Genomic DNA, 115,343 nt, shown 5'->3' on the forward strand with positions numbered 1-115,343 from the left:
GGTCGTGCCCGCTCATTGAATGAAGCAATTTTATGGCATGATGGTGATGCAGCAGCAAGCCGGGCTGCTTATCAAAAGCTTTCTAATGATTTAAGGGATGCCCTGTTGCAATTCTTAAAATCATTGTAAGATCCATTTGAATAATGTATTCATCTTACAACTTCAAAGGTAACGATGAATACATTAATAAACATTCATTCTGGTTCATATTCATGTTCCATGCAACATCCAATCTTTCAATATAATGAATGAACAATAGGGACTTCTCGCAACACCAAAGATTCATGGACCTAACTTTCATTAAGACACTCTTGCTGTATGTAATAAATCAATGTCAAAAAACTCATTCAATACCCCTATGGTGAAAAATAACCCCAGTATTTTCGTCCTGTTCCGAATTTATGTTCTCATTTTTTAATGCGCTTAGATTGGCCTTGGTTAACTGGGACTTTGTACCTGGCTTTAAGAATGCCTCTATTTCTTTTTGAACCTGAGCGATGGCATTATCAAAACGATTGATGTGGTATTGAATGTCTTCTCTAGATGGATTGGTATCCAGGAATTTCTCTAGATTTTTTTGAACCTCGTTGAGGGGCTCATGATATTCGTTCCGATTTTCATCCAAAATAGCGATTTCTTTATAGAGATTCTCTAGGAAATCTACTTTTTCAATCAGTTCCATCATTAAGTTCTTTTTTTCCCGAGTCGCTTCATTGTCCGAATCATGAATCATCCAGGGCTTATCTGGTTCAAGTAATCTTTTACCATCCCTAGCTTGATCTGATGGCGCTGCCCTGCTTGCCAAATTGTCCACTGGAGTAAAATCGCGTAAATTGTCTTTCAGTCTCTTATAGGGAACAGATTTCAGCCCTTGCTCTCTAAGTATTTCAGCTTCTTTACCTAACGCTAATTTATAAGGGACGTCCTCGGCTCTACCTTTTACAGGATTTACATCGCCATCTAAAATAGCTTGGCGAAATACGATATGAGGCGTAAGGGGCAAATCACTTATTGAACGATGCACACCGGGTGTGCAGTGGGTTAATACATTTTCGATTTCTTTGCACAATTGGGTCACTTCGGATAAGTATTCAAGATTGTTGGCTTGATCGTCATTGAGATAGACTACGAAGGGATTATTGAGTTGTCTCAATGCATTGGGATCTGTCTCTTCTTTATGTTGTCTATGATGTCTCATGACATCACAGGTTTTGTAGGTAATAATCGTTCCCTTTTTTATCGCTCTATTGAGTATTGTGTGAACCTGATCCTCAACATCTGCAAATTCCTTTGGATCCAAGCTCACATGGAACTTATATCGATCATGTAGCTCTCGCCGACGTGCTTTATTTTCAAAATAATGCCAGAAGTAACCACTCTTTTCACTAAGGCGTTCTTCGTAATTTTTTTTATCCCGATACTCTATACGGGTATTAGGATTAAAGTGAGGATTAGGCATGATAGCCCCCTATTTTATGGTCGATTCAACCAGGTATATGGATTGTGATTTCTCCCTCGTTTTGATTCGGGTTAACTCCGGGTGTTGCTGCATTTTTTATGCCAGTCAATTGTTCTTTCACCGACTGTGTGGGTTTTCCTGCTTCCTCTTGGAAATTCTTTTCAGAAGGATTATCCGAATGCATATCAGGCTGTTCCCGCATCGTATTTATCTGTTTTCTCCTATCGATATGTTGTTCAATTACATCATTTAGCTGCTTTGAATACTGACGAAGCGCATCAAAAGATGGCTTCGTTTTTAAAAAATCATGAAGCTCTCTTTGTAAGGTGTCAATTGAATCATTATGAGCTCTTGAACGCTCATCTGAAGTGTCTACCTTTAGCTTTTGTGCATAAGCAACTTCTTTCTTAAGATGATCTGCCAGGAAATGTTCTGTGGTTGATGATTTCGTTTTTAGGTACATCCTCAATTCTTCTTGTAAAGGAGCAATTGCTTCATCTATTCTTTTAATATGAAATAAAATCTCTTCTTTAATGGGATTTGTTTCTAAAAAACGTTCGAGATTGGATACCATCTCTTTTAATGATTCATTATATTCCCCTACATTTTCTTCAAACAATTCCATTTTTTTAAATAGATTTCGTGCTTGAGCCACTTTATCCCTTAACGCCATTTTTTCTTTTTCATTTGTTAAATTCAACTCAGCTTTCAAAACCTGGCGCAAGTGCTTCTCATATTCAATTAATGTGACTATATCATTATCTTTTTCCACAGCATGGATACCGCTGATGTCCGGTGCAACTCGTTCACTTCGTATGCTTTCTATTGCGGCTTTCACTAAGGGTGTACAGGGAGTGGTAGTATCTTCGGTAGAAGGTTTTACCATGACGGTATTTTCAGGTTGAGAATCAAGAATTTCTGGATGGGCTCTGGCTTCTTTTTCAAGTAACTCACGAAGTTTCAAAGCAGCCATTGCTGTAGCGGTTCTTCCATCACCTGAACCACAATGAATGGCAACCAGTTTATTGTCTTCTGTTGCTTTTTTAACCGCAGCGAAAATCCCATCGTATATCGAAGCTGGAATTGGGGTCATAGCAAAATCAATAATAGGAATACGGAGATACTCTATTCCATGTTGATTTGCTTCATCAGTAAAATCTTCTTTCTCATGCAACCCAATGAGAACTTCTCTGCGGTCTTTATTCTTCAGAAAATCGAACACTTCATCTCTGTTGCCATTATTATGAGGCCCAGCCATCCCTGCTATGGTTAAGTCGCGACCAAATAAATGGAAAGGATTTGTTCTGTAGTTCTGTGGTCTTGCTGATGGCATAACGATCTCAATGATAAAACACTATCCTATTTATTTAATTGTAGACCAAAACGACCCTTTTTATATTAGATTGAGGCGTGGAAAATTAAAAAAATCTTTTTAAATCAGTAGATTATTGAAATCGCAGGAAGATTTTCCTGAATGACACTTTGATTGTACAATGCTTTCTCAGGCGGTGTACTCATTGCCGAAACGAATATATAATCACCGCTTATTCGGTGCATATTGGAAAGAAATTTGATGCAGTCTGAATAATTTATGGATTTAGAATTTTAATTTTTTAAGGAAAAATAATGAAATTACAAGTTATGAATGCAGTGTTATTGCTCTCATTATCTCAATTCAGTTTTGGCGCGCTACCCCCAAAGCCAAATGCTTGTCCCTCTGTATCTGCCTTGAAAGCCATCGGTGTCAGTGACATGATAAAAGAAGATGGCCAATGGTATGGAGCAGTACAATCAAATAATTATAATACTACTGATAAATGGACTTTTGTTATTGGCGCCTTTAGAGCAACTGATGAATCAGATGCAAAACAACAAGCACTGCGTGCTATCAACTCATTGTCTTTCCTGTCAGGCCCTGAGGCTTTTAACATGGATGGCCAAGACAGTTGGATATGTGGTTATAAAGACAGATCAGGACACACAGCAGCAACTATAACCCCTACCATGCCATTCTTACATTCTGGCCTGATTCACCATTAAAATTGATAAATTAAAATATCCCAAGCTCAAGATAATAAGCTTGACCTTGATGAAGCGCTGCGAAATCAAGGTTAAGTTCCTCTAATAAATCATCATCAGCTAACCTGGGTTTCTATCTAAAAAGCAATAAAAAATTCCTTATTTCAGTGACGTGGAATCACCCTGGCACCATTCAAGCTGTTCCTGATAGTTGAATAATTAACACCTAAATTGATTTATAAATGCACTATAATTATAAACATTAGAACGTTACTTTTATTTCAAATATGAGGACAAACATATGGAAGCGAAAAGCACTCTAAAAAATAAGTATGTTTATGTCCTTATAAATGACTTTCCCAGATTATTAAGAACTGGAGAAACAATAGAGAGTATTGCCGATATTGCTTTTTCTGAGGACGAGAAAATTTTAGGAAAACGGGTCACAGTTTATCCCGATTTCAAAAGTGCTGCGGATGCCTCTAGAAAATTATTTAAAAAATCAGGAATGGAATTGCAGCGACATGGCCAACACCATAAATACTACCATGCCGGTATTGCTAAAATTAAGATAGATTATCGAAGTTCAGGTGAAGATTTAACCCAGGAAGAATTTATAAACGGACTAGAATCAATAACGCATACTAATGGAATCATCATTACCCGCGCCGAGTTAGATGCCGTATCACATGAAAAACAGGAAGAAGAACAAATATCTTATGAGAGCGATGCGGAAGAAGAACGATTTAAAACCCAGTCTATTCTAAAAGATATTTTAGAGATCCCCCCTAAACTTCGCTATTTATTATTTGTTGATTATGAATTATTCCATCATTGTAAGGAGAACTGGATTGATTATGAATTTAGAGAACGCCGATGTGTTAAGAATTTGTTCGATACGACGACGACTATTTTAGACCTATATACTGATCCAAAGCTCAAAACCACTCTAACACTTGAGTTAATAAACAGTTTGCATCTTCAGCTCAGTAAAGGATTGGTGCAAATGGAAGCTGAGGGTCCTGCCCTTAAAGAATATCGTACTATCTATAACGGGTTTCCAATTTTCAAAGACACTGCAACGGTAGAAGGAATAATAGAATTACTCGTTCGCATTCAAAAAGACAACAGTCCAGAAGGATTCATGCTGGGGAGCCCCTCTAAATTAATATTTGAAAATAGAGAAGAGTTCCTCGATGTCATAGAAAATGCCAGAAAAAATGCACTGGCCTGTGCTGGTGAGACTTCTTCAGAGACCAGTATGAACATTAAAGATTTTAATGAGGAACAATTAGAAGATCTCGCTCGTAATATTTATCAAAATATTAAAAATGGAGAACCCGTTTACATACTCACTCCAGAACCAAAGTTGGCTTACGAATATGCATTGAATGCTGTAAACACTTATAATGAAGAAATCAAAAAAGCCATGACTGTTCAAGAAAAAATAAAAGCTATTGATAAACTAACCCATGAATTGGAAATTTTACATTTATATTATGATGTGAATCTTCGAACAAATTATTTACTGACTAATTTGTTATTAATAGCGAACGGGATCAAATGGACCATTTTATATAATCCAAATCGAATTGATCTTTATAGTGAAGAACAAAGAATAAGAGAAATTAAAAAAGGAATTTTTCGATTTGAATACCTCATGAAAAACCAGGAAGAATTGCTCAAAGAATATCATCAATTAAACCAAGGATTAGCAAAAGAATTTAGATATGGTAACTTTTGTTTTTATCAGCCTTTTCAGAGAGATGAAAAATTAAGATTAGCCAAAAAAGCTGCTCTTCGAAGCTCTGATCCGGAAGGGGACATCGAAAGAGAAATGAAACAATATGATGAAGAGTTAAAAAAAGAGCAAAGACAAGTAGACAGTATCGTTGATGAATGGTCAGAAACATATGAAGAAGCAGAAGAATCATTAAATAATTTTTTAAGTCAGAAATCTTATTCTCAGTAATCAGTTTTTTTTAGCAAATACCTATCTTTCCCAGCCTAATTATCTTGGTTTAGTATGACTAATGCTAGCATTCATAATATGCATGCAAAACATAGGGTTGAGTTGGAAATCCAAAAGCAATCCTATTCTTTTATGTTTCCGTTTTCCATCTATCGTCCTACTAATATTTCCTTAAGATCAATTGTGTATAATTTTTATACACAAAGAAACTTAGACTTCAGATCTTACCGGAGACAGCAATTGACGAAAGAGCACCTGATTTTACTTTCGAAAATATTGAACAAATATCGTCGGGAGATTCCTTTTGCTCAGGACATGCTGGGTGAAATAGAAAAATTACTCACAAACGAACAAATTAATTATGATTTAATTTTAGCCCTTGCCATGCAACATCCTGTCACTGACCTGATCCGATATTTTGGATTCATGGAACGGCAAGATGTTAACAGTCTTATCTCTTGTGTTCGCAATGTATTCCAGGAAGCAGTCGCTGAAAAGATGAAGGGACTGGAAAGCATGAATTCCTACGATTTAGCAGTTCTGTCTGCGAAACTTTCGAATAATAAACTAAAGGCTCAAATGCTGGAACGTGATGGGGAAGATTTTGAAGGGGAAGATCTTGATAAGGAGCGAAATAAAACACTTACCGAGATTTATGAATCCTATTATTGCTTGTTGGCCACAGGGAACTCGGAACAAAGTCCTCTATTCTCGAGAATTATAGGCATGAGAGTACCCATTATTAAAACAATGGATAAAATGTTAGTCCAATTCGCCAAATACAATACCTATTATGAAGACTCTTCGATAAACGTCAGCATAGTCCATTCTAATAAACGTTTTGACTATATTTCGGTGGGAACTGATCAATGCGTGCAATATGATCCTGCCAATTCATCGTATTATCAATTACAACCCCCTAATTCCGCTCAAGAAATGGATTCTCCCTGGAAAGCGACTAAAAAGGAAGTTGAGGGGTTTGAACCCAAACTAATGTCCGTACGTATTACGAACTGCCATAATGTATTGATTCGGGATATCGCAACCAATAGGTTTTGGTTATTACATGTATCTCCTGGATCGATACATGGAAAAAATCCAATTTCAGATTTTCCTGTAAAAAATGCCTACATTGACTTACAACCTCAATACTCTGATAAAAATATGGGTATTGATAAAAACACTCAATTGGAGGTTATCGTTGTCGATAAGAAAGGATATTTCAATGAGGAGTTGTTACGCAAACGTGTACCCGGAAATATCGTTTCTCTTAAAGTAATCACCCCATCCATCGAGATGCCTGAGGTATTATCGCCAAACGAAGAACATCAATATATGTATCACGTTTGCTTTAATCCTAAACAAAACCTGCTTGTTGTAAAACAAAATGATACTTATTTAGAATATGCCGATGTATTTACTTTATCTCTTGATCATTCGATTGAAAATACTTCTCAAGAAGAAATGCGTTATTCATCCTTAGCCCAAAGATTTGGGATTAATGCTGAGCGCACGCGTGCCCATTTAAGCGAAACTCGTATAGAAGCAGACACCGTAGAAAATGATGAGAAGAAGATTGGGGATATAGAGATTAAATCTTAGCTGAATCCGTTCATCCTTCTCTATCTTTAATAATTTTTGATTGCCCGTTTTCCTGAAACTGGGCAATCCTTTGCTGCATCCTATTGGGGATTATGTCCTGGTGAAGCGAAACCATTATGGTTAAAATGGATTGAACATGCATAACGATAAGCGGATTTTTTAGGAACTTCTTTACCATTTTTGCTCATATCGGCATTAGTATACCGGCAAAGAATGCTTTTTCCCTTGCGATACAAATGTCCCGCAGCCCCTTCTTCTTGAACTTTAGGACCGGTGAGTTCATTGTAAAGCTTTTTTGCTTCCTTACCATGGATATTAAATTGCATGGCGTGGACTGTTGATAAACTAAAAAAACAAATGGGTATAAGTACTATGGCAACTTTAGCGGAACATTTCATCCTGACTCTCCTTTAATTTTCTTCATTTGATATAACATTTTTTGCCTGCATTTTAGAGTAATAGGATGTTTAAAAAAAGGCTAGTTTTTCTATACTTTGGTACCATAATTTAAATCAAATGAATAGGTTTGCTTGTGGTTGGATTTAAAGCAACTACTGCTGCCTTTTGGTGAAAAAAAATGATACTATGCCATCAACTATATCACAACATGAATGAAAAGTGAGGTCCTTGCATGAAAATGGCTGCTGAAATGATAGTTGAATATTTAGAGCATGTATCTGAGGCTCTGATAAATACCGCCATAGGGGGTAAAGATGTGGGCGAACTTTTTAGCAACTTAAATGGGCGATTATTTTTCACACCCTCTATGGGGAATATACAAATAAAGGAACCGACACAGTTACTCGAGGTATTATGCGAGGACAAAGTCATCGAAACATTTGGCGAACTTTTCAATCAATGGAAGCCTCGCGTGAATGAAATGAACCTCACTCAAACTAAAGAAACTTTCTATAGATTTTTCTTCGAGCCGATCGAACAAAATGAAGTATGGCAAATCTTCTGGACAAAGCAAGTACAGTTAATAGCAGAACGGGTTAAGGCAGGAACTGAAGGCGCAACAGAAGAAGAGATAAAAAAAGAAATTCAAAAAATACATGATCAAATCGCCAGTGCCGTTATTTACAGAATACAACAAAGTTGGTTAAGCAAACAAAACAAATTAATTACTGAGGATTTAGCCAGTGCTTCAAGTGAATTGGAACAAGATGAAATATTAGAAAGAAGGAATCTTCTCACTGCGAAAGTAGCGGTATTTACTACCATAATTAACAACTCATGGAACAGTCTCGATCAATTTTTAGGTTCAGAAACTAACCCAGAAAAAGGAACCATTTATTTTGATTTTAATGATGAAATGAAAACTCTGGAAAAAAATCTGGGTACTCGCTGCATTCAAATAGCACAAATGAAAAAAGGATTTAAACAAGACGAAGAAATAAGGAATTTTGCTGCGAATATTCATGGGGCAAGACAATCAAAAGGATACCGAAATCTTGGTGAAGGGGTCAATGAATCCAAACTGCAAACTGCGCTGCGGATATTTGTGACGCAATTAATGGATGATCCTTCCAGTAAAGGAAAATTGGTCTTGGAAATTGCAGCCCGGGGAATATTAGAAGACATTACAATGTGCCTTACAAAACGCAAAGATGCGGTTAATTCGCAAGAATACTCGAAAACAATAAGGTTATTAAGTGCTATAGGAAATAAACAAATCAGAAAACAATGTAAAGAACTGTCTATTTTATGTGGTACAAAAAGGGATAGTGTTCGATTTTTTGATAAATCGGATGATAACGAGGTACTTTCTTACTCATTGAGCAGAGAACGAACTGAGACCATTAGCGAACCCACTGTGTATAGCCCACCTCAATCCCCCCGCCCAACACATCGGCACACCCTGCAACAAAGTCCTGCCAAGGAAAAAAGCCTCAGTTTATTAGAAAAATTCTTTGGCAAAAAAGAGGATAAAAATAAATCTAGTTTTAAAAATCTTTCATTTTCAGAAGGGGTGGTCATTAAAGAAATCAAAAAAATGAGCCGATCTTCTACATCTTTTTTTAAGACCCATGATGATAAGAAGAATCAACCCTCCTCTAAATCCACCTTAAGTCCCGGTTTAGATTAACACACCGGCATTATCTCGACAAATTCAGCAACATTCTTGAAATGAGTTCAAGAATGTTGCCTGTCCTCTTAAACTGTGTCACTTGAACACCTCTTTCACCTTATCGTATTTTCAATTCATGTATTATCAAAACCACAGTATCTAAATCCATCGACACTGCTGTCATAAACTGTCATGCTAAAACATTACACTATCTCCTTTATATAACTAATAGGAGTGCACTTTATGTTATCCACATCACCTACAATCCAGCACGTAGAACGTTTTATAGTAACGGGACTTCAGACTCGAACTAAAAATTGCGATGAGTTCCACGACAAAACAGCGAAACTACCAAAACTATGGCAACAATTTTATTCCAGTGACATTGCGTCCCAAACCAATACATTTGCGGTTTATTCAGACTATGAATCGGATGTGAATGGACTTTATACTGTGACTGTGGGTATTCAATCAGATGTATTCAATGCAAAATTACAATCTGTCACTGTTGAATCAGGTCAATATCTTGTGTTTAGAGGCAACGGTTCGATGCCCGCTACCGTCATTGAAACTTGGAAACAAATCTGGACTTACTTTGAAGAAACACGTGGGCATCAGCGAATTTATCGGACCGATTTTGAAATTTATGAAAGCCCTGAAGAAATAGCCATTTATATTGGGATAAAATAACAAAGAGTCTGAGCTCAACTCACCAACTCTCTGTTTTAAAAACCAATTCAAATTTAAAATCCATTGATGCAATTGCTTTAATTGCACTAGAATGAATTAATTAAGCTTATAAGGATGATTCGGTGTCTGCTAAATTTGGATTAGATCACCAGCGGAAGGTGATCCAAAAAAATGGACTTTTAGATCGCCAGCTCATGAATTCGGAGTTTTCGATGGACCAAAATATCTCCCACCTGCCAAGAGAACTCAGCCGCATGATTTCCTGGTCACTTTCGCGTCTGGGTCAAGCCATTGCAGAAGTCTATGGAAAAGAAACCTATGAGCGGATTGAGCACATTAGACTTTCAATGCACAACACCATTGGTTGTGATACATCGGCATTAAGAAAAGCGCTGACTCAGCTTCAAATAGAACTTTCAAAGCTCGATAGAAAGCAGCTTTATCAAATTGCCCATGGATTTTCTTTAATGATGGAACTCATCAATGCCTGTGAAAATGCCTACCGCATTTTTCGCATTAATCAAAGGGAAAAAAAAGTCTATGCCGATAAGCCCCAAGGCATCCATTATGTCTTGACAGCACATCCAACTGAAGCTCGTACCCACGAATTTTTAATACTTTTTAAAGCCATTGGTGAATATCTCGTTGAGGTTCTTAAAGCGCCCTATTTAATGAATGAATCCCAGCTTGATCAAATGCTTAAAATTTCGCTGCAAATCAATATTTCCTATCAAAAAAAACCCAGTGTCGAAGACGAAGCGCGCTACATCTACCAATATGCGCTCAATCCGCTCAATATCAAACTCTATCATCTTTTTTTAAACAAAGGCATTCCTATTCAATTGCGTACCTGGGTTGGAGGGGATAAAGATGGGCATTCCGGTGTGAATGAAAAAATAATGGTTAAGAGTCTTGAGCTTTCGCGATCTTTTTTTATTGTTTACATTCAAGATCGACTAAAAGAAATATTAGAAACGATTAAACTCTCCACTGCATTAACTAGAAACAACCTATTGTTAAATCAAATCAACCTTCTTTTGAAACGAGCCCACAACCTTAGAAAAATTAAACCTAAAGATTATGAATCAGTATCTGCTTTCCAAAAAGAATTAGCATCAATTCAAATGGATGTTTTAAATTTTTTAAATTTTGAATTGGAACAATTCTCGTTTATCTCAAGTATTTTTCAGCTCTACCCTGCCTTGGTGATCCCCATTGAACTTCGCGAAGATTCAAGTGTCGTCAAAGAGAGCTTAATAAATTTTAATAAAACCACGATCATTAAAATGTTGGAGAAAGTTTCCGTCATTACCAGTGGGACAGATCCCAGGAATTATATTCGCGGTTTTATTCTCAGCATGGTTGAATCTGCTGAAGATATTCGAAATGGCATTAAACTGGTCAAAAAAATTTTTAAAGAGTACGCTCTGCCTGTTGTGCCTCTGTTTGAAAATCAAGTGGCGCTCACCAGTGCTGATGCCATTTTAAATGAATCCATCACTGAAGACATTCAACAAAAGCATCTGAAACAGTGGAATGGAACCTATGAGGTGATGCTGGGATATTCTGATTCATCTAAAGAAAATGGCGTCTTTCCTTCCCGCCTAATGATTGCAAAAAGTTTAAGAAGTATCCAGTCTACCCTGGAACAAAAGAAGCTGAAACCCCTCTTTTTCCATGGCTCAGGGGGTAGTATTGAACGAGGAGGCGGGGATATTAAAGAACAAACTGCAGCATGGTCCAAGGAAATGATGACTAATTATAAGGCCACCATACAAGGGGAAATGGTGGCAAGACTTTTTGGTTCACGATCCATTCTCAAAAGCCAAATAGATAAATTTCTTGATATATATTCACACAAAACAACGCATTCTGAAGAAGATTACCCAGAAGAATTACTGTCGTTCTCTACCAAAGTCAGCGAGAAATATAAGGCCCTGATACAAAGCGAATGGTTTTGGCCCACGATAGAACAGGCCTCACCCTATCATTTTTTAACTGATTTGAAGATTGGATCGCGTCCGACAAAACGAAAATCAGCTGTTGAGCAAAGAAAACTTCGGGCAATACCCTGGATATTATGCTGGACCCAAACCCGGCTTCTCTTCCCTACCTGGTGGGGTATTGGTTCTTCCTGGATTGAGCTTGATGAGCATGGAAAGAAAAGACTTAAAGAGCTCTATCAGGAAAATGCTCTTTTCGCAGCTTTTGTAAAACAACTAGGAGTTACTTTATCTAAAATATATCTTCCTATTTGGGAACAATATCTGTACCAACTCACTGGTTCAAATGAATATCTTAAACCTTTTCAATCAGAACTAGACGCGACCACTTTATTCTTTTATGAAGTAACGGGGGAACAGGATTTTTGTTTCCATCAACCCTGGCTTGGAGAAAGTATTCAATTAAGATCTACCCTGGTTCACCCTTTAAACCTCATCCAAATTGAAGCCATGAAAAGAAAAGACTTAAACCTTCTAAGAAAAACAGTAACAGGTATTTCTTGTGGTATGTTGACAACAGGTTGAAAAATGGTTTCACTTATAAATAAGCTTTTAGGGTAGGCCAATAAAAAACAATAAAAAGTCATAAAAATACAAGATCTTGGCACTTTAACATTCAATAGGTTTAGTCTACACTACTTTGATTTTAGTGCCTTTATTTACTATGTGCTTTATTTGTAGGGTCAATATATAAATGGTACGATTCATTATTTACTATCATGAACGTTCGAAAAGGATATTCAATGAAGCTTCCTAAAGGTTTTATAGTTATTACACTACCCTTAATTATTTCGCCTTCAACTATCCTTGCCTCAAGCCTAGAAGATTCAAGTGCTCATATCAGTTATAAACCTTCGAAAAAGAATACCAAACTTGCAGAAGCTGTCGATCAAAATTTTCCCAAAAATAACCTTAAAAACGTTCCAGATATTCCAAAGAATGTAGAACCAGTGGGAGATGTTGATCCAGCAAAAAATAAAAAATCTGTAGACAGCAGTAAAGACGATGATGATAAAAGTAGCAAAAGTGAGGATCTCAAGCATTTACTCGCAGCCGAACGATTACTTCCTAATGATTATTCCATTAAATTAAAAGTGGGTAATATTTATCAGGATTTAGGAGAAAACAGCAAAGCTTTTTCACAATACAATAAAGCATCCTCATCTCGTAGCCGTAAAATTCAAGAAAAAGCCAAAAAAGCGATGTCCCAAATAAGTAATTTGGACATTTTTTATGATTTTCAGAAAACAGATCCTAAATTAGCACGTTTAGACCTACAGTTATTTATTAACAAAAATCCAAAAAATTTAACTGCCCAAAAAGAAATGGGTTATTTTTTAATAGACCAGGAAAAAGAAAGGGAGGCTTTGCCATATTTTTTAACAGCTGAAAAGTTAGCTCCTAAAGACTACGCGATAAAAGCGCAATTAGGTTATATCTATCAGGATACCGATCAACCGGGTAAAGCCTATCTTAAATTTAGGGAAGTTCTATTTTCGCCGGATCGAAAGACACGCGACGAAGCAAAAAAGGCCATGGATAATCTTATCGACATGGATACCTATTATAGCTTGAAAGAGACGCACCCTGCCTTAGCAAAAAAGGTATTGAGCAAATTTTTACAAAAAGAACCCAAAAATTTGGAAGCGCAAGAAGAAATGGGTTATGTATTAATCGACGAGAAAAAGAATGAAGAAGCTTTAAATCATTTCTTAATTGCGGAGCAATTAGCACCAAAAAATTATGAGATAAAATCCCAACTGGGAAATATCTATCAGGATTTAGGACAAAATAAGAAAGCATTCTATAAATTTAAAGAAGCATCCGCTTCACCGGATCATAAACTGAGCGTTCAATCTAAAAGGGATATGGTCAGTCTGGCAGGTTCGCAAACTAAAATCCTACCGGACCCCTATTTTGCGGATATCTATTTCTCCCCTTATTATTTACCTAGATTTAATGACTATATTACCTACACTCAATTTCGGATTGGCAAAAATATTCTGCCAGATGAACGGCTCCAAATATATGGTACCATTTATCATGCGCAGGACAGCCAATCTGGTGCCGGGGCACTTCCATCAATTTATGCAGACAATTATGTTGCAGGAGACGTAGGTTTCCGGTTTTATCCTTTTAAGAAAATTCCATTATATGCTTATCTTGAAGTGGGTGAAGCCTATAATATCATTCCTGATCCCTATTTTCGTGAGACGAGTACCCAATATGATTTAAGGGGTGGTCTTGATTACTATCAAGAGTGGGGCGCTGATCCAGACTATTTTGATAAGTTAACCTTTTCTATCAAACATGAAGGAAATTTCTATGGGGATTTCTCTTACTATTCCCGATTTCATGATGCCATTGGCCAAGTCACTTTAAGGGAAGGATTTAGGTTTCTCCAATATAAATATTCAAGCATAGGTGCCTATTGGAAAATCAACGGATATTTTGATACAGAACAATATTTTTTCAATAATGCTATAGAAACTGGACCCGGACTTGATATTGTTCCCTATAATTTAATAGGAGTGCACCTTCGTCTGGAATTGACCAGAGGTTATTATTTCCCTGTGAATTCGCCACAACCGAATCCATATGGATCTATTTATAATTCGAGTTATGCAATGGTAGAAGGATACATTAATTTTTAAAATTTCATAAACTTTGAGGATTGTAATTTGATAGACTCCATATTGATTGAACACCTAAATATCATAATGTGGTATGCGCTTATCATTTTATCGATATTATTTACACTCTCAGGTCTTGATGATTTATTGCTGGACTTTGCTTACTGGATTCGATTTGCATACCGGAAACATAAAACGCGACGATATAAAAAACTAGACTATCAAGATTTGGCAGCGATTCCCGAAAAAAAGGCTGCGTTACTCATCCCATGCTGGATGGAGTCTCTAATCATAGGTGATATGCTCAATTACAACCTTGAAGACATTGATTACGGTAACTATGACGTATTTGTAGGCGCCTATCCCAATGATGTTGCAACCATCCAAGAAGTTGAAAAAATCCAAAAAAAATACAACAACTTGTTTTTAGTGGTATCTCCGCATCCTGGACCGACTTCCAAAGCCGATAATTTAAACTCTGTTTATCACTTTATGTTAGAACGGGAAAAGAAATTCCATATCAAATATGAGATTTTTGTATTACATGATGTTGAAGATGTAATCCATCCTCTTTCCTTAAAACTTTATAATTATTTAATTCCAAAAAAAGATATGGTGCAAGTACCCATATTCCCATTACCTCTCAGTTCCAAATATATGACCCACTGGACCTATGCTGATGAGTTTGCCGAAATTCATACCAAAGAGCTGATTATCCGGGAAGCTTTCTTCGGGTTTGTCCCATCCGCAGGCGTGGGTACAGCGCTTGGTGCAAGGGCAGTTAAACTCCTGGCCGATAAGTATGAGGGACGGCCATTTAATGATAAATCCCTGGTGGAAGATTATGATATGGCTTATCGGCTGAGCCTGCTTGGTGCGAATGAAATTTTCCTGGTCCAACATGTAGACCGGGTGAAAAAGGTAAATTCCTGGCTTGGTTTTGGAAAACCTAGACCAAAAATAGTACGTGAATATGTTGCAACCTATGGCCTATTTCCTAAACAATATTCTGCAGCAATAAAACAAAAGGGAAGATGGTCTTATGGGATTGCTCTCCAGCAGTGGAAAGAGAGCGGCTGGCAGGGTTCCATGTGGATGAAAGTGTTACTCATGCATGATAGAAAAGCTCTTATTAGTAATTTTATCAATGGTTTTGGATATATTGTACTGCTCTATTGGATTTTTATTTATTTCTATAATTTGTATGTCGATCCAGATGTGACCACTTTAGGTTATTTTTTAAATGCTCAACCCTGGGTTTGGACTTTAATCATCATTTGTACTTTATTTATGATAGAACGGCTAATGCAGCGCGCTATTGCCTCCTATCGCGTTTATGGCTTGATTCCAGCAATATTGAGCATCCCCAGAACGATATACTCCAATGTGATTAATTTGAATTCCATCATTCGCGCATACCGCGTATTTTTTAAAAGCCGGAAACCAGAACGTACAAACAAAAAAAATGTGAAATGGGAAAAAACAACCAATAGATTCCCCGAATCCAATCAATTGATAAATTACAGGAGGAAACTCGGGGACATATTGCTTCAAGAAAGAATGATTGATCCTAAAGATTTGGAGAAAGCGCTTATAGAGCAAGACCTAACCGGAGAGTCATTAGGGGTCATCCTAGAAAGAAATAAACATGTGTCAGCGAGACAAGTGATTGAAGCCCTGGCTCGACAATATCATTTATCGATAGTCACAGCGCCAGCAGAACGTATTTTAAGTAAAGACAAATTAGACTTCTTATCTTCTGAAGATTACAACTGGATGTTAAGTAATAAATTATTCCCTATAGATTACGATGGAAAAGTTTTAACAGTAGCAATTAGCAATCCAGGGAATTATAAGATCAGAAATGAACTAATTTATAATAAGGCCCCGAACCAAAAAGTCGTATTTGTTTTGAATGATCAATTATGATTGATTTATAAATATTTTAGATAAAAGGGATTTCAAGCGATGAAGCTTATAGCACAATTGACTCACCTGCCTTTAGGCATTCTTGTATCTGTTGCATCGTGGGCAGCTGACACCAAGTGTATCAATATCTATTATGATCAAGTCCCAAATTCGAAACCAGTCTATATTGAGAGTCGTCTGGATGCCATTAATCTTCAAAATTTACTCGGTCATTTTCCACAATATCAGCAATATGTATCCCCTATTCATCTTTACAAAAAAAATGAAATCAACCGCTGCCAAGCTACATTCTATGTGGGCTCTTATTACTCAGCGGATAAATTCATTCCAAAATCCTTTTATGAAGATTTTGCTGCTACAGATAAATCGGTAGTCTGGATGAATTATAATGTCTGGGGATTAGGGGATGATAATCTAGAGAAACTTTGGAATGTCACATTTGATAAATCATACGATATTGATGAACGTAGTTTTGATGCGAATAAACTGCCAGGTTATTACAAGTTTTTTACTTATAAAGGTGAAACCTTTGAAAAATTCGGGGCCTATGATAAAGATCACAAACAATTCTTAGCGGCCAGTGAGATCATCGGATTACAGCCAATTGATGAACAGACAAATCAATATGTTGTTTCATGGGCTATTCATTCGGTCAATAAGTCAAAACTTCCATATATATTGCATCATAAAAATTGGTGGTACGTTGCGGATATTCCCTTTGGATACATTACCGAAAGCGACCGCTATCAAATATTCGCGGACATACTTTTTGATGTATTAAACGAACAGCCCGAAGACAATGGTAAACACTATGCACTTGTCAGAGTTGAAGACGTTAGTGCTGCTACGAATCTTTCATTTATTAAAACGCTTGCAAATATGTTTGCTCGATTAAAAACTCCCTACGCCATTTCTTTAATACCTATCTATTCCGATCCTTTACGCGTATATAACCAAGGGCATTATGTGGCGATGAATAGAAGACCCTGGTTCATTGATGCTTTAAAATACAGTGTGTCGAGAGGAGCAAATATTTTAATGCATGGAGTGACTCATCAATTTGGTTCAATCAAAAATCCATACAGTGGGGTCACTGCTGAAGATTATGAATTTTGGGACAAAGTGAATAATGGTCCGATCCCAGGGGACTCTGTCAATTTTATTTTACCCAGATTAGAAAAGGGCGCCGCTTTAATTCAAGATGCAGGATTAACTATTTCAGCATGGTTAACCCCCCATTACGAGGCTTCCGCACTGGATATCGCGTTATTTGGAGATTTATTTGTTTGGAGTGTAGGAAGAGGATCTTATTGGGTTTCCAAGATATGTCATTTAAACCCATTACCCATTGATTTAACTCTCGATCAAGGGAAGATAAATGCCGCAACCAATAATCAACGGCGGCAGGCTCTTGGTTCTTTTAAAATCACCACGGATAATTCTGATTATATTAATGCAGCGCATTTTCCCTATGTCATCTATGGGGATTATTATAATGTTCGTCTCATACCAGAAAATTTAAACTATGTTGCATTGTTTGCAGAGAAAGAGAAATCCTTGTATACGATAGATACCATTTTACAGAATGCAAAACGTAATAAGGTACTTCGCGATGCTTGGGCATCATTTTATATACATCCCATACTTCTATGGCCTAAAGAAAAAGGTGGGCTTGGCAATTCCGAGGGCGATACCAGTGAAATTGAACGACTCATCAAGGGCATACAAGATTTGGGCTATGAATTTGTGGATTTGAAAGATTGGCAGACATCGCATTTTAAACCCAAACGTCCAGAGCCTATAGAATTAGAACCAATATTAGGCCAATGCGACTGATGAACGCGCTTTTTCAATGGCTGAATAAAGTTCTGAGTGTAAAAACCGAGTGTGGGGAATCATATCTTGAATATAGTACCACCAAAAATATCCCCCGATATAATAGGGTTCATTAATTTTTAAGTTGTAAAAATATTGTATAAACTCCGATTTTTTTGATTCATCGCTGGTTCCTACTTCTCCAAATCCTAAATGGGCATTTGGAAATAAGGCATGCAACCGGTTAAATACTTTGGGCCAATCGGGTTCGGAATTCAGGTCATTGGGATAATAACTCACAAGAACATAATCCAACCCTTTTTTCATATCCTCTGGAATATTGGTGTTTGCCCAGGTGAACATTTTGTTGTGGGTAGGAACATCTTCATGTTCATTATAAAATAAAGTAAGTGCAGTGACTTTATTATGAGATTTCGCAATAGAATATGCCGTGGTGATTTTAGCCACCACATCATTTTTAGGACCTAACCATTCGCCATTGACCTCATTGCCCACCTCCCATATATCCACATTTTTCAGTTCGACTATATATTGATCCGCTCTTTCCTTGTATTCCTCTACTGTGTACTCTTTAACCGATGCTGAATCCAATAGTTCGCCCATAATTTTAGATTTTTGATGGATTAGATTGACCGCAGTTTTATAGTATTCAGGAGGCATATACTCATCAAATACAATCCTGACAGTCATGTCATTAAGATTTTCTAAAGAATTTAAAATACTCGGTAAATCCAAAATGGAGTCAATTGTTACGCCATAAAGATATTGGTTTGGTTTTCTAGCGTCTGCCATAGAAAAAGCTCTGCATCCAAAGAAGAAAGAAGTCAGTATTGCGACTAAAATTAAAAATTTTTTAAACATGTCATTACTTAAATTATGGCATACTGGGCAAATAATACTTAATTATGGCATATTGTGCAAATAATATAATAAATGTTCTATAACATGCTAAGGATTTTTGAAAATCGCATCAATACTAATTTTCTTTATTATTCAGGGAAATTAAGTTAATTTTTTTAGAATTGCCATCTTTTACTGTTTGTCTGAATTTAATAATTTTTTCTTGATTATATTGACAATCTGAATGGAAGCAGTCCCATCTCCGTAAGGCAATACCTCTTTGACCATTCCCTGGTAGAGATCTTTGGAATTAAGTAATTTTGCGGCTTCTTCAAAAATACTTTTTGCATTCAGCATGACCAGCTTTGCCACCCCTTCTTCAATACCTTCAGGTCGTTCTGTTGTACTTCTTAATACTAAAACCGGTTTTCCTAAAGCTGGAGCCTCTTCCTGCACGCCACCAGAATCTGTCAAAACGAAATAGGCTTTATTCAGTAAGCAAACAAACTGATTATATTCCAATGGAGGAATGAGTAAAATCTGCCGATAATTGGATAACTCCTCATATGCGACTTGTTTTACATTTGGATTTGGATGGACGGGAAATACGATTTGAATGTCGTCAAAAGCCTCCACTAATTGTCGCAATGCCTTACAGATCTCTTTAAATGGTTTTCCTATGTTTTCACGTCGATGAGCCGTCACAAGCAATAAACGTTTGGAAGGATCCAAATCTAAGTTAGGTGTAATATTTAATTGAACAATATATTTCAGTGCATCAATTACAGTATTTCCTGTGACGAAAATTGTATCGCTATCAATCCCCTCTTGGAGCAGATTTCTTTCATTGCTTAGAGTGGGTGCGAAATGTAAAGAAGAAATTTTGCTGATGAGAACCCGATTCAATTCTTCTGGAAATGGGTTTCGCATGTCTTTAGTCCGCAGGCCGGCTTCAACATGATAGAAAGGTATGTGTCGATAAAAAGCAGCTAAAGAAGCGACTAAGGTTGTTGTAGTATCTCCCTGAGCAATGATTGCATCGGGATTTTCCGCTTTAAAGACTTCATCTAAAAGCACGAGCATTTTTGATGTGAGTAATGAGAGCTCTTGATTGGGCTGCATGATATCCAGGTCTATGTCTTGTTTGATTTGAAAAGTTGCAAGCATTTGGTCCAACATTTCCCTGTGCTGGGCGGTAACAGCTACGCGAAGTTCACACCAAGATTCAGATTTTAGGCACTTGATTATAGGTGCCATTTTTATGGCTTCTGGACGGGTCCCAATGATGCATAAAATTTTTTTTAACATGAGAAATCCATTTTGAAGATTTTCCATCTGTGCCTTAATTTATATGCTTCAACTCTATTTTTGTCAAATTTACAACCACACTGGTGATTTGCAGATCTAATGATAATGGGGAAAGGACAATTAATTGACAACAACAATTTTAAAGGTACTATAGCAGGTTTTGGATGGCCAGTTCTTCAGTTTTTACAAGGAGTAATCAACATGTATTCCAATTTAGAACTTAATAACAATTCCGATGATTCCCTGTCGAGTGCTTATACTCTCTTGTTCCTACTCACAGGTCTTGCTGTTGCGACCTATACTATTGCACGCTTTGCAGAGTCTCATAATCAACTGAACTATGAGAATCGTTTTGCCCGAATCTTAGCCGGTCTTTTGTTATTGATGACGCGTATGATGCATACCAAAGGCGGCGATTTAGAAATCAAAGATGCAGACAGTAATCTGATTGCAGTAGGCCCACACCGAACGGGATGGGAAGCAGTGGTTGTTGCATCGAAAATTAAGGGCAACCCACCGCGTTTCTTTGCTACAGATGCTTTTAATGCCATACCAGGGGTTGCGGGATTTTTAAAAATGTTTAAAGCCATACCCGTTGCGGCACAAGCATCAAAAACGGACAGTCGTTCTGCAAATGCCGGCGCCTTAGAGGAAGCAAGTAAAGTTCTTAAAGAACATGGCCGTGTTGCTCTTTTTCCTCAAGGAAATTTCGCAAAAATTGGTCAAGAACCGCCAAGAATTTATTCCGGTGCTGCCAAGATTGCGTTGCAGAATGAAGTAGCGATTCATGTGGTGAGGCTCGATGGTTTCTGGAGTTTACAAAATCCGATTATCCCTGTATTTGTTCGCAACAGTGCCTATTATCGCGCATTTTTATCTTCATTTCATATGAACAATGTACGCGCCACTTTATGTTGCGTCATTGATTTTCACCTTAAGCCTGAAAATAAGCGTTTAACTGATGAAGAAAAAATTGAAGAAATATGCGCCCAGCTTTATGCCTATTATCGTCATACACAAGAACTTACTCCAGAGCAAATTGACAAGATTAAAGATGAAATAGCGAATAAAACACATCTCCTCATTTGGAATAATAAAGTCAAACAAGATGAATTAGGAAAGCAGCTCGTCAATTTAAAGAAAGAAGGGGCAAAACTGGAAGAGCCCACATTATTATCCATGAAAACTTCTATGTAATGTGTTCAAGGTAGTTGGGACAGCGACTACCTTTTTTCTCACAAATAAAATAAGCTTTATTGGCATTAAACAATTACACTGGCCAGATAAGCGGATGACTCAATCAGTTTTCATAGAGATATCAAATTAGCAAAGTTAATGAGAAAACTCTTTTTCTTTTATTTGAAGCAGCAACTCCGATATCAAATATTTCAAATGGTGGTGTTCATGGGTGTAGTGATCTGCTGTTTTCAAATAATTTTTCGCATCTTGATAATTTTCTTCTTCTAATAGTTCATATGCATATTCAAATAATGCCTCAATATATTCCCCTTTAATCATTTCATTATCGGGAAATGCAATGAACATGTTTTCTAAATGGTGAATCAAACTCAAATTCATATGGGGTTTAATAAAAAGGGACTCAAAAGGATTTTTTTTACTCAAGTTTTTCTCCCTTTATAGCTCATTAATTTTGCTGAAGATCTGATCTACTTCTGCACTTCGCTGCTTTTCTTTGGCTTTTTGATATATTTCTGTGATTTTTGCGCTATCAAAAGATACATTGATATAGGCAAATAATTGCTTTAATTTCTTTTTATCTTGCTCCTCATTAGCTGTTTGAAAAGGGGTATCTAAAAATGCATTAATTGCTTTTATTTTATCTTCTGTATTCGTTTTAAGTACTCCAAGTGTTCTTTTTCCTTTGATATGTATGGAATCAAAAATTTCCACTGCAACATAGTCGGGTAATAGAGCTCGATAATGTTCTTGTTTTTGTTTGCGGATTGCTACTAAATCCTCTAATTGATGTAATGGAATTTTCCCTTGTTGTACTTTTTCCGTTAATCCAGGTTTATTTAAGTAGGACGCGTGCTGCATACAAGTTTTGGTGTACTTATCACACAAACTCAGGATAAAACCATCTGCATATTGAGGTTTTTTTTCTATCTCAATCAGTTTTTTACTTAGTGGGGTCACATTCGTGATGCGCCATGCAATTGCTTCTTCCCGTTCATTGGATGCAGCGTCATCAAAAGCTTTATTTAAATCTTGAAGTGCCTGGTCTAATTCTTTTTTGAGTTGAGAATAAGCATGATAACGCCTCGTAAAGGCATGCAATTGTTCTGGATTTGCGCCCTGCTCCCTAAGGTATTTAGTAGTTAATTGGGCTAGTTCTAACCTCCAGGGTATTTGCCCTGTTATTTCAGGTTTTTTCTTTTCATAGTATGCAATTTCTTTTTTTAGAGAATCAATTTTCTCATTGAGTTCATGTCGTGAGGCCAACAGTTTTTCTCTTTCGGAAAGCTCGATATTTTTTCCTTCCAATTTTGAATTCAGCTGTTTTAAGTTATTTTCCAATCCTTCTAATTGCATGGGTAAACCGAAACACTTCATATAACAATTTTTATATTCATGAAATAAAATGCGTTGCGTCTCAAAAAATTTTTGATTATGGGTTAATTCATCTAATTCATTCAGAGCAGCTTCTAATTGTAAAAGCAATGACTTATAGCGTTTATACGCGTCTAGTAGATGGGACATTATCACACCTTTTTAGTGCTACTTAAGATTAAATTATAGACAATCCTATACGTTACTGTTTTTTGTAGCGCGGCCATGCTTTTACGACGGATTGAAGCGGGAACTATCGTATATCCGTACCTTTTTTATTTCAAATCCAACAAGGCAGTGCTACTTTTAAAGAAATGATGCCAACAAGAGATTGAATCAAATATTTAAAAATGAAAATAAACCTGAATTATTCGCATTCTGTTTTTTTTGCTCTTCTGGCTGCGATTTTATTTGGCGCCAGTACTCCTTTTGCAAAAAAACTGCTGGATCAAATCCCTCCTGTTTTGTTGGCCGGATTGTTATACCTTGGAAGCGGTATGGGTTTGTATCTTTTTCGTCTCATCAAAGACAGATCATGGCAGGCGTCGGGATTACATCAAAAAGAGTGGTTGTGGTTGTTAGGTGCCATCATATTTGGCGGTATTTTAGGTCCTATTTTCCTTATGCTGGGTTTAAAAAAAGTAAGTGCTGCAGATGCATCATTATTGCTAAACCTGGAAGCAGTACTCACAGCGCTTTTAGCTTGGATTATATTTAAAGAAAGCACCGATCGCAGAATCATTTCAGGCATGTTTCTTATTGTGGCAGGAGGAGTTATTTTAGCTTGGCCAAATCAAGTTGACTCCATTCCATGGCAAGGCGTTTTAATCATTGCATTAGCTTGTCTTTGTTGGGCAATTGATAATAACCTCACCAGAAAAATATCGACAGCCGATGCACTGTTCATTGCAGGCAGTAAAGGTTTTGTGGCAGGTATGGTTAATTTAATTCTTGCCTTGTCTTTAAGCCTTTCCGCTCCGGGCTGGGTTGCAGTGAGTTATGCTCTGGCCATTGGCTTTATAGGATATGGCATCAGCCTTGCATTATTTGTATTGGCTTTGCGGGGATTAGGTACTGCAAGAACAGGTGCCTACTTTTCTACAGCACCATTTATTGGCGCGGCAATCGCTGTATTATTTTTTGGGAGTACTACCACTGTTCTTTTTTGGATTGCAGCCTTCTTCATGGCTGTAGGCGTTTGGATACATTTGACCGAGAAGCATGAACATACCCACACCCATGAATATTTATTTCATAATCACAGTCATGTTCATGACCCACATCATCAACATGAGCATGATTTTCCCTGGAATGGGAAAGAACCCCATAGACATACTCATGAACATCAGCCCATGACGCATTCTCATCCACATTATCCGGACATTCATCATCGCCATAAGCATGATGAAGGTTAAGGGTAGATAACGCTGCGCTATTCTGCGCTATTTTTGCATTTCTTTTACAATAGCAACAAAACAGCTTAATTTTTTCTTAATTTTTAAAGATTATACTAAAATATAGATTAAAAATTGGGGCAGACAGTATGTTTTCTAAGAATTTATTGCAATTCTTAATGTCCGTTCCTGATGCTTCTGGTACCTATTTTGGTATGATGTTAAAGCAACACCTCAATAATCTGATAAATTTTTTCGATTCAGATTACAAAAATCGTCATTATTATCATAATGCTGCCAAAGAAAGACTCCTTGAATATATTAAAGCCTCTAATTTATCAATTACTCCATCTGAAGCCATTACAGCAATTCAAAAACGTTTTCGAGATAGTGATCTCACAATTAATTTTAAATTAGATCTATTACTGGATGACACACTAACCGCTTCTGATGAGCATTTCAATGCTTATATGCTCACTAATGATGGTCTTTCTCCAGAATATCTGGAAAAAAGAAATAAAGCAGAACAGTATTATTTTAATTTTTCCGAAACGGAGACGCTCGATAATCCAGAAACGCAAAGATCACGCCCCCATTACGCTGCTTTGAATTATGCGAATAACCCCTCAGGCTCTTCGCCAGGTTATGGAAGCGGTTTTTTCAAACTCAAGTCAGCAGTAAAACATAGATGCACTTTTTCCAGTGAAGATACTTATACTGTATATGATTGTTACTTGGCATTTTTAAGATCAGGAAAAATACCGCAACTACAGCCTAAAGGATTAATATCGGGCTATCATAATTTAACTCATCTAATCTCAACTTTAAATGATAACCAATTAGATTACCTCATCGGATCTAAAAGAGAGGAGTATATGGATGCAGATGCTTTTTATATTGAAGCGCATGTACACAGCAACCTGGACTGGAATAAGGATGTTGAGGCACTCGTTTTAGTGGAAGATGTCGAAGTAGGCGGAAAATCTCTTAATGCTTATACCGAAGAGGAGCAAGAGATTATCATACAAAATGCTACAAATTTCGCTAGAAAACATAACATCGATTGTTATATAACAGACGCAAAGGGCATTATCACCTCTTATCTTTATCGAAAGGAAGAAAGCGGACTAAAACCAGAGGTGAAACAAGTAAAAACAGAAGTTTGGAATTCCGACACATGGAAAGGTGAAAGTTTCAGATTTTTCAAACCAAGATCAGAACAAACTAAAAAAATTGGTTCTTTAGTGAAAACCTATGAATCCATTGCTGATCAAAATAATTTGACCGCTCGTCTTTTCGTCATAAGTGAGCTTCAAATCGCTTTAGTTGACTGGTTACACCAAAAACCCCAAGGCGCAAGAGCGAGTACTATGTTGATTTTACTGGATCAAGTTTTAAAAGAGCAACATGCTCTAACTGAATCTATTGCAGACATCTTGGAAGCTGATGCAAACCCAATACTTAAAATCTCGTGAACTCTGATGAGATTTTTCTCAAACAGTTAATGAAAATATTGAGAACGAACCTGGTTTTTGCCAGCTTTTTTTGCTTCGTATAACGTTTTGTCCGCAGCAGATATGACCTCATCTACATTATCATCTTGAAACGGCGATACACTCACTATTCCAATGCTTATCGTAGCAGCACCCTTTTTGGTTTGTTTTTTGAATTTATTTTGAAGCTTGTTACAAATAAGAATGGCCTCATCCAGAGAAGTATTTGTTAGAATCGCTGCAAATTCATCACCCCCTATCCGAAAAGCAACTTCATTTGCTTTATCTGCTGAGTTTTTTATGGCTTTAGCTAATTTTTTTAAGAATAAATCGCCTGAAGGATGACCGAAATTATCATTTATGAATTTAAAATTATCTACATCAATAAATACTAAATTGAAAAAATTATTATTTCTTTTTGCCCTTTTAAACTCTTCTTCCATCTTTTTATCAAAATAGCGCCGATTATAAAGGCCAGTTAAAGCATCGGTGATGGAAACACGATGCACTTCTTCCAATGCTTTGTCTTTTTCTTTATTTAGTTTGATGGTTTCTTGCAATAATTGGGAAGGAAATTTCGCTGTAATGATTAACATAACCACAAAAAATGCAAACATCACGGCTAAAATAATTCGATCAACACCGCCCAACCAAAAATTAAAAATAATAAGGGGTAAAAACATGGGAATTAAATAAGCATAATAAGCAGGCAGGTAAACTGAAAGCGAAGCGAGAGCACCTGATGCCATGCCGCCTAACACCAAAGTAATCACATTTTGATGAGCTGCAGTAAAATATCTATAAAAAAAGACGTAACAAGCGCCCCACAAACAACCTGTTAAAAATGTCAACCATAAAAACCGCCTTCGCGAAGAATCCTTCTTTATGCTGGAATAATCTCGATTTTTAATGCCTTTTTTGCTATTAATCCATCGGATAACACTCAACCCAATAAGAAAAAAGCACCATACTAAAGCGGGAATAACAGGGGCCTGACGATACAATAAGTACCCCCCTATAATAGCGCACAAGAAAATATTAAATGGAATTGATTTTAATGAACTTTCAAGAAGCAATAAAAAACATTCATCCTGTAATTTAAAAATTGTTTTCCTTTTCATATTATTCTCAATTATTAAAATTTTATAATAAGAATACAAATTTATGAGAAAATTGTCAGGGTTAATATGATTTTAGCATATTGGCTTTATTTTGATATTTGCATTGCGCATCGACTTCAAACTGGAATGCACTTAAGTTTTAAGTAAAATCGATCTTTTGATAACAACTAATCCTTTGAAATCAGATGGTTCTACTTATAAGGAATGCTTAGGGAAGAAGTTTTTTAAAAATTAAATAAACGCCATTAGTCCATCCAAATCCAATTTCATTGGATGAGTAACTGTATTTAATTTTATTATCTGTACGAGTGCTCACGTTATCCACATCATATTTTTCAAAAAGGACATTGTTTTTTTCAAAGCCACTATTTACCGTGGTGATAAACCGCTTCGCTACTTCCATAGCTAATTTTTTATGTCCATACCGTTCAAGGCCTATCACCGCAAAATACTGCATGGGAGCCCATCCAAAGGGTGCATCCCATTGTAGGCCCGAATGGTTTAAACTGGTTACAATACCGCCTTTCCTAAGTAAATCAGAAACATGGCCTACTACTGCTTTAGCCTGCTTTTCTGAAGCGATTCCAGCCCACAATGGATAGAAGGTTGTTGCAAATGGATAATACTTCCGTTTTTGTTTTTTAAAATCATAATCAAGATAGTAACCTGTTGATTCATCCCATAAGTATTTGTTTATATTTTTAATGCGACGCTGAGCCCGCTCCTCCCACTGTTTTGCCTCCAGTGAGTTTCCAAGTATGTCATGAATCGATTGCACATCACGTTCCATTTGATATAACAAAACATTTAAATCAACAGGTGCATAATCTAAAATCCCCGCACCAAAGGGTCCGTATTTTGCCGTAATATCAAACCCAGACTCTCGAATGGTGCGATCAGCAATGTAGAAAAGATCGGTTAATTGATCGCTTTGGCTGTTATAAAATTGCGATTTATCATAATCGCTAATCGCGTGTGACCTATAGTAATGGCGTACTTTTTCATAATAGGATATGGATTCTTCTGGAGTAGGCCCTTTCCCTTCAGAGAAATAACGGGATAATCCAATACCAGGGATGGAATGCGGTGGGGATACCCAGTTATGATATAAATTTTCAATGGCAGGCAACGTCGATTTTAACCAAACCTTATTAGGGTCTTTTTTGTAATAAGCCAAAATCATTTCGGTAAGTAGAGGAGGTTGCGTTCTGCCTAAATAATAGGTTCGATTCGCATTGAGGATGGTTCCATAATTTTTTATTTCATAAATCAAATTATCTACCATATATTTAGCAAGGGTAATTCGATTATTTTCGATAAGGCCTAATTCAATAAAATAGCTATCCCATGCATACATTTCATTGAAACGTCCTCCAGGGACTATATAGGGATAAGGTAAATAAAGTAAACCATGCTGCTTTATCTGGGTTGAATCTTTGGGTAAGTATGCAAACTTTATTTTGGAGGATAAATGTTTATTTTTTGCTTTAACTTTTTGAAGATTTTCCTGATGGGATATGTAGATGATTAACTCATTCCCGGCAAGTTTCGGATCGACACTTGCTTGTATCCAATTATCGCGTCTTAATAAGTCCCAACTTTTCTCGATATAGGCTAAAACCTGCAGATCAGCTTCGCCTGCAAAAGCACTTTGAAAGAAAATTAAGATAATGGATAGGGACTTACACCGGAGCATCCATTTAGAATCCATATTCAAGTTATATCCTTTTATTCCATTTTTAGGGCCAAATTAATTAAAACCGATAATCACGATGAGGGCAACCCTTTGAAGGCCAGGTGCGGAAAATTAATGACGCCCTTGGACTTAGACTTGCTGTGTCTTAAGATTGAGCTAAAATTAGATTAGGAATAACTAGAAAAATAAGGAAATTCCATGCTCACGACAATACTTCTCATTATTTTAATTCTCATGCTTGTGGGTGGACTACCCCGCTGGAACTATAGCCGAAACTGGGGTTATGGACCAAGTGGATTAGTGGGCCTTCTCCTCATTATATTACTTATTTATATGCTAGTGTGATCGATAAATCATTTTATAAAATGACGACATAGTGAATTTGAATTGACTCACAGGCTCGGTATTTTGTGAAATTATCTCAATCCAAAGCAAATAAAAATCCATTTTCTTCAAAAGTCAGGAATGGGAAAGAGAATGGATTGCCTCTTGGTTAGGATGATGCAGAGAAAAAATCTGTTCAAAAAGGTAGGTATTCTGAATCCGTAAAAATCCATGCCCTTCTCCGCTCAGATGAAGGCCACCTCTCTAGCAAACTCTAGAATAAGAAAACCTTTTCTTTAGCTTGCTTTTGTCCAGTTTTTTTCTATTTAGGCTATAATTGTAATGTGTATTTTAACTTGCTGGAAATTAGGAATTTCAATGTTTTATCGATTACTTATAAATTACTTTCGGATTCAGTTAATTCGTATGATTTTGACACATCTGACGACGCATCTTAAATCAAAAAACTCAAGCAAAGTCATTAAAATAGTACCATTTTTAGAACTACTTTTTAATCATTATGCAAATAGAAAAATGCGCAAATAAATTAGATTTGGACAATGAGGTAAATGCCTCTTACTAAATCATAGTAAGAGGCTGTACGATTATTGTTTACGAGATGGTTCATTACCTTTTTTACGATCTGCATCCGACATATGACGTCCACTTCCTGTATTTTTACCAGGTGAAGAGAAACTGTCCTTTTTAGAACCTGATTTAAAATCGGATTTATTCCCTTGCATTGGTTTGTCTTTCATTTCAATCTCCTTATTGAACAAAGTCATTTAAGATTATAGTACATTTACCAATACGCAGTGCTTTGACCCAGTTGATAATTCCTAACCGCGGCCCTACGACGAAACATATGGGCAGAAGCTCATGGTCTCTGTGCGAGATAGCACAAAGCGATAAATAAAAGTAAAAACCTGCCAAAGGTCAAGCAAGGTATGGCTGCAGGAACCAGGCAGAACAGACCCTCTGATAATTGAAAATTCAAAGTAAGCTTAAAGTGTTTACTTTTCTCAATTATTTTTCAAATATTCCTAATTCAGCCCAATCCTGCTTACAGCCAGAATAATACGATTCCAGCCTGTAAGCATTCTGCTCCTTGCCTAAGTATTCCTGATATGTTTAAGCCAATCTTTTGCCGCTGAACTTACCTTATCATCATTTAAAACAATCTCGTAGAGCGCATCTTGACGGGAAACATCTTCACCATACATGTCGACTAATACTTCATTCCAAAGTGAGCGCACCTGCGCAGAGACGCTGTGGCCAACTTGCTCGAGTATCGCATAAATGCGATCCCGCCAGTATGCATCCATGGCTTTATCCATCCAGGATACAATTTCTGGAGTCAATCCTACTTCATCAAGACCTTTTCCTTCCCCAAAGCCTTTTTCGAATTTTTTAGTCCGTAAATGAGCATATTTTTTTCCATATACGCCATTGACCCAATCCATTATTTTCTTTCCCAATAAGATACCAATTTTGGAGTGGGGTTCTTGTTTTAAATTGGTTTTGACCTCTTCCACCAATTGCTTCCATGAATTTTCAAAAGCGACATGTTGTTCAGGGGTACTACTGGCCTTCAATTCTTTTTCAAATGCCACATATTGCTTTAATTCATCGGGTGTAAATATTTCTTTAACCCAACCATGTTCAAGATCTGCTGTCATTCTATATACCTCTATCAGTTGTATCAGAGTTTCCCAAGGAATCGATTTATTGTCATTCACAGAATGAATGATGCGCCTCAAAGTTTTAGCTCCTTCGAGTAAAGCAGCTGCTTTTTGTTCCAACACCTGAGCTTGGCTATTAAAATGCTTTAAAGCACTCTGCTCTTCGGTGAGTAAATTTTTGATTGTTGATAACTCGAAACCAAAAAATTTTAAAGCAATTATCTGTTGTAATTTCAATAAATCCTTCTCGGAGTAAACACGATACCCATTAGGACGTCGTAAAGACGGGGTAAGCAAACCTATGCGATCATAATGGTGCAGGGTTTGCACTGAAACGCCAGTTATCTTACTTAAGTCTTTTACAAACCATTGGGTCATCATGCTCCTCCTTAAAAATAAAGATAAGGTATATAGCAACAATAGGGTCAAGCATTATTTTTAATTTTTATTCGTTTATTTTTCTAATTCGTTAATCAAGTAAAATAATTGGTTTAACGCATCATTTTTCGCTCTAAAGCTGGCAAAAGTGGTTTTTTCCTTACTGTCGGCAATATGGTTTACGAAGGTGATCATGCGTCCATTTTTTTCAATCCAACCCACAAACCACCCATGTTGCACAGGAAGCTTCTTACTTTTATCTTTTGTTAATAACTGGCCAGTTCCTGTTTTACCATACAGTTTCCATCCACCAGCTAATTCCTGAATATAAAGAATATCTTTCGTCATCTTAAAAGCTTTTTCACTTATAGGCAGTTGTTTATGGATTATTTTCTGTAAAAATTTAATTTGTTCTGTAGGGGAGATCGCAAGTGAACTCGATAACCAGGAATGGGTTAGCCCATTATTCTGGCCTTTATCTCCGGAGATGTCTTTATTTCCATATTGAAATAAATCGACATAATTTTTAAACCGTTTCATTCCTAATTGTTGCGTCAGTACTTGTGAATACCATACGCAAGAATCTCTCATCCAACTGTGCGGATTGTGTGGATATTTCCATACATTCAAAAAAAGGGAGTATTCTTTTTTATATTCCCATTCGGGATGAAACTGATCTTTTAATATCCCTGAATCAAAACCCATGAGGCTCAGTGCAATTTTAAATGTCGAATTGGGTGCATAACGTTGGTTACATCCATGCCCAGTCTGTTTTAAGATGGTTTGATTTTCCTGGGCCAAAAAACAAGAATTTTGCGACCAAACCATATCACAAAATAATAGGCCCACGAACGAAATTAAAAATATTTTCTTCATCACAACCTCAACAACTTTTAATTGAAAGAATTATGGGTGTGGCATGCACACCCAAGCGATTTATTTTTTTGCAGTCATTAAGCCATTCAGGACAACATGATGAAACACCGGAGCCGCTAATTCACCGCCGGAGCTCAATGTGCTGTCTTTTTTATTGATTTGGCCATCTTCAATCACGACTAAAATCACATAACGAGGTGTATCTGCCGGAACAAACCCTGCAAATAATGCAAGATGCTTTTCATGATTTTCGATGACCGTGCCTGTTTTACCTGCCACAGGAATTCCAGGGATGGCTGCATTTTTCCCTGTTCCCTTTAGAACCACATTTTCAAGCATATGATTTACTGAGGCGGCTGTATTTTCTGATATAACCGCCGTATTGCCAGAAGTACGGCCTTTGTTTGCAAGAATGGCATAGGATTGAGTCAGGGATTCAACAGTGACGGGAATGTTCTCACCCAAGGAAGCCTGGGCCAGTTGCACTTGATCATTTGGATTGGATTGCCACCAGGAACTCATATCAAAACCAAATTCTATGAGCTTTTTTCGAACTATTTGGCTACCTGCTTCTTGAGCTACTTTTATGAAACAAACATTAATCGAATGGGTCATCGCCTCGCCTAAGGAAGCTTCGTTTACATCGGTGTTATAGTTAGTAAAGGATTGTCCTTCTATAGAAAAGGGCGAACGGCAATCATAGCTCTTGGTTTCAGAACTTATTCCAGAGTTGATAGCTGCAGCAGCAATAAAGGGTTTAATGGTAGAGCCTGGTGAAAAAATCCGTGATTTCCAACTCGTTTGCCCCTTTTGCTTTGATTCGGCAAATGCAAGGACATTGCCTGTGGCTGGATCAGCTATGGCAATGACTCCAGATTTTGCGTGATACTCATGAACTGCTTTTTTTATTTCTTGTTCGGCTATATTTTGTAATTCAGGATTTAAATGCTTTGTATCTACTGCATGTACTTTATGGCTGGTTAAGGTTCCTACTGCTGAATAAGCAACGCAAATAGGGGTAACAATAGAAAACCCCAAAAAGGCCACCCCTAACAATAAGGGTTTGGAACCATTGCGTGGGTAAGTGGATAACATGGAAATTCTCCTTAGGATGAAAGTAGAGTCTTTTTCCTCTTTGTTCCAAGCCATACCCACCGTGCATGCAAAATCCTGATTTGATGACAGAGAACATTGTGAAGCTTTCTGAATGACCTGGAAAAGACAGCGGCCATAATCATGTGCCGAAATTTTTTGGTGGCCTACCAATAACTCATCACATGATAATTCTTGTAATTCATTTAAAACGTTGTACCAATGACGAACACCTGGATTTGCGAAAAAAACAATCCGTAGTACCTCTGAAAAATATGCCCAGAGACAATCCCCATTACGATGATGTTGTCCTTCATGAGCGATCGCAATCCTTACATTTTCCGCGGAAGAGAATAAGGAAACGGGTAATATGATATAAGCCTTATTGAATAGAAAAACTGAAAATGGAATATGACAGTGTTCCGAGACCTTAATCACCAGTCTTCCAGAGGTTCGATAAGGTATTGCTTGAATTAACATCATTCTTAAGCGGGTTAATCCTGTCAGTAAATGATATCCGCGAAATACAACAATCAAAAAAACCAGGATAATTAGCAGTTGGGAATAGTTTATTTTTTCCAGCGTGTGGGTCACTGATTCAGAGGAAACCGTTGAGGGCACCACATTGAATAGCGGTTGACTCATGTATTCTTGTACATCATCAAAAGATACATAACGTGGACTTGCTGTTTTTTGATTAGAATGGATGCAGTGAACGAGTAAAGGGGAAACTACACAGCATACTAATAAAATGCGGGCAAATTTCAATTTAAACGAAGGCCACTTTGCAAGCCAATTCCTGCGCATCATCCAAGAGCTCAACAAGAGCAAGCAATGGATACTTAAAAAGATTTCAAGGAATAACATGATTATTGAACTCCTTCTTTCTTTTTATCATTCCCTAAATGTTTTAGCGCTTCCTCTATTGCTTGAAGATCACCATGCTGTAATTTATTAGCCTGCAAAAGCCGTTGGACAAGCGCCACGGGTTCGCCATCAAAAACATGAGCAACCATATGATCAATACATTTATTTTCATAATCTGATTTGGAAACAATTGGTACAAAACTATGGGCATAGGAATTTTTCTGACATTCAAGAAAGCCCTTTTGTTCAAGTACTTTAATTACTGTCGCGACGGTAGTGTAAGCAAGAGGCCTTTCTTTAGAGAGATGCGCAACAACTTCTTTAACAGTGACTTTTTCAAGGGCCCAAATTATATTCATTAATTCAAGTTCTACTTCTGTAAGCAAACGATCCTGAGCCAAGGAATTTTTTTTGGGTGACATTTTTTCTTCTCCAAAACGAAATAAAGTTAACTCTACTATTTTTTTAGTAGATACTACTATAGATATAGTAGAATTAAAATAGCTTTTGGAAAAAAAGAGTATTGGAAGGCGCAACAAAAATTTTCCTTGTTCAGAAAAGTTTTGTTGAGAGCCCTATCACTTTGAGACTGGGATTTTGCAAATGAACCTACCTAATATGGTTGCTGCAATATTAAAGAAATGTATCATGCCACTGGCAATGAAATTAATTTAGACCTGAACCATCCTTATCAGGTCTAAATTTTCGCTCATAATTTTTCAATATTTTTTTTATTTTTTTTCAATAAATCAGATAAATCATCCGCGTGATCCTCTTCATCTTTAAGAATCTCTTCAAGCATGCGACGGGTTGTTGGATCTTTAGCGCCAAACCACTCAATCAGTTCCCGATACACCATAATGGCGATGCGTTCAGCGACCAGGTCATCTTCAATTAATTGATAAATATTATCTCCAGATCCAAACTCAGTAGCAGTGCGTTCTATCACAGTACCTGGATTAAAATCAGGATTCCCACCTAATAAATTGATCCGCTCTGCTAACATCATCATATGGCGTTCTTCATCTGCAGCATGCTCTGCAAACTCAGCAACTACTTGAGGTGCATCGATTCCTTTTGCAATGATTTGATGATGTTTATAACGCAATACACACATGATTTCAGTTGCTAATGCTGTATTAAGATGACGGCAAGCTTCTTCTACATTCAATGGATAATCTTGAGTGACAGCGCCTTGTTCAATGGATTGGCGGGCTTGTTGTTTGATGACATCCAAATTATAAGGTTCTTTAGGTGGTTGTAATTGGCCCATGTTTTTCTCCTTATCGGTAAAAGGGAACGGTACGTTCAAATTATTCAGGATAGCAATAGATATCACTTTGACCAGGCACCTCTGCATGATAAACAACCGCATTCACACCAACTATATTTGTTTTTTCCTTAATGCAGCGGTAACCCGGATAGGTATAATAAAAATTGCCTTCTGGAACAGTACCCTCAACAACATATTTTTTTTCAGCATTTATCGTGATAGGAATTCTTTGCCATGAATGGGTTTTATTGACGATGATGCTGTCTCCAAGAGCTTCTGTACTCAATAGTATGAGTAGTGAGTACATCATTAATTTGTTCATTGGCTTCCCTCCAATTTACTCCTTTTTCCTCTCTTTTAAGGTTAGTCTGATTCATTACATTAGCAAATAATTTCATATAGCTGCGTCATGTCGCCTGGGAATTCAGGAGTGGAATCATTAGTCTTTTAATGTTTTGGGATCCATAAGCATCTTTTTAATTTCATCGATGTGCATTTCTTCTTCTTGAATCATTTTTCGCGCAAAATCTTCTACAAACACTGATTTTTTCTCTGAAATTTCTAATAATTGATAATACAAACTCAATCCTGAAGTTTCATGTTCTAAAGATTCCTCTAAAATATTACTGATGTTATGTTGGTGCGTTTCTAACAGTTTCCCGATCTTCAAGGTAGGATGGTAGGAAAATCGAGTAATCAGCTCTCCTATCATGTGGGCATGATTTAAGCTTTCTTGAGCCTGATCGCGCATCCATTTACATATTGGGATTCGATGGAAACCAAAAATCATGAATGAATAGTGGGTGTATCGTACCACTCCAGCCATTTCCATTTCCAACAGGGAATTAAGTATTTTTATAATCCCCTCCTCAATGGCTTTAGAATCTGATCTTCCGTGTATCATCGTATTATTCCTATATTGGATTTTATATCAAAAGTATAGGCCATTTATCATAAAGTATTATCCAGTCCGCTACTTTGGGCAGCGAGCATTAAAGGGGTCGTTCAATGGAGATGAGCAATTGATGTATTAATACTTCTTGTTTAAATCAATCTCTATTTGCGGTCAAACCTAATCAATTATCTACAATCTCTTCTAGAAAAATGAGGTGAACTAGATATTTTTCTTTTTGCAAACACTTCACGAGGATACAATAACAGAAGTCGTGAGGCGCGCATCATGGATCAGGGATGATCCTTGATGATGAAACCTTCAAAAACCTATATCATGTAAACCCCAGTGATTATCCATACATACCATAATACAGATTATCAATACATAAAATTTTTAATTTGCTATTATCAATAAGTTTCAAGATGTTTGTTATTCAATAAAAAAATATGACCTTAGAAATTTTTGATAAAAAATGCTTTCTCCACAGCAAAACTCAGACTCTATGCTAAGATCATAATTGTTATTAAAAAATTTAAGGAGAGCAACATGAATAAAAAAGGATCAATTTTAGCGACGGTACTTCTTTTAAGCGGGGCGATGGCTTTTGCAGCGGATGACAGTACGAGCACGAGTACGGGTAGCCCATCTACTGATACTACGGGTACAAACAGTACAACCTCAACTTCCCCTTCTACAGATACAAGTACCCCTGCGACAACACCAGCTTCAGATACAACTGCACCTTCTAGCGCTCCATCTTCAGATACGAGCACTCCTTCTACAGACACAACGACAAGCCCTGGAAGCGCCTCTCCAGATATGAATACGTCTACTACAGCTCCATCTACAGACACCACAACGACTCCTAATTCCACTAGTGCTCCATCTACAGATACAAATGCTACTGGAACACAAGGTACTAGTACTTCTACCGAAATGAACAGTACTTCTACCAATGTCGATGTAATGAATGTAGATCCTAATACCAATGTGACTGAAGTGAACGATAAAGTAAGTATTACTGGTGTTAGCACTGCTCCTACTTTTACTGACGTGGAAGTTCGTGGTGATGGATACTATATACCCGATACAGTAACACCTGTAGGCGGTTTTTATTTTATACGCATCAATGCAGTAGATAAAGTTTGTGCGCTTAAGAAAATTAGAAAGGTAAAAGTTCTCACTACCCCAACTACAAAAACAGTAATCATTGGCAAGAAGAAACATGTTTTATACTGCTATGATAGAACTTATTTCAACTTCTAATCCTCTTGGGTATTTAATATAAAAAACCCCCATTCAGAGTCAGTCTATCATTTCCTGAATGGGGGTTTCATTTTAAAGATACAATCCAAAGCAACAATTCAGGCTCTCAAAGTAAAAATCCGTTATGTTACTTTCAAGAGGTTCTCCTTAGGCGCTGCCATTCGCTCGATGGCAAAATACATACAGATACCTAAAATTATCGCTACATCAATGACAAGTACCACAGGACGCATGGAACCATCAAATAGAATACCCGTTAAAGCAACTGCTCCTGAAGAAATAAACAGACGTGTTGACATAATGAATGAAGAGCATGCTCCCTTGAGATGAGGTAAAATTTCCAGGGATTCTGCAAAAGTAACACTCATTGGAAAAGCACAACCCACTGCCATCCAGCACATGGAAAACGTAATTAAATAGGGCGAATCAGGATATTTGAATGCAAAGTAGGTAAACATCACAATAGATAGGGTACAACATAGCATTCCTAAATGGACTGCTTTTCGACCGCCAATTCGTGCAATCACTTTATCGGCATAAAAACTGGTTAGTGAGAAAAGAAATACAATGAGTCCCTGTTGCAGGGCAAATTGAAAATAAGATAATTGGCAAGTATTAATATAATAAAACGAAGCACTTCCGACAAAAGTGAGATAGGCAGTCACTAACATATTCGGCATACTGGCATAAAGCAAAAATTTACTATGCGAAGCAATTGCCCAATAATCCTTAAGGATGTTCCCCATTTTTAAAGGCTCTTTTTCATTTTTGGTTTCGGGTAATTGCCACATCAAAAAAATCCAGGAGATGAATGCAATTATTGCAACAAAAGTAAAATTTGCCCGCCAAGTGAAATAATTAATAATAACGCTACCTAGAACAGGAGCTGCAGCCATAAAAATGGTGACATAGGCATTTATCTTGCTAATGTATTTTGCCGCAATTTCGCCCTGATACCGATCAGAGATCATGGCAAATCCAATCACTACAGTACTGCTCGCGCCCAGTCCTTGAATAAACCGCCAAAACATGAGCTGGTATATCGAGAAAGAAAACACACAACCCACTGCCCCGAATAAAAAGCAACTTGCCCCAAAAATCATTAAAATACGCCGGCCTAAACTCTCAGATAACGGACCATAGAGCAATCCTGATATGCAAAAGGCTAAAAAATTAAGGCTTAATGTATTTTGGACTTGGGCCTCGGTACTGCCAAAGAATGTCATAATACTCGGAAAACTGGGTAAGGAAATATCAATTTCCATACAGCAACCTAAAAGGGAAATAACAATAAGTGTCACAAGAGGGAGTTGAAAAAACCAGGATAACATGATGACGTCTTCTTAATCAGGTAAATGGTGCCTGTAATGAATCGAGAATGTCATTACAGTGTTGGGATTATAGGTTTTTTTATTCCTGTTGAGAAGGACAATTTTTCTATTTTTAGTCCGCCAATTATCACTCTTCGCTGCAAGCAAATCAGGTCATTGGATGGGGCTTTGTTGCGTTAGTTTATCCAATATCACCTTAGGGCCAAGCAAACCAATACTTATGGCCATTGTGATCACCAGAGCATTTAAACCATCATAAATTGTCTGGCTTAGTAAAGTAAATGTAATATTCTGGCTATTTGTTAAAGCAACTATCCCACTGGTCATTCTAAAAATATATACCCCAGGTATCATAGACACTACGGCAGCAAAAGAAAATGCGGCAAAAGGCATTCGTTTGTTATAGGCAACCAGGGTTAATATAATTCCAGCTAAAAGGCATGCCCAAAAGGAAGCAGCAGCAGTACTGGCTCCAAAGCCCGTTAAAGCCAGCCATCGTAACATATGGGCCAAAACACCAATAGCGACGGGCCAGACCATAAAGCGTAAAGGAGCTGAGAAAAAGATGCTGTAGGCGAGGATTGCTATCCCTGCTGCAATCATATCATATCCAAGAGGCACCCTTTGATAGGACACTGGGTCAACAGGTAAATCACAGCCCATCATGGTCATACCTACCCAAACGCCCAATGAAATACTGAGGCACATTAAGAAAGCGAGAGCAAGCCGCGCCATACCCAGATGCATCCGTCCATGAATGAAATCTAAGGCGCTGTTGAGAAAATGGGGGCCCGGAACAAGAACCATACAAGGGCATAACGCCACCAAGCGCAAAGAGGTGCTTAAATCATAATGTACGGCAATACCTCCTATAATACCCGCAATTCCCGCCGCGACTAAAGGTTGGGCAAAAATATTCGTAGTCTTTGTTGCGAGATAGCGGCGAATGACACCACCAAGTGCAGCGCTAAAAAAAATGAGACACCCAGCGGCCCATTCATTCAATCCAAAAATAAACCCTAATGCAACCGCGCCAAAAGCTGCAGCTAAAGTGAACAACCAGGTAGGAGAAGTCGGCCTATTCATAATGGATTGAAGCTTTGCATACACTTCCTCCAAAGTCGCCTTGCCAGCATAAAAAGGTTCTAAGGCTTGCATGGTTGCAATCACTCTGCCCATATGAACACTCACAGGATCAGTCATCGTAAAACACTCAGAATGTGCTCCTGAAGAATGACTGATTTGCATCCATAATTCACCCCATCGTGGTATCAATAGAACCTGCAGATCTAATTTGTTAGCTATTCTTTTTGTCTCCCGTATCACCTGAGTCGTTGTTTGACCGTTTACAAAAAGCACTTTGGCAAAAACCAATATCATTTTCGCCTGCTGTTCCAAAGTACTTTTTTGTTCATCCAGTGTCTTTTCATTTATGGGAGACATAAGGCGCCACCATTTTCTTGGGATCAACGATGCGATCAAAATCAGCCTCGCTGATAAAATTTAGTTGCAACGCAGCTTCTTTCAAAGAAAGATCATGATCCATTGCATAATGTGCAATGGCAGAGGCTTTATCATAACCAATCACTGGAGACAAGGCTGTCACCAGCATTAAGGAGCGATCCACAAATGTCTGGATTTGCTTCAAATTGGGTTCGGTTCCTTCGATTAAAAATTTCCTGAAATTCGTCATACCATCGGTTAATAAAGTTATCGATTGTGTGAGGTTGTGAATAATGAGTGGTTTGTATACGTTCATTTCCAGATAACCACCAGCGCCTCCGAATCCAATAGCCACATCATTTGCCATGACTTGCACGCAAATCATGGTAAGTGCTTCACATTGAGTCGGGTTGACCTTACCGGGCATAATGGAAGAACCCGGTTCATTTTCCGGAATTTTAAGTTCAGCAAATCCAGCTCGAGGACCACAAGAAAGGAGGCGAATGTCATTCGCAATTTTATATAAAGAAACTGCAAGGGTACGTAAAGTTCCGGATAATTGAACCAAAGCATCATGCGCCCCTTGAACCGTAAATTTATTGGGCGCACTGACAAAAGGCAGACCTGTTAGCTTGGCAATGGCTTCAGCAACTTTTTCTGCAAAATTGGGTGCTGAATTTAATCCGGTACCCACTGCAGTTCCTCCTAGTGCCAAATGATAAACACCCTTAAGTGCATTCTCGAGATTAGTTGAATTTTCTTCCATCATACCGACATAGCCTGACCATTCTTGCCCCAGAGTTAAAGGTGTTGCATCTTGCATGTGGGTTCGTCCAATTTTGACTATGTCTTTCCAGTCTTTAGATTTTTTTTCTAGCGATTGAGTTAAAGCTTGGAGGGCAGGAAGCAATTTTTCTTTCATTTGGACTGCAGAAGCAATGTACATGGCCGTAGGGAAAGAATCATTAGATGACTGCGCCATATTCACATGATCGTTCGGATGTACTGGCGTTTTGCTTGCCAAAGGTGTACCCGAAATTTGGCTGCAGCGGTTTGCAATCACTTCATTCACATTCATATTGAATTGGGTACCACTGCCGGTCATCCAAACATGCAAGGGAAACATATCGTGATGTTGTCCGGAAAGGATTTCATCACAGACCTCGACAATTAATTTCTTTTGTTTCTCATCCAATCGCCCGCTCGCATGATTTGAAATTGCCGCTGCTTTTTTCAAAATAGCATAAGCGGTTATCATTTCCCGCGGAATCAAATCATGCCCGATACTGAAGTGCTCCAAAGATCGTTGTGTTTGTGCACCCCATAATTTGTCCGCCTCAACCGCAACTTCTCCCATACTGTCTTTTTCAATACGCGTTTGTGACATGATTGACACTCCTTGTTATCTCTGTACAAATCCAGCTCTATCTACTCAATCAATAACTTAAGGCATATTATTTATTGAATAACATTAAGTTAAGGATAATACCTTAATTCAATTTGATTCAATTCCAGATCCAAAATATAAATCGAAAATTAAAAAAAATTGGATAGGCAAGTGAAAACCGATTAAGGATTCAGATGTGGACAAAAGATGCAATAACCGTTTGATTTAAAATAATATTTGTTTATTTCATGTTTTATTCTCTACGCGGAAAAATTCGTGTTTGTTCTTACCAATTCTGTGGAAAGATTTGACGAGAAGGCAGATATTGACCCATAATTGCTCAATAAATACAATTTTTTACGAATATGCCAAATTATAGATATATTTCTCAAGGTGAGTATTTTGTTACAGATGATGCAGACACGGTACTTGTTACTAGTGGTATGACAGAATGCATCGCCATAGCATTTATTGATAAAAAAAATAATGCTCACCGGCTCCTGACCCATTTTGATGGGTTGATATTATACGATACCAACTTAGCATCGGATAATGTACAACGATTACTCGACAACTTCAAAAGCCAGGATTTTTACATCCATGTTCTCGGCGGCCAGGAAAAACTAAGAAATTGTAAGATATTGTTTGAGACATTTAAAAAATTCTCCTTGGAGGTTACCTTTTTTGAAGACTCCAATCAATTTTGTAAACGCTATCGATCGGAAGCCAAATTGAGTTATGCTATAGGTCCATCTAGTGTACCGATTACCATGATTTGCCCAGCCAATGACAAGCCGCAGTTTGTTGCTTTCTCGGCAAAGCATTTTGATAACTTTTCAGAGGATGATCTTATCGCAGGTAAAGGGTTCCCCTCCCGCCAGGAACAACAGGACTATGTCAGATTTGTACGCGTCAATGATGCAATTTTAGAGAGTTTTGCTGATGAAGCCAAAATATTACGTCGATCGGATGATCTCGATTTGCTAAAAAGAGTGGAGTCTCGAATTGCAGATAAGGCCTTAGTCAAAATGGGCATTTTAAATTTTTCGAGTAGCTCAACTCAGAGCACTCCATCAAAACAAGCAGCGAATCAAGAAAATATAGATAAACATGAAACGGATCCCTATAATCCTTAACAACACCACCTCCTCCTAAAAAGTAACCGGGCTGATAGCCGACCCGAATTTTGATAGCACAAATTAATCGTCTTTTCTTCTGATCTTTATTTCTCCTGCATGATATTGTTGATTACATTATCCAATCGAGTATCATTGTTGAACGAATTGCTCTAATGTTCATACCGTTTCAAGGGTGCAGGATCAAATTGTTCTTTGAATTTTTTTTAATGTATTTTGAAGTTGAGTATCTTACAATTTAGAAGTAAATTTAAAGGAGTAAAGCTTTAGCAAGCTAATCATAGACTGATTTTGCCCAAGGGTCCTCCTCGCATGTAGTGCTATTTTTAGCCCTATTGATATAAGCATCTCCTATATTTTTAGTATAAGGGTGTTCTATAAAAAGATTATGTGAAGAACCAATAAAAAGATCACGCATCAACTCACCATTGGTTGTAAGCTTATTCATTTGTAAGAATTCTGTCATAAACTCAGGGTAGCGCAGAGTTAATTCGTCCAGGGTAAAATTAAAAGGGTTGCTACTACTGTATTTGTTATAAAAATCTAAATAAGCTAAAAAAAATGCGTGTAAACTCTTTTTTTCTTCTTGCTCATCAGGTAATTGAGTATATTTTTGCCTTAATATTAAAATAAGTTGATCATACAAAGACTTAAACGATTCTAAGGCTGCTAAATCATTCACCGGAATATTGAGATAAAAAGGGTTCTCAAAAAACTTATCGCCAATTTGAATATTTTTTATGCTGCAAAAAGGTAAAACTAAGGCAATATGCTCTTTTTCTCTTTCCATTCGAGAAGGGAAATTTAGAGCATTCCTTTTGAAAGTTGCATGAACATCGACACAATCGTGCAAAAATAAAACTGGATCTATCTCCAGGATACATCCTCTACCCACACTTTTGGCGACTTCAGGATCCTCTGTCATACTTACCATATGGAAATCATTAGATAGGTTGGTTAATTTGTGCAGCCTGATTTGTTCCATACCCACGATTTCAGGAAAGCTTTGACAAAAAACCCCAGTAACCACTGAAGCCATTAAAAAAATGATATGAGGAATGTGTGGATCACCTCGATATAATGTTTTAACTCCAGAGGAAGTCATGGCAACATTTGTAAATTCTACGCTTGCAACAGATTTTATAGCAGGGAAAAAGCCTGGGTATTTGTGATACATAAACGCCAAAGGTGTTATAATTTCGAACAACAATATATCACTATGTTCGAAAAATTAAAAATCATTTCATGCAATATCTATCCATTTTAAAGCCCGCAGTGCAACTCGAAGCTCGCTCTAGTATTTTAAAGGACATTTTAATTCTCTCATGGAGAGTTTATTATTCTGTTGCTTCGAAAATTTAAACTAAGACTTAATTAAAGAACAATTAGATTTATTCTTCCTTCTTTTTGTAGTCTATTTCTATTAATATATTTGCCCTATTTGATCTCGCAAATATAAGTTCATGTATTTTAACCATATTTTTTCCCGGATTTTTAAAAAAAATAGTAACTTAAAAGATCAGGATATGCATTTGCCAAAAGAATGCTGGGTCAACATTTTAGAATATCTGCAAAAAGATGAAGAGATTAATATTTTGCGATTGGTATCCAAAGAAATGCTGCATGCTTCAATGCTCACTCAAGCAGGAAAGGATTATTATTTAAGAAAAGAAACTTTATTGAGTAGGTATGCCAAAATGGCAAGACTGTCAAAAAAAGACAATAACTATGCTCATTTTTTTGCTGCCAATGTAAAAACGCAAGTCGCCGAGCTTAAGGAGCAGCTTACTATGGACTCCGATGAATTTGGTTTAACTATTTATTTTGATAACTCCCTACAAGCAGATGAAGAAAAAGCTTATTTGGCTGAGCAATTGGGTACATGGGGCAGCGTTTTTATCTCTGATCGCATCAAGAGTACTTGTACGTACAACCTCCCGACTGAATATTTTTATAAAAAGGAAAATGGCTCTTTAAATGCCAATGAGTCGAATGGCTCCGGGAGGATTTCGAGATTTGGTTCGAACCATCTTGTTTTAATTTTTACGATCAACACTTTAGAATGCAATCGCCTCATGCAACTCATTATTGAAAACCAAAAAAGATTGAAACACAAGATGCCCTTTTTCATCGTTATTTCTTTAAATCCACTTCTTAAAGTAAGCGATTTTCATCATCCTATTTTAAAATTATATTCTATAAGTCCTGGTTATAAAGAAAAACTAGCGGATGCATTCTTTTTAAATCGATTCCATCCAGACCTTTGGACAAACACCAGCCATAAATATGATTATTATTACCGTGAAAAAATGGCAAATGTATTTAAAGAAATAGGAGTTATATTAGAAGAACTCTTCCAGGTTAAAGATTCTATTAAAGAAAATATCGACAACCAACTCATGGTGAGGCAATAAGTGAATGGATTGCTTCGATGCTGATTCGACTTAATCTAAAATCAAAAAGCAGGATGAAACTATATAGGGAAAGCCGCTCTGCTTTTTAACATTTGTCTGGAGGACCTTTTATTTAATCTTTATTTGCTGCTTACTTAGAATTTAACTCGAAAAAGAATTTTTGCTTTGCAAAGTACGAGTACTTGAACTGGTCTCCCCAGTATCATTACTAAAAAATCCATTTCCAGAGGATAAGCTCGATTTTCGAGGTTTTTTAGATTTGTGATTTTCAGCTTGGGCAGGTTTTGAAATTTCTTTTTTAAATGTATCAATGTCCCATTTCATACAATTTTCCCCACCATAAGTTAATATGAGGGTATTGTTTTCATCTTGGTTTTGGGATTTTAGTTTTGAAAACTTTAGTTTTTCCAGGAACTCTCCTTTATTTTCAAGAATAATCTCATGTAGCTCATTAATTTTTTCAATGTGGAAAGGTATATTTTCCGGATCTTGACTACAGAGTTGAAAAAAAAGATAACATTCTAAAAGTTGAATTTTTTGGTCTTGATTTTTTAAATTAGGCTCAATAGAGTGGATAAGATCCAAAAAATATTTCATTGGTGACATATTTGAATCAGGAGAGTCGCCTAATAGATGGCCAGTGTCAATATTAAAGCTTTTCCACGTATTTGGGTTAAAATACATATCGAGTAATACCAATGAACCTACTAAAGTAATATTTTTTTTGTAGGTAAATAGATAAGAGCCCTGCGTGTAATCTTTCGAACTGTGAAAACCGAAAGTAATGAAATGACAAAAAATAGTGGTTAATTCCTCAGGAGTTAATTTCGAGGCTGGCTTATGGAAAAGATCGAGAAAATCGCCAGTATATTCAGAATTGCGATCATAAATTTGGAGAACCTGAGTGATTAATTTGCTGTCCTGGATGTTATCTATAGCAAAATCAACCAGCTCCAAATCTCCATTCTCTTCCTTCATTTTTTCATATTGTTCAATATATTTTTGAGCGAGAGGAACTTGTTCAATATATCCATAAAACTCGACAGCCAAGTCAGTCCATTCCCAAATTTCCTTAGACCATTCTATTTCAGGGGATAATCCTCTACAAAGTTCAACCATATGTTGGAAAGCATAAATAATATTATTGGGGATGCGCGTCATTAACAAACTATGATACCGATCATGTGCAGTCGATTCCATTCCAGTTGTTTTATATCCGTGCACTGGATAGGAAGGGCTACCTGGATAAGATATTGCTCCATAGCGAGCGTGATTTTTTATCCCTTCCTCAATTTCTCCCATTTTAAGGGTGCCAAGCTTTAACATAAGACGAATATATTCATCTATCCCAACGGATACCAAGTTTGCGGAATCATGTCCTCCGGATGATATCTGAATAAATTGATCATCTTTATAATGTATGGCTTTTCCTTGTACTAATAAACCAGTTAGGTGTCTGTCGGAATGCGGATTGTTGTTTCCAACACTCATGGTATAAAACATTTGCTCAGAAAGGGGTAATGCCTCAATAAGAAGTTTAAAGGATTCTATTTTTTCATCTGAATTAAGTAGATGAGATAACACGGGCAAAAGAATCTCTTTCGCATCTTGTGTAAATTCGCCATCCTTTCCTAATATTTTGTGAGTTTTTTTAAGCTTATATCCGCCCTCTTTATCAAACATAATTTGATGACGTTCCAGCAAGGTATACATTTGTTGTTGTGTGATCTTACCCGCATTGAACAAAGCCATTGCTTGATAAATATGTTTTTCTGTTTTTAAAATGCCTGCATCCCAATCACCAGCAACTAAAGCTTCCTCAAGTAATTTTAATCGCCAGGGACTCAAAGACATGTTTACCTTTTGATCATGAACAAGGTGTCTTAGTTCAGGGCTATAATTATCACCGTGTATGGGAACAAGGTTGTAGATTAAACGTCTGCGCCACCACCTTTGTAACACCAATGCCGCTGCTTCCTCTTTTTTATCATATTCCTTTTGTGACTGTTCAGAGGTGGACACTACTTTTGGAGGAACAGGTGAAGGAAGACATGCTTTATATTTGGCATAAAATTCATGCCAGATATACTGAGCTTCATTTAATGTTTCTACGATAAGAGGATTACTACTTTTCATAGTTTTTTGAACAACTAAAAGGGTAATTTATTAATTGTAAGTATATATATTGAACATTAAGGATTTCTTAAGGACACCTAAATTAATTTTAATTCTACATGAAATAATTTTATGCATATTGAGGGCCTTGACTACATCCAGTGTTCAATGATTGCGGGATCGTCCAACGGCACTTTCCTGTATCCGAATTTGGAATTAGAAGTTCTGTTTTTTAAAATGAATTGCCCTAAAGATAAAAAATACTTACTTTAGAAGTGAAAGAATATTGACTATTGGATTTGCAAAAAAAGCGATAGGACAAGATGAGCTGTGCACACAACCAGAATTTGCTTTAGACAAACGAAATACCAGTTAAAAAGCCGCATCCTCTCCTATTGGTCATTATAAATAGGAGAAATGCAGTTATATGTGGTATTAAGCTTTGTTAAACAGGGTAGGCGCATTCAGCCCCGCTCTTTGTGATGATCTCGAGTATATTCATAAAAATTCCATGCTGCACGTCATAAAACTGGGTTGATTTAATCGTTTTGCAATATGCCGAAATCAAGATATTAAGAGAAGTGGGGCCGAATTCGACCAAACTCACAGTGATGGATTGGGTTTGATCAATTTCTTTATGTGCCAAAAGCAATTTTTTTATTTCCTTGGTGATTTGATTAATTTTATTGGCGTCCTGATAGCGAATACTGATATTGGTTTTAATGCGTCGCTGAAGCATCCGAGATGGATTTTCAACGCTGATTGTCAAGAATATTCCATTAGGAACATATAAAGGCCGCTTATCAAATGTTCTGATTCGGGTCATCCGCCAACCAATATACTCTACATTTCCTTCAATATTTTTATCAGGAGAACGAATCCAGTCCCCTACTTTAAAAGGTCTATCCAGATAGATAACGAGCCCACCAAAAAAATTGGCCAATAAATCTTTAGCAGCCAATGCAATTCCAGCGCCACCAATTCCTCCAAAAGCAAGCAAACCAGCTACGGGAATATTCATTGCCTGCATGACCAGTAAAAGACCAATGATGCATACAGCTATAGTTAATAACTGCCCAACTGCGTGTACTAACGTCCTGTCCACAATTTTAGACTTTTGTACCTGCACAGTTAAATAGAGCGATTCAAAATAACGAATAAAGCGGATAAAAGTCCAACATAAAATAATGACAAAGCCAATTTGTTTAATGACAGATATATTAGAAACTAAAAACGAGTTTTTTTTAAAAGCTAGAAAAATAGTGCAAATGAAAGATAAACCCAAAAACCAAATTAAAAATCCCATTGGTAATGAGAATGCTTTTAAAAAGGCTTCCGCAAACAGTATTTTGCGCTGCTCGACTTTTTTAATTAAAAAGCGTGTAACCCGTGCGAAAACCATGTGGATTAATCCAATTCCCACTATGGCTGTAACTATATATATTAACCACATATTTGATTTGATGTATTCAAGCATTGATGTCTCCTGTACGTTGCTTTGTTTTCTCCTGTTGGTTCATACATTTTAAAATGATTGAATTTCATTTGAATTTAGAAAACAATTCTAACAGATTATGAAGCGTCTTTCAGTTGCTTTGATTAAAGGGATAAAGCCTTGATTTTGAGGAACATCATTAAGAGCATGCCATTTTTTAAGTCCATTACAACAAATTAGTTGTCAGAAAGTAGTGCGAGGTATATTTTTACGCGCCAAATCCTCTCTAAAAAGGCGTTCACTTTCCTTAGATGAAAACATCGTGAAATGAGAGGAATATAGGCTGGTTTTTTCGACCTTTGGCTGATGGTTTATCACCAAAATTTTATTCTTTAAACCACCATCGCCTTTAGGTACTTCATGTGCTGTTCTTCGCTCAGTAGGGGCTTTTGTAAAAAGTTCTGGAGGTGCAAAGCGGGTGGAATAAAGATCATGCCATCCTGAATCATATTTGTAAAATACCTCAGGGGTTCGAGATTTAGAAAGTTGGCTTGTTGATGCAAAAACATCTGCAGCTTTAACCCAATAATATTTTCCCCATTGACTTATAATAAAGCACTCCTCCTGCTGCTTATTTATAAAATATCCTGCAACAACTACGGCATGTTCGCGATCACTCATGTAGAGGGCCGGCTCCCCACTCTGATCCACATCATAAAAAATAATGGGTGCCTGGTCATTTTCCATAGCAGCAATGATTCGACCTACATATAGGGGGTATTGATTTTCAGTATATATACTCGAATCTGGATAGCCATTATCTGCAGCTATAGCAGCTAAAACTTGAGCACTATATATTTCTCCAACCTGGGAATCATATTTTTCTTTAGAAAGTTCCCGCATCGAATAAGCATATTCATTCCTATTTTTTCTCAAAGGTAAAGGTTTGGGCATTTCCCTAAATTGATGCAAGGAATTTAAAACCACACTTAAAGCATTTAATTTGCAGACTTGACCACGTTGTACTTGAGGAATGATGGGTAAACCGAGCTTGTATTGAAATCCGAATTCGTTTCTAAGAACGTTTGTCTCCAGAAAAAGAGAAAAATCTGTAATCTGCGGCATTAATATTCTAGTTTGGAAAATTATTATTTTGTCCTAATTTTGATTATCTTGTCAAGTTATTGTGTTTTTTGTATCCATAAGCGGGTGAAAATCCCCCCACTTCCTCCTCTCTTTCTCTATCCCATGAAATTTTCGTCACAATTTTATATAATTAAATGTCAATTTTTTTTGACAATATAGTATATTTTTCAGTCCATTTCGTTGACACGATTAAAGAGACATGATTATACTGATGATAATTAACAACAAAAAAGGAAGTATCAAATGACAAATTTAAAATATGCATTAATAGCCTCTTTAATTGTGACAGGAGCCGCCTCTGCATCTCCGGCTTGTGATGGTTTCCAAATAAGACTTAAAAATAATTTGGCCGATGACCTCTTAATCACCTCCATTAAATTAAGTGGCGCTGATATTCAACCAGGACTTATAGGAGAATTAAAAAGCCATTCAGAACAAGTGTTTACAATTGGCCATACCACTTCCGATTTGCCAATGAACGGAGAATTTACGCTTCATACTATTTCTTTACCCACGAAAACAGTAAAAATCAAGTATACCTTAGAGAATAAATCCACGTTTTGTGAACATACAGAAAACTCATCACAAGGGGATTATGCTGTAGAAAAATCTCGTAAAATAGGTGAAGTACAATATTCTTTAGTTAACAAATAACTCCTTCTGACAAGGTTTTTACCTTTTCATCATCAAGCTGCCTGGCCTTATGGCCAGGACAATCAAAATTGTTTATCCAATGTGATAAGGAGGATTTTATGAAATCGAATCCAGTTAGGACTTATTCTTATGGAATTATTTTATTTGCTTTACCTTACCTTGCTCATGCGGATTGCACTTTGGAGTTGCCACCGAATGAAGAAATGGTAATCCATGGGGATCTAAATACATCGAGATTATTAACCTGCAGCATTATATATTATGGCGACAACAATGATTATTTATTAAATTTCATCACAAAGACCAATACAAGCTTTGTCAATCATTTGATGATGCCTGAAGGGACTTTGATGAGTTTATCTTTTGCTTCGCTGAATAATGACAATGAATTGAAATTAAAGTTAGAATCTAAAGCGCAACTCGGAATCACCAATGATTCAGATAACTTTATTCATTTAAAATGCAGGGAAGCTTAAATTAACAGGAAGCTTAAATTAAAAGGACATACAAGGATTTCACTTGTCATTAACTGAAACTGATATATTTGAGAGAATTATATATGCTAATTTCACCAGAAAAAGAGGATGATAAGATTCAATTTCGCATCAGGCTGCACGCTTCAGTCGTAAAAGAAATTGAAGATTATTGTAATTGGGCGGGAATTCAATATAAAGATTATTTTATTCAGCGTGCCTGCCAATATATATTTACTCACGATGAGGAGTGGATGAATTACAAAAAACAAAAAGAAGCAGGTGAATAATTTAAATGGACGTTTTTCAAAAAAAGTCGGGTTTTAACCCGACAGTTTCTATTTAAAATGCAATTCATCAGCAACATTTAGGGCGAATCACCTGCTTCCCTTATTTACGGAGAAACTCCAATATTTGCTCACGCTGTTTTTTTTCCATAGTTTCTGTTTCTATCGAGAAATAAAAGCATTCATTCCGGGTAATAATAAGCTAACTCTTTGAAATATCAGAACTAATAATATATATTATTAGGTTCCCTTCTATAGAGACAAGGATTAGGAAGACCTATGAAAAAAATATGGATATTCATTTTAATCAGTTTTTTTATAAATACAGCCTTTGCACTACAAGATAAAACAGTAACCACAGTTATTGAAAGATCCCCTGTACCTGTTGTAGTGAATGTGTCCAATCAGTATTGGGTGGAAACAATTTCTATTTGTAATACGACACCCAATTCTATCCCGCTCAATGACATCGAATTGGATTTTAATTATTCAGTTCCCATGCCCACTAACATATGGGGACAACCCTGGGCTGCATGGCGTGTTGCCAGTCAACAAGGTACAAAGGTAGTTCTCCTTGGCGGAGCACAATTTACATTAAAGCCCGATCCTCATTGCGATTATCCACTCACAATACAATTTAATGCAGCACCCGATCTCCCAGCACCTACCGGACCTTTTGTATTTTTGGCAGCGGGTATTACACCGCCAAATGACACAGGAAATTTAAAAATTAGCGTACCATCTGCTCCTGAAGCTGGATTAAGTACCCCCCAAGTGACTGTGACGGGTATGGGGCAGACATTAAATCAGAATGTCAATTGGGGTACAAACTGGGAATTAGATAACCTTACTGCAGGTACCTATACGATAACCTCTTCAAATGTCAGTAATGGAACACATTCCTATCAAAGCGCACCCGTTAATGTGTCAGTCTCTGCACAACAAACTGTTCAAGCTTCAGTGAAATATACGTTGGTTCCACCCACTACAGGCAATTTAACCATCAATATCCCTACAGAGCCCACAGCAGGATTAAACAATCCTCAAATATCTGTTACAGGAATGGGGCAAACCTATAATCAAATGGTTAAATGGGGAACGCAGTGGAAGTTGACGAGTCTTGCAGAGGGCTCTTACAACATCTCTTCTTCTTCGGTCAGTAATGGGACCAGCACTTATCAAGCGGCACCCGTTAATGCAAACGTCTCTTCCCAAGAAACCACGCAAGTAACTATGGTGTATACTCCCAGCCAACTCCCCATGGGATATGGAAATGGAACCTGGGTTTATGATACTACCTATGACAGCAATGGTCGGAAAACGGGTACAAAACCTGGATTGTTTGCAGCAGATATTAATCAATACAACACCAAAGCAGGGGTAGGCCATAAAATTACACGGATATTTAGTTACGGTGGTGATATGGAGATGAGCTGTAAAGGATCTGGAGGATCATCCTCTACAACGCCTTGTACTGCAGAAAACATGCATGTTTATTATCAGCCCCAGTCCACCACGGCCTATTTTAATGCGGCACGTGACACCTCTAATCCTGTTGAAATGTATCCGACTTTAGATGGAGTAGTAGGAGGTCCATACCTTAAGACATTTAATAATCTTACCCAAAAGGAAGCAAGTATTTATGCCGATAATGTTGCGAGTCTCTATTGCGCCGATGACAATGTTTCAGGGGTTTCATTTGATCTTGAGCCTTTTGATATCGACCAGCCTGGACAAGCTTACTTCTTTGCACAAATCGCCAAGAATTTCGCAGGTCAGCATAATGGGCCGAATCAAGAAGATCCTTATCATTGCGTCGATGCTGCGCATCCGCATGGACGTACCTTCTCGGTCTTTACCACAGCTTCACATGTCAACAGCACTTTTGCCAAGATTTTCAATCAATATGGAAATGGCTATGTCATTGATTCCTTATATGACTTAGGTTCTAATCCTGGCGGTGTTGCTAATTCATTAAGTAATTACACAAAATTTGTAAATGCTGAAGTAGTTCGAATGAAGAATAATGCAAAAACGTACCAAGTGAAGTACCAGTTTGGTATTCCTGCTTCGGCATCCGTCCATGAATTTGAAACCGTGAACGGACAAAGTTCTGGAGTGAGTCAAATTGATTATCTACAGGCTGCTATTAATGCCATTAATGATAATGCCAGAAATGATCCCTACTATTTAGGAGCAGATATCTGGGCTTGGCATCAAATGATGATCTGGAGTGGTAAGATATTTACCCCGGCTTTACCAAGTAGTGAAATATTAAATTATCTAGCATCTTCTTTATAATGGGCAGGTCGGGCTTTTGCCCGACCCCACTTCAATTTAAATCATACCCTTTTTAAAATTGATCCAAGCCCAACTACGCTTTCTTTTCGCTTTGTTGCATTCCTGATACGATCTTTTTCAAAAGAACACTGACTAGTTCTTGCTCTTCACCATTAAGGGTTTGAGTTGCTGCAGCATTTAGAGTAGCCCACATTTTTTTCACTTTTGTTTTTAACCTTTTCCCAGATGAAGTGAGATTGACCTGCATGACCCTTTTATCTGTTGTAGATGGTGTCCGGGTAATATGTCCCTGACATTCTAATCGTTGCACCATTTTAGTCACAGTAGATGCGTCCAAACCCAGACGGCAAATCAGTTCTATCTGACTTTGACCATCTTTATCCCATAATTGCATGAGCAGAAGTTCTTGGCCAGGATAGAGATTAAACGGCCGTAATAATTCGCTTGCCATCCCCCTGTGCGTTCTGGCAAGCAGGAAAATGAGATAACTGAGTTCATTCCCTTCCACGGCTTTTGGAAAATTGAAAGTCTCTTCTACTTTGCAATACAGTGTTTCAGTTTCCGTTTTTCCTTTCGCTTTAACCAATTGGTACTCCTATTCGATCTTGACAAATACTTGGCCGACCAACTATATTGGAATTAGTTGGTCGGCCAATATATTTTGGTACATCGCCACGAAATTTGCAATCTACATATAAAGGTAATCTATTATGAACAGTTTAATACTCGCAGAATCACTCACGAAAGGCAGGCTGACATTTAAAAATCGGATATTTATGGCTCCTTTGACACGTTCGCGTGCCACACAACAGATACCGACAGATTTAATGGCGGATTATTATGAGCAACGGGCCTCTGCAGGACTGATATTTACAGAAGCAAGCCAAGTGAGTCCGCAAGGTGTGGGATATATCTCTACTCCAGGAATTCACAGCCACGAACAAGTGGAAGGCTGGAAAAAAGTCACTCAAAAAGTCCATGAACAAGGGGGTAAAATTTATTTGCAGCTTTGGCATGTAGGCAGGGCTTCTCACCCGGATTTTCATCGTGGCGCCCTGCCAGTTGCACCTTCGGCTATTGGATTTTCGGGAAAATCATTTACTTTTTCAGGACCTAAGGATGTCCTCACGCCAAGAGCACTCGAATTGCATGAAATTAAAGAAATCATAAAGGATTTTAAAAATTCTGCCCAACTGGCCAAAGATGCAGGATTTGATGGGGTCGAGATTCACGGTGCTAATGGATACTTACCTGCGCAATTCCTGGAGGATGGCTCCAACAAAAGAACCGATGAGTATGGTGGAAATTATGCCAATCGCGCCCGCTTTATATTAGAACTTACTCAAGCTGTGATTGATGTCTGGGGTGCCGATCGAGTGTCCGTGCGCCTCTCTCCAAACAATCCATTTAATGGAATGAACGATTCAAATCCCCAAGAGACATATCTCTACCTTGTAGATCAATTGGAAAAACTTCAAGTCGATATGTTACACCTCGTGGAACCCGTACAGCCTCCTGATGGAATCAAACCATTAGCACCAGAAATCAGAAACAGATATACAGGCATACTCGTCCTTAATTCAGGCTATACACTTCAAACAGCCGAAGCAGCAATTAAAGAAGGACGTGCTGATGCAATTTCCTTTGGTAGTGCGTTTATTGCAAATCCCGATTTACCGGAGCGTTTTACCAGAGGATTTCCTTTAACAACGCCCGACCCAACAACCTTCTACGGCGGCGCTGAGAAAGGTTATACCGATTACTCAAAAATAGAAGCTTTTTGAGGTGATAGCGTACCCCTCTCACTAAAGTCTTCATAAAATTAAAAAAATAAAAATAAGTTCCCCTATGTTCAATGCGCATTTTGCGTAGGGGACTTCAGTTTATCCCCATTTCATTGCAGTACAATAATCATACTAATTGTTGTTTTTCAATCCTTATCGCAGCATGGGTTCAATAGAAAATTTACTCTCAAATGCAAAGAATAAGGAGCAAATATCTGGAGTCAAGTATGAGTATTATCAATCTAATGGAGGAATTGCAATATCCCAGCAATGAAGAAGGTGTCTGTAAAGGTATCGCTCTCATGGCACAAAGAGCACGTTGGGCCGGACAATTTGATCCATTTCAAACAAGAATGGCGTACTTAAACTCTCTAAAGCCCACTCAACTGCAGGCATTATTACAGAGTGCCAAAGAACACGATAAAAATTTACGACAGCAAAAAACGACGATCCCCCTATCCCAAGACGAACAAATACTGTTAACCGTGGAGTCCTTTTTCTTTCAAATCTGGGCACATTTTAGTCCGCGCGATACTCAAAAATATTTGAATCTGGATCATGGCGATTATTTTAACCAATTGGATACCTATAAAATAGAACAGGTCATGTATGATAAAGATTCTGAAGACAAATTAATTTCTCCTTTACCTCATCCAAATCGTTATTTATTTGCTGTTTCCAACCAAAATTGTCAGCCCTTGAAATCTTTTTTAGAGAAGGTTAAAGAATATGATGAGTTATCTCCTGGATGTGTTATTTCGTCAGGAAATCATGACATTCATGTATTCTATAACCTACAAAAAAATAAATGGGTTTTAACCAATCATGATGCTATTTTGGAATTTGAATCGATTGATGAGGTGACTGCAGAAATCATATATGCATTTAAAAAGAGAAAACTTTCAGAAGATGTAGTCCACATTTGCATTAACGTTTATACCGATGAAAAACTTGAAAAAACAACATCTTTTGCCAACGAATTAACCCATATTTCAGATAAAGCATTTGCTATTCATTTAGATCAAACACCGGATATCAATCAAGCTGATGCCTATGGAAATACACTCTTACACATTGCTGCTGCGTATGGATTTGCAGATAAAGTTTCACAGTTAGCCAAGAGAGGGGATATTGATTTAAATAAACTGAATGACATTAAGTTTTCAGCTTTAATCCTCGCAATACTTTTCGGCCAGGCGGATGTTGTCAATGAGCTATTGGAATATCCCATGGATAAAGTTGCTTTAATGCATCAAAGTCTTTCGCCGCATCTCAGAGTCGTGTTGAAATTGTCGATTTGTTGATAAAAAAATTGGGAATTCCACAAACTCATTTAGAAGAACTTAATCCCCTGGGTTGTGCCGTATTAAACAATCGACATGACATTGTAAAACGTTTGCTACAAGAACCTGGGATCAAAAAAAGTACTATTTTAGCTTACGCATTATTTAAAAAAAGCGATATCGAAACAATCAATATTTTATTGAATCATCCACACATCGGATTAAATTCAGTTTATATGTCACAGGGTGCATTGCATATAGCTGCTGATAGAGGGGATATCGCACTTGTGAGCGCCCTGCTCGCCCGGGACAAAGAGATTATTCCAGTAAATGATGAAAATTATTTATTCTGGATGCCCGCTGAGCAATTTATTAAACCAGCTTACCATGCGAATACCATCTATCTCTCTGCTTCTGGGGAATACAAAGTGTATAACATCCATGGCGAAATACGTACCGGAAAAATTGAGACGGGAACTATGGACTTGTCTGATTTACGTCCCTATCGCTTTGTTATGATCACTAGCCCGGAGACGAATCCTCCACAAGCAGAAAATGGACATATCTATTTATCCCATGAGGGTGAATATACTGTTTGCGATCACCATGGAACAATCTTTTCTGGAAAGCTAACTGACGATTATGTTTCTTACTTAAACCTCAAAGAATTAACCGAAAAAATCAATGAGCCCATATTCCAGGCTCAGCTTACCTATTTGCTATCTAAAGAAGGGCGTACCAAAATTCATGCGATACTCGATAATCCCACGATAAAGTCACAAATATTTTCTGCGATATATAGCGCAGAAGGTATTGTTTCATTTATTGATGTCAACCTAGATGGGCCACAATATGATAAACCTATCAATATTGCCGCTCAAAAAGGACATTTAAATATTGTCCGTGAGTTACTAAAACATCCTGATATCGATTTAAATTACCGGCGTGGGCTATCTAAACCTACATTATTAACCGAAATGGTTCGTTCAAAAACCGCAGAATCTGTTCTAACTTTTAAATTGATACTACAACACCCTAAGATTGATGTGAATTTAGGGGATGACGTGGGAATGAATCCTTTATGTACCGCTGTCCTCTATGGGAATATCCACGCAGTCAAAGCATTATTAGAACATCCTGCTTTGAATGTGAATCTAGGAAATCCGCTAGAGATTGCAATTAGAGAAGGTCATTATGATATTTTAAAAGCTTTGATCCAACATCCAAAAACAGAGATAAACTGTCTTATGAGCAATGGACTACTTCCGCTAGTTTATACGGCACAATTTGCCTGGAACAATTCAAGATATGACAAATACATGCAAGTTTTTTTAAGCAAAGAGAGTTCTTTTTTCCCGGCTGATCCGAGTCAATTATACGATATCGATCAGTATTGGAAAAACTATTATCAAGTACAACCTTTAATTGAATGCATTCAAAAATGCATCGCATCAATCAATCAATACCAGAACAGCTATTCCAAACTTATAATTCTGGATAAAGAGCCTGAAAAAAATGAACTCGATAATCAAACAATTGCCGTAGTGAATAAAAACAATGAATGGATTATATATCGTCAAGAAGGCGGTACCATCCACGCCTCGGTTGTAGATAAAAATCATTTAGATATGGATAGGGTTAAAAGTATAGACAACAAGCTGCAGAATAAAATATATAGAAACCATGAACTCATTAACTATATTTTGTGTCAATGTAGTGTGCCAACTATCAATGCAATTGAATGGTTAGAAATGGATTTATATGATTTTATTTCTGATCTAAAACAAATTGAATATGATAAGGAGTCCATGGCTTCTGCGGTTGATAATTTTTGCACCCGAGCAATGCATATTGCGAACTCAAGCAGCAATTGTAATCAATCACTTTTATTTACAGGGCCTCGATTTGATAGTCAATTCAATCAAGCGAAACTGCAATGTCACCAGCGGATAGAACGATTCAATGAGAAGCTACAAGCATCTCCTGCTTCGTCCTAAGCTGCAGATTATAAGGTCATTTTTTAGTTGCATTGATGTTGGTAATTGAAAAATAATATCATCGCCATCATTCGAGAAAACCTACTGAAGCTGAATTATTAAGGAAAATTATGATTGTTATTTTTGTCCATGGCTGGAGCGTCACCCACACCAACACCTATGGAGAACTTCCTCAATGGCTGGAAAGCCAGGGCAAAGAAGGAAAACTCACGATACAAGTGGGTAATGTCTACCTAGGGCGCTACATCAGCTTTGACGATACCGTAACAGTGGATGACATAGCACGTGCATTTGATCATGCCGTGCGCGATGAAATTGCGGATAAACTGCAAAATGGCGAACGATTTGCCTGTATAACCCACTCCACCGGCGGCCCGGTTGTGCGCAAATGGATGGATTTATATTATAAAAACAAGCTTGCTAAATGCCCATTGAGCCATCTCATCATGCTGGCTCCCGCAAACCACGGTTCTGCGCTGGCTCAACTGGGTAAATCCCGGTTAGGCCGCATCAAAAGTTTTTTCGAAGGGATTGAACCTGGACAACATGTACTAGATTGGCTAGAGCTCGGCAGTAATATGAGCTGGCAGCTTAATGAAAGCTGGCTAGATTATGATGGTCTTGCCAATGGCATCTATCCATTTGTACTTACCGGCCAGAAAATTGATCGCCAACTTTATGATGCCGTGAATTCTTACACAGGAGAAGCCGGATCAGATGGAGTCATACGGGTTGCTTCGGCAAATATGAATTACAGTTTATTAAAGTTACATCAGGATGGAGACAACGGCGAAAATCTGGTCGTTACCAATATGAAACGGACAAAGCAAATGGCATGGGGGATTCTGCCTGGTTGTTCACATTCTGGTAAAAAAATGGGGATCCTTCGTAGCGTAACTATGGCCAACGCGGCGGACCATCCCACAGCGATTTGGATCTTGCGATGCCTCCAGGTAAAAAATCGGAATGCCTATAATACCTTGGCAAAAGATTTGGATAAATTAACCAAAGAGACTCAAGAAAAGGAGCATATAAATGTGGTAAAAACCTTGCTCCATGAACGAAAATTCATAACCAGCCGTTATTCCATGATTGTATTTCGCATTATCGATGATCGTGGCAATCATCTGGATGATTATGATCTTTATCTCACAGCAGGCCCACAATATAGTGAATATGCGCTGCCTACAGGTTTTTTCGTGGATCGGCAGCAAAACCAGTATGATCAGGGCAAACTGACCTATTATCTTGACTACGACATCATGGAAACAGGGATTAATACCCCCAAGATGCAGGGTAATCTCGGATTCCGTCTCAAAGCCTATCCTGAGGCAAATGATAATGCCCTTGCCTATTACAGACTACTTGATTTTCATTGCTCGCTTGCCGACATCAACAAAATTCTTCATCCCAATGAAACCCTCATGGTTGAAATCATGCTGCAACGGCGTGTCGATAGAACCGTTTCCCGCATTACCAACAACCTGACACCAGCAAAAATTAGTAAAAAACCGACAGGCCAAAAGGTAGACTGAAGCCCTTCTATTCAATATAACCCTAAAGGCAGTTAATTAAAGTCTCTGGCGTTAAATCAGTTACTATAGATGAACTCTATTTTACCTCAATTAGAGCCATCCTGAACTACCTTGACTCAGTGATATTTTTTATAAAGATCCCGGCCATCAAGTATGTGTTTTCTTCATGAATGAGTAAATTTAATTCATATTGAGCTTAATACCGTCTTAATGTTTTTTTGTTAGTCTTTGGCTTTGTTGAAGTATATACAGAGTTAAAGAGGTTCAGGAGTATGAGTAACTTATTCTTGTTAAATACAGCGGGGTTGGAGAGTAAAGATATATTAAAGATTTTGGCATTGGCCGGAATTACGAAAGAGATGGATTTTGATTCAGAGATAGCGAAAGTCCCAGCAGGAGTGAAACAATTTCTTGAACTTGCAAAACTACATTATGAGCGCAATGAAACGCATACCTCCATTACAAAGTTTACTGTGAAACTGAGTAATGAGAGTTGTGTGGTTGGTGATATCCCTGCAGTAAAAAATGAAATACGGCTGGTATGTGATGAAAGCGACGGCAACAAATGGTATGTTGTTGCGCAAAAAAATGATGGGGGACGTTTTGAAAAAGAAATTTCAGAAATCAACGAAGAAGAGGCACAAGAAAGTTACCTGTGCGGTATTAAACCAGCTGAATTAAAAAGCCATTTAACCCATCAAACAGTAGATACAATGAATTGTCAACGATGGGCACAATTGAAATCCAAATGTTTCTTACACCCCAACCCACTACATGAAATTGGTGATCTGCTCAGAGCAAATCTGGATAGCCCTAAAAGTGATTTGGAAATTCAAACAATCAAAAACATTCGCGGGTATTTAAATAAGCAAGCAAGAAGGAAAAATTCATCATTAATTATTTATTCGAATAAATCAGATGAGGACTCCTGTGGGCACAAAGAAAGCCAATATGTGAAACATAGTCTGGAGAAAGTATTAAGCAAAAAACAGCAATTACACATACTCTATATTGGTGGAGGTCATGGATGGCCCAAAGATAAATGGAATGGCATGTTATCTGCTTTGAAAACACAGCATGTTGAGGAAATCCATCACTGCTTGACTCAAAGAGAAGTGGTCATTCAGAGCATCATTTTGGGAAGTTGCTTCAGTGCCTCTTTTGCCAATGATTTCTCCAGTTTACTTCATCCCCAATACGGTGTGATGTTGTCTTCCACCGTATCTCAAGGAGAGACCAATTTTTTTGAAAATGTCGTCTCGATTGTGTTGCGTGATCAAGGTCCCAGTTCGTTTTTTAAAACAATGCCTCGATGTCTTAAAGCGCCTCCCGTCCTAAGTCCGACAGGAATTTGCATTTCTAAAAAAGAAAGACATTTTGGGTTAGAATTAAACCTGGATGAGACCGGGTTACCTGTCCATTCTGCTGGGGATGAATATAGATTAAGCCTGGATATAGTCATACGATTGAGAAAAGCCAAACCCAAGAGTAACTTTGGCAGTACATTAGAAGAATGTCATGATGAACAGCAAAAAGAAAAATTCAACACATTGCTCAGTCAAGCGATTGGCTTTCAAAAAAGTGATGATATTGAAAGTCTTCCTTCTAGGAAGGAACCAATGCATTCATCTACACAGACAAAACCCTGGAGCAATTTAGCTAAATTTTCGTTATTTGCTGGAGGAGTCGTAGTGATCGGAGGTGGATGTTATCTTTATAGCCAATATAAAAGCGGATCATCAACCTGATAAATTCGTCCACAAATTCAAAGGCCATAAACTGCCATTCGAATGCACACTCATAGTGTGCACACCTCATTAATATTTTGTTAATAAGAACTTGATATAATGGCTTATAGAGAAACTTACGAGGTTTCTATGACCACACTCCAAGATAGATTACACCGTTTAGGGCATTTAAAGGCTTTAATGGATAAAATTTCCCCATCAGATCGAGAAATTTTAGCTCGGGAAAAAAAATTTCATAGTGGTCCTTCTTTTAATAATATGGCTGCAATGAAGCTTCGCTGGTTAAACTATCAAATCAGAATGCTGCAGACAGAACAATCCTCATTAAGTGAAAATCAAGCCTATACTGCGCTTGCTTTAGATTGTGAACGTTGCCTGGGAGGATACCCATCAGCACAAAAGGACAATATAAAAAAATTTGGCGAATCCTACCTCAAGAGAGCCCAAGCCCAACTTCCTAGCAATGCGCGATTAGAAGATGTACAAAGGAAAGCCAAATGCCTCTATTTCGAAGATCAAATCAAAGAACAACATGAAGAACTTTTTAGCCACTCCCTGACCGTGGCGACGCAGGAATATTTTACTGACTATGACCCCAAATCCCCCTTTTCTCCTCAAGCTGTCATAGAAAGAGCAATGCTAGTCTACAAAGAACAGATATACGGCGAATCACTTAAAGAATTGGAAATATCAACCTTGATCGAATGTTACGGCCGTTTTGATGCATCAAGGACAACATTTGGATCAGAAAAAAAAGCGGTGTTGGAAATATTAGGCCTGCATGAGAAGTTAGTACACGATGAACACGTGTTAATTGCTACAGGAGTCCATCCAGATTTAACTAAATTCCGTACTCGCCCTTTCAAAAACTTTAATGAAAATCTTGACTACCACAGAGATTTTAAAGAACAAATGAAACACTTCATCCAAGCAAACCGCGATTATAACAGCAACGATGAACTGACCCATATTTTTGGCCTCCATCCCAAAGAAGATTGGAATTTTATGGTACATATGGCTTCGAGTTTCGAACATCAGGAACGATTCGCAAAATTAACCATTCCACAAATGTCCCTTGAAGCCCCTCTTGAAACCTCAAATAAAAGCATTCTGCGTCTAAGGGAAATTGTTCAAGATTATGAAACCTACCTTAAGAAGCTTATCACCGAAGAACAGGGAATTTATGGAAACAGAGACCTGGAGGCTGTTAAAAAAAGAAAAGGGGCTCTAGAAAAAATGAAACTTTTTGCCGATCAAAGTGAAGCATTTACCCCAGCTGTGAAAGAAATGATGCATAATACCTATCAAGAAATTTTAAAAAATGAACCCTCATGGTTTGAAAGAGATTTTCTTAATAAAATATGGGATATCATCACTGCTGGACCTGTGTGCCGATTTTTTAACAATACTTTCAGTAAGCCAGATCAAGCGGTATCTAATATGGTAAATACCGTAAAAGGCGAATTGACTGGTGAAGAAGATAAGGGTCCCGATTTTTAAGCCTGACGTTTGCTGATATTTTTAATGATTTAGTTCAGCCAGATGATTGGGCCTGGCTTCATCAGGAGCAATGACTTTGCGGTAGAAAAAACTTAAATTGGATTGAAGAAAACCATAAGTACTGCAGCCAGCACTCCTTGCGATATCAGGAAATTTTAAAGAAAATATTTGTTTTGGCGCCTCCATAATCGTTTGGGAGATCGATTCAAAATTAAAATTATTTTGGCGTAATTTATTTTGAAGACTTTCCTGGATACATTCAATCATTAAAATTTTCAAAAAGAAAAAGGGCAGTTCATCATAAGAACCCTGCAGCAATAGAAAGGCCATTGCTCCTAAGTTAATCGTTTCAATTAAACTTGCATAATAATGAACTTGCCTGGCGTAAATTTCATTTTTTAATCTTTTTCTATCGTTTGGATTTTGTAATTCATCAATGATTTCAAGCGATTTTTTCATTTGAACTAAATCATGTAGTCCCATGACATTGAGTTGCTCTAGTTGTTTTAGTACTTCACTTAATTGTTTGCCTCTCATAGAACTAAAATTCCTATAATTTAAATCATTTGAATTGAAGAAATTAGCACGGCCTTAGGATGATTAAAAGAGTTCTGGTTTCGTTTCAGGGACGTAATTAAATTCTACCCAGGGGTAAATAACAACAAGTAAACTCAAATTCTTTATCTACAATTTTCGGCGTGAGTTGCATTTTATAATTTTGAGGTAAAGTGGAGGCGATGCTGACGATGTGTTCAATATCATATAAATAATCGCGATGTCCTGAACTCCAGGATTTGATTTGCGCCAGGGCTTTTGTTTTAGCCATATTTTCATTTTCAGCGACAACGAAGATGTTCTTATGCAGTTCTGTAAACATCGTGGGATCATATCCGCCTAAATTGATAAAAAACAAATTTTGAGGATTGTGCGTTTCTTGTTCGGTAAACGAAATATCATAGCCATCGGCTTGTGTTAAAATGCCCCAGGCATCAATATGTAAACTTTTTGGAGTCCCCCACCAACTCTTTTTAAGTAACTCATAAGTTTCCTCTAAATGTTCTGCAACGATGAATCGAATATCATGAAGCTCGATTAAAGATTGAGGATGGGAACCACCGATATAAATGACAAATAATTTCATACATTAATCCTAGAGCCACTGCAAAAACAAAGACTTGATTATAGGAGAAATTAAAATTCAGTTTCAAATATTCCTCAATCTATTTCAAAGCTATACTTAATAACATAATCCCCTCTGAGTCATTATCATGCAAGATAAATCAATCTCTGAATCGTTAGGCTCATTCCAGATTTTAATGAAATTTATCCAGAAAAGTACGCTGGTAAATCAAGCTTCCCTTCTGGCAGGGTCCTCTATAAAAGAAGGGGCGTTCGTTTTAAAAAAGGCATTAGATGATGGGGATTCCCTCCATGCCATTTTTGATGATCCAAATTGCCAGTTATATTTGATTTATTTATTAAGAGAACATTTAATTAGCGAAGAGAAATTTTTAACAGGATACCTCTACATCAGTGTCTTGATGCAATTTAGTGAAAAACAACTAATCCATCCGGAACATGCAGATGCGCGCAGGCTGGATTGGGGGAAAACCCATGTTTTTAACAGCAAAGACAGTTCTTTATTAAGGAACTATGCAGAACACATTGAAGCAGCTTTTGATCATCATATTTCCGCTCGAGAGATTGTCAATTATTTTAATTCCGTATCGGGCAGTGAAGGTTGGATAATTGGCATGCCCTATAAACCTCATGTAAAAAATGATGATGTGAGCGGTATGATGCGCACCAACATACAGTTTTCACCTCTTTTACAGATACACTCAGACAGCAGTCAAAAATACGTGCTTATTCCCTCAATCGCGTTTTCAAAATGGTTGTTGAAAAAACTAAATCCTGAACGGCAAATAGAAATTACCCCTTGTTTCGGAAATGTGGGGATTATGAGTTTGTACGAGCATTTCCATAGTCAGAACAAACATCCGGTAACCATACATTCTGCCTATATCAAGTCAAATCCCAAGAGGATTCATCAATCTCAAGCTGGTCCTGTTCCGTTTGCTTTACATGATATATTTTTTCATTGTTTTGGCGCGAGCGCTTTTAAAAAAAATGAATATGATTTTTTAATGCAATTCATGATTCCCGCGCTACAAAAAATTGTCGATTCTGAGTCAAATGAAGTGAGAGCTATGGCAATATCTATGCGGGATATAATCAATGACTTGGCCTTCAATCCAACCAACCTTATCAATAAAAACAGTCTGGTGGAATACATCACAAACAAATTGGCATCGGATAAGTATGGCACTAATGACTTTGGGCAGTTAAATGAAGATGAATTAGTCACTTATTTTATCTTGTTACAAAAATTATGTCAGGAGCTCTATCAACATAAAGACAGGTCACCAGTGGATGTTCCCGGTTTGCTTGAGAAAGCCATTAATATGAATTTTATTCACGATGTGGAATTTGATGCTGAAGGTTCACGTGAAGAAGCATTAAAGACTGTGGCAAGTATGATATACGATCTGCAAATCTCCTCTTTATCTATAAAAGAAATGAGAAACCAATTAAATGGATCTCTGGCGTCCCGCCCCGAAATTGGTTTATTGATCAATAAAGCCGGGTTTCCCTTCCTTCCCCCGCTTCATTCATTTCCTGAAGATTTGTTACATGAAGCCCTACACCTCCTGAAAAAAGACATAGAAAACCCCCATCCGCTGCTGGGTAAAAACCAATGGGGCTTATTTTCTGAGGAGAAATCAAGCATTCATCCTGGCGGCCATTTTTCTTTTACTGAGGCCCTGCGAACAGATGCTACCGATGTTAAGGGAAACAAAAATCCCTCCTAATCGTGACTAAAAACAAGATTAATCTGGTTGCTCGCAACCATGAAATAACATGGCAAGTCTATGATTAACAATAGGGCACAAATTTACATACCATAAGGAATAAAAAATAAATGCAGGGATATAATTTACTAGATATGCTACAGGACCTGATTCACTTTATTTGGTATCAGAAAAACAAAAGCTGGGCTCCGCATTTATGCCCCTTATTATTCTCATGGTATGACCAGTTCTTTTTAAATGTTCCCCAATTACAAGAACTCGCCAAGGATCGTAACTTGTCGCTAACCCAGGATGATTTTTACGAACTCAAACATTTATATTATACAAAAGGCTGGAAAAAACTCTCCATTAAAAAAGAAGATTTATCAGCCATCTTACAGATAAAAAAAATAGAAAACAAAACTAAAGGGCAATGGTTGTATTTATCTGTGGATCCAAATGAAAAAGTACATGATTTTTATTTGGGTTTCCATGAAGCCGATGCCAGTGAATTTCTAAAACATTCTCTTGCCTCCAATGGACTACCTCCGAAGCTAAATACTTTTATGGCGGAAAAAGATAAATTGATAAAAACTACGTTGGATACAGTGCGCAATAGCCCTGATTTAGATATCTATTAAATTAATGGAAGCCCGTAATCAAGATCAAAATTTTGGACTCAGAACAGTGTGGCCTGGTTGCTACGCAACCAGAAATTTCAAAATGAATGCGCTAATTTGTGAATTGTTCAAATATCAAATTCTTAATAGCAATTCTTGATCAAGCAGATCAACTGTACTTTCATCGACAGAAGATTGTTTTTTATTTAATGCGTTGCTCTCTGCGGAGTCGTCCGAAAACAAAGACGCATGTAATGAATCCTCTACTTTTTGTCCCAGTTCCAATGCATTTTGATAAAAACTATATAATCTATCTAATTGATTGATTCTCTCTGTAGTCTGTTCTGCAAACGAGTCTACTTTTTTCACCAGGCTTTTGGTATAACCGCAAACGCCCCCATGGTGTGCCACACTTTTTTCAATCCTTTCACTTTCTTTGTCTAAAATATCCACAGTTTCATCGCATTTATCATTTAAATAACGCATGAGTAAACTTGCAGTACTACTCACGGAATTAATGGCAGAATTTACTGTTTCTTCACCAGGATTCAAGAGCAACTCTTTTGCTTTTTCTTGAACTGCTGGAATACTCTGTGACAGTTGTTGGAAGCTGGATTTAATTGATCCTGTTTCTTGAAACTGCGCATGCATTTGCATCACAGAATCTTTTTGTCTTTTAATGAAATTAGTGGTGTTTTCCAGAGTTCTTGCAAAAAAACCCTTGTCTTGGGTATCCAGAATTTGCGTCACTGATTTGATACCATTTTGAATCTCACTGATCCCGCCATCTAAGGCCTGAATGGTTTCTTCAGCTGGATTGAGGATTTTTTCAGCCAATACATCGCAAACTTTATCAACAACAGCCTTCTCAACCCGTTCTACGACTTCTTGCTTTATGTCTTCTTGTCCTATCTCTAAATCCTTTTGTAGCTCACTAACCTGATTACTAATAAAATTCTGACAGCTGACCAACATTTCCTGTATTCTTTTTGTAGATTCAGTACATATCGAAGTGTTCTCATGCTTCTTAGTCATCAGATCGCATTCTGCCATTAAATAATCGAGTTTCTTTTGCATCTCCTGAATATCCGAAGATACGCTGCCCTCTTTCCGCTCTTGCATAATTTACACCCCTACAACTTAAACTATGACCAAAATGGTTAATAAAAATCTAAGTCCATTATACGAATGCAAGCTTATGGGAGTATTAAATAGGCAGGGTGGATTGTTTTTGAGTCAGACGCAGCTCACCAACACCGCGGAAATTTATGGAGTCAGTAGTAGTGCCGTATCCAAAGCTTATGAATTTGTCACATCTAATTTTAGCTTTTTTAGGAATCAGTGGATGAATTCAGAGCCCGTACGCTATGAATTACCTCCAGACTTTGTCCCATGTTCAAAGACAACTACGTGTAATAGTTATGGTTTATCAAGTTTCCAACTAAATAATTGCATCTATATTGATTTTTTTGAGATTTAAATAAACAATCGCCACCTCTAACTTTAATTCTTTGCAGGGCAATTATGGGAAACAATGCAACACTCAAACTGGAAGCAGAAAAACAATCGGTTAATTACACAACAGCCTGGTCAATCGGCGCGCCTTCTAAATCAAGTGCCACAGTATCCGTATTAACCTATAAAGGAACAGTTTATCTGGTCACTAATGCCCATGCTGTAGCCAATGCCCATTTTTTAAAAGTGAAATTCAATCAGGGTTCACATGAAACCCCTGTCAGTGCAGTTTGGGTCGATCCAGTGATGGATGTTGCCATCCTCAAAGCTACAACCCCTGAAGAAAGTGATTTAATATTAAAAAAAATGGATCCATTAGAAATAGACATCCAATTTAAAGCTTCGTCTACCGAAGTCAATGCTTATGGATATCCTACTGGCGGTAAAACAATATCTGTCACTAAAGGCCATGTTTCCCGTACTGAAATTTCGCAAGTTGCTTTTTCACATCTCCCCGGAATTACCGTACAAACGAGTGCGCCAATTAATCCAGGCAATAGTGGAGGTCCCATTACCGTACAAGTAAACGATAAAGAAGTTTGCGTGGGCATCGTGAGTCAGGGAAACACCAGCCTAAGTAATGTGGGCTATTTTATTCCTGCATGTACGATAGTTCATGTGATAGAAAATTATGAAAAGTACAAAAAACTGAAAGATGCAGCATGCATTGATTATGTTACAGTGCCTCAGGTTTCCTTCCAATGGCAATCTTTAAAAAATCCAGCATTACGACTCGATGTCGGGATGAAGCGTAAAGATTTAGAGGAAGAGCTGACAGGGATTTATGTCACTCACGTACCCAAAAGCTCCTGTGCATTTAAAAAATTACAAGAGGGAGATGTGATTCTTGCAATCGATGGCCATCCCATGTTGTCCAATGGGAATGTTGAAGTAAAAGAATTGGAGTACCCTATATCCTTTCTCTATTTAATCCAAAGAAAGAAATACATGGACAACATGGAGTTTCTGGTACAAAGAAAAAATCTGGATGGAGAGCTGGAAACGCTCAAGATCGAGGTTAGATTAAATGAGCAATTGGGGCGTAGTCTATTTGGAACTAAAGACGGCAAACCTTTGAAATACCACATCCAACCCTCCGGGAAAAATGGAGGCTTTGTTTTCGTCAAGTGCACCCAGGCATTAATGGATACTTATAAATCGAATTATGCCACCGCCCAAAAAACCATAACCGATTATTCGAACATGCCCCCTATGTTTGCAGATTTTAGAGAATCTGCTTTAGATGAGGAGCAATATGAAATTGTGGTGTTACATCATATTCTGGCTTCTGAAGATACAGACGGATATGAAAATTTTGCCCTCAATCGAGGTTCATTATGTGAAAGCCATCGCGTCACTGAAGTCAACAATCAAAAAATTAAAAACTTACATGATTTAGTGACTTTATTGACTGAAAACGAGCAAAGCACATCTACTGTGAAATTTGCCAATGGAAAGAAAATAATTATTGCACCCCAAATGCCCAATACGAAAAAGGAACTCCAGCAGCGTTATCAAATTGCATTTTTTACCAGTGCCGCAGTGGCTTCTGGTAAGAAAGAAGCGCGTGAAGCGAAAGATGTGTTTATTAAAAAAATAAACCAATTTTATACTGAGGATAGAGTGAGCCTTTTACCATCAGAATTTAAAATGTAACCCCCCTTTATTGATGCTTTTTCCATGCAGTCGGGTAACAAATTACCCGACTAAAAACATATTCATTCCATCAAAAAGACTTTATGGGGTAACCGCTTTTAAGTCTCTTGTGATGGCGCTACTGTAGTGTTTCCCCACCCCGCAGGGTTGAATGGTACTGCTCCAAATCGACAATACAGCGCCTTAATACGGTTATTTGGGACTGTATGATGTCTTCCGTACTAATCCACTGTTGCCCCTGTGCGCGTTTGTTTAATTCAATGCGTGTATTCAATTAAAATTGGGCAATCGTTGCTTGAATGCTGGCACTGATTTCATCTTCCAGAGGTTTTGATTCCTCAAGAAATTTTTGAATCAACTCCTGATTATTTTGAATGAACTCTCTTTGTGTTTCTTCTGTCATCTTGGCCCGTTCTTCTGGTTTAAATACAAGTTGTATGATACATGCGAATCAGCAGGATCTTGAATATCCTGCACATAAATTTTTAAACCTAACCTGAGCTGTCGCTTGGTCATGAACTATCAACAGTCGTAGACAGATTAGGGAATACAACACTCCAGAGTATCCTGGGCAGCGACAACAGTTCCAGCAAATAGTGCCTTCATTAATTGTAATCCCAAATAGCAACAACCGCCCACTGCCAGACAGACTGCACCTACAGCCATGGCAACGATAAGTAAAGCAGGTGGACCCAGGATGATTCCGCATGCAGCGCCTCCTACAGCACATAGCGCACCCCCATAATAAGCGCCAGCACCCAACCCAACCAAACTACCAATTCCTGAACCAAACAAACCGAACTTTAAAAAAAGCGACATCTCGTAAGCCTCTGTTTTAAAAGGGATAAATCCTATATTCAATAAGCCCGGTTTGCAAATCATTTAAAGCAATTCGAAGATATTAAAAAATTTCATAGAGCCTCACTATGTGAGTAGCGGAGTTGAGAGTGGATTACCGCAACAATTGAGATACATCATTGAAAAAATAACTACACGATTTTACGACTCCAGTTCATGGATTAAGCTTGAAATTTAGAATTTATAGCCGTGTTATGACACTCGCTCAAAAGATTATTATAATGAGACAAAAATACTTCGATTGATGGATCATTATAGGACTCAAATAATTTCAATCTCTTAACAATTTCCTGATGGCTGATATTTTTAATGCTGATTATTTGATTAACAAATTTGTAAAATTGTTCATAAAATACAGGATCTTTTAGTTGATTCCCCATCGCAAGTTCTCCTAAATCCTCATAGGTCAAGAAAGAACCCATTCCTGACAAACATTGTAAAGTGCCCTCACGTATTTGGAAACTGTCGTCATTCAGTTGTGATTTTATAGCACTTAGAAACATGGCCTGGTGCCCTTCATCCAAATAAGGTATCAATGCACTTAAACAAAATAGCGTGCTTCGGGTCACTTTCCAATTTGTATCCTCCAAATTCGAAATCACAAGAGACAGCAAGACAGTTAAATTCATAGGTTTTAAACACGCTGCGATTTGGATCAAACTTCTGGTAGCGCTTTCTTTAACTTCGCTATGCCAGTGTTTTAAATTCTTCACTATGAGAGGAGAAAGGGAGATTAAATCTTCTTCCTGTAAAAAAGGGGCTAATGCACCGATACAATCAAAAATTTCTGTTTCACAATAACCGGGAGAAGAATTTAATAAAGCAAACAAGTGAGTGAAGAAAGGCATTAAATCCGCTCGTTCTAAATAGCACGCAAGAGTATTCAAACAACTCAGTGCCGCTTGCAATCTGTAGTGTGTTCCAATAGTAAAGGTTCGCAAGTCTAGTTTATTTGCGATGAGCGGCAGGAAAATTCTTATATCTGACTTTTGCAAATAAGGTGCTAAATTACTCAAATAATTTAAACTTAAAATACACACATTCTCGTCATCATTGGATAAACCCATCGTTAAAGAATGAAGTAAAGTGCTCAGGTTTTCTGGCGTAATATAAGACGAAAAAATAGAGAAATAGTCTATATCTGCTGCACGAACCCCATCAGTACCATTCGTTAGTCTGGTAGTTATGAGAGGAACCAGATGGACTAGTTCGGATGGATTAAGACGGGAAATAAAAGCTTTTAAAACCTGTCGTGAGGGCTCTTTTTCATCTTCGTGAACCCATTGATTTATTAAAGAAGGTATCAGATTGTTTAAATCTGCTTGGGTAAAATGGGAGGAACATGTAATCCAACATTCGAATGCTGCTTTACGAACGTTGGTATCTGCATCTCTTAATTGCTTTATTAAAGGTGAAAATAAAGGAAGTAATTCCTCTGGCTGTAATTGGTTTGCAATCAGGGTTAATAATATCAATGACTGCAGACGGTGGAACAGGTTTTTGTTATTAAGTCGAGCAGTTATTAGTGGCAGAAACGTTTTTAAATCAGAAGGTTGTAAATGATGGCATAATTTTTTCAGCAGCTGTAATGCATTTTTGTTGATTCTCTTGTCCTTCTCAATAAGCTGATTTACCACCCCAGGCAATAATTCAATGAACTGTTCTGACAAGAGAAAGGGGACAAATGCGGTAAGACAATCTAAAGCGGCATCACGGACAGCCCGATTATCATCATTTAAATGATTTTTAATCAGCGCAAACAGAGCTAAATCATTTGCTTTTGTATAAGATACATACACGCAAATCCAGCCCAATGCTTTTTGGCGAACAGTCTCATCAATATGAGTAAGCTTCCGCGCTATTAAAGGCATCAATGTGCTCAAATCGGCTTGTTTCAATCGAGGGATCAACGCTGTCAAACAATCTATAGCCTTTTGACAAACATGTATGTTGGAATATGTTGTAAGTATATTGCTCACCTCAGGAACAAATTCAGCCACATCTGTTGGGTCTAAACAAAGAGCTACATTAGATAATACAATTAACGCTTCCTGTGTATTTTTTTTAGCAGGGTATTTTAACATCATCTTTATTCTTGAAGTTAACTTTGGACTCATTTCAAAGGCCTGCTCTTTAAGTTTACTTAAGATAAATAAGGCTTGAAATTTATTTTTAAAATCAATGCAAGGATTACTGATAAATCCAGTTAAACAACAAATTAAATGCTGACGATTTCCTGTTGATGATAATGCATAACTGAGAACAGGATTATTGTTACTACATAAACTTGCGACAACTTTTTCTTGATAAAAAGCTGCATTCGCTTCCTGGTTTCTCAATAAAGTTAACGTAGCAATAAACGCTTGGCGCTTATCAATTAAGCGACATTGATGGTATAAAAATTGGGGGTCAAATTTCGAATATATAGGTATTGCAATATCTATAGGAAGGTTGGAAAAAAACTGGCTCTGAAACATTATCGAACTCGGTGGCCTAAAAAAAACTCACCAAGTATAGATAAGAGTTAAATTTATCACAAACAGTTTTCTTACGTATTGGATGGCAAATTAAATACTTCCATCAGTTTAGGAAAAATTATTTCTGTGACCCATTCTTAATTCTGGAATCGCTTCTAATTTATCTCGAATTATTTGAAAAGTGCTGTTTTCTTTTTTTGCGAAAACATCTAATACAGAAATTACAATATCATTCTTTTCATCTCCTTTCTCATCCATGCTGGCAATTACTCCCCTAATTTCGTTCAGGATGCTGACGACAGTTAAAGTTTCTTTAGGATCGATTCTTTCTATTTTTTCCCTTATTTCGCGAATGATATGGGGAGTAAACCCTTCTTGATTTTTCATCAGGTCGCTATCTAATAATTGTAAGACTTTCCTTATATTGTCTTCACGTGTTGGCGGGGAAATAGACATCACGTTGACGTAAGCTTTATCAATCTTATGTAGTGGCTTGGGCTTAATTCTGTCCTCTACTCTTTCAGAAGTGGATGTAGTTAACTCCTTTTGCCTTTGTTTCAGAACAAATAATTGACCCCTCTCAATGGAGGGCTTTAACAAACCTCTTTGCACATGAAAGAAACTTTTTAGTGCATGATCATTTTGCTCATCCAGGATGCTGTTTATATAAGCCAGCTCTTCTTGGGCAGGCAATGCTCTAAGAAAAGACACAACCTCTTCCTTGCCTTTTTTCTTCGCAAGTTTGGAAAGTAAAGAAGGATCAACCTTATCGCTGAGTAAAATAGTGAAAATTGCCTCACCCCGTGGCATTTCGGGATTTTCATTAAAAATTTTTCTTACCGCAGCATTTTGACCACCGATTGAAAAATCCATTGGAATTTTATCATTGAAAATCCGTCCTAGAAATGAACGGAACTTGAACAAATAGTCTGTCACCTGATTTATCGGGTATTCTGCCTCTGGCCCCTCAGGTAACGGTTTTGCTTTTATAATTTCCCTATCCAGTTTACCGCCACATAAAAGTAAACGAAAGAATGTTGGTCTTTTCAAAGATGATCGAAGACCCGTGAAAGTTATGTACAATGGGGTCTTCCCTTCATCATTGACTGCATCTACTTCCAATCCATTTTCTATTAAAAAATCTGCAATCTTTGCAATTTTTTCTTTTTTATTATCATTTTCACTCAGCGCAGCTAAATGCAGGAGTGAATTACCTCGACTGTCTTTTTGATGTAAATCAACTCCCAAGTCAACCAGTTGTTTTACCACTTTATATGCACCACTATCAACAGCAAGTTGGATAGGAGTCAGTCCATTTGCTAACGTTGCATGGATATTATAATCAGGTTGTTCTCTGAGAATATTTAGAACCTCTAGGGAGTCGTTTTCGAATTCAAAGGGTAATAATAGATTACCGAATAATTCAATTAAATGTTCATTACCACCAAGTACTGCTTTTTTAAAAAGTACTTTGATTTGCTCTGGTTCTCTTAACATGTATGGGTATTTCTCTAAAAGTAAATGAACCACTGCGGTGCGCCCTTTTTCAGCCGCAAGTGGTAGTATACTTTCTTTAAAATGTGAAATTGTTTTATCTTTGTATACTTTTCCTTTTACTTCTAAATGATTGAATAAATATTTGAATACTTCGTAGTGTCCAAATTCTACAGCTAAATCAAAAATGATTTTCGATTTTGCCCCCCGCGTAATGAGATCTTCAACCCATTTTTGATTGCCATATTTCACTGCCAACTCTAATTGGGACAAGCTTCCCTCATCAACTGAAGTTCGGCTCGGTGTGAATGCCCCATAAAGGGAGGGATCCTGGTTACAAATTACAGCCCATTGAGGTACTCTAAGATTTTCTTCTCCTAGTTTGGATTGGTACTGATAGGTTTTGACTTGCTGGTAAAAGAAGTCCGCTTGATCTTGTAACCCTTGACGTACTAACCAATAAGCCAAGGCAAAACCATTGGCGTCGGTTTGAATGATTTCCTCAGGGGTAAGCGTTGGAATGAGCTCAGAAATAGAGTGAGCATCTCCCTCCTTAGCCAAGGAAAATAATCGACGCATTTTGGGACTAAGCTGCTGATAATCCCTCGTGGCCGTTTGCTCAAATTCAATTTGCCAATTCACATTTCCATTTACTTTATAATAAGGGAAATGCCGTTCAAAATTATGCTTCCAAAAAAGTTGAGTTGCATCACTATCTTTTCCTATTTTTTCGTCATAACCCGTAAATTGAGGAACTCCAATACCGGTTATTTTTGGGATAATCTGTTCGTTAGCAAGATGGAACAAACGCTTGTTCAGCTTACCTATCTTTTGTAATTCAGTTAACGACATATTAGTTAAAATTAAACTTACTTGTTCATCATCCAGATCGTTTAGAGCAAAATAATCCCCTATATGACTGTTTGTTGCGTCTAATGCGAATGCATCCATGGGTTGCCATTCTAGGTGCTGCCCATCAATCAATGCACGAAAAGTATTAGAAACACCCTCTTCTTCCCCATGATGAATGCGAAATAATTTCCCCTCTTTGAGAAGAAACCGAAAAGATTTTTTTGATTCCGAATCTTCGACGTCCCAGTACTCCTTATGACTAGTCTCCCAGGCACTTTCAGGAGATTTTGCTGTTTCTGCGACCATATGATTTCCTTGTTGGCGAAATCGAACCCAGCCTGAATCAGTGGAATAATAAGGACCAATAATCACGAAACAACTCCGATATTTAACTATTTGTTTTATATTTTAGCACTTTATCGCAGCTAATTTATATTCAATTTGGAAATCATTTGTTCGCTTTGGAAAATAACTTTGATTTACAATGGTGATATGACATTTATTCACAAGGATAGAGCGATTTTTCGTTGACATATTAACTAACCCTCAAAAAAAGCTTTTTCTTTAGAAAAGATCGCATGAAGAATGAATATCCTGGATGACACGTTGTTTCCATCAAGGTTATAGAACCTAACACATAAAAGAATTGTATAGCCACCATACAAATCTTCCATTTCATTTTTAATTTTCTTATCGATAGGATACGCAGCGATCATTGGTACTTTTCCATCCTGACAACTCGCGGTGAGTCTCCTGTCTCCTTGAAACGGATGGACTGGTCTTTATGGGATATTTCTCAATAGCTATTTATGGAATAAAAATGACCGCATTGAAATTAGACGTTTTAAAAAAAAGGGCACAAATTGACAGTTGCTTTATAAAAGAATCTGAACTTCAGCAAGAAATATTACAAAAGATTCGAAATGAACTCGATTTAGAGAGGAATAAACTATCTCGTAAAGATCAAGATGCCTTTGAGAAAGTCCTTTTCTGGGGAGATTTTACAACACAGTCAAAACAATTACCCCATAGTCTTGTAACCAAGATAGTATTATATAGTAAACTCAAAGAAATATTTGAAGAGTTAGATTATTTTATCAAGGATCATTTCAATCAAGCATTTGGCAGCAAGGATAGATTAAGTCAAAAACAAACCGAGCGCATCTTAAGTAATTTTTTCAGGAATGTGGATGAGGCTATTGAACAAATCAATGGAAATAGAGCCGGATACGAGTATGTTTTAGATTTTATAAAATCAGTTCTGAATTTAGCTTGTTACATTTTGTCGTTTACTTCCCATCCTGGATTTTTTAGTACCTCAACCCAACCTTTGTATGAAGCCAAATCCAGAATCATCAAAATCATCCATTTAAAAAATGAATTAGCCCAATTATCCACCTCTGAGGCAAACGAGAAGGAAGATCGTCAGGGAACATTAAATACAGGAAAGGTATTCTGATTGTGGGTCGGGCAAAGAATGCCCGACGATGTCCATGATTCATAGATTGGTGTTTCTCATCAAAAAATTTACTCATAAACACAATGTACTTCGTTCAAAGCAGCCTCAGCTAAATCCATGGCGCATTGAAAAGTTTCTCCTTCCGTAATCACCGCACACAAGAGATTGTCATAACCATGTGGAGGCACTCTAACCCTATCATGGACTTGGCGTAAAATTTTAAAATCATTTACTCCAGGTAGTTTTGGTACTTCCTCAACATACCTCCACTCCTTAATTGTGCCATCCTCTGTCGCAAATAGGTTGCGCTCACAGGCAAATTTGTTTTTAGTGGCTTTGAGCTCAATCGGTTAGTTTAGGTTTGCTTTTGGAAAGCAATCAGACTTTTTTGAAGGTCACTTGATAGAATGAATAAGTTTGCAGTTTAAATAGTGTTTATTTCCATGATAATTTTATAATTTTTCTTCGCTTTGGCAAAATTAGGTGGCTCTACAACACCGTGTATCACTTCAACAGTTGAAGCATCTTGCGAGGAGGATTGCTGGGAGTACCTTCAATTTGAGAAATGCTTCTGCTTAGTTAATTCTATATATATTAAATTCATGTTAACCTATTGAATTCATGTAATTTCTAATGAATTTATTCGAAAATATTCTAGATTATTATTTCAAGTATTTTCACAGTATTAGGAAAGAAAATGCAGCAAAAAATTGAATTAAATGATGATTATTTAGTGCCAGACTCTCTACCTGAAATAGAAAAATATTCCTCCAAATCCGAATTAATAAATTATGCAAGTACATCCCGAAGACATTTAACTTTATTTAAACCCTTCACGGATGTTATGAAGCTGTTGCACCATGTTGTACGTAGTAATTATGTCGAAATCGAAAATATTTTAAAAAATAATTTAGGCTTAATGTGTAAACGAGGTATGGTAACGGATTGCTCTGGCCGGGCTTTTGAGGTGAGTGCCTTTGAATACGCGCTTTGGGCGTTAGATTATTACATGTGGGAAATAATGTTTCAATGCGTTACCGAGAATGAAATGGGAAATGAAATATTAGAAATATTGTTTTTTCAATATAATAAAATGACCACGCAAGGGGTAACTTATACTCTAAACGGACATTCATTCACAGAAAAACATTTTGATTTTGAAAACACCATTATTAAAGAACTGCAAATACAGGTTAACTCTCTACAGGCTATTGTAGATTCGCGTGCGGTCGATATGCAGTGGAAACAACGGGTTGGTGGTGTCCAAAAACTTCTCCCTATGCATGCTGTAATTGAGTACTGTTCTAATATGCCTTTCAAGCCTATTCCCCAGTTTAATTCTCGCCCCAAATCTTCAAAAACATTTTTTAACTGGGAAACTCATCAAGATGAATATTGGTTTTCAGCAACTTCTAAATTAGGTAGCCATATTGCAATATATAAGTGTGGACGAGGGCATGCCGTAGGGGATGATTCTGCCCAAGGGCAAGGAGTGGGAAGCGATTTAAATGCTCTCAAGATTTTATTCCAAAAAAGAGTAAAGGAACTGATTCACCTCAAATCTCAGTTTAAAAAATGGTTAGCTAGAGATATTCAATCTTCAGCCTTGCAAAATTTAGATTTAGCACCTTAAGGATTTTTCTAAATGAAAATTAAGGATAACACTTTAGAAGAAGTAGACAATGATGATTTAGAAAATGGAAATTTTAATTGTCCTCAACAAATTACCAAAATAGATTCACGAGCCTTTTATCAATGTAGCAATTTAAGAACTCTATTTCTACCCTTAACTATTACTGATATTAAAAGTGCAACATTTTGGCGTTGCACAAATTTAACCACTATTACTCTACCACGAAGTATTGAAGAAATTGGAGTCTCTGCATTTTATGGTTGTACTAATTTGGTTAGTATTTTCTTACCAGAAAGACTTACTAAAATTAGTAACTATTTATTTTATGGTTGTACCAACTTATTCATTATTTGGATACCCACGGGTATCACCTGCATTGAACATTCTGCATTTGATGGATGTACTAGTCTTAGACAGATTGTCATTGATAGTAATGATGATAAGGAAGTTGCCAGAGTCAGTGCTTTATTACCTGAAGCCTTTAGAAAATACGTTGTTAAGAACACATACATTGACTGGCTATGCCAAGCTAAAGAAGCTCTTTATCCAATAGATTTAGACTCTGATCTTCCACCAAAGCCTAGCTTGTTACCAGAGCTTAGTCATTTGATTATAAAAGAGGCTATCACCTCTGGCCTATCCTTCTTTAAAGCAAATAAAATTGACCCTGAACAGAAAATAATGGATATAGAATATAATCCTTGAAAAAGAATATTAATCAAAAATTCTTTTCAATAGAGCGGTTGCTTAAGATTAGATTAAAATGAAGCTTGATTAATGTATAGAGATTCGAACTGCTTTTCTCATTGAAATACAAATTTTTGAACATCAACTTTAGGAGTCCGTAAACCCATCGTTTTGTGAAAATAAAAAATTTGAGTAAGATAAATTTACATATTTAGTGCCATGTAACTTTTTAAATTTAGGTGCCACAATAAATATACGAAAATTATGGAAATATAAATATAATTCTTATGAACTACAAAATAAAACCCATAACCGAAAAAGACATTGAATCCTTTCGCCAAGCCGTAGGCAGTGTGGCGCGTGAAAAATTGTATTTAGCATTCCTGGATGCTCCTTCTTTTGAAATGTCGCATGAGTTTGTCTTAAACAACATCAAAGAATCCTGGCCGCAGGTGGTTGCTGTTTCTGGTGATACAGTCATTGGCTGGTGTGATATTGTGGGATCAAACCGTCATGCCTGCTCCCATGTGGGTACGCTTGGGATCGGGGTTCTTAAAGAGCATAGAGGTCATGGGATTGGTCTTGAGTTAATGAAGGAAGCCCTTTCTTTGGCGAAGAAAAGGGGGTTTACCCGTATTGAATTGGCAGTGCGCGAAGACAATTTGCGAGCCATGCATCTCTATCAAAAAATGGGTTTTGTAATAGAAGGCAAACACATACATTCTTTTTTAATTGATGGCCAATACTTTAATCAAATCTCTATGGCTTTGCTTTTTTGAGTGATGTTTTGTTAGCCTATAGGCCTATTGTTTCACGCTTGTAGCCCTTATTGTTTTTAGAGAATTCCTATGAGAAACGGTGGCCTGGATGTCTCAGTCTGAAAAATGGAATGAACGGCTATAATTAATAATAAATCGTTTGACCTTGTATATCCAAATGAACCTTCGAATTCTAGCACTTTACCTTTTTATGGCTTTTGCTGCTGCCGCCTCCGCAGAGTGCCTTCAGGACCAATATGGTGAGGTAGTTTGTGGGAAAGGTACTTGCCTTAGGGACAGTAATCTTGATGTAGTGTGCTCCCCTTATAAAAATGGTGGATGTGACAAAGACCGTTATGGGAAGGTGATTTGCGGCCCTGGCCAATGTTTACGAAACCGTGATGGCACTGTGGTTTGTTCTACCTATCCAGAAGGAGGTTGTGCCAAAGATCAATACGGGGAAGTGTTTTGTGGCGCCGGACAATGCGTGAAAGACAGAAATGGTAAAGTGGTGTGCGGTGAAGAAGGTGAGAGTTGTGAGCTTAATTCCTATGGGGAGGTGAAGTGCGGTAAGTAGCAAAAAGGATTAAATTCCATTAGGAACGTTTTATCTTAAGAAAAACTGGTGAAAGTAAGTAGTACTTCCATTATTATAATCAAACATGTTCGCTAATGCGCTAAAAGAAGGAACTCTAACTAAAGATGTGGGGTTCAGGGCAATGCCAGGAATAAAATCATGACTCACCTCATTTCGGGCTGCGCTTGCGCCATTTGAACTCCAAGGAACACCACCCGGGAAAGGGCCACTTGCTTGATCGTTAATACTTACAATTTTACCCCTCACGCTGCCCTTACAATTTGTATCTTCAAATGCAAAAACGTATCCACCTTGGTACACAGAACCATAAGCTAAAACTTGAATTGCTGAATGTACTGTATTCGTATTAGTTCTAAAATAGATAATCTAACCGGTTTGGGATTAACAGCACCAACAGTTGCACTAGGAATACTTCCATTAAACATACTGTTTTTATTATGATATAATACATTTTGTTAGTTGCTATTTCAGGTAAAATGATGTACGCCAAAAACCAGGAAAAAGTTGAACAAAATTCTGATGATAATTATTTATATTCCAATGATTCCTTGGTTCGCTTTAATAGATGGATGTATAAATGGGTAGATAGTTTAAAAAAGCAAGAATTTGAAAAAATAATTCAAAAAGCTTTATCAGAAAGGCAGCAAGGTTCCTGGAATTTATTTAGTAGAGATAGATATAGTGAAAATTTATATCAAGAGCTAAAATATGGAAATACCTCTAATTCAGATATTCTGGCTCATATCTTTAAGTCAAGTGATTCTTTTAAACCTATTTTATTTAATATCTTATTGCAAAGAATGATAACGGCTGCCTACTTTAGTAAAAATTTTGATAATGATGCTGAGTTAGTTATACAAGTTTCTAGTGACGATGCTCGCATACGATACTATTCACAATTATTATCTAATTATACAAAAGTTAATGATCAGGTTTTTTGCAACAAGATTGCTGAGCTTCAGAATTCGCAGCTAGCCAGACTCATCCAAACACCAGAAACTAACCCTCTTTATAGTTTTTTTAATTATAATAATGAAAGCCGAAAACAAGCCTTTTATCTTCCTTTAGATATAGTTTTACTTATTAATCAACATTTAGGCCCTAATAATATATATTATCAAGAAGCGAAATCTCTAATACAACTTGAGCGTTGGCCTACAAACGAAAATGAGTTTCAAACCTACAAGGTTTGTATCACAGCGATAGTTGATGAATGTATTAATAAAGTCATTGAATTAACTCGAACTAAAGTAAATGAAACAAAAAAAGATGCAAGCCCCTACGTTTCATCCCCTTGCGCACCTTAACTTTGTATTAGACTTAGATGCTTTCTTTCATAGATTTATTTTTACGACTCTGTTGCAAAAGCGAGAATATTGATCCCTAGCGTTTCCTAAAAAACATGAGGCTATTAAAATTATCGTTAAATGTCAAAATTTGTCTAATTTTAAAGTAAGTACCCATTGAGGATTCGCATGGTTCATGGTCTTTGCCAAAAATAAAACCTTATAGCAATCCGGTAGTAGTCACATTCGTAAATCCCTTCCATTTGAACTAAAATTAATGGATAAGCAATAAAAAATTTGGCGGAACATGAGCTTTCTAGGAGACGTGCCAAATAATTATAAATGTTACATAACCACGATCAGTAGAATCAATGTTCACGTTCGTTACATACGAAAGGAGAACGGATATGAAAATATTGATGGTGTTAACTTCTCATGACCAATTGGGAAATACTGGTAAAAAAACGGGTTTTTGGCTGGAAGAATTTGCTTCCCCTTATTATGTCTTTTGTGACTCAGGGATTGAATTGACCTTGGCTTCTCCCAAGGGTGGCCAGCCTCCCCTTGATCCCAAAAGCGATTTGCCAGAAAACAAAACGCATGCCATGGAGCGGTTCAAGCACGATGAGATTGCACAAAATAAATTAGCACAAACCGAAAAGCTTGCCGATATGAAGGCGGAAGATTTCGATTCCATATTCTATGTCGGAGGCCATGGGCCTTTATGGGATCTTGCTGAAAACCAGGATTCTATTCAACTGATTGAATCCTTCTATGACTCAGGCAAGCCTGTGGCTTTAGTATGCCACGCACCGGGTGTGCTTCGTCGGGTGACCTACCAAGGGGAGCCTATTGTAAAAGGCAAAAGAGTGACTGGTTTTTCAAACAGTGAAGAGGAAAATGTGCAATTAACCGATGTAGTCCCTTTTCTCGTGGAAGACGAGCTCAAACGACTGGGTGGAAAATATGAGAAAGCGCCCGATTGGCAGAGTTTTGTTCTCGTGGACGGGCTTCTTGTTACCGGGCAAAATCCGGCATCTTCTGAGGCAGCAGCACGAGCGGTACTCAAACTTATAGCGCACAGTCAAAAAGCGGCATAAGTTTTTTTAACTTATTTACTCTCTGTATGGAGCGGGTTTGGAATAACCCTTGCTCCATTATTAGACATCTCAGATATTCCGTGTAATCTTATAAACGTTTCGAAACTCTTATTCAATTAGAATTAATTTATAGCAATAACCGTTTTATTGAACTGATTGCATAGATTTATTAGATACTCTATTGATCATCAAATCACAGTATGGAGTTATGCTATGCTAAATAAAAAAAGGATTTAAATATGTACTTGATACTTAAAAAGGTGATTCGAATAATATGTGTTTTTTTCTTCCTTACTAATAGTTTTGCTGAGACCCCTGCAACGCCCATTATATGTGATCAGGATTATGCACTCTGTACTTCTGCTCGCTGTATTCCCGTACCCGGAAGTTCGACCTACGCAATTTGCGATTGTTCAGTAGAGAAAGGTAAAAGTGCTGGTTATAAATCGTGCACAGAGAGAAAGCCTGTTGAAGATAAATACAAAGTGAGGTCACTCATTTCAACGTTTTCATTTAAACAATTTGCAACTAAAAGATCAATGAATTGCCCACACGGATTACCTTGGACAAATTGTGTAGATATGTTGTGCACTGTTGACCCGCAAAATTCAAAACGTGCTTTATGTAAGTGTACGATAGAGAGAGCCCAAGCTTTTTTTACTTTTGGCGGTGATTGTAATACTAATACCTGTTCTACTGGTTTTTGGTCCGGCGCAACCAAAGCAAATGGCATTATTCTTCGAAATGCCTTAATGCAAGAAATTAGCTCGAAACCAAAGAATCCTCCCATGACTTGCCCTGCTAAAGCATCAAAAATTAAATAGAGAGGTCATTTCTGTAATGGCTTTAAAAAGGGTTTACCGTATCTTAGCCTCCAAGGATATATCGGATAATCAAAGAGAATTTTTATTGGGTATCAAGAACTCCCATTAAACTCTAATGTTCAAAGTGATATATGGACCACCTACAGAAAAATTACTATGGGTATGTTTTGCACTTGAAGTGGATAATGAACCTGAATCAATAGCGATTACGTTAGTATTTGTTTCATAACTTGATAAAGCATCAAAGTACACCGCGCCCTGATAACCAAGTTCTATAGTTAATGGGGAAGTTTGCTTAATAAGATAGGTGTAACTTAAACCTAATTTTGCATCTAAAGCAGGTACTAATTGATTCACTCCTGGGTTGGAAAGACCCTCATAATTTACATTGATTCCGGCTAAAATTAGTTCGATGGATGTACCCGTAAATTTATATTGAGCCGGTTGCATTTTGCCATAGAGAATGGAACCAGCTAATTGACCTACTAAATGAACATTATGGTAAAGGTCGTATTTATTATTCAATCCTAAGCGCGGCCCGATACCATTATAGGTCGAGGTATTGTTGAAATTAAAGATAGGTAAATCAGGCAGGCCATGAAAAGTTGAGTTGATCTCTTCTTTTAGAAACAGCGCATTTAGGCCGGTAAATATGCTGGACCCTAGATTAATAAATTTTCCCATATCCAAATGAACTGAATCGTAATTAAATTTCAGTCGTACTTTTCCCACTTTTAACAACGATATTCCTGTAATTTGGCCCGTCTGTGTTGGTGGAGTACCTGTTTGTGAAAAAGGTGATACCCATTGTGAAGAAGGATTCACAATCACTTCATCTGCATCACGAGTATTCAAGTGAGACCAGTTTAATTGAACATCAGTTCCTGGATTTAGAAAAAAATAACGCGCTCCAATATTAAAACCTGGGCTAAAATCAGGCTCTATTACATTAACACTCCAGTTCGGTGAAGGAATAGGAAGTACAGTAGTAGTAACAGACCAGCCAAAATTGCTCGCTATTGGCTGAAGATATAATGCACTCACATTAAATTCAAATCCTGGGTTCATATCAAGAATAGTAACTGTAAGCGAATTATCGTCTTTCATAGGTGCAGCAAAACTCGAAGTAACCAGTAGGGCCAAGATAAATTTAATAAAAAATTTGTTAATTGTATTCATATAACCAAGTATCCTTTCTTAGAGCTATAGGTATGTATTTCGTAGAATAAGGTAATGAACCTCAGGCATTCATTGATAATTAATATCGGACATTCAAAGAGTTAGTTTTGTAGTTCGTGGTTTAAGCCGGCAATCATAACATATTAATTATAAATAGGAAGTTAGGTTCTCATGACTTAAAATTATATTAATTTAAAATGGTCTGGGGTTGTGTGATAAACCACCAATTTGTTTGCAGAAAAAAAGCATTGATTAGCCATAGGGTTAAGGAGCATCTATCCGTTGCAAACCTTAGTGTCAAAAAACTACTTCCTTGTAAGATAGTCGGTTATGAACCCATGGCCGGACTTATATTTTTCTCTTTGAATTTATCTAATTCGGCTTCGAGAGACTGAACTTTTCGACTGGCTCCATCAAGCAATTGCGAAATAGATGTCAGAAACATATACCGATCTACCCCACGATCATTATTGTCTTTGACCTCAGTTTCGAGTTCCTGAAGACGTTTTTGTGCATCTTTTAGTTCTTTTTCTATGTCGCTTTTTGATTTCATTGTTTTTTTCTCCGTTTATTACCTAATTAAAAATTAATTTAAGTAACCTCTGCAGGAGGTGTCCCGCATTTTTTACCTTATTTCATAGGCCAAAGCAAATTTTTGCAGGGAACACAGGAGTTCTTATTCACTCAATCACATCAATAAATTTTTTGAAAAAGAAAGCTCTTTTTTTCCCAGGATGCCAATCCTCGTAAACTCCACCAGATCTTTGTTGGTGATGCATTTCCAATTTTGTTGATTATGGACATATTGATTTCTCTTTAACTGAAATACGGATGGGGTAAATGCAGCAATATTTTTTTTCTTTTCCGGGGTTCTTGCCGAGAAATAAACGAAGGATTCCACGCCCTCCTCACGCATGTTGGAACCTAATGCTTGACTGTATTCATAGGTGTCTTTATGGGAAATTTCTTTGGTATATTGATTAAATGGATCTTCGGTTAAGTCGACACCCGATTTGCACTCAATTGCTGCAGTAAATGCGGTCATGGACAGCTCCACATAACCTAAATCGGCATCCGTGTCTGAAAAAAATTTCAATCGATAATAAGCCACTTCGGTAAAAGAAGTGTCCAGATCAAAGGAACCGTACCACAGAGAGGGCTCGTATGTTTTACCAAAACGAGAACCATAAGCTAAGGGCGGATATCGAAAAGGAGTAAAGATTAAATAGTTTTTTGTTTTTTCTATTTTGGGTTTTGAGCTCTCAATTAATTCTTCAAGTAATTCATGCTCTTCTCTTGAATCCACTAAATCCCGTGCGCTCAAAACATGTTGTGCTTCCACCACCCGCCACGGCTCAGCAGCGAGGGGCTTAATAAATTGACATCCCTGACATAATTTCCAAAGGTTCATAACTTACCACGCATGGCATCAATGTAATGGACTACTTCGACAATACCCGTAATACTTTTTAAGTGCTCTATGGGTTTTTTATTAAAATATTTGTTCGTGCTGTTTAGCCATAGTTTGGCTTTTTCATGATTATTTCCGAGAAGTGCATTGAGCCCCCGATATACTCTTAATAAAAGTAATGCGAACTCCCCTTCTTTTGTTGTAGGCGATAAAAAAGATTTCCCTTGATTTAAGCGGGTTATCGTAGATTCACTAATCCCTAAAATTTGACATAAATCTTTGCCTTTTAAATCGTAAAACCGCGCTAAATTTAAAATAGCTTTGGTTAATACAATTTCCTTTTCATGTTTTAAAGAGGCTTTCATGATATGCTCTGCTGATGTATTTCATATGAAATTATAATGCAATTTTATTTCATTTGCAAAAAAAGTTCTCAATATAAATTTATTTATTATCCAAAATGAAATAGTTGACTGGAATAAAGTAAGCCCTTCGTGGTAGTAAATTGGGGGAGTAAAATAGGAGCATCGTACCTGATGGATTGATTACCGGGCAGTTGGGCTTAAAAAGCCACCCCGCGCCCCCCTATTAAATCGACATTGGAGCAGCAACAGTTTCCATATTTTGTTGGGTACATGCATCAGTCTGATGGTGGATTTCTTCTTTTAGATCCTTTTCCATCTGATCATAGGTCCGTTGCGTCCCTGAATTTATTTTAAATCCAACCGCTTCAACAAATTTGCTGAAAAGACACTGATCTCTCTTTTCATTAAATAAATCATGGTTTGCTTTTCGATGTAGCGTTATTTTCTCCAGGAGATTGGTTAGCGACAATTGTGGTTCACCGGCTAATTCTTTATACAATTGTTTCAAAGCCTCAAATTTCTTGCGGGTTACATCAGAACCACTTTGTTTTTTGGGAAGATCTTCAAGTTTTTTATAAAGCTTCTCAAGCACTTTCATCTGGGTTGGATTGAGCTGAAAACAATTTGGAGGCGGCGGAAGAATATAGAAAGTACCTGGATTTAATTTGCTACAACTTAAAGTGGTCTTGTAATCGAGTTCCATCAGAAAGAGCGAGGGAACTTTTGGGGCATAGGGCAATGGATATTGAAGTAGATCATATGCAGTAGTCCGGCAGGTATTTGATGCATTGATTTCTTTGGATCGGGCAATAATCTGCTGCCGCTCTTGTTCTGATCTCAGGGTGCTTATTTCATTGAAAGAATGAATATTTTTATAAGTAAACGTGACTTGCCCTCCCTCTTCATCCTCCGGGATATAGCAACTGATGCCCTGTCTTAATTTACGGACTCCCAGTTCAGGATAAGTCAAATATTTATCCTCGCCAACGGGATCATTCCTATCCTGATAATGGGCTAGCTGGTTGTGATGAATATCCCGGGTGATGGCGATAAACTCTTTATATTGTTTCAAAGTAATAGAGTAGGATTGATAACTGAGCCCAATCATACGATTTTTATCGAAATCAAACTCATCTAATAAAGAGGCATCGCTATGATGAAAAATATTTTTTCCAAAAATCGTAAAACGGTTCGTACACCTAACCCCAAATTGTTTGTCAATGAGATTCCCCTTACCGACTCTCGCTAAAATTTCCGGATGGCCATTTATCATGACACCCACCATGATAAAACTGTGTACCCCTTTTTTAGCAATGGAGATAAAAAATTCACTGTCTTTATGTACGGTAATGGGTTCTGGCATAAGCACAATAAAAGAGAAAACAGTGTGGGCATTATAAAACCATATGGTCGCAAATAATACTGTTTGCTTTAAAAATATTTTTTATCTGCCTCGTGTATTCACTCACGTAGGTAACGCTTCAAAACGCGGCAAATGGATGAGTTTGTCTTCCCAGGATGCACGGCTTGCAATGAAAATATGGGCAGTCGGTTCCAGATCGCATTCTTTATCCAATGTGCCTGCAGGTAATACGACATAACCTCTCTCGTCTTGCCTTGGAACCGGACTACCGCAGGTGGTACAAAAAGTACGTTCTTTTCTTGTATGCTCCAATCTAAAATAAGTGATGTTTTCTTGTCCCTTTTCCCAGATTAATTGGGCGTCATCAAAGAAAACAGTTGCTCCATGGTTTGAACCGGTCTCTTTTCTACATCGGCTGCAATGGCACAAGTACATGGCTTGTGGTTTTTTTCCGGTAATCACATAATGGCATGCACCACACAAACAACTGCCTGTGTATCGATTCATCTTTATTACTCCTTTTATAGTAAGAACTCTGATGGGTTATTTTTTTAAGCGGTTCTCGTGAGCATGTGCCGATACATGTTTCAATTGCTCTTGGGTAACATCAAATAACTTTTGACCGGCAGCCATACCCACAGCAACACGTGTTGTTCCCCAGCCGATTCTAAGCCTTTGTTGAAAGAAACTTAACTGACTCAAAAAAGACAATGGCCGTTTGTTTGCTTCATTCATGAGTTGTTTTAATGACGCCAACATGAAAGGTGCTTTTTGCCTGGGTGAAGTTGCGTACTGCATGTTACGAACATAATTAAAAGGACTTGATGCAATGGTAGCAATGCCTGCAGCACATGCATTATAAAAGAATTCCCATGAGGGCATATAGGGTTCAGGATTTTGATTCCCTTCTTTTTTAACCTGATTTTTCATCAAATGGCGTAACATTTCATAAGTACTGCCAAACACCATATCACGGGTCATGGTTGCGGTGGTTCCCTTGATAAATGGTTTGTAGCCGCCATGAGTCCACATGTCATAAACACTGGATCGAAAAGAGGCTTTTTCTTTTCCCCATGTATGGTATTTCACAGCAGAAATACTATTCGTCATGGCGCCGCCAATACTGCCTGCAGCCATACCAACATAAAAATGAGCTGCTGTTGGGTTCAAACCCAAGTTCTGATGTAGATAGGGAAGCATGTAAGTGTTTAATTCACCTTGCGCAATGAAATAAATACTCCCTAAGAATGCCCGTTGCACTAATGCTTGAGAGAAACCTTGATAAGGCGCAGTAAAATTCTCCCATGACAGAAAGGGGCGATTATATTTCACGGATAAATATAAAGCGCGATCCCAAGGGTTAAATAACCCGGAATTGGCAACACCTGCAATCAATCCACTGGCCACATCAATATTCAATTTTTGTTTTTTATTTAATTTTGTATCGGACGGCTTCGATTGAGCAGATGTTCCACTTTCTTGCCCCATAACTGCTCCCACGCGTTAATTTTTGAGTGAGCATTATATTGGATATTGTAAAAAAAACTAAGGCAACCCAGAGGAAGTCGCCTTAAATATTTTTATAGCTCCATGGTGTACAGTCTTGTATCTTCTGAATTTACCCCAGATTTGGTGGCTTGCAGTTCTTTTTTATAATTTTGGGTTACTGTTTGCATTGGCGCATTGTCTTGATTCGAAGAGACAAAGGTATCTTTAAATAGATCGGTGAGTTTTGCATGGAATGCATGTTTTGCATCATGAACTTGTTTGCGATACATCATCGCAATTCTTGCATCCTGCACCCGTTGTGCATCCTCTAATTTTGTGGGCAAAACCAGAGGTAACTCACTGGCCGTGTTTAAATATTTCTCGAGCGCTTTTGGCGACACGCCCTGCTTGATGTATTCATCGGCGATTAATTCCCAAGCCCAAAAATCTTCAAGATTGAAGGACAGCTCATTTTTATGTTCCTGCAACAGGTGCTCTATTTTTTCAAAATCGCCATGGCGCGCATAGGCAAGCATTCGTTGGGGGATGGATAACGCTTGCGCTACTTTCACTAAATCTTTGGAATCGATAGATACATTATGGATTACCGGCTCCAGACCGAGTTTTAAAGCACATACGTTCACCGACCTAATGTTTGCTGGCGAAAAATAAGCATGGGTGAAAGTCACAAAATCCTTGAAATCAACTTCATGACCATGATGTATTGCATCGAATAATTCCTGGGTGTGTTTTCCAGTGTCGTGTTTGATGACACTACCTACTTTAAATTGCCAGGTATCCTGTTCATCTTTGTAAAAGAGAATGTTTTCAAATCCCATGGCATCCATGATGATGTCTGTCCTTTGATAAAAGTCCCGATAATGGTTCAGAAACTCAACCATGACGTCTCTTAGACTGGGATCTGTTTCAAGACGTTGTAAAATGGCACCGATACGCGGGTCAATTTTCTCATAATCTTTTAAATGAAAATCAGGTGCAGATTCTTTATGAATTAAAGTTTGGTTCATTTGAGCGAACAACGTCCCATGGTGTTCGATTAGGTAAGGATCAAGTTCCGCAGGCTCCATTTTAAAATCAAATTTAACTTTCGCTTTAAAGCATGGTTCATAAGGTACGAGTGACACTGCTGAAATTTGAATCTCCTTACCTGGAAGAAGCACTGGGAGATTAAAATGTTGTTCCCGGATACATCTTTGTTTCCCATGCCTATCAAAACATTCATATAAAACCGCATATTTTTTCTCTAAAATCTCGAGTTCTTCCGCGTCAGGATTTTGTTTCATGACTTTAATCACATAAGGCGCATCGGGAAAACGATACAAGACATGAGTCCCTCCTTCTGCAATACGATGGGCTTTGGTTAAATCAATTGCACCCGATTCTGTTTTGGGCGCAGAATGAAATTGGCTTTGCAAGATAGAGGGATCAGTGCTGATTTGAAATGAGGGCAAATCTTCTTTTTTAGATAATTCAATGGACTCTTGCATGGTTCAAATTCTCTGAGATTAAATAGCCTCTATTATATGGAGCAAAATATAGCCCTATTCAGGTTTAGTACGAAATTTACACATTATTTTCATTCGAATTAAAAATAAAATTTAAAAAGATCGTTTTTTTCTCTGCACCAGTAAAACTTTTTTTTCTTTTCCCACCCAAAGTGCAACTACTTGAACAGTTTCTCACACCTCAATGGTTAAGAAAGAAATGTGAACTATGTTGGTAAACCAAGCGGTTTTTCTTTTTCAGATGTGGTGGTTAATTCCGGGGCACTATCTACGCGCGGGATAATCGCAATCGTTATATCATTAAAACGTTTGGTAAAGTCGGATAATTCAATTTCAGTATATCCCTGGCCTCTGAAATCTTTTTGAAAAGTTTCTTCTTCATAACCTCGCGCAGAGGAACCTTCTTTCAAAGGATGCGATCTGGGACTGGTTTTCTCGGGATGTTTCAGATGATCTTTTTTGTGTGCACTTAATACTGAAATGGTTTTGCCCCCCACCTCTTTCTCTTTCCATTCATATTCTCGTGCTGTATCACTCCAGGGATTTCTTACTAAAACAAATTTAAGTGTTTTTCCATTGTCATCTTGTCGTTCATAGCAGTCGAGTACTTCATAATAATGTCCTCCAACCAAACCTTTCGAGGTTTCTTCTCCAACGCCATGAGTCCCTTTTTTTTGCGAGGTTCCAACTTGTTCCGGGGTAGACACACTGGCGACCACTTCAGGATGCTGCAGACTATCATGAAGAAACTTGAATACTTCATCCTGTTTTTTAGTATAAATCCCGGTACCTCGTTGATGATGATAAATTTCATTAAGTACATACTCTTTAACTTTTAAAGCGATGTCTTTATTTTGATTGCCTGAGAAGATTGCATCTATGAGCAGGTGCATATCTTCCACTTTGGGTTTAGCCAATTGGGCAAATGCTCCAGCAAGCTTTTTGATCTCTTGAGCTTGTCCAGGCGGCATTTTTGATAAAATATCAGTAAGTCGTTCTACCATTTGATTGAATAAATTGATTTTGTCCTCAGTCTGTCTTTGCAAGCCCTGTGGATCATTGGGAATTCCTAAAACATTGGCAGCAAACTTTTTAATGGGTTGTATGCGTTCTTCAGGCGTAATTTCATCGTCTTTTATATGAGAAATTGAAACGAGTATTCCTCTCGCAAAATTTTCAATTAATGTCGATAATTGAGTCCTGTAATTAATCTCTAAAAGACCTCTCGTTTCACCAGCATCTCCTAACAATGCACCATATACCATAGCGGCTTTACCGGCTTTTAAAGAGGACCTATAGGATAATGCAGGCACTTTAAAATCTTTCTTTTTTATTTGATCAGGAGGCGATTCTATTTCTAAAGAAACGATTCTTGATTTTCCATCTAATTTCTTCACTTCCTCTTCAGATACAGTATTGGTAAGCATTCGATGTATGGCAAAAGCTTTTTCTAACAGGAAGATCGCAGGATGTGAATGAGCATCGGTCATGATGGTCGCTAATTTTGTCGCATCCAAAACATAGGTGGTTATCTCATCGGTGATTGTATGTTCTTCTTCGTCCCGAATCATATGGTGCAATTTAATTTCTACTTTGCCATCTTCGTTAATTTTTAATATTTCATGGATGAATGAGGGATTCTGTTTCAAAATGCTGCCTAATGCAGCAAGCATAAAGCAATTGCCCATGGCTCGTTGGCTGATGTCCGTATTACATACCGCTCGTGTTACATCCGTTTTTTTTAACTTGACGGAAGCAGATCCTCCTAAAATATAAGCCCCTTTCCCCCACTTAAATTCCTGTTTCAGTTGATCATCAGTTATGGTTATCCTCTTTTCAACCACTCTATGGGTATAAGGAGCATCATCTGCTACATCTAAAGTATCTGTTGCAATATGGCTTCTTTTTTTTGCGATGTCTTTTTTAAGCGTACTTAACATCTTTGAACTGGAGTCCATACATTATTACCTCGCTACGGATTTTAATACCCTATAGTTTTTTCTTAAAGACCCCGAACTTGATATATATACAGTATAGATCTCATTTCTTTTGTTATCTGTGGGTACTTGGTGAATTTTCTACCATAAGCATCAAGGGAATCAATCATCTGGACCCATTTTAAATAATCAAGATTATCATTCATGGTGGCTGAACGATTAAAGACCCAAATAGCAATTAATTGGAATATAAGAATCATTGATGCACTTATTGAATATTATAAATATCTTGGAAGCAATTTTTTATTATATTGAAAAAAACATTTGCATTAAATGCAATATTTGTATTAATCTGGAATAGACTCATACGGAAAAGGAGATCAACATGGGTAAAAAAGCCATAAACAATCAACAAAAAAATGGAACAATTGAAAAACAAGAATCCTATTCCCAAAAAGGAGCGCAACTCTTTTTTAATCCCAAACAAGCAATCACTTCTTCAAAAATACAAAAGGCTGCCAAGACAAAAGATAGGCCCCCTGTCCATGAAATAAGACTGGAAAACACTACAGACATCTTACTCGCTGGCATTTTAGAAGAACTGAGAAAACAAAATATGATTGAACTGTTGAAAGTCAATGCACAGCTGGAACAAGAGCAAAAAGAGCAAGAAGCCGCTGAAAAAGTCCAGGAGCAAGATGCTGCTCGCTTTGAAGAAATCCGCCATACTCTCTATGCATAGAATTAATTTTCCTTAAACCAATTAACATTGTTTGTTAATTGGTTCATCTACATCATAAAATACTTTATCTTTTGGTTTTTTCAGTCCAGTCAAACTAATTGATGAAGAAGTCATTAAAGCGACTCAGTATCTTGCATCTCATTTGTCCCAAATAGATGAGCGACTATTTTCAATCTTTGTGCTCACAGAATAAATCAAAACAATTGAGCTTCTAGTATGAGTAAGTTGATTGTTCTAATAATTCCAAAAGCTGGACATGTAAGATGGTGTCATTTTCTTCTCTTTTTACAAATTGAAGATCATAGTCTGCAACAAATTTTGCAATAGCTACTTTAAATAAAACTTCAGTTACTGCAAATGCGGGACAATTTCTTAAACCAACAAAAAAGGGTATCAAAGGGAATTGACCTGGCCTTTGCTGTCCACTTTTAGAATTTGTATTCAACTCTTCGCTTTGCTCTTCCTCGGTTTGTAAGAATCGTCTGTAATCAAATTCATCAGGATTAGTCCAATATTTTTTTCCCTTTGCCAAGGCACCTAAATCAAAAAGAACCATCGTATCCGGTGGAATCGTTATTGAGTCCGACTGGTACCCTTTTTTAGTGAACCGGGGCACAATGACTGGGGAATCAAAACGGATAGATTCCCGGTAAACAGCATCCAAAACAGGTAAGGATTTAAGCGCGATCAGATCCAAATCTTGATTTAACAGAATTGTCTCAATTTCTTTACGAAGCAAGGTAAATTTTGATGGATCTTCCGCTATTTGCTCCAGACAAAGAACAATTGCATCGGTTAAATTATCTGCAGCTTTTAAGATCATAGGCAACGATTGGACCACTGGATTTTCAAAATATTGCCTGATCTCGAGCGTGGATAAATTTTTTAAAGCTGGGCCTAGCTCACCCTCTTTGAGTTCGGGATGTTGGTCTTTATACAAAGTTACTATGGATGCAGCAATTAAATTTGCATTCGCTGGATTGTCGTGAGTATGGAGCACTTTGACCACGTGATTAAATTCTTGCTCTAAAATACTTTTTGAAAAAGCCTGATAGATATCCCTTTTTTTTCTTAAGCTGGGCATAAAATTTAACAACTCTGGAAATGGAAAAGCAGCCCATCTTTTTACATCATTGCGATAAGCCTCCATAATGTCATAAGTATTTTCAGGTAATTGAGTGATGCCTAACATATTTTCTAACATGACGGCACGTACGATACCACAGACAGTATGCCGTATTTGAATGTCTTCATCAGCGGGGACAGCGCGTTCAATTTCTTGAATCATAGGATAAGCAAGCCGGGTGGGCGCCAAAAACCGAGAGAGATTTTTTCTGGACGCCATTTGTGTATGTCCCATATCTGAAATAATAAAAAAACTATTTCCCGAAAAGAATTTAAATGAAGCATGTCCTTTTCGACTCGATGGCTCTTTATCAAACTCTGTGACTAACTCTAAAAGCTGATTCTGTGACTGCGGTGTGATCACGGCGTAGTTTCCACCTAGATACCCCAAGCTAATGACACTACATCCTGTGTCGCTACTTCGTGCTTGCGAGGTTAACGTTTGGATCATGGCCTTGGGATCGTTTATGAATTCTCTGGTATAACCAATTCCAAAACGCTCGATTTGATGCAGAAGACTTATCGTAGTCTGATACGCTTGGTTTGAATAATAACGGATACCCAAGCCAACGGAGCTTTCAAATAATTTCTCAAACATAAACCTTCTCGCCATGAATCAAATTGGCGCATATTAATTCATTTGGTATTTAGAGTAAATTTTAAATTCCATACACCAAGTGAGATCTCATCTATCCGAAAGTCATGCTTCATTTATGAGATGGATTCCCTGCGCGGGAATAACAAGATTCAATTGTGTCATGCACGTGTTCCGCCCTGAACACATATCTGCGGTAGCGATTATTCTCCCGTCCACAAAATAATGTCATTCACGCGCAGGCGGGAATCCATCCAGCCTTTAATCCATCGTTTATATGTGTGAAGGGCTTGCCTGCTATGTACTTCCTGCCATAAGTGAGTCGCTGCTCGATTGAAAACAAACTAAGGTTTGCTAGATTTATTTCCAGGATACAAAAAAGAATCCCGATGCTTTGAGTCATCCCAGATTTCTTCTTCAGATAAACTTGTCTCAATGAATTCTATGATTGCCCCATGTTCTTCTATCATGGCGACCCGAAAATTTTTTAAGGGGAAATAAGGCTCGAGCAGTACATGTTTGCCTTTTATTGCCTCATCAATACATCCCACTTTATAAGCAATATGTGGTTTGGTTTGTATTAACGGATGCAACGGACATCGAGGACCAAACCGGTGGTATTGGATTCGCCCGGGTAATTCCCCACCAGAAGTATACATATCCATTACCGAGCTGTAACGCTCGCCTGCCCGGGGTTCTGTTACAGGGATGCCGACATGATGATATTGATAATTCATAAAAAAATCCTTATGTCTCATTTTTATTTATTGTAAAAAGAATTTACCTAAAAATTAATCCACATTTGGATCAGGATTATGAACTATTAGTTTATAATGAAATATGAACTTATAAACTATTAATATAATGCTCAATCTGGCTCAATTAAATTGCTTTATTCAAGTGGCAGAATATTTAAATTACAATCGTGCTGCAGAGGCATTGCATATTACGCCCACAGCTGTAAGTAAGCACATTAAAAATTTGGAACAGCAGATCGGAGAAAAGCTTTTTATCCGAAATACACGCCACGTTCAGCTCACATTATTTGGTCTGACGTTTCGCGAAAAATGTCATAGTTTATTGCAACAGTTTCAATTTGTAGAACAATTCATAGAATCAAGACAGACACAACCTCAAGGACAACTCACTATTTTAGTTTCATCCATTCTTGCCAGAGACCTCATACTCGATAAGTTGCCGGAATTTATTGATCAATACCCCTTGATTGAGTGTGAATTTTTATTCTCAGAGCAGGATAATGACTTGGCGCGCAAAGACATCGATATTATGGTGGGTTTTCCTGAGATTCCCCCCTTTACCGATCAATTGAAGTATCGAAGAATGAAACCCATTAAAAATATTCTTTGTGCTGCTCCAAGTTTAATTAAAAAATATGGAATGCCTTCTCGGCCGGAGGATCTGATGCTGTTTCCATTTATCTCACACAGTTTAAGAAAACCTGGAACAGAACTACCCCTTGCAAATGGGAATACCCTGCCCTGTCAAAAACCCATACTCTTTATGGATGACTTTCATGCACTCAATGATGCATGTATGCGGGGAATCGGACTCTTTTTAACTGGTGATCGTTTAGTGGAACAAGCGATTCAGAACCAAACACTTATCCAGGTCCTTCCTGAATTAGAATTCAGGCATTATGAAATTTATACATTTTATCAGCCTTATGGTTTAGAACTTCCCAAGATTAATGCTTTTCTTGATTTCTATACCACAACGGCAAAGCCAGTTTAATTTATTTCTTTGCAGCTGATCTTAAAATTATTAAATAGTGAACATTTTGAATCAATACTTCTAGACAGCAGGATGGTTTTTTATTCTAATGTCCTATCGATAAGGGATTTGGAAAAGGATTATGGCTTTAAAGAGGACTTTCTTTCTCATTGTGTTTTTTAGCATATTTGCAATACAACAAATTCAGGCAGAAGAAACGGATCAATTCACGCTCCCACCAACTGAAATGCTGGATGTCGGACCCCTTGCGAGCAACCGTCTTTATGATGTGTTACAAAAAGTAGTGTCGCGAACCAATGCCGAGATCAGAATGCTTCTGCCCAAGGCGCAGCATAGTCGATATGCGGCGAAACAATTAGCTGCACGTAAAGATGATGTCTATCTTGCAAATTTAGTATATGAACATTCTGGCCCAGGCTTCCCTCGGTGGTTCCGTCGTTTACCCAAAACTTCTCAATCAATTTTCTACAAAGAATTACCTTGGAAAACAGTTTATTGGCTTGTTTTTTCCCAGTCACCTTTATTTCTCATCGGACTTGCGCCTACCGTTAATATGTATGGCTATCATTTTGGTACCGATAAATTAAATCATTTTTTTATGATGGGCCATACCTACTATAGAATAAATAAGTATCTCTTGGCTCACGGAAAATCTGCAGAACAAGCTCATTCTCTGTTGGTTTTATATGGAAAATTTCTTGAGCTCACTTATTTGGGGGTACTTGCTAATGGAGTTTATTCCAATGGAGATTTAGCCGCAAATTACGCAGGATGGAAATTCTATACGAATCTTGCCCATCCTGTAAAAATAGGCACTCGTACCCTGCTTCCTATCTTGGTTTTGAATGGAAATACATGGAAATTTTCCAAACATGTCACTCCCGACAATCTCTTAAAACCTTTTATTTCAAACCACTTAAATGAAGCCTATAATCCCTGCCGATATACGTTTATGAGGGGACAAATCCGCAGGCAAATTAGAAAACGATGCGATGATTGGAAAACCCGTATGGGGCTCACACCGGAAATTGTGCAAGCCAAACTTGAGGAAGCCCGTCTTTGGCATGGTGAATCTTATGGACATTGGTTACCCCCTCATGAGGCCGTCACGCTCAATGCTTGCTTTGGCGGTCAATAATCTCTTTCTAAAAAATGGAGAGAACATTTCGCCTTTGAAAAAGATCTGATCAGTAAGACAAGAGTCACCCAATATGGGTGCATGAGTTTCTGAACTCCTATCAGGGAATGAAATTGGACAGACACCTCTAATCTAGATTTTATTTTTTGTGCAAGCGCAGTTTCCAAGCTACGCTTGCATGCGGATGATAAACAACTTAAGTGAGTTTGGGTGCTGTCATCTGCAAATCGTCTACTTTTACAGACTGAGGCGTTGTTAATGGGAGGGATGTAGATTTCATTTGTTCTAACTTGGTTTTATAATCATGGGTATTATCTTGTTTGCTCATTTTTTTGAGGAAATCTGCCTCTGCATCTTTTGCAATGTATACTTTATTTCCATCTTGAAACAAGAGCGTTTTATTTCTATAACCCATGGCATCACTGAAAGCCCGAGCTTCCTCCTTACTGGCGAAAGTTATTTGCATGGAATAATCGACTTCTCCCCGAGTGTCTTGACGAATTGTACTGTTTTTATATTCAACTGAAGGTGCGGCAGAGATCTGCACGCCTTTTGATTCTTTTATTTTATGGACGCATTTTTGTTGCAAGTCTTCTGCTTTTGGCTGGGTTGGTTTTTCCTCTTGATGTTTTTGGACTTCCTCGGTAGACGCTCCAGTGGGCTGTTTCATATCCACTTTTGAAATCTTGGCAAGGGCTTCTTGGGTTAAATATATTTCATTCTCATTTTGAAATAAATTTTTCTTATCTCTAAGAGAAACAAAATTGGTAAATTGCCGTGCTTGACGTGCATCTTGAAAAGTTAATTTCACAGAAAAATCCTGCTGTACGTCTTGGCTGATTTTTTGCCGGTAACTGCCTGCTTGAACACCAGAGACATTGAACGGACTGCTTTCAAGCTGTTGTTGTAAATCAACTACGGGTTTCATTTTTTCTTTCTGGGCCAATTCTTCTTTTTCTTTTTTGCTTTTTGTAAATGCGTCTAAAAATGATTTACTACTTTCATTCATATCCGGTTGCATTTTTAATTCAGTATTGTGATCGGATGAAAAAACAGCATCTACAGCAATAGCCGTCCCGTCTTTTTTAAAAGCAGAGTTGTCTTCACTGTGTTGGTATCTCAATTGAGTTTGACTTACTGCCTTGTTGGTTTCTCTAGGTAAACCAACAGGTCCATTATTCATGTCTCCGCCCATAACCACATCGATGTCTTGATGAGCCTTTCTGAATTGCTCTATATCTTTCAGGACTGCATTAAGGTCAACACGAGGTGTTCTTGGAGGTGGTTCGCCAGGTTTCTGAGGCGTTTCAGCATGCACATTCACTAAAAGACGTTTTTTTCCGCTTTCATCACCCACTAAGGTGATTAACACCTGGCCTTTTGTTTTTCCTGAATCTTCATATTTTTTTTGCAAGGCTCCCACTTCATTTTCCAATCCTTGATCCGCTGAAGGAGCGGTAGTGCTGAAGGTGAGGTTACCAAATGGGTGGGTGCCATTTTGGTTGTACCTCGTTTCCAATTTTCGTTTGGGGTCTAAATATTTTTCAATATAAGCGATCAATTTATCTTGAGAACCATTGGGTACTTCCTGCAACATACCACTTGTAACATCGCCTTTGTTCATTTTTTGAGCTATAGCATAAGCTTTCATCTCTAAATCATCTGGATGAAGATTATCTTTATCTATGTTCCAGATTAAAGTTTTACCAAAAAGTTGCGGATGATGGTCAGAGTGAAGGCTTTGATCTACAGTGACGATGTTGTTAAGGCCATTTTTGATTTTAGTTTTAATTTGTTTAGCCATAGTTAAATCTACTCCTATTAGGGAATACTGGCTTAACGGACAAACAAAAAATTTGATTGGACGCTAATACAGACAACATTTATTTTTATTTTATATATCCATCAGTTTAGCAGAAGCTACAAAAAATTGTTGTTGGATTTATGTTCCATATTTATTATTTTACAGGAAGGAGTCCAAATTGCTCCAGGGCCAAAGCCCGATTTCCTGAAACGGCATCTCGGCCTGAATTGTGCAGGCGGTATCCATGACCTAACTTATCGATGGTGAAGGTTTGGGATTTGTTGTCGCGGAGACTTTCTTATCCAATGAATTAGATACAGCCTGGTGTTCTGTATATAAAGTAATTTGTCGTAAATCCAGTGTGGAAATGATTTTCATCATGGTCGTATTGTTTATCTTTCTCTCTTTCCTTAATAAACGTAGTTCTTGATGTGCCCCTTCTAAAGCGGCATACCGCAACTGTCTTTCGAATGTTAAGGCTAATAAGCTTTCAATTTTTTCGCTTTCCGATCCATGGTTTGACACAATAAACTGGTTAAATGATTCGATTATTTTATTCGCTACATCCAGGCACACTTCCTTTTCCCGTTCGTTGACTTCATTACATAAAATCGATGATTTTGTTTTTATCGCCTCCACAGCAGCTTTTGTTAATGCAAGAACCGCTTCATTTTCTTCATCTTGACTGTGTTTATGGATCAATTTTTTCAAACCAGGAGTCATTAGGGGTAAAAGCAAGCTGCTCATGATTAAGGAACAAAGAACCACACCAATGACTAAAATGATTAACAGCTTACGTGAGGGAAAAGGCGCGCCATCGATCAGATGAGGTAAGGATAAAATGGCAGCTAATGCAATGGCCCCACGCACCCCTCCAAGTGAAAAAACACTGATTATTTTTATATTGGGAAAACGCCAGGTACTTCGATTACGGCGCGATATCAATGCTTCAAAAGGTAAAGTTAAATAAATCCATAAAGTGCGAAGAAAAATTAAAGTGAAAGTAATTAAAAAAACAATACCGGCGTATTGCGTCAAACTGTAGCCTGTAGTCGCCAAAAATTTAATAGAATGTGGCAGATACAACCCGAGGAGAATAAAGATAATTCCATTTAAAGTAAAATCGAGGACGCCCCAGAAAAAATGACCTTCAATACGCATTTTTGCCATTGTTCTATCTAAAAAGCCTGCTCTATCTACAGTAAAACCTGCAGCAACAGTAGCCAAAACTCCAGAAAAACCCAATTTTTCTGCTGCAAGATATACTGTAAAAGGCAAAAGCAGTAATAATAAATTTTCAGTCGTTGTTTCTTGTGCACTGTGTATTGTTATCTTGCCCAAAAGTGACATAAAAACATAGGTCAGAAAGACACCTACCGTAATTCCGCCCAAGCTGATGATTAATAAACTCCATGTTGCGGATTTAAATGAAAAAAAACCCGTTACCATTGCCGCTACAGCGAGCTTATAGGAAACCAAACCTGAGGCGTCATTGAGAAGTGCTTCTCCTTGCAAAATATGCATGATGCGCTCCGGGATTCGATGGCCAGCGGTCATTGATCGCAGGGATACAGCATCAGTAGGAGAAAGAGCCGCAGCTAATGCAAAAGCAGCTGGCAAAGGGATAAGAGGAATTAACCAATGAACTAAATAACCTATTCCCGCAACAGTAAAAAAAACCAACCCTATCGACAACATAATTATGGGTCGGGTATAGAGTAAAAATTCACGCTTCGGAAAATGCCAACTGTCATTAAATAATAAGGGTGGAATAAAAAGTAGCATGAATAATTCAGGGTTAAACCCTACATCAAATGTTGGGAATAATGTCGCGATCACAGTTCCTATAGTAATTTGTATTAATGGGGTAGGAAGGTGAGGAATAAAGCGTGTAATCACTCCAGAGATCACCATTAAAAAAAGAAGAACCAAACAAATGAACACGCTTTCCATTATCCTTATTTCCTCCAAAATGAGATGGATTGATTGATTTACCTACACGTGCTACTCCCCAAAAGGATTCCTTACCTATTGAAAATTATTTTATGAATGGTTCATTGACAATCGGATAATTTCAATCCATTTTAATGTACTTGATTTAGGCAAGCTGGGCAAGCGTCATTGAAATAGGAGTTTATGGTTAATTCGGGCTTCGTTAAAGCCTTCCCCTGTTAAATAATACGAATACACAATTTACGTATGCTGCTTCATTTTTGTCAAAGACTCTCCTGATATCCTTTTGTGTGTGTCAAAGAAAATTCAGTGCCCGACAGACAGCGGATTTCTTTCAAACATAGAAACAAACGGAGTAATATTATGTTTAAAAAATTAATTGTCATTTTAACTACCCTCACTTTTTGTTTTGCCAGCTACCCTTCCATGGCAGCCCAAGAGAATAATTTAAATCAATTGAATGTATTTTTAATTTCAGATCCCCACGTGGATGTTACCAAACGCCAAGCAACCCGCATTAATCCACTCCCAGATATTTCAGAAGAATTAGATCCCCAAAGTTTTAAAACCTTAATCAGTAAAATTGGTGCGCAGATCGATGCCCAACAAGAAACGCAGCAGGCAATTTTATTACTCGGTGATTTACCCGCACATAATGCATACAGCCGTAAAACAACTCGAGATAATATAAATTTGGTATTCGAACAACTTTATGAAAAGATGAATCCCAACTCTTTTTTCTATATTTTCGGTAATAATGATTCTTTAGAAAGGGACTATGGTCCATTTACCTATAATGGTGAATCTGCATCGGATTTATTCAAATCAATCACGGGAAATGATGATGGATTTCTTTCAACCGGGCTTAAATGTCCTTTTAATGGAACTGCGTGTATCGATAATGAGAATACCAATTATGGTTATTACAGTGGATATTTAGGCGACCATCTCAAATTAATCTCGCTAAATAGTGTGGTCTTTGTCTCAAGACCCGGATTTTCCCCTTCACGAGAAGGCGCCACGGGAGAACTTGACTGGTTAGAAAACGAGCTGAAACAAAGTAAAGCCAATCATGAGAGCGTGCTGTTAGCCATGCATGTTCCTCCTCAAAGTTGGGAAACCACTTATAATGATTCTTTGAAAAAAATCATCAAGGCTTATCCAGAAACTATCATAGGTATGGTGGCGGCACACACCCATTTTGATGAAATTCACGGTATAAAAATTGAAAAGACTGGCAATGTAATTCCTGTGATTTATTCAGCATCGATTGGTTCCGATCACGGTAATGCCTCTTCCTTTAAAACTTTATCGCTGACAAGACAAACTGCAGATGCGCCTTGGCAACTCAAAGACTATATCACTTACCATTTTATTGGGGCAACCGCGGATAAGAGTCAACTCAATCCCTATTATGACTTTATGCAAGCGTTTTGTTCTGAAAGTTCTACGAATACCGTAAGTGCTTGTCTCAAAAAGCACATCATCCATAATAAATTTGATGAGGTTACGAGTACCTTAATGAGCAAACATTATACCGCTGGAAACCCAAACAATAATCAAAAAATTGATCCGTCATCTAAATGGCTGATGATAATTAATTGATGAGATGTTCTCGCTATTTTTCTACAGTACGGCTAGTATGACCGGAGTCAAGGGGTTGGTTAAAGCTTCTGCAACCCCCAAACTAGTCGTTGTACGCCAGCAAAGTGGTGGTTATCAAGAACTCAATACATTTTCTTATCCATCGAAGCCAAATATATAATTCAAATTGATGCAACTTCGTGAATATTTACTCCTCCAGCAGAATCTTTATTTATTTATGCTACACTTTCATAACTGACCAAATATTATTCAATTACTTAATATCCCCACAAGTGAGAATATTCAATTTATGAATAGTGGTAAAGAAACACATCATTTTCTAGAAAGTATGGATGCATTGCGGAGAAAGAAATCTGAACTTCCAAGTACAAATCCCAATAGGCCAATTCAGTTCGTATTGTGTACTCATGTGCTTCCTGATGGCATTGGTGATTTGGTTCATTTAAAAGATTTCGCCGACCATCTGGAAACTATGCCGGATACTCAAATTACTCGAGTAGCATTTGTGCTCGAATCGGACATGGAAAAAGCTGCATCCATTTTAGAAATAGAACAGTCAAAAAATTATTATGTGATCTCTTATCGGATTGATGAAAAAGACGGAACTCTGGTATTAACCGATACAGGAAAAGAAACTTTAAAACAGTTCCAAGAACGAGGTATCCTGGAACATTCCGATTATCGGGTGCAAATCTCAGCCCCTTTACAAATTAAAGATAAAAATTCTTTTTTGAGCGCTCAAGGTATTTTTAGCCCACAGGACTGGTTGTCCTTCTTTGAAATTAGACCCGGTGTTTATGAATATCAAACAAAACCCTATTCCCAAGGTTTAATTTACATGGGCCTTGATAAGAATAAAAAAGAATCAGGGATAAAATTAAATGCAACAATTCATCAACTGTGTGATGATTTAGAAAAACAAAAAACATCCAGAAGTGACATCGTCAACAAATATATTAAAAACCCTTTAATCAATAAAACAGTATCTGAGGCGATAAGTCAAAACAGCTTTATTGCTACAGGTTATCTGCATACCCAATTAACCAAACAAGCCTATTTAACCTGGATAAGTCATATTTCGGAGCAGAAAAATATTTTAATTACCTCGAATCAAATAACTCCTGCTGCGTTAAAAGACATGGATTTAACCAGCTTGTCCGAAGCTGGCATTGGCCAAATTGTTTTTCATAACACTGATGGCAATGATTCGATAATTAAGATAGGTGAGGGACAACGTCAAATAGATGTGTTGCAAATGAAGGATTGTACGAATGAGGAAATCAATGCTTTATTCGCAATAGCCAATACAACATGTGCCGCAGGGGATACATCCATTGGCCAAGTCATGTCTTCGCTGGCCTTGCCTTTTTTTGATGTGGTGGATAATAAAAGATATTTTTTTGACACCCAATTTTTGAGGTTTATTCAAAATTTCAGCGACCACCAACCTCTTTATGATTATCTCGAGGCTTGTGTCCATCTTGTTTCAGAGAATGGCATCAATCAAGACAGGTTACAAAGAATGGTTGAAATCACGCAGAATCATCAAGCAACTCTTTTGAATCAGTGGCAACAAATCACCGCAACAATTCAACATGAATACAACGCTTATGATGGTTTATTAGAATTTATTGAAGAGAACACCCTTTATCAATTTTTTGCATCCGCATCCCAGGCGCTATCCTCTAATTTGAATGGACAACACGAAAATATTTTTTTACTAAAATATCAATTGAATTTTTTCAATTATCTTATCTATACGGAGAAAACCGGATTACTCAGTTCACTTTTAGAAAACCAAAAATTTGATCCATCCACTGTTTTGAATGTCTTTGAAGAAAAAAACCATAAAATATTCAAATTAATATTTCAGGCAGAAGAACGACTCCTCGTTTCAATTTTGCAAAATTTAGACCCTTTTGAACAACAAAAACTCTTATCCCAAACTTTTTTATATGGCGCACTAAATGGTAGTAACAATCTTTGGATAAAAGATAAATTTACACAATTTGTTGATTGCAGATCGCTAGAACAATTTGATATGGATCTTTCCATGGGACTTGACGAAGGTTTCGTGATTGCTCTCTGCAAAAAAGCACTTGAGGAAAATGATGAAGCTTATTTTAGAAAGCTTCCTTCTGGAACTTTATATACGCTACAGCAAATTCTCCCGGACTATTTAGTCCCATCAGGCATTCAAAACATTCTAAAAACAGGTATTTCTGAAGATTATTTTGCGGAGGATTATGACCTCGCTTACCCAGAGTCGATGGACTTTGAGCCCCCTCCAACTTCTGAGGTAAGAGGTATGAGGCAATCGGCTTTAAATGCACTGTTAAATCCTTCTATTAGCAATTTAGATAAAGAAGATTTAGCTTCTTTACTGGATCAACCCTTTGAAACCATCTATGAAGAATCATTTGCATGGTTAAAATGCGATCTTTATGAACCACACATTTGCCAGGAAGTAGTACAAATCTTGACAGAATATGCCTATGTTCGTTTTGAAGAGCAAACCCTTCAGGACTTACTCAGCTTTCCTATCAGTGATGAAGACAAGCAAGAATTAATCGTTTTATTGGAACAACCTGTAGAAGAAATCAAAAAAGAGGCTACGTCATGGCGAAACACGACATTTTATAATAAGGATTTAGGCTATCAAATAGCGGATACATTAAAAACTTTCGCGCAGGTTCGAGCAAAACAACAAACTATCAATACTTTTTTTAATTTACCCATCAGCGATGTGGACAAACAAGAATTAATTTTAATCCTGAATGAAACTCCAGAAATGATAAAAAAGGAAGCGCTTTTATGGTCAACAGACAGCTTATACGGGCAAAGTTTAAATAAACATATAGCAGAAACCTTAAATTTCTTTGCTGATGTCATGCTCACGGAAAAATTACCCTTACCATTCAAGGTATACAGTCATCATCATTCTTCATTATTTTTTAATAAGGCCCCTCCTCCGTCCGTAAAAATGCAACCACCTGACTCTCCAGAAAAAAAACGTGTTTTACAAACCATACAAACACTCCCTATTTCAACATCGGATAAAGAGCAATTGATCAAAGTTTTGGATAAACCGAAGGAATCTATTTTAGCTGAGGCCAGCATATGGCATGAACCTGGATCTTTCTATGAAAAAGATATTGAAAAAAATATAGCAGAATTATTGCTAGATTATGCCGATCAATTGGATGAGGGCCTGGTTAATAAAAAAAGGTAGATCGAATGGAGTTCTCATACGTCCCTGCATAACCTAATCTTCTTTATGCAGTAAAAAACTCAGACACCGATTGCTGTTCTGCCATAGTATCTTCGTACCCTAATTTGATTAACTCACGGGTAAATGCTTTTTCGAATAAGAGAAAACTTAATAAGTCCCCAGAATGCCGCTTGGCGCCTAGGAAGTTCAGGAAAATGCGTAAGAGCATGGGGATGTTGTTGTATTGCGATTGTGCCAGGGAAGCTACATCAATACTGGGACGTAAATGTAAAGTGCGGATGGGCCGCCAAGGGACATCCTGTTTTTCAGGTGATACCATACGCGACATGTGGTTCATATAATTTACCATTTCCAAATCCCGTTCCAGATTATCTAAAAATAATCCATTGACCATCCCCCCCAATACGCGAGAAAAATCAATGTCACCGCTTCTCATTTGTTTTGGATCCATGGCAATAGGTAGTGTGCGGGTGCCGATAATCAATACTTTATCGACTTGGCATCGAATAGCGCCCCGTAAAGGCGCAGCGAGTCCTACATGGCCATCGCCATAGTGGAGGCCATCTATTTTGGCAGGGGGGAAAAATAGAGGCAGTGAGGTAGAAGCTAAAAAATACTCCATGCGCAGATTCACCCTTTGACTGCTATGGAGCGGATCGTCCCAATCTTCAAAATTCTCTTCATGATGTTGATAAAAAGAAATCGTTTTTTGCATTTCATAACAGTTGCTAATGATTTCCATCATTTCTAGATGTTTGTTTTTGATGACACTATCTAAAACGTCAAAGTTGACTATATTGTTAATAAACTGACGCAAAGGTGACGTATCAAGAACATGGCCTAACAAGCGCTGCTTGGTCAACATACTGCTCATATTACGCATTGCCGACATACTCAGAGCATAGTTACTGGACTTAAAAATATGCTGACAAGTGATGTGATTCCATAAATCGTATAATTTATTTGTACCCGCAGCAAAATCCAATGCATTCTCGGCGATTACTGCTGCATTGATACTGCCAACGCTCACCCCGGTTATCATGTGGAACGGAATTCTTTTTGAATTGAGAATGTCATTAATCGCCTTGAGAGCACCCGCCTGATAAGCACCCCGGGCTCCTCCACCAGCTAAGTAAAGCGCAATTTTGCTCATATGATTGATTTCAGGAAGAGAAAATAAAAATATATCCTTGTTGTAGGCCGCTGACAAGCATGCTCAATGAGTTTCTTGATTCTCTGTAGTTCCAAGATTACATTCATCAGGAGAACCTAAGCATGTGTAGTCACAATCGACTGTAAGCGTCTGCGCCCTTATATTTTTAGTGATAATGTTCCATTGGTCGGATTTCGGGCTACCTGGGCCACAATTATAAGACCTATCCAGACACAACTGGAGGACCCCTGCAAAATAGTTGTATTTTATTTTTTGTCCGTGCAGGAAAACAAATGATGAAGCCATACAGAGTTTCCGGGGGATTGACAGAAGCATCTTCAAAATTGTATAGTTATAGTACAAAATTTTTTTTTGAACTTTTTATGCCTCATTCTACTGAACACCACAAGTTAAATAATAAAGCAGGTTTTGCACAAGCCTTTGCTTGCTTTTTTTATTTTAGCTTTTTTATCCCGCAGCTGGGTGGTGGTAGGTAGTAATGAACTAACACTCCAACCCCCAGCTTAGACTGGGGGTTTTGGTACCCGAACTCCCCAGGCCAAAAGGATGGGAGTTGGATAGAACCAAGAAGGAGTGTACATCATGCCACATCAATTGCGGATACGCTGTTCTCAAGATCTATCCAAGCATCCCTCTGTTTGCAGGAGGGGATTATGAGTTACTCAATTTTAAAAAGGCTTCCTCCCGTGGATGCCATTATCCAGGAAATTCCTTTATCACTTTCAGCACATCATCAAATTGCCCGGGATAGGGAAGAAGTCAAAGCCATTTTAGAAGGCCGTGATAAGAGATTACTGATGATAGTGGGACCTTGTTCCGCTTGGCCCAAACCTGCTGTTTTAGAATATGCCAAACGTCTGGTTCAGTTAAATAAATTATTAAAAAATGAATTAAAAATAATTATGCGGGTTTATATTCAAAAACCCAGGACTACAAAAGGATGGACAGGACCCGTAAATCAGCCCGATGTATTTGCTTCGCCGGATATTGCAGCAGGAATCAAATACGCTCGAGATATGATGATCCAAGTCATCGAAATGGGTCTCCCTATTGCTGATGAAGCTTTATTTACCCACAATGCCAAAGGATTTCTCGAACTACTTTCGTGGGTTGCGATTGGCGCACGCAGTTCAGAGGATCAGGAGCATCGCATTTTTGCCTCTGCATTGGATTGTGCAGTGGGTTTGAAAAATCCAACCCATGGTTCATTAACTGTCGGTGTCAATAGTATTATCGCCTCCCAACATGACCATGTCGCTGTCTTTGATGGATATGAAGTGAAAACCCATGGTAATCCGCATGCCCATCTTGTTCTAAGAGGCTCCAATAACGAACCCAACTATTCCAATGCCCATCTCCAGGAAGTAAAACGCACTATGGATCTGCATCAAATAATCAATCCTTCGGTCATCATCGATGTAAGCCATGATAACTGCTTGGTTAACGGGAAAAAAAATCATCACTTACAGCCCTCTATTGTGCTGAATATTTTAGAAAATATAAAAAATGATCCCGATTTAAATACATTGGTGAAAGGGTTCATGATTGAAAGCTTCATCAAAGAAGGCAATCAAAAAGTGGATCCCCTGCATCCTGAGTCGTTGGATTTAAATGGTCTGTCAATTACTGATCCTTGCTTGAGTTGGGAACAAACAGAAGCTTTTCTTTTGGGATTAGCAAAATTAAGGTCTTTGGAAAAGAAAGAATGCCCTATGGAGGAACTGATATGACTATTTCATTTGGTATTTCAGGCGATGCAGGCTCATTTTCTGAAGAAGCCGCTTTAATTTATGTCCATAAAAAAGGGATTAAATCCTCTATGATTCACTTACTCGATATGGAAGGAGTACTCGATGCACTCGAACAAGGGATCATTGAACTGGGCATCATCCCTGTCGTAAATCTTATTGGAGGATTGGTGACCCCCGCTTTTCAGGCCATGGGACGCCATCTGTTTACACCTATTGATGAGTTATGGCATGAAATAAATCAATGTTTGCTGGTGAAACCTGGAATTCAGTTTCATCAAATCAAGCATATCGTGTCACATCCTCAAGGGTTAGCCCAATGTCGACAATTTTTGGAAAAAAAATTCAAAGAAGCGAAAAAGATAGAATGGGTTGATACAGCAAAAGCGGCAAAGGATCTCGCACACCATGTATTACCTGCACACTCAGCTGTTATAGCACCGGCCCGATGTGCGGAACTTTATGGGTTAGAAATCCTGGCAAAAAATATTCAAGACAGGCAACCGAATCGAACCGCTTTCATTATAGCCACAAAACCCAAAGATAATGAATGGCTTCTCAAGTAAGGTGATAATCATGGATACTCTAGAAGAATTGAGAAAACAAATTGAAGTCACAGACGAATGCATCATTGAAATACTTGCGAAACGTCAGGAGCTTTCAAAACAAATTGGCGTTTTAAAATCAAAAGAAGGTAAAAAAATACTTGATAGATCTCGGGAAAAACAATTGTTCCGTTATTATGAGCAGTTGTGTAAGCAATACCATTTACCAGAGGAATTTATCCACCGTTTATTTAAATTAATCATTTCGAACTCCAGGAAGGTACAAAAATAATGAAACACTTTCGAAAAAAAAATATCCCCCAAGATTCAGCGACCGTACTGATTAACTCATTGGCACAACAAAAAATTAATGAAGGCATTCACATTTATAATTTAAGTGCAGGAGAGCCAAAACTCATGCCTCATCCTGATATCGTTTCGGCAGTCACGCAGGCATTAGAAAAAGGACACACCCTTTATCCTCCAGTAGCCGGAATTCCGAAATTAAGAAGTCTGGCAAGTCAGTGGATGAATGAGTTTTACTATTGCTCTTTCGAAAAGGAAAATTGTCTTGTTGTGAATGGAGGCAAGTTCGGTCTTTATTTAGTACTGCAATTATTGATGGAGGAGGATGATGAAATCATTATTCCTTCCCCCTTTTGGGTTTCCTACCCTGCCCTGGCCAAATTGTTTGGCGGCATACCTGTTTTTGTTGAAACTCAGGAAACTGAAGGCTGGAAGCTGACTCCTCAAGCACTAAAAGATGCATGCACTACAAAAAGTAAATTTCTTATTTTAAATAATGCCAGCAATCCAACTGGCGCATTATATACTCAATCAGAACTTCAGGCGTTAATAGAAACTGCTCGAGAACATGATCTTTTTATTATTGCCGATGAAGTTTATAGTGCTTTGACTTACGATAAGCATCACTATATCTCCTGTGGTTCTTTTCCGGAGTTTAAAGACAGAGTCATTATTATTCAAAGTTGTTCTAAAAATTTCTCAATGACGGGTTGGCGAATAGGTTTTGTTTTTGCAGAACAGCCTCTCATCCAGGCACTAACCTCTTTAATAAGTCAAAGTACAAGCGGTGTTACTAGCATAAGTCAATGGGCAGCTGTTGGTGCTTTCCAGGAAGTGAATCAGATAAGCGCTGAGGTACAACAATGCATGCAACAAAGACGAGACATACTCATTGATGCATTTCAAAAGTATTTTGCCCTTTCTATAAAACCTCCCAAATCTTCCCTTTATGTATTTATTTCTTTAAAAAACCTTGGATCCAAGTTGCAAGATTCTACAGAATTTTGTAAACGGGCTTTGGACGAGGCCCATGTTGCGCTGGTTCCTGGCGTTGCATTTGGTAAAGAAGGTTATGTCCGTTTGTCTTTTGGCGGATGCGAAACGGATTTAGTTTCTGGCATTCATGCTTTGGCGCAATGGCTGCAATCATCCTCACGCAAAAATTACTCTCCTTAATCATTTGACCTCACCGCTAAGGCGGGAATCCATCCCTCAAACAAAGCAATGAATTTATTGGATGAATAGATTCCCGACTGCGGGGAAAAGTCAAACAGGTTTATAGGGAAGCAGTGAAGAAATCCATCAGATAAAAATAAAAAATTCTACTAAAATCTATACTATTCCTAGTAATTTATTTTATAAAGAAGAAAGAATGAAACAGCTCAACTCATTAAATGAGATAACAACTGGAGTCAATGGATGTCTCACAACCACAATCATGCAATAGCTTCCAATCAAAATAAAAAATATCTTTGGGGAGCATTTGTTTTAACCACAAGCTATTTAATTATTGAAGTGGTTGGGGGGCTTATTACTGGAAGCTTGGCGCTTCTATCTGATGCAGCACATATGCTTACTGATGCCAGTGCCTTAGCTATTTCATTAACTGCAACTTACCTATCCGATCGACCTGCCAACTCTCGTAAAACGTTTGGATATTATCGTTTCGAAATACTCGCAGCAGCATTCAATGCCATTTTGCTGTTTTTGGTGGCGATATATATAGTGTATGAAGCATACCAACGACTTTATGCGCCCACCAGCATACAAACCTTAGGCATGTTGATCATTGCAGTCATTGGTTTATTGGTTAATTTAATGAGCATGCGCTTACTTGCTAGTGGAAAAGACAACAGCCTCAATGTCAAAAGTGCTTATCTTGAAGTCTGGAGCGACATGCTGGGTTCTGTTGGTGTCATTATTGGCGCGTTAATTATTCGCTGGACTGGATATGAATGGGTCGATTCTGCGATTGCCATCGCAATCGGTTTATGGGTTTTGCCCCGCACCTGGATTTTATTAAAAGAAACTGTGAATATTCTTCTCGAGGGCGTGCCAGAAGGAATGGATGTAGAAGAAATACAAACTGAAATATGTCGTATTCCTGGAATTCTTGGTGTTCACGATTTTCATCTATGGTCATTAACCAGTGGGAAACCAAGTCTCACTGCCCACATCGTTTATGATAAAGCATATGACCATTCAGAACATTTACTACCTTTGCTCCAAGAAATACTTGCTACTAAATTCTCGGTCTTTCATACCACCTTTCAATTTGAGCATAAGCCTTGCCAACACATCGGCATTGGTTGCAATTATAAAAAAACTGAAGATCATCCCCAAGAGTTTTAGCCAAGCTCACGGGGGAAACGCGGCGGATGTTAAGAGGATTTTTTCATTACAGATAGAAACAGTTCAGAATTCAAAAAAAATGCGACCCATTCTTTTAAGAATTTGTATTCACTGTCTTCAAACCAATTGGGATCCACCATATAAAATTGTCTGATAAAGGGAAATAAAGCCACATCTGCCATACTGATATTATCTGCAAAAAGAAAGCGATGTTTCCTTAATAAGGATTCGAGTATTTCTAAATATTCTCGGGCTTGGTTACGATAATAAAGAGGCTCTTTAGCTGACTTTTGAGGATATTTATATCCATCCAGTAGAGGCTTGAATTCAAAATCATTAAGAGACACTATATTTTGACACGCCTCTTTGATATGAGCAGAGAACCATCCTTCCGGGTCGGATTGTGCTAAGGCCCACTTCATAATTTCTATGCTTTCATCAATCACATGGCCATTGTTTAAAATGAGGACAGGGACGGTCCCTTTAGGAGAAGCAAGCAACATTTCTTGTGGCTTGTTCTTTAAGTCGACCTCTCGTTGTTCGACCTTAATCTTGCAGTACGCCAATGCCATTCTTGCCCTGATTGCATAAGGGCATCGTCTAAAAGTATAAAGAATGGGAAAATTCACTGGATTAGATACCTTTGGGTTAGTACGCGATAAATAAAAGGACATGGCTGCTTGCAAATGATAATGGACTATGCACCCACTGACAATAAGCTAAAGACTGCTTCTGAATTTAATTGATACATAATGTTGTATTTTTGAATTTTATTTTCATTTTCAGTATAATTGAAGTCCAATTTGCGATATAAAGGCACAGCATGGCAAAGATAACTGTAACTGAAGCGGAGCAAGTATTGGTTTTACTTGATACAGAAAATATAAGACTAAGTGACATTTCAGAATATTTTAAAAAGTTATCACAATATAATAAGCTTGATGAGGCTTTAGAATTATTATCCAATTTAAATGGAAAAGAAGATTGGCGTGCCGCAATACTCTTTAATGGTTTAAAAAAGAAAAAGGAAGAAGCAGAGGAACCTGAATTTAATATACTCCTCGAAAAATGCAACGAGTTTGAAATCGCTTATTTATCCAATTCACAACAGATTATGAACATGGAAGGTTATCGCTGTTATCGTGTAGGAGCGGATGCCGGCGCTGGATTTAAAGCAGGTGATTTAGACATTTTAGGTACAGAGGGTCTTTTAGAGTGCACTGGTGTATTAATTACTTTAAAAGACTCAGAAGGCACCGCATGTTATTATGTAGGTCATTTATTCAGCAATCGAACAACTCGCCTGGAAGTGACAGAAGAGCTGAATCGAATTTTATCAGACATACAAAAACTTACGAATCGAAAGCTCAAATGGTCCGCTTTAGCTGGTCAAGTGACCTTAATCGGCCCGGGGTCAAGCACCGAACCACCTAGTCTTTGTTTCAGACAGACCTTCAAGCTGTTAACCCAAGAAGGTGCCAAACCAGTACCGTTATTTGGGAGCAGTGTGGCTTTTAATTTAACTGGAAAAGGAGATTCAATTGTATTGAATCCTATCGGCCAATTAAATCAAGGGTCTCAATCGAGAGCTCCAAGGATAGCACACGGAGATTTTTCTCCACTTAAAGAGACAAGTTATTTGGAAATGGCTCCTGACAAGCAATTACTTGAAGACAACCCCGAATGGCTTGCTCAAGATTTTTTTCTCAAAATTTAGATATTATAGTAACTTTGCAATAAATCATTGAAAATTTCAGGATGTCATTGAAGTGGTTTTGGGTACCCTCTATAATTTCCCATAATTACCAGAAGGACAAATTATGAAAATAGATGAAAATGACAAATCCACACTCAGCAATGAAGATTATACCAAAGCAATGAATTTTATTGGCCAAAATTTATTGGCTGCACTGGTTCAATCGCTAGAAAAATTACCGCCTCCTTTACGTGATAGCAATGTGATATCACAGGCATTATCTGCATTTTTAGCAAATATCATCCACAAACAATTTCCTGGAGATAGCACCGCTTGTCAAAAAATGCTTGAAGCATTAAATCAACTCGTTAAATTAAGA

The 115,343-nt window shown here is 37.6% G+C and carries 101 protein-coding genes (2 of these 101 cut by a window edge); 52 read left to right on the plus strand and 49 right to left on the minus strand.

Annotated elements, in window-relative coordinates:
- Positions 1 to 129, plus strand: the 3' portion of a protein-coding gene (locus tag BU07_RS16590) for a di-heme oxidoredictase family protein (protein ID WP_051635430.1). The gene continues 2,580 nt to the left of window position 1, outside the view; only the last 129 of its 2,709 coding nucleotides appear in the window; its start codon lies off the left edge, out of view; the stop codon is at positions 127 to 129.
- A gap of 214 nt (positions 130 to 343) precedes the next feature.
- Here the strand turns inward: BU07_RS16590 and BU07_RS0100835 are convergent, their stop codons facing one another.
- Together BU07_RS0100835 and BU07_RS0100840 are read right to left on the minus strand one after the other, a co-directional pair.
- A complete protein-coding gene (locus tag BU07_RS0100835; protein WP_031562693.1) occupies positions 344 to 1,459 on the minus strand; it encodes a hypothetical protein in 1,116 nt (371 codons plus the stop codon).
- A 25-nt stretch (positions 1,460 to 1,484) separates the two neighbouring features.
- Positions 1,485 to 2,792, minus strand: coding sequence for a protein-tyrosine phosphatase family protein (locus BU07_RS0100840; RefSeq protein ID WP_031562695.1), 1,308 nt, complete (start codon positions 2,790 to 2,792; stop codon positions 1,485 to 1,487).
- A gap of 293 nt (positions 2,793 to 3,085) precedes the next feature.
- Here BU07_RS0100840 and BU07_RS0100845 point away from each other — a divergent pair, with 293 nt between their 5' ends.
- The 3 genes from BU07_RS0100845 to BU07_RS0100855 all read left to right on the plus strand — a co-directional run bounded on the left by BU07_RS0100845 (position 3,086) and on the right by BU07_RS0100855 (position 7,052).
- On the plus strand, positions 3,086 to 3,499 hold the full coding sequence (locus tag BU07_RS0100845) for a DUF4949 domain-containing protein (RefSeq protein ID WP_031562698.1): 414 nt from the start codon (positions 3,086 to 3,088) through the stop codon (positions 3,497 to 3,499).
- Between the two features lie 280 nt (positions 3,500 to 3,779).
- Positions 3,780 to 5,450: a hypothetical protein gene (locus BU07_RS0100850; protein ID WP_031562700.1), complete on the plus strand. Its 1,671-nt coding sequence runs from the start codon at positions 3,780 to 3,782 to the stop codon at positions 5,448 to 5,450.
- A gap of 240 nt (positions 5,451 to 5,690) precedes the next feature.
- On the plus strand, positions 5,691 to 7,052 hold the full coding sequence (locus BU07_RS0100855) for a hypothetical protein (protein WP_133134442.1): 1,362 nt from the start codon (positions 5,691 to 5,693) through the stop codon (positions 7,050 to 7,052).
- 80 nt (positions 7,053 to 7,132) lie between these two features.
- Here the strand turns inward: BU07_RS0100855 and BU07_RS0100860 are convergent, their stop codons facing one another.
- On the minus strand, positions 7,133 to 7,450 hold the full coding sequence (locus BU07_RS0100860; RefSeq protein WP_031562704.1) for a hypothetical protein: 318 nt from the start codon (positions 7,448 to 7,450) through the stop codon (positions 7,133 to 7,135).
- Positions 7,451 to 7,683: 233 nt separating this feature from the next.
- On the opposite strand from BU07_RS0100860, the gene BU07_RS0100865 reads away from it, so the two are divergent.
- From BU07_RS0100865 to BU07_RS0100890, 6 genes are all read left to right on the plus strand, one after another.
- Positions 7,684 to 9,141, plus strand: coding sequence for a hypothetical protein (locus tag BU07_RS0100865; RefSeq protein WP_031562707.1), 1,458 nt, complete (start codon positions 7,684 to 7,686; stop codon positions 9,139 to 9,141).
- 225 nt (positions 9,142 to 9,366) lie between these two features.
- Positions 9,367 to 9,813: a GyrI-like domain-containing protein gene (locus tag BU07_RS0100870; RefSeq protein ID WP_031562709.1), complete on the plus strand. Its 447-nt coding sequence runs from the start codon at positions 9,367 to 9,369 to the stop codon at positions 9,811 to 9,813.
- Between the two features lie 212 nt (positions 9,814 to 10,025).
- Entirely contained in the window at positions 10,026 to 12,341 is a 2,316-nt protein-coding gene (locus tag BU07_RS0100875) for a phosphoenolpyruvate carboxylase (protein ID WP_031562711.1), read from the plus strand.
- A gap of 218 nt (positions 12,342 to 12,559) precedes the next feature.
- Complete coding sequence (locus BU07_RS0100880) at positions 12,560 to 14,470, plus strand: tetratricopeptide repeat protein (RefSeq protein ID WP_031562713.1); 1,911 nt, start codon at positions 12,560 to 12,562, stop codon at positions 14,468 to 14,470.
- A 27-nt stretch (positions 14,471 to 14,497) separates the two neighbouring features.
- Positions 14,498 to 16,378, plus strand: a complete 1,881-nt coding sequence (locus tag BU07_RS0100885; RefSeq protein ID WP_133134443.1) for a glycosyl transferase family protein — start codon at positions 14,498 to 14,500, stop codon at positions 16,376 to 16,378.
- 39 nt (positions 16,379 to 16,417) lie between these two features.
- A complete protein-coding gene (locus BU07_RS0100890) occupies positions 16,418 to 18,214 on the plus strand; it encodes a DUF2334 domain-containing protein (RefSeq protein WP_031562717.1) in 1,797 nt (598 codons plus the stop codon).
- On the opposite strand, the gene BU07_RS0100895 is transcribed toward BU07_RS0100890, so the two are convergent.
- Together BU07_RS0100895 and wecB are read right to left on the minus strand one after the other, a co-directional pair.
- On the minus strand, positions 18,197 to 19,075 hold the full coding sequence (locus BU07_RS0100895; protein ID WP_133134444.1) for a hypothetical protein: 879 nt from the start codon (positions 19,073 to 19,075) through the stop codon (positions 18,197 to 18,199). The two genes, BU07_RS0100890 and BU07_RS0100895, sit on opposite strands and share 18 nt — an antisense overlap.
- A 171-nt stretch (positions 19,076 to 19,246) precedes the next feature.
- Positions 19,247 to 20,362 carry a non-hydrolyzing UDP-N-acetylglucosamine 2-epimerase gene (gene wecB / locus BU07_RS0100900; RefSeq protein WP_031562722.1) on the minus strand — a complete coding sequence of 372 codons (1,116 nt, stop codon included), beginning with the start codon at positions 20,360 to 20,362 and terminating at the stop codon, positions 19,247 to 19,249.
- A gap of 99 nt (positions 20,363 to 20,461) precedes the next feature.
- Here wecB and BU07_RS0100905 point away from each other — a divergent pair, with 99 nt between their 5' ends.
- Positions 20,462 to 21,559 carry a lysophospholipid acyltransferase family protein gene (locus BU07_RS0100905; protein WP_242601859.1) on the plus strand — a complete coding sequence of 366 codons (1,098 nt, stop codon included), beginning with the start codon at positions 20,462 to 20,464 and terminating at the stop codon, positions 21,557 to 21,559.
- A gap of 135 nt (positions 21,560 to 21,694) precedes the next feature.
- Here BU07_RS0100905 and BU07_RS0100910 read toward each other — a convergent pair whose 3' ends face one another.
- Both BU07_RS0100910 and BU07_RS0100915 read right to left on the minus strand, forming a co-directional pair.
- Positions 21,695 to 21,985, minus strand: a complete 291-nt coding sequence (locus BU07_RS0100910; RefSeq protein ID WP_031562726.1) for a hypothetical protein — start codon at positions 21,983 to 21,985, stop codon at positions 21,695 to 21,697.
- Between the two features lie 12 nt (positions 21,986 to 21,997).
- On the minus strand, positions 21,998 to 23,083 hold the full coding sequence (locus BU07_RS0100915) for a hypothetical protein (RefSeq protein ID WP_031562728.1): 1,086 nt from the start codon (positions 23,081 to 23,083) through the stop codon (positions 21,998 to 22,000).
- 200 nt (positions 23,084 to 23,283) lie between these two features.
- Here BU07_RS0100915 and BU07_RS0100920 point away from each other — a divergent pair, with 200 nt between their 5' ends.
- Together BU07_RS0100920 and BU07_RS0100925 are read left to right on the plus strand one after the other, a co-directional pair.
- Positions 23,284 to 24,348 carry a DMT family transporter gene (locus tag BU07_RS0100920; RefSeq protein WP_031562730.1) on the plus strand — a complete coding sequence of 355 codons (1,065 nt, stop codon included), beginning with the start codon at positions 23,284 to 23,286 and terminating at the stop codon, positions 24,346 to 24,348.
- A gap of 128 nt (positions 24,349 to 24,476) precedes the next feature.
- Entirely contained in the window at positions 24,477 to 25,802 is a 1,326-nt protein-coding gene (locus BU07_RS0100925; protein WP_031562733.1) for a DUF3626 domain-containing protein, read from the plus strand.
- Positions 25,803 to 25,828: 26 nt separating this feature from the next.
- Here the strand turns inward: BU07_RS0100925 and BU07_RS0100930 are convergent, their stop codons facing one another.
- Positions 25,829 to 26,941 carry a GGDEF domain-containing protein gene (locus BU07_RS0100930; protein WP_031562735.1) on the minus strand — a complete coding sequence of 371 codons (1,113 nt, stop codon included), beginning with the start codon at positions 26,939 to 26,941 and terminating at the stop codon, positions 25,829 to 25,831.
- A 208-nt stretch (positions 26,942 to 27,149) separates the two neighbouring features.
- Complete coding sequence (locus BU07_RS0100935; protein ID WP_031562737.1) at positions 27,150 to 28,652, minus strand: trehalase family glycosidase; 1,503 nt, start codon at positions 28,650 to 28,652, stop codon at positions 27,150 to 27,152.
- A gap of 183 nt (positions 28,653 to 28,835) precedes the next feature.
- Here BU07_RS0100935 and BU07_RS17130 point away from each other — a divergent pair, with 183 nt between their 5' ends.
- On the plus strand, positions 28,836 to 28,982 hold the full coding sequence (locus BU07_RS17130; protein ID WP_084157771.1) for a DUF3309 family protein: 147 nt from the start codon (positions 28,836 to 28,838) through the stop codon (positions 28,980 to 28,982).
- A gap of 584 nt (positions 28,983 to 29,566) precedes the next feature.
- On the opposite strand, the gene BU07_RS17345 is transcribed toward BU07_RS17130, so the two are convergent.
- The 8 genes from BU07_RS17345 to BU07_RS0100980 form a co-directional block, all read right to left on the minus strand.
- Positions 29,567 to 29,719, minus strand: a complete 153-nt coding sequence (locus BU07_RS17345; protein WP_154659359.1) for a hypothetical protein — start codon at positions 29,717 to 29,719, stop codon at positions 29,567 to 29,569.
- Between the two features lie 354 nt (positions 29,720 to 30,073).
- A complete protein-coding gene (locus BU07_RS0100950) occupies positions 30,074 to 31,021 on the minus strand; it encodes a MerR family transcriptional regulator (RefSeq protein ID WP_031562739.1) in 948 nt (315 codons plus the stop codon).
- Positions 31,022 to 31,096: 75 nt separating this feature from the next.
- Positions 31,097 to 31,897 carry a class D beta-lactamase gene (gene blaOXA / locus BU07_RS0100955; protein ID WP_031562741.1) on the minus strand — a complete coding sequence of 267 codons (801 nt, stop codon included), beginning with the start codon at positions 31,895 to 31,897 and terminating at the stop codon, positions 31,097 to 31,099.
- Between the two features lie 60 nt (positions 31,898 to 31,957).
- The gene (locus tag BU07_RS0100960; RefSeq protein ID WP_031562743.1) at positions 31,958 to 33,856 is read right to left on the minus strand and encodes a M56 family metallopeptidase; all 1,899 of its coding nucleotides are present in this window, start codon (positions 33,854 to 33,856) and stop codon (positions 31,958 to 31,960) included.
- A 2-nt stretch (positions 33,857 to 33,858) separates the two neighbouring features.
- Entirely contained in the window at positions 33,859 to 34,278 is a 420-nt protein-coding gene (locus tag BU07_RS0100965) for a BlaI/MecI/CopY family transcriptional regulator (protein WP_031562745.1), read from the minus strand.
- 287 nt (positions 34,279 to 34,565) lie between these two features.
- A complete protein-coding gene (locus tag BU07_RS0100970; RefSeq protein ID WP_031562747.1) occupies positions 34,566 to 35,129 on the minus strand; it encodes a ferritin-like domain-containing protein in 564 nt (187 codons plus the stop codon).
- Between the two features lie 40 nt (positions 35,130 to 35,169).
- Entirely contained in the window at positions 35,170 to 35,451 is a 282-nt protein-coding gene (locus BU07_RS17490) for a hypothetical protein (RefSeq protein WP_031562749.1), read from the minus strand.
- A gap of 117 nt (positions 35,452 to 35,568) precedes the next feature.
- The gene (locus tag BU07_RS0100980) at positions 35,569 to 36,033 is read right to left on the minus strand and encodes a ferritin-like domain-containing protein (protein WP_031562750.1); all 465 of its coding nucleotides are present in this window, start codon (positions 36,031 to 36,033) and stop codon (positions 35,569 to 35,571) included.
- 537 nt (positions 36,034 to 36,570) lie between these two features.
- On the opposite strand from BU07_RS0100980, the gene BU07_RS17140 reads away from it, so the two are divergent.
- Positions 36,571 to 37,290, plus strand: coding sequence for a hypothetical protein (locus BU07_RS17140; protein ID WP_031562753.1), 720 nt, complete (start codon positions 36,571 to 36,573; stop codon positions 37,288 to 37,290).
- Positions 37,291 to 37,412: 122 nt separating this feature from the next.
- Here BU07_RS17140 and BU07_RS0100990 read toward each other — a convergent pair whose 3' ends face one another.
- The 3 genes from BU07_RS0100990 to fumC all read right to left on the minus strand — a co-directional run bounded on the left by BU07_RS0100990 (position 37,413) and on the right by fumC (position 41,451).
- On the minus strand, positions 37,413 to 38,621 hold the full coding sequence (locus BU07_RS0100990; RefSeq protein WP_031562755.1) for a multidrug effflux MFS transporter: 1,209 nt from the start codon (positions 38,619 to 38,621) through the stop codon (positions 37,413 to 37,415).
- Positions 38,622 to 38,774: 153 nt separating this feature from the next.
- Positions 38,775 to 40,064, minus strand: a complete 1,290-nt coding sequence (locus BU07_RS0100995) for a threonine/serine exporter family protein (RefSeq protein WP_031562757.1) — start codon at positions 40,062 to 40,064, stop codon at positions 38,775 to 38,777.
- On the minus strand, positions 40,048 to 41,451 hold the full coding sequence (gene fumC / locus BU07_RS0101000) for a class II fumarate hydratase (RefSeq protein ID WP_031562759.1): 1,404 nt from the start codon (positions 41,449 to 41,451) through the stop codon (positions 40,048 to 40,050). Before fumC ends, BU07_RS0100995 begins: the two co-directional genes overlap by 17 nt.
- A gap of 365 nt (positions 41,452 to 41,816) precedes the next feature.
- Here fumC and BU07_RS0101005 point away from each other — a divergent pair, with 365 nt between their 5' ends.
- Positions 41,817 to 42,587 carry a hypothetical protein gene (locus tag BU07_RS0101005; protein ID WP_031562761.1) on the plus strand — a complete coding sequence of 257 codons (771 nt, stop codon included), beginning with the start codon at positions 41,817 to 41,819 and terminating at the stop codon, positions 42,585 to 42,587.
- 274 nt (positions 42,588 to 42,861) lie between these two features.
- Here the strand turns inward: BU07_RS0101005 and lart1 are convergent, their stop codons facing one another.
- Complete coding sequence (gene lart1, locus BU07_RS0101010) at positions 42,862 to 43,764, minus strand: NAD(+)--arginine ADP-ribosyltransferase Lart1 (RefSeq protein WP_031562763.1); 903 nt, start codon at positions 43,762 to 43,764, stop codon at positions 42,862 to 42,864.
- A gap of 355 nt (positions 43,765 to 44,119) precedes the next feature.
- Between lart1 and BU07_RS0101015 the strand changes: the two genes are divergently transcribed.
- Positions 44,120 to 45,001: a hypothetical protein gene (locus tag BU07_RS0101015; RefSeq protein ID WP_133134446.1), complete on the plus strand. Its 882-nt coding sequence runs from the start codon at positions 44,120 to 44,122 to the stop codon at positions 44,999 to 45,001.
- Between the two features lie 141 nt (positions 45,002 to 45,142).
- Here BU07_RS0101015 and BU07_RS0101020 read toward each other — a convergent pair whose 3' ends face one another.
- The 3 genes from BU07_RS0101020 to BU07_RS0101030 all read right to left on the minus strand — a co-directional run bounded on the left by BU07_RS0101020 (position 45,143) and on the right by BU07_RS0101030 (position 49,676).
- Complete coding sequence (locus tag BU07_RS0101020; RefSeq protein ID WP_031562767.1) at positions 45,143 to 47,137, minus strand: hypothetical protein; 1,995 nt, start codon at positions 47,135 to 47,137, stop codon at positions 45,143 to 45,145.
- Between the two features lie 424 nt (positions 47,138 to 47,561).
- A complete protein-coding gene (locus BU07_RS0101025) occupies positions 47,562 to 48,593 on the minus strand; it encodes a mechanosensitive ion channel family protein (RefSeq protein ID WP_031562770.1) in 1,032 nt (343 codons plus the stop codon).
- A 201-nt stretch (positions 48,594 to 48,794) separates the two neighbouring features.
- A complete protein-coding gene (locus tag BU07_RS0101030) occupies positions 48,795 to 49,676 on the minus strand; it encodes a hypothetical protein (protein ID WP_051635433.1) in 882 nt (293 codons plus the stop codon).
- 264 nt (positions 49,677 to 49,940) lie between these two features.
- On the opposite strand from BU07_RS0101030, the gene BU07_RS0101035 reads away from it, so the two are divergent.
- From BU07_RS0101035 to BU07_RS0101050, 4 genes are all read left to right on the plus strand, one after another.
- Positions 49,941 to 50,351 (plus strand): hypothetical protein, encoded by a 411-nt coding sequence (locus tag BU07_RS0101035; RefSeq protein WP_031562774.1) that lies wholly within the window; start codon positions 49,941 to 49,943, stop codon positions 50,349 to 50,351.
- Positions 50,352 to 50,449: 98 nt separating this feature from the next.
- Positions 50,450 to 50,827 carry a hypothetical protein gene (locus BU07_RS0101040; protein WP_031562776.1) on the plus strand — a complete coding sequence of 126 codons (378 nt, stop codon included), beginning with the start codon at positions 50,450 to 50,452 and terminating at the stop codon, positions 50,825 to 50,827.
- 83 nt (positions 50,828 to 50,910) lie between these two features.
- Positions 50,911 to 51,114, plus strand: a complete 204-nt coding sequence (locus BU07_RS0101045; protein ID WP_031562778.1) for a hypothetical protein — start codon at positions 50,911 to 50,913, stop codon at positions 51,112 to 51,114.
- 276 nt (positions 51,115 to 51,390) lie between these two features.
- On the plus strand, positions 51,391 to 53,412 hold the full coding sequence (locus tag BU07_RS0101050; RefSeq protein WP_031562781.1) for a hypothetical protein: 2,022 nt from the start codon (positions 51,391 to 51,393) through the stop codon (positions 53,410 to 53,412).
- Between the two features lie 73 nt (positions 53,413 to 53,485).
- Here BU07_RS0101050 and BU07_RS0101055 read toward each other — a convergent pair whose 3' ends face one another.
- Complete coding sequence (locus BU07_RS0101055) at positions 53,486 to 53,998, minus strand: MarR family winged helix-turn-helix transcriptional regulator (protein ID WP_115262255.1); 513 nt, start codon at positions 53,996 to 53,998, stop codon at positions 53,486 to 53,488.
- Positions 53,999 to 54,122: 124 nt separating this feature from the next.
- Between BU07_RS0101055 and BU07_RS0101060 the strand changes: the two genes are divergently transcribed.
- The 6 genes from BU07_RS0101060 (at position 54,123) to BU07_RS0101085 (ending at position 63,259) form a co-directional block, all read left to right on the plus strand.
- Positions 54,123 to 55,196, plus strand: a complete 1,074-nt coding sequence (locus BU07_RS0101060) for an alkene reductase (protein WP_031562786.1) — start codon at positions 54,123 to 54,125, stop codon at positions 55,194 to 55,196.
- A gap of 227 nt (positions 55,197 to 55,423) precedes the next feature.
- Positions 55,424 to 56,500, plus strand: a complete 1,077-nt coding sequence (locus BU07_RS0101065) for an ankyrin repeat domain-containing protein (protein ID WP_031562787.1) — start codon at positions 55,424 to 55,426, stop codon at positions 56,498 to 56,500.
- Positions 56,494 to 58,476: an ankyrin repeat domain-containing protein gene (locus BU07_RS0101070; RefSeq protein ID WP_031562790.1), complete on the plus strand. Its 1,983-nt coding sequence runs from the start codon at positions 56,494 to 56,496 to the stop codon at positions 58,474 to 58,476. The genes BU07_RS0101065 and BU07_RS0101070 overlap by 7 nt, the downstream gene beginning before the upstream one ends.
- Before the next feature lie 110 nt (positions 58,477 to 58,586).
- The gene (plaB, locus tag BU07_RS0101075) at positions 58,587 to 60,011 is read left to right on the plus strand and encodes a phospholipase PlaB (protein WP_031562792.1); all 1,425 of its coding nucleotides are present in this window, start codon (positions 58,587 to 58,589) and stop codon (positions 60,009 to 60,011) included.
- 272 nt (positions 60,012 to 60,283) lie between these two features.
- Positions 60,284 to 61,759 (plus strand): hypothetical protein, encoded by a 1,476-nt coding sequence (locus BU07_RS0101080; RefSeq protein WP_031562795.1) that lies wholly within the window; start codon positions 60,284 to 60,286, stop codon positions 61,757 to 61,759.
- Between the two features lie 99 nt (positions 61,760 to 61,858).
- Entirely contained in the window at positions 61,859 to 63,259 is a 1,401-nt protein-coding gene (locus BU07_RS0101085; RefSeq protein WP_031562797.1) for a hypothetical protein, read from the plus strand.
- A 21-nt stretch (positions 63,260 to 63,280) separates the two neighbouring features.
- On the opposite strand, the gene BU07_RS0101090 is transcribed toward BU07_RS0101085, so the two are convergent.
- A complete protein-coding gene (locus BU07_RS0101090; RefSeq protein WP_031562801.1) occupies positions 63,281 to 63,796 on the minus strand; it encodes a hypothetical protein in 516 nt (171 codons plus the stop codon).
- A 97-nt stretch (positions 63,797 to 63,893) separates the two neighbouring features.
- The gene (locus tag BU07_RS0101095) at positions 63,894 to 64,400 is read right to left on the minus strand and encodes a DUF1543 domain-containing protein (RefSeq protein WP_031562803.1); all 507 of its coding nucleotides are present in this window, start codon (positions 64,398 to 64,400) and stop codon (positions 63,894 to 63,896) included.
- A 127-nt stretch (positions 64,401 to 64,527) separates the two neighbouring features.
- Here BU07_RS0101095 and BU07_RS0101100 point away from each other — a divergent pair, with 127 nt between their 5' ends.
- Together BU07_RS0101100 and BU07_RS0101105 are read left to right on the plus strand one after the other, a co-directional pair.
- On the plus strand, positions 64,528 to 66,132 hold the full coding sequence (locus BU07_RS0101100) for a hypothetical protein (protein WP_031562805.1): 1,605 nt from the start codon (positions 64,528 to 64,530) through the stop codon (positions 66,130 to 66,132).
- A gap of 110 nt (positions 66,133 to 66,242) precedes the next feature.
- On the plus strand, positions 66,243 to 66,752 hold the full coding sequence (locus BU07_RS0101105; protein WP_031562806.1) for a hypothetical protein: 510 nt from the start codon (positions 66,243 to 66,245) through the stop codon (positions 66,750 to 66,752).
- Positions 66,753 to 66,866: 114 nt separating this feature from the next.
- Here BU07_RS0101105 and BU07_RS0101110 read toward each other — a convergent pair whose 3' ends face one another.
- Positions 66,867 to 67,853 (minus strand): hypothetical protein, encoded by a 987-nt coding sequence (locus tag BU07_RS0101110; protein WP_031562808.1) that lies wholly within the window; start codon positions 67,851 to 67,853, stop codon positions 66,867 to 66,869.
- A gap of 402 nt (positions 67,854 to 68,255) precedes the next feature.
- On the opposite strand from BU07_RS0101110, the gene BU07_RS0101115 reads away from it, so the two are divergent.
- The gene (locus BU07_RS0101115) at positions 68,256 to 69,902 is read left to right on the plus strand and encodes a S1C family serine protease (protein ID WP_031562810.1); all 1,647 of its coding nucleotides are present in this window, start codon (positions 68,256 to 68,258) and stop codon (positions 69,900 to 69,902) included.
- Between the two features lie 274 nt (positions 69,903 to 70,176).
- Here BU07_RS0101115 and BU07_RS17775 read toward each other — a convergent pair whose 3' ends face one another.
- From BU07_RS17775 to BU07_RS0101135, 4 genes are all read right to left on the minus strand, one after another.
- Positions 70,177 to 70,305, minus strand: a complete 129-nt coding sequence (locus BU07_RS17775; RefSeq protein WP_278030595.1) for a hypothetical protein — start codon at positions 70,303 to 70,305, stop codon at positions 70,177 to 70,179.
- Between the two features lie 137 nt (positions 70,306 to 70,442).
- Entirely contained in the window at positions 70,443 to 70,784 is a 342-nt protein-coding gene (locus tag BU07_RS0101125) for a hypothetical protein (RefSeq protein WP_031562812.1), read from the minus strand.
- Between the two features lie 137 nt (positions 70,785 to 70,921).
- Entirely contained in the window at positions 70,922 to 73,237 is a 2,316-nt protein-coding gene (locus tag BU07_RS0101130) for a HEAT repeat domain-containing protein (RefSeq protein ID WP_031562814.1), read from the minus strand.
- Positions 73,238 to 73,345: 108 nt separating this feature from the next.
- Positions 73,346 to 75,955: an ankyrin repeat domain-containing protein gene (locus tag BU07_RS0101135; RefSeq protein ID WP_031562816.1), complete on the minus strand. Its 2,610-nt coding sequence runs from the start codon at positions 75,953 to 75,955 to the stop codon at positions 73,346 to 73,348.
- Between the two features lie 448 nt (positions 75,956 to 76,403).
- Here BU07_RS0101135 and BU07_RS0101145 point away from each other — a divergent pair, with 448 nt between their 5' ends.
- Positions 76,404 to 77,042 carry a hypothetical protein gene (locus BU07_RS0101145; protein ID WP_031562819.1) on the plus strand — a complete coding sequence of 213 codons (639 nt, stop codon included), beginning with the start codon at positions 76,404 to 76,406 and terminating at the stop codon, positions 77,040 to 77,042.
- 68 nt (positions 77,043 to 77,110) lie between these two features.
- On the opposite strand, the gene BU07_RS17840 is transcribed toward BU07_RS0101145, so the two are convergent.
- A complete protein-coding gene (locus BU07_RS17840) occupies positions 77,111 to 77,389 on the minus strand; it encodes a hypothetical protein (protein WP_162173974.1) in 279 nt (92 codons plus the stop codon).
- Between the two features lie 497 nt (positions 77,390 to 77,886).
- On the opposite strand from BU07_RS17840, the gene BU07_RS0101150 reads away from it, so the two are divergent.
- The 4 genes from BU07_RS0101150 (at position 77,887) to BU07_RS0101165 (ending at position 80,697) form a co-directional block, all read left to right on the plus strand.
- The gene (locus BU07_RS0101150; protein ID WP_248616614.1) at positions 77,887 to 78,675 is read left to right on the plus strand and encodes an F-box protein; all 789 of its coding nucleotides are present in this window, start codon (positions 77,887 to 77,889) and stop codon (positions 78,673 to 78,675) included.
- Positions 78,676 to 78,687: 12 nt separating this feature from the next.
- On the plus strand, positions 78,688 to 79,380 hold the full coding sequence (locus BU07_RS16925) for a leucine-rich repeat domain-containing protein (protein ID WP_051635434.1): 693 nt from the start codon (positions 78,688 to 78,690) through the stop codon (positions 79,378 to 79,380).
- 269 nt (positions 79,381 to 79,649) lie between these two features.
- Entirely contained in the window at positions 79,650 to 80,141 is a 492-nt protein-coding gene (locus BU07_RS0101160) for a GNAT family N-acetyltransferase (RefSeq protein ID WP_031562825.1), read from the plus strand.
- 157 nt (positions 80,142 to 80,298) lie between these two features.
- Positions 80,299 to 80,697, plus strand: a complete 399-nt coding sequence (locus tag BU07_RS0101165; RefSeq protein WP_133134448.1) for a hypothetical protein — start codon at positions 80,299 to 80,301, stop codon at positions 80,695 to 80,697.
- Positions 80,698 to 80,727: 30 nt separating this feature from the next.
- Here the strand turns inward: BU07_RS0101165 and BU07_RS0101170 are convergent, their stop codons facing one another.
- A complete protein-coding gene (locus tag BU07_RS0101170) occupies positions 80,728 to 80,964 on the minus strand; it encodes a hypothetical protein (protein WP_133134449.1) in 237 nt (78 codons plus the stop codon).
- A 206-nt stretch (positions 80,965 to 81,170) separates the two neighbouring features.
- Between BU07_RS0101170 and BU07_RS0101175 the strand changes: the two genes are divergently transcribed.
- From BU07_RS0101175 to BU07_RS0101185, 3 genes are all read left to right on the plus strand, one after another.
- A complete protein-coding gene (locus BU07_RS0101175; protein WP_133134450.1) occupies positions 81,171 to 82,025 on the plus strand; it encodes a hypothetical protein in 855 nt (284 codons plus the stop codon).
- A 386-nt stretch (positions 82,026 to 82,411) separates the two neighbouring features.
- On the plus strand, positions 82,412 to 83,104 hold the full coding sequence (locus tag BU07_RS0101180) for a type 1 glutamine amidotransferase domain-containing protein (protein WP_031562833.1): 693 nt from the start codon (positions 82,412 to 82,414) through the stop codon (positions 83,102 to 83,104).
- A 239-nt stretch (positions 83,105 to 83,343) separates the two neighbouring features.
- Positions 83,344 to 83,928 carry a hypothetical protein gene (locus BU07_RS0101185; protein ID WP_031562835.1) on the plus strand — a complete coding sequence of 195 codons (585 nt, stop codon included), beginning with the start codon at positions 83,344 to 83,346 and terminating at the stop codon, positions 83,926 to 83,928.
- 105 nt (positions 83,929 to 84,033) lie between these two features.
- On the opposite strand, the gene BU07_RS0101190 is transcribed toward BU07_RS0101185, so the two are convergent.
- From BU07_RS0101190 to BU07_RS0101230, 9 genes are all read right to left on the minus strand, one after another.
- Entirely contained in the window at positions 84,034 to 85,107 is a 1,074-nt protein-coding gene (locus BU07_RS0101190; protein WP_031562837.1) for an Lpg1974 family pore-forming outer membrane protein, read from the minus strand.
- Between the two features lie 328 nt (positions 85,108 to 85,435).
- Positions 85,436 to 85,660, minus strand: coding sequence for a hypothetical protein (locus tag BU07_RS0101195; protein ID WP_031562839.1), 225 nt, complete (start codon positions 85,658 to 85,660; stop codon positions 85,436 to 85,438).
- 135 nt (positions 85,661 to 85,795) lie between these two features.
- A complete protein-coding gene (locus BU07_RS0101200) occupies positions 85,796 to 86,518 on the minus strand; it encodes an RES family NAD+ phosphorylase (protein WP_031562841.1) in 723 nt (240 codons plus the stop codon).
- Positions 86,515 to 86,883, minus strand: a complete 369-nt coding sequence (locus BU07_RS0101205) for an antitoxin Xre/MbcA/ParS toxin-binding domain-containing protein (RefSeq protein WP_031562842.1) — start codon at positions 86,881 to 86,883, stop codon at positions 86,515 to 86,517. Before BU07_RS0101205 ends, BU07_RS0101200 begins: the two co-directional genes overlap by 4 nt.
- A gap of 223 nt (positions 86,884 to 87,106) precedes the next feature.
- Complete coding sequence (locus BU07_RS0101210; protein ID WP_051635435.1) at positions 87,107 to 88,246, minus strand: hypothetical protein; 1,140 nt, start codon at positions 88,244 to 88,246, stop codon at positions 87,107 to 87,109.
- Between the two features lie 102 nt (positions 88,247 to 88,348).
- Entirely contained in the window at positions 88,349 to 88,753 is a 405-nt protein-coding gene (locus BU07_RS0101215) for a GFA family protein (protein WP_031562847.1), read from the minus strand.
- 36 nt (positions 88,754 to 88,789) lie between these two features.
- Complete coding sequence (locus BU07_RS0101220) at positions 88,790 to 89,734, minus strand: MC/SLC25 family protein (RefSeq protein ID WP_031562849.1); 945 nt, start codon at positions 89,732 to 89,734, stop codon at positions 88,790 to 88,792.
- 92 nt (positions 89,735 to 89,826) lie between these two features.
- Positions 89,827 to 91,242 (minus strand): hypothetical protein, encoded by a 1,416-nt coding sequence (locus tag BU07_RS0101225; RefSeq protein WP_051635436.1) that lies wholly within the window; start codon positions 91,240 to 91,242, stop codon positions 89,827 to 89,829.
- Positions 91,243 to 91,466: 224 nt separating this feature from the next.
- The gene (locus BU07_RS0101230) at positions 91,467 to 93,218 is read right to left on the minus strand and encodes a C2 family cysteine protease (protein ID WP_031562853.1); all 1,752 of its coding nucleotides are present in this window, start codon (positions 93,216 to 93,218) and stop codon (positions 91,467 to 91,469) included.
- Between the two features lie 364 nt (positions 93,219 to 93,582).
- Here BU07_RS0101230 and BU07_RS0101240 point away from each other — a divergent pair, with 364 nt between their 5' ends.
- On the plus strand, positions 93,583 to 93,939 hold the full coding sequence (locus BU07_RS0101240; protein ID WP_031562857.1) for a hypothetical protein: 357 nt from the start codon (positions 93,583 to 93,585) through the stop codon (positions 93,937 to 93,939).
- Between the two features lie 211 nt (positions 93,940 to 94,150).
- Here BU07_RS0101240 and BU07_RS0101245 read toward each other — a convergent pair whose 3' ends face one another.
- Both BU07_RS0101245 and BU07_RS0101250 read right to left on the minus strand, forming a co-directional pair.
- Positions 94,151 to 95,662, minus strand: coding sequence for a cytochrome P450 (locus BU07_RS0101245; protein WP_051635437.1), 1,512 nt, complete (start codon positions 95,660 to 95,662; stop codon positions 94,151 to 94,153).
- 341 nt (positions 95,663 to 96,003) lie between these two features.
- Entirely contained in the window at positions 96,004 to 96,396 is a 393-nt protein-coding gene (locus BU07_RS0101250; protein ID WP_031562861.1) for a hypothetical protein, read from the minus strand.
- Positions 96,397 to 96,523: 127 nt separating this feature from the next.
- On the opposite strand from BU07_RS0101250, the gene BU07_RS0101255 reads away from it, so the two are divergent.
- Both BU07_RS0101255 and BU07_RS0101260 read left to right on the plus strand, forming a co-directional pair.
- Entirely contained in the window at positions 96,524 to 97,411 is an 888-nt protein-coding gene (locus BU07_RS0101255) for a LysR family transcriptional regulator (RefSeq protein ID WP_031562863.1), read from the plus strand.
- Between the two features lie 121 nt (positions 97,412 to 97,532).
- A complete protein-coding gene (locus BU07_RS0101260) occupies positions 97,533 to 98,549 on the plus strand; it encodes a hypothetical protein (RefSeq protein WP_031562866.1) in 1,017 nt (338 codons plus the stop codon).
- A 196-nt stretch (positions 98,550 to 98,745) separates the two neighbouring features.
- Here the strand turns inward: BU07_RS0101260 and BU07_RS0101265 are convergent, their stop codons facing one another.
- Positions 98,746 to 100,353, minus strand: coding sequence for a hypothetical protein (locus BU07_RS0101265; RefSeq protein ID WP_031562868.1), 1,608 nt, complete (start codon positions 100,351 to 100,353; stop codon positions 98,746 to 98,748).
- A gap of 249 nt (positions 100,354 to 100,602) precedes the next feature.
- The gene (locus BU07_RS0101270; RefSeq protein ID WP_051635438.1) at positions 100,603 to 102,306 is read right to left on the minus strand and encodes a Na+/H+ antiporter; all 1,704 of its coding nucleotides are present in this window, start codon (positions 102,304 to 102,306) and stop codon (positions 100,603 to 100,605) included.
- 363 nt (positions 102,307 to 102,669) lie between these two features.
- On the opposite strand from BU07_RS0101270, the gene BU07_RS0101275 reads away from it, so the two are divergent.
- The 3 genes from BU07_RS0101275 (at position 102,670) to BU07_RS0101280 (ending at position 107,143) form a co-directional block, all read left to right on the plus strand.
- A complete protein-coding gene (locus tag BU07_RS0101275; protein ID WP_031562874.1) occupies positions 102,670 to 103,911 on the plus strand; it encodes a metallophosphoesterase in 1,242 nt (413 codons plus the stop codon).
- A gap of 37 nt (positions 103,912 to 103,948) precedes the next feature.
- Entirely contained in the window at positions 103,949 to 104,071 is a 123-nt protein-coding gene (locus BU07_RS17780; protein ID WP_278030596.1) for a hypothetical protein, read from the plus strand.
- A 129-nt stretch (positions 104,072 to 104,200) separates the two neighbouring features.
- A complete protein-coding gene (locus BU07_RS0101280; protein ID WP_115262252.1) occupies positions 104,201 to 107,143 on the plus strand; it encodes a hypothetical protein in 2,943 nt (980 codons plus the stop codon).
- 43 nt (positions 107,144 to 107,186) lie between these two features.
- Here BU07_RS0101280 and BU07_RS0101285 read toward each other — a convergent pair whose 3' ends face one another.
- Positions 107,187 to 108,296, minus strand: coding sequence for a patatin-like phospholipase family protein (locus BU07_RS0101285; RefSeq protein WP_031562878.1), 1,110 nt, complete (start codon positions 108,294 to 108,296; stop codon positions 107,187 to 107,189).
- 293 nt (positions 108,297 to 108,589) lie between these two features.
- Between BU07_RS0101285 and BU07_RS0101290 the strand changes: the two genes are divergently transcribed.
- The 6 genes from BU07_RS0101290 (at position 108,590) to BU07_RS0101315 (ending at position 113,268) form a co-directional block, all read left to right on the plus strand.
- Complete coding sequence (locus BU07_RS0101290) at positions 108,590 to 108,793, plus strand: hypothetical protein (protein ID WP_133134451.1); 204 nt, start codon at positions 108,590 to 108,592, stop codon at positions 108,791 to 108,793.
- Positions 108,794 to 108,970: 177 nt separating this feature from the next.
- On the plus strand, positions 108,971 to 110,047 hold the full coding sequence (locus tag BU07_RS0101295; RefSeq protein ID WP_031562882.1) for a 3-deoxy-7-phosphoheptulonate synthase: 1,077 nt from the start codon (positions 108,971 to 108,973) through the stop codon (positions 110,045 to 110,047).
- Positions 110,044 to 110,631 (plus strand): prephenate dehydratase domain-containing protein, encoded by a 588-nt coding sequence (locus BU07_RS0101300; RefSeq protein WP_031562884.1) that lies wholly within the window; start codon positions 110,044 to 110,046, stop codon positions 110,629 to 110,631. The genes BU07_RS0101295 and BU07_RS0101300 overlap by 4 nt, the downstream gene beginning before the upstream one ends.
- 10 nt (positions 110,632 to 110,641) lie before the next feature.
- Positions 110,642 to 110,902 carry a chorismate mutase gene (locus BU07_RS0101305; RefSeq protein ID WP_031562886.1) on the plus strand — a complete coding sequence of 87 codons (261 nt, stop codon included), beginning with the start codon at positions 110,642 to 110,644 and terminating at the stop codon, positions 110,900 to 110,902.
- Positions 110,902 to 112,092, plus strand: a complete 1,191-nt coding sequence (locus tag BU07_RS0101310; RefSeq protein ID WP_031562887.1) for a pyridoxal phosphate-dependent aminotransferase — start codon at positions 110,902 to 110,904, stop codon at positions 112,090 to 112,092. The genes BU07_RS0101305 and BU07_RS0101310 overlap by 1 nt, the downstream gene beginning before the upstream one ends.
- 243 nt (positions 112,093 to 112,335) lie before the next feature.
- Positions 112,336 to 113,268, plus strand: coding sequence for a cation diffusion facilitator family transporter (locus tag BU07_RS0101315; RefSeq protein WP_031562889.1), 933 nt, complete (start codon positions 112,336 to 112,338; stop codon positions 113,266 to 113,268).
- A gap of 29 nt (positions 113,269 to 113,297) precedes the next feature.
- Here BU07_RS0101315 and BU07_RS0101320 read toward each other — a convergent pair whose 3' ends face one another.
- Positions 113,298 to 113,897, minus strand: a complete 600-nt coding sequence (locus BU07_RS0101320) for a glutathione S-transferase N-terminal domain-containing protein (RefSeq protein WP_035898907.1) — start codon at positions 113,895 to 113,897, stop codon at positions 113,298 to 113,300.
- Between the two features lie 194 nt (positions 113,898 to 114,091).
- On the opposite strand from BU07_RS0101320, the gene BU07_RS0101325 reads away from it, so the two are divergent.
- Both BU07_RS0101325 and BU07_RS0101330 read left to right on the plus strand, forming a co-directional pair.
- A complete protein-coding gene (locus tag BU07_RS0101325) occupies positions 114,092 to 114,985 on the plus strand; it encodes a hypothetical protein (RefSeq protein WP_051635439.1) in 894 nt (297 codons plus the stop codon).
- Positions 114,986 to 115,088: 103 nt separating this feature from the next.
- Positions 115,089 to 115,343 carry the 5' portion of a hypothetical protein gene (locus BU07_RS0101330; RefSeq protein WP_031562896.1) on the plus strand. It continues 51 nt past the right edge of the window, so 255 of the gene's 306 nt are visible here — the first part of the coding sequence; its start codon is at positions 115,089 to 115,091; its stop codon lies beyond the right edge, outside the window.

This window comes from Legionella wadsworthii DSM 21896 = ATCC 33877 (assembly GCF_000701265.1).
GTDB lineage: Bacteria > Pseudomonadota > Gammaproteobacteria > Legionellales > Legionellaceae > Legionella > Legionella wadsworthii.

Bases quoted from the DNA above. Each gene is read 5' to 3' on its own strand.
- BU07_RS17780 (WP_278030596.1), top strand. From the start codon at position 103,949: ATGACCGGAGTCAAGGGGTTGGTTAAAGCTTCTGCAACCCCCAAACTA.
- BU07_RS0101265 (WP_031562868.1), bottom strand. From the start codon at position 100,353: ATGGCTAAACAAATTAAAACTAAAATCAAAAATGGCCTTAACAACATC.
- BU07_RS0101215 (WP_031562847.1), bottom strand. From the start codon at position 88,753: ATGAATCGATACACAGGCAGTTGTTTGTGTGGTGCATGCCATTATGTG.
- BU07_RS0101305 (WP_031562886.1), top strand. From the start codon at position 110,642: ATGGATACTCTAGAAGAATTGAGAAAACAAATTGAAGTCACAGACGAA.
- plaB (WP_031562792.1), top strand. From the start codon at position 58,587: ATGATTGTTATTTTTGTCCATGGCTGGAGCGTCACCCACACCAACACC.
- BU07_RS0101020 (WP_031562767.1), bottom strand. From the start codon at position 47,137: ATGAAAAGTAGTAATCCTCTTATCGTAGAAACATTAAATGAAGCTCAG.
- BU07_RS0101310 (WP_031562887.1), top strand. From the start codon at position 110,902: ATGAAACACTTTCGAAAAAAAAATATCCCCCAAGATTCAGCGACCGTA.
- BU07_RS0101035 (WP_031562774.1), top strand. From the start codon at position 49,941: ATGACAAATTTAAAATATGCATTAATAGCCTCTTTAATTGTGACAGGA.
- BU07_RS0101065 (WP_031562787.1), top strand. From the start codon at position 55,424: ATGAGTATTATCAATCTAATGGAGGAATTGCAATATCCCAGCAATGAA.
- BU07_RS0101105 (WP_031562806.1), top strand. From the start codon at position 66,243: ATGCAGGGATATAATTTACTAGATATGCTACAGGACCTGATTCACTTT.
- BU07_RS0101150 (WP_248616614.1), top strand. From the start codon at position 77,887: ATGAAGCTGTTGCACCATGTTGTACGTAGTAATTATGTCGAAATCGAA.
- BU07_RS0100870 (WP_031562709.1), top strand. From the start codon at position 9,367: ATGTTATCCACATCACCTACAATCCAGCACGTAGAACGTTTTATAGTA.
- BU07_RS0101245 (WP_051635437.1), bottom strand. From the start codon at position 95,662: ATGTTTGAGAAATTATTTGAAAGCTCCGTTGGCTTGGGTATCCGTTAT.
- BU07_RS0101275 (WP_031562874.1), top strand. From the start codon at position 102,670: ATGTTTAAAAAATTAATTGTCATTTTAACTACCCTCACTTTTTGTTTT.
- BU07_RS0100915 (WP_031562728.1), bottom strand. From the start codon at position 23,083: ATGTCCCATCTACTAGACGCGTATAAACGCTATAAGTCATTGCTTTTA.
- BU07_RS0101315 (WP_031562889.1), top strand. From the start codon at position 112,336: ATGTCTCACAACCACAATCATGCAATAGCTTCCAATCAAAATAAAAAA.
- BU07_RS0100935 (WP_031562737.1), bottom strand. From the start codon at position 28,652: ATGGATTCTAAATGGATGCTCCGGTGTAAGTCCCTATCCATTATCTTA.
- wecB (WP_031562722.1), bottom strand. From the start codon at position 20,362: ATGTTAAAAAAAATTTTATGCATCATTGGGACCCGTCCAGAAGCCATA.
- BU07_RS0101115 (WP_031562810.1), top strand. From the start codon at position 68,256: ATGGGAAACAATGCAACACTCAAACTGGAAGCAGAAAAACAATCGGTT.
- BU07_RS0101220 (WP_031562849.1), bottom strand. From the start codon at position 89,734: ATGGGGCAAGAAAGTGGAACATCTGCTCAATCGAAGCCGTCCGATACA.
- BU07_RS0100990 (WP_031562755.1), bottom strand. From the start codon at position 38,621: ATGTTATCCTGGTTTTTTCAACTCCCTCTTGTGACACTTATTGTTATT.
- BU07_RS0101295 (WP_031562882.1), top strand. From the start codon at position 108,971: ATGAGTTACTCAATTTTAAAAAGGCTTCCTCCCGTGGATGCCATTATC.
- BU07_RS0101250 (WP_031562861.1), bottom strand. From the start codon at position 96,396: ATGAATTATCAATATCATCATGTCGGCATCCCTGTAACAGAACCCCGG.
- lart1 (WP_031562763.1), bottom strand. From the start codon at position 43,764: ATGTATCACAAATACCCAGGCTTTTTCCCTGCTATAAAATCTGTTGCA.
- BU07_RS0100950 (WP_031562739.1), bottom strand. From the start codon at position 31,021: ATGACCCAATGGTTTGTAAAAGACTTAAGTAAGATAACTGGCGTTTCA.
- BU07_RS0100930 (WP_031562735.1), bottom strand. From the start codon at position 26,941: ATGAAAAGGAAAACAATTTTTAAATTACAGGATGAATGTTTTTTATTG.
- BU07_RS0101165 (WP_133134448.1), top strand. From the start codon at position 80,299: ATGAACCTTCGAATTCTAGCACTTTACCTTTTTATGGCTTTTGCTGCT.
- BU07_RS0101255 (WP_031562863.1), top strand. From the start codon at position 96,524: ATGCTCAATCTGGCTCAATTAAATTGCTTTATTCAAGTGGCAGAATAT.
- BU07_RS17775 (WP_278030595.1), bottom strand. From the start codon at position 70,305: ATGACAGAAGAAACACAAAGAGAGTTCATTCAAAATAATCAGGAGTTG.
- BU07_RS0101240 (WP_031562857.1), top strand. From the start codon at position 93,583: ATGGGTAAAAAAGCCATAAACAATCAACAAAAAAATGGAACAATTGAA.
- BU07_RS0100845 (WP_031562698.1), top strand. From the start codon at position 3,086: ATGAAATTACAAGTTATGAATGCAGTGTTATTGCTCTCATTATCTCAA.
- BU07_RS0101040 (WP_031562776.1), top strand. From the start codon at position 50,450: ATGAAATCGAATCCAGTTAGGACTTATTCTTATGGAATTATTTTATTT.
- BU07_RS0101125 (WP_031562812.1), bottom strand. From the start codon at position 70,784: ATGATTTGCAAACCGGGCTTATTGAATATAGGATTTATCCCTTTTAAA.
- BU07_RS0101260 (WP_031562866.1), top strand. From the start codon at position 97,533: ATGGCTTTAAAGAGGACTTTCTTTCTCATTGTGTTTTTTAGCATATTT.
- BU07_RS0101100 (WP_031562805.1), top strand. From the start codon at position 64,528: ATGCAAGATAAATCAATCTCTGAATCGTTAGGCTCATTCCAGATTTTA.
- BU07_RS0101325 (WP_051635439.1), top strand. From the start codon at position 114,092: ATGGCAAAGATAACTGTAACTGAAGCGGAGCAAGTATTGGTTTTACTT.
- BU07_RS0101280 (WP_115262252.1), top strand. From the start codon at position 104,201: ATGAATAGTGGTAAAGAAACACATCATTTTCTAGAAAGTATGGATGCA.
- BU07_RS0101050 (WP_031562781.1), top strand. From the start codon at position 51,391: ATGAAAAAAATATGGATATTCATTTTAATCAGTTTTTTTATAAATACA.
- BU07_RS0101060 (WP_031562786.1), top strand. From the start codon at position 54,123: ATGAACAGTTTAATACTCGCAGAATCACTCACGAAAGGCAGGCTGACA.
- BU07_RS0101145 (WP_031562819.1), top strand. From the start codon at position 76,404: ATGACCGCATTGAAATTAGACGTTTTAAAAAAAAGGGCACAAATTGAC.
- BU07_RS0100835 (WP_031562693.1), bottom strand. From the start codon at position 1,459: ATGCCTAATCCTCACTTTAATCCTAATACCCGTATAGAGTATCGGGAT.
- BU07_RS17130 (WP_084157771.1), top strand. From the start codon at position 28,836: ATGCTCACGACAATACTTCTCATTATTTTAATTCTCATGCTTGTGGGT.
- BU07_RS0101130 (WP_031562814.1), bottom strand. From the start codon at position 73,237: ATGTTTCAGAGCCAGTTTTTTTCCAACCTTCCTATAGATATTGCAATA.
- BU07_RS0101025 (WP_031562770.1), bottom strand. From the start codon at position 48,593: ATGCTTGAATACATCAAATCAAATATGTGGTTAATATATATAGTTACA.
- BU07_RS0100995 (WP_031562757.1), bottom strand. From the start codon at position 40,064: ATGTCTCCCATAAATGAAAAGACACTGGATGAACAAAAAAGTACTTTG.
- BU07_RS0101200 (WP_031562841.1), bottom strand. From the start codon at position 86,518: ATGAACCTTTGGAAATTATGTCAGGGATGTCAATTTATTAAGCCCCTC.
- BU07_RS0101090 (WP_031562801.1), bottom strand. From the start codon at position 63,796: ATGAGAGGCAAACAATTAAGTGAAGTACTAAAACAACTAGAGCAACTC.
- BU07_RS0100840 (WP_031562695.1), bottom strand. From the start codon at position 2,792: ATGCCATCAGCAAGACCACAGAACTACAGAACAAATCCTTTCCATTTA.
- blaOXA (WP_031562741.1), bottom strand. From the start codon at position 31,897: ATGAAGAAAATATTTTTAATTTCGTTCGTGGGCCTATTATTTTGTGAT.
- BU07_RS0101285 (WP_031562878.1), bottom strand. From the start codon at position 108,296: ATGAGCAAAATTGCGCTTTACTTAGCTGGTGGAGGAGCCCGGGGTGCT.
- BU07_RS0101180 (WP_031562833.1), top strand. From the start codon at position 82,412: ATGAAAATATTGATGGTGTTAACTTCTCATGACCAATTGGGAAATACT.
- BU07_RS17140 (WP_031562753.1), top strand. From the start codon at position 36,571: ATGAATAAAAAAGGATCAATTTTAGCGACGGTACTTCTTTTAAGCGGG.
- BU07_RS0100980 (WP_031562750.1), bottom strand. From the start codon at position 36,033: ATGATACACGGAAGATCAGATTCTAAAGCCATTGAGGAGGGGATTATA.
- BU07_RS0101085 (WP_031562797.1), top strand. From the start codon at position 61,859: ATGGCTTATAGAGAAACTTACGAGGTTTCTATGACCACACTCCAAGAT.
- BU07_RS0100880 (WP_031562713.1), top strand. From the start codon at position 12,560: ATGAAGCTTCCTAAAGGTTTTATAGTTATTACACTACCCTTAATTATT.
- BU07_RS0100895 (WP_133134444.1), bottom strand. From the start codon at position 19,075: ATGTTTAAAAAATTTTTAATTTTAGTCGCAATACTGACTTCTTTCTTC.
- BU07_RS0101210 (WP_051635435.1), bottom strand. From the start codon at position 88,246: ATGCCAGAACCCATTACCGTACATAAAGACAGTGAATTTTTTATCTCC.
- BU07_RS0100925 (WP_031562733.1), top strand. From the start codon at position 24,477: ATGTTTTCTAAGAATTTATTGCAATTCTTAATGTCCGTTCCTGATGCT.
- BU07_RS0101190 (WP_031562837.1), bottom strand. From the start codon at position 85,107: ATGAATACAATTAACAAATTTTTTATTAAATTTATCTTGGCCCTACTG.
- fumC (WP_031562759.1), bottom strand. From the start codon at position 41,451: ATGTCACAAACGCGTATTGAAAAAGACAGTATGGGAGAAGTTGCGGTT.
- BU07_RS0101290 (WP_133134451.1), top strand. From the start codon at position 108,590: ATGATGAAGCCATACAGAGTTTCCGGGGGATTGACAGAAGCATCTTCA.
- BU07_RS0101005 (WP_031562761.1), top strand. From the start codon at position 41,817: ATGCCAAATTATAGATATATTTCTCAAGGTGAGTATTTTGTTACAGAT.
- BU07_RS0101160 (WP_031562825.1), top strand. From the start codon at position 79,650: ATGAACTACAAAATAAAACCCATAACCGAAAAAGACATTGAATCCTTT.
- BU07_RS0101095 (WP_031562803.1), bottom strand. From the start codon at position 64,400: ATGAAATTATTTGTCATTTATATCGGTGGTTCCCATCCTCAATCTTTA.
- BU07_RS0100920 (WP_031562730.1), top strand. From the start codon at position 23,284: ATGAAAATAAACCTGAATTATTCGCATTCTGTTTTTTTTGCTCTTCTG.
- BU07_RS0101185 (WP_031562835.1), top strand. From the start codon at position 83,344: ATGTACTTGATACTTAAAAAGGTGATTCGAATAATATGTGTTTTTTTC.
- BU07_RS0101225 (WP_051635436.1), bottom strand. From the start codon at position 91,242: ATGCAAGAGTCCATTGAATTATCTAAAAAAGAAGATTTGCCCTCATTT.
- BU07_RS0101230 (WP_031562853.1), bottom strand. From the start codon at position 93,218: ATGGACTCCAGTTCAAAGATGTTAAGTACGCTTAAAAAAGACATCGCA.
- BU07_RS0101110 (WP_031562808.1), bottom strand. From the start codon at position 67,853: ATGCAAGAGCGGAAAGAGGGCAGCGTATCTTCGGATATTCAGGAGATG.
- BU07_RS0100970 (WP_031562747.1), bottom strand. From the start codon at position 35,129: ATGGGCCAATTACAACCACCTAAAGAACCTTATAATTTGGATGTCATC.
- BU07_RS17490 (WP_031562749.1), bottom strand. From the start codon at position 35,451: ATGAACAAATTAATGATGTACTCACTACTCATACTATTGAGTACAGAA.
- BU07_RS0101045 (WP_031562778.1), top strand. From the start codon at position 50,911: ATGCTAATTTCACCAGAAAAAGAGGATGATAAGATTCAATTTCGCATC.
- BU07_RS0101270 (WP_051635438.1), bottom strand. From the start codon at position 102,306: ATGGAAAGCGTGTTCATTTGTTTGGTTCTTCTTTTTTTAATGGTGATC.
- BU07_RS16925 (WP_051635434.1), top strand. From the start codon at position 78,688: ATGAAAATTAAGGATAACACTTTAGAAGAAGTAGACAATGATGATTTA.
- BU07_RS0100865 (WP_031562707.1), top strand. From the start codon at position 7,684: ATGAAAATGGCTGCTGAAATGATAGTTGAATATTTAGAGCATGTATCT.
- BU07_RS0101205 (WP_031562842.1), bottom strand. From the start codon at position 86,883: ATGAAAGCCTCTTTAAAACATGAAAAGGAAATTGTATTAACCAAAGCT.
- BU07_RS0101195 (WP_031562839.1), bottom strand. From the start codon at position 85,660: ATGAAATCAAAAAGCGACATAGAAAAAGAACTAAAAGATGCACAAAAA.
- BU07_RS0101300 (WP_031562884.1), top strand. From the start codon at position 110,044: ATGACTATTTCATTTGGTATTTCAGGCGATGCAGGCTCATTTTCTGAA.
- BU07_RS0101080 (WP_031562795.1), top strand. From the start codon at position 60,284: ATGAGTAACTTATTCTTGTTAAATACAGCGGGGTTGGAGAGTAAAGAT.
- BU07_RS0100905 (WP_242601859.1), top strand. From the start codon at position 20,462: ATGATAATGGGGAAAGGACAATTAATTGACAACAACAATTTTAAAGGT.
- BU07_RS0100890 (WP_031562717.1), top strand. From the start codon at position 16,418: ATGAAGCTTATAGCACAATTGACTCACCTGCCTTTAGGCATTCTTGTA.
- BU07_RS0100875 (WP_031562711.1), top strand. From the start codon at position 10,026: ATGGACCAAAATATCTCCCACCTGCCAAGAGAACTCAGCCGCATGATT.
- BU07_RS17345 (WP_154659359.1), bottom strand. From the start codon at position 29,719: ATGAAAGACAAACCAATGCAAGGGAATAAATCCGATTTTAAATCAGGT.
- BU07_RS0100850 (WP_031562700.1), top strand. From the start codon at position 3,780: ATGGAAGCGAAAAGCACTCTAAAAAATAAGTATGTTTATGTCCTTATA.
- BU07_RS0100960 (WP_031562743.1), bottom strand. From the start codon at position 33,856: ATGTTATTCCTTGAAATCTTTTTAAGTATCCATTGCTTGCTCTTGTTG.
- BU07_RS0101030 (WP_051635433.1), bottom strand. From the start codon at position 49,676: ATGCCGCAGATTACAGATTTTTCTCTTTTTCTGGAGACAAACGTTCTT.
- BU07_RS0100965 (WP_031562745.1), bottom strand. From the start codon at position 34,278: ATGTCACCCAAAAAAAATTCCTTGGCTCAGGATCGTTTGCTTACAGAA.
- BU07_RS0100860 (WP_031562704.1), bottom strand. From the start codon at position 7,450: ATGAAATGTTCCGCTAAAGTTGCCATAGTACTTATACCCATTTGTTTT.